We start from the raw sequence: 115343 nt of genomic DNA, 5'->3' as shown, positions 1-115343 counted from the left end.
GGATGAATCGTCTGCTGGAAGAACGTCCGCGTCGTCAGCACGAGGAAGGCGTTCATGAGCAGGCCGGGAATGATCAGCGCGAACAGCGAATCCTTCAGATGGAAGATATTCGTGTACACGAGATACCAGGGAACGAGTCCGCCCCCGAAGATCATGGTGAAGAAGATAAAGAAGGAGAAAAACCCCCGGAATTCGAAATCCGACCGCGACAGCGGGTAGGCATACAGCGCCGTGATCATCATGCCGACCAGGCTGCCGATCACCGTCGTGGCGATGGAGATGCCGTAACCCGCCAGGATCTTGTGCAGATCGAACGAGAGATAATGGTACGCCGCCGTGCTCCACACCTTCGGAATGATCGAATAGCCGTGCAGCGTAATCGCGTTCTCGTCGGATAGGGAAGCGGAGACGACCAGCAGGATCGGGAAGATGCAGATGCAGCAGTACACGATGAAGAACAGGTTCACGACAAGATTGGAGCCGGGCGAGATGGCGTTGATTTTCCGTTTCGATCCCGGTCCGGCAACGCCGGCCGCGGCTGACGGGACTTGCGCAGTAGTCGTATTCATTGCGGATGTCGCTCCTCCCCTAGAATAAGGCGCTTTCTTTGTTGATTTTGCGAACGATCAAGTTGACCGAGAGGACAAGCACGAAGCCCACGACCGATTGGTACAAGCCCGCCGCGGAGGACATCCCGATATCGCCGAGCTGGAGCAGGGCGCGATACACGTAGGTGTCGATCACGTTCGTCGTCGGATAGAGCGCGCCGGCATCGAGCGGTACTTGGTAGAACAAGCCGAAATCGGCATTCAGGATATGTCCGACCGCCATCAGCGTCAGGATGATGATGATCGGCCGAATCTGCGGCAGCGTGATGCTGATCGCCTGGCGCCATTTGGAAGCGCCGTCCATCAGCGCCGCCTCGTAATACTCGTTATCGATCCCGATGACCGCGGCCAGATAGATGACGGTGGAATAACCGATGTTCTTCCAGATGTAGACGAGCGGGAGAATGTACGGCCAATACTTCGGTTCGCTGTACCACGCGACGGCATCGAAGCCCAGCGGGACAAGCACATGCGTATTGATAAAGCCGAATTCCGTGCTCAGCATGGAATAGCCCAGATAACCGACTACGACGGCCGACAGGAAGTAAGGCAGGAACATAATGCTTTGATAGAACCTCGCCGCGAGCCGGCCGCGCACCTCATTGAGCAAGATCGCGAGCGTGACGGCGATAATCGGCGTAATGATGATGAAAAGCGCGTTGTACAGCAGCGTGTTCCGGGTAATCGTCCAGGCGTCCGACGTCCCGAACAGAAACTTGAAATTCGTGAACCCGACCCATGGGCTATGGAAGATTCCTTTGCTGTAATCCACGCTTTTGAAAGCGATGATCGTGCCGAACATCGGCATGTAGTTGTTGATCAGCAAGTAAATCGTGCCGGGAAGCATCATCAGCAGCAAATAACGGTTCTTCAGCACCTTGCGTCCGAAGGAAGAGCGGTTCTTTTTCAGTTGCGTGTCCAGTTCCATCACCTCATGTTCTTTTCGGCATGTTGATTTCGTTCTTAAGGGTATTGTAAAAGATGAACGCATGCGTCAGATACGAACAGAGATGACAAAGATAACGTTATTATGACAAACCCCCGCCGGGGGGCAGGGGTGGGATGGCGAGAGAGCGATTTCTCAGCCTACGAAGCCTTGATAGCGCTTTCGATATTCTTGCGGGGAGATGCCGACGGTCTTCTTGAACACCTTTCCGAAATAGGAAAAATTCTCGTAGCCGAGCGAATCGCCGATATCGCTGATCTTCTGGTTCGTCTCCGTCAGCAGGATTTTCGCTTGGTTGATTTTGGCCGAGATGATGAAATCCATCAGCGATTGCCCCGTTTCTTTCTTGAACAGGCGGGACAGGTACGCGGAGTTCAAGTAGACGTGCGAGGCCAGGTCCTCGCGGTTGACGTCGCGGATATGCGCCGCGATATACTTCTTCACCTTCTCGATGTTCGCGCGGTGATCGCCTTCGTGCTGGCTGAAATAATCCATCCCGGCCGTCAGCAGCCGTTCCGCCCAGCTCTTGAGCCGGGTGATCGAGCGCGTGGCGGCGCCTTCCCCGCCCAGCAGCTTGCCGCCGACCACTTCCTTGGCCGACCAGCCCTTGCGGTGCGAGACATGGTACACCATGTGCAGCAGCAGATAATAGACGCCCTCCAGCGATTCATGCGTGACCGGATGCCCGGCGAGCTCCCGGAAGGCCGCGTTCAGGCGGTCCAGCAGCTCCGCCTTCTTCCCGGACTCGAACAGCACGGTCCACTCGGCCCAGTCGATATAGACCGGCGCCTGCATCTGGCGCGTACCGGCGCGCTCGAACCCAATATCCCGCAGGAATAGCACCGATTCCGTCTCCGCGACGTTGCTCTGCTCCATCTCGAGCAGCGCGTGGTAGGTTTCCGTCAGCCCGCCGATCGCGGCCGGCTCGCCCACGTAACAGGACAAGCGGCAGTAGAAATACGAAGAAGAGGCCTGCATGTACGTTTTGCAAATCTCCGCGAGCGACCGGGTATCCGGCTCCCCCTCGTCCTCTCCGTTCTCGTACAGCAGGACGAACAGAATGCCGCCCGCATCCCGGATCACGGCGCCTTGGCGCGCGTCCAGGAACATTTCCTCCGCGCTCTTGAGCAGCGCGTATTCCAGGATTTCCTCGTCGCGCTTGCTGAACGCTTCGCGAAATTCCTCGACGCTGAGCAGGATCGGCCTGACCCGCGTCCGCGGCGTGATCGGCAGGCCGTAGTTCTCGATCGCCTGCGCGAGACGCTCGTCGGTCATCATGGCGCGCGCGCCGAGCACGTCGTGCCAGAACTTCTCCCACAGCAGCGGCTTCTGCGTCTCCCACAGCTGGGCGTATTTCTCGTACCGCTCCGAATATTGGCGCTTGTCGCGTTCCTGCCCCAGCTTCTCGCAAGCCCGCGAGACGACCTCGGCGATCTGCTTGTGCTTCACCGGCTTCAGCAGATAATCGAAGCTCCCCAGCTGCAGCGCCTGCTGCGCGTAGGCGAAATTCGCGTGCCCGGTGAAAAAGATCGTCAGCGTGTCCGGCCTATGCTCGTTGACCCATTCCAGCAGCTGCAGGCCGTTGCTGCCCGGCATCTCGATGTCGCATACGATGATGTCGATGGGATTCGCGCGCAGCTGCTCCATGGCCGTGCCGACCCCGTAGGCGCTGAACAGCCCCGTTACGCCGATGGACGGCCAGTCAATACAGTTCAAGATCGCTTCGACGGCGTACTTCTCATCGTCGACGACGAGCAAGTTATACATCGCTTTCTCCCCCTTCGAGTTCGGACTCGATCGGAATCCGAATGCTGACGATCGTTCCTTCCGGTTCCCTGCCCAAGAACGAGATCTCCGCCCGGTTCCCGTAGATCATGCCGAGCCGGCGCTTCACGTTCCAGATGCCGAGTCCGCCGGCGCCCTGACCCTCGCCGTCGGCGGCGATGCCGCTCTGGAGCCGCTGCAGCTGCTCCTGCGAAAGCCCGCGGCCGTTATCGGCGATCTCGATCGCGCAATCGCCGCTGCCGTCCGGCACCGGCCTGACGGAGATTGCGATGATGTATTGGCGCTCACCCTCCGGCATGCCGTGAATGACAGCGTTTTCGACAAACGGCTGGATGGTTAGCGGCGGCACGCTGCAGCGGGCGTAACGTTCCGGCAGCTCGATCTCGAAGGCCAGCTTGTCGGGAAAGCGCAGCTTCTGGATCTCCAGGTAATTCGTGATATGGTCGATCTCCTCGGCCAACGTGATGAACTCCCGGTGCGCGCGGGTGATGAAGCGGAAATAATCCGCCAGATGCTCGGTCATCTTCTCGACCAGCTCGTTCTTGCGAAGCGCCGAGAGGCTGTAGATGATGTTCAGCGAATTCAAATAAAAATGCGGATTGATCTGCGCCTGCAAATGCTTGAATTCGGCCTCCTGCTTCTTCAGCATGCCCTCGTAGACATCGATCTTGAGCCGGCTGATCTGGCCGACCATGCCGTTGAACGTGTCGATCAGGAACGAGAACTCGAACGTGGACTCTTCCCTCAGCCGTACGTTCAGGTCGCCGTGCATGATCCGCCTCATGCCCGACATCAAGGCCTGCATCGGCTGCAACAATGTCCGCTTCAGGAAGATCGAATAGAACAGGATGACGATCAGCCCGACGACCGGAATCAGATAAATCGCCCATTGAAAATAAAACAGCTGCTTCAGCAGGTCGTTCTCCGGCACGATCGCGATCATATGCACCGGAGCCTGGGCAAAGTCGGCGCTGACGGCCAAATACCCGAGCCCGTTGGACGACCGGTTGAACTTGCGGTACGCTTCGTCGCCCGGCTTCTTCAAGCTTCGCTCGATCTTGTCGACGTCGCCCGTGCTCAGCGACGTCGCGGTGAGCGGCACCCCGTCGTTGGAGACGAGCAGCTCCTCGAGCCCGTGATCCGAGGGCGCGGCGTTGAGCTCGTCGATCAGCTGCTCCGCCTTGATCAAGGCGCCGACGAACACGTCGGCCTCGGCGTCGGCGACCTGCTCCACGCGGACGAGATAATTCGTGCCTTGCGACTGGATGATGTTCCATTGATGCACCGCGCGCAGGTTTTTGTCCGCCATGTACTTGTCCAGCACTTGATGGTAGCGCTCGATCTCCGTGTAGCTGCGCTGGCTCGTGATGAGGCGCTTGGGCTTGTCCAAGTAGATGAAGAACGTATCCACTTCCTTGTAGGCGCCCTGGTCCTGATCGAACGATTGCAGCAGGGACTGCTTCGCGAAGAAGTAGTCGCCGCTTTCCTCCGGGTACGTTGAGAGCGTTAACAAATTCGGAAACGACGGATTGTTCGTTCCCAGCCGGAGCAGGTAGCTGATCGTCTGGCTGAGGACGATGTCTTTCTTGGCGGCTTGCGTGGAGATCAGATTGTTGTTGGACTGGGAGACCTGCTCCCGCACGACGTTCATCGCGTAATAATTGTTATAGAACAAGAACAGGATCAGCGGCACCGTCACGATAATAAAGCCGATGATGAATTTATAACGAAGCGTTCGTTTTTTCCGGACGACGACAATCACCCCGCACCTCCGTAATGCCTACCTGCCCGGGCGAATGGCCCGCATATCCATAGAGTAGCACACGGAATTAAAAAATACAGCCCGCCTCCTGGAGGAAACGGACTGCATGGATTCCATTAAATTCCAAATATTGCACAACTATAGCATTTTTTCATTGCGATTCAAGCTTCATCCGATCATAAATCGAATGATCGATTACGACCGCCGCGCTCGCGACGGCCTCGGCCACGCGCGCATCGTAGGCTTCTTCGGCCAGCTGCGTCGCGATGCCGTCCCGGACTTCCTCGAACGGATGGACCTTGCCTTGCGCGCGGTTCGTCGCGACCGCCAGGACATAAGCGCCGTTCTCCGCGAACATATCGGTATGCCGGCCGGCTTGAAGGTCCTGCATCTTCGAGGCGAGCACCGGCGTCCGAAGCGCCGCCCCGCGGGCGGTGTCGCCGTCCGCTTGGACGGCCGAGACCGTCGCTTGGCCCTCGAAACCCGCTGCCGCGTCGGCCGCGGACAGGCCGGCGTCGATCTTCTTCGCGATCGCCTTCATGACGGCCTCCGCCTCGGTCTCGGACAACGAGGAACCCTGCGCGAAGGAGACGGAGACGACGTCGGCGCTCACCGACGTCCGCTCCGTGAATTGGTCCGCGGCATGCGCCTCGTAATACGCGCGCAGCTCGTCGTCCGACCAGGTCATGCCGCCTTCCAGCTTGGCCTTGAGCGCGCCGATCAGATTGGCGTTCAGCAGGCTGTAATAAGCCGCTTCGCCGTACTGCTTCGGCCCGTACACGCCAGCCTCGCCATCGCCCGCTCCCGCCCTTCGCCGGTTCTCGGCCTTCAGCCGTTGCAGGAACGTCGCGTACGAGATATCGTCCGTCAATCCCTCCCGTTCGGCCATCGCTTGCTGCAGTTTGAGCTTCACGGTCTGCGCGAGCGCATCCCGCTTCAGCTTCCCGAGCGGGACTTCTCCCCCGAACGACGTCGTCCAGAACTCCGCGCCGGCGTCGGCATCATACTTCGCTTTGAAGTAGGCGGCCGTGGTCGCCCGTTGTTCCGACATTGCTTGCGCCAGCTCTTCCGATTCGATCGGCACGCCGTTGACGGTCGCGGCGATGCGAAGCCCTTGGCCGCCTCCCCTGGCATGCAGGAGCACGGCGGCCGCGATCGCCAGCAGCAGCACGGCCCCGGATAACGCGAGGACCTGAAGCCGCTTTCGGAGGAATATAGGCGCCGGACCTGCAAGCGGGCGCGTCGGCGTTTTCAAGGCAGCGTTTCCCATGTGCGAATCTTCCTTCCCGCGAGCGGCTTCAAGCCGGTTGATTAACCTTACGATGGAGACGAATGAAGCAATTTAGTCGAATCTGCCGTGATTAGTTCGGAAATACGGTGCCGGACGCGAGCGGATGCATCCGGTCCTTGCCATCCCATACGAAGGCCCGAATCGTCGCGCCTTGCGTATCGGCCGGCAGATTCAAGGTCGCGGTCAGCGTGCCGTTGCCGCCGCTCTTCACGTACGCGCCCTGCACGGCCGACAGCAGCAGGCCGTTCGCGTTGTACAGGCCGACGATCAACGTGACGTTCTGGTCCTTGGCCGTAAAATTGGCGACCGCAGCCGAGACGTTCACGACGCCGTTCGGCTGGAGCGACGTCACCGGAGCGCCGTCGGCATTCGCATAGACCGGCGCGAACACGGTCAATCCGCTGCCGATATAGACGGTCGCCGTATTGGTTGCGACCGTGCTGCCGTTCAAGGTCACGTTCGCTTGAATATGCGCCGTGCCTGCCGCGACCGCGGTCACTACGCCGTCGCTCGATACGGATGCGACGGATGGGGCATCGGAAATGTATTGCACAGCGAAACCGTCCGCCTTCAGGTCAAGCGCCAATCCCGTGTCGTCCGTCCCGATGACGTTCAGCGCCGACGTGCCGCCGACTTCCAGCTGCCGCGCCTCCGGAGTCAGCGTCGCCTGCTTGATGCCGGCCGCTCCGAAATCGGCCAGGTATTGGAACTTCACGGCATCCCCGACGACTTTGTCGTCGGACAGGTCGCTGAGCGCGACGGAACCCGCCGCTCCGGCCTTGAACCGATGGATGCCGAGCAGCACCCAGCTTCCTTTCGCCGCGGTGTACTCGTTGACGCCGTACGACTTCGAGCCGCCGTCGAACATGACGTCGAAGGCCGCGTTCGTCGACCAGACGTCGCCGGAGCCGCGCTGCGGAAGCCAGTAATACACCGCATAGTATCCGTCATGCGGCAAAGTCGGCGTCCACGTAATCGTCTTGGATCCGCTGCCGTTGCCGCTGTACAGGTAGCCGGTGCCGACGGAAGATCCGCCCGTGCCCGCCGACCAGGTTCCGTCCACCGCTGCCGCCGGATCGTCCACGACGACGGCCGCCGCCGTCGTCCGGGCATCAATCGGAGCGCTCGCTTCCGACGCGTTGCCGGAGAAATCGCGGACCACGACATAGAAGGAATAATCCGTCTCGGCCGTAAGTCCCGTCAGCGTCGCGGTATTCTTCATGATGACCGAGGCAAGCTTCGCATCGGTCGCCGCGTCGTAGACGTCCGCGTCCGTCGGCACGCCGTTATCGTCCGACGTCCAGGACAGCGTCACCGACGTGTCCGTCCGGCTCTTGACCTGCAATCCGGTCGGTTGGGCCGGCGCCGTCGTGTCCGCGATCGTGCTGGCCGGGTCCTCGAACAACCCGATATCCGGCGAACCCGCGTAGAGCGGATTGCCGAACATATCCTTGCCGCCGTTATCCGCGACGATCCGGCCTGCGCCGATCAGCGGGGAATTGGCGTTCAGCTTGAAGCCCGCCGTCTTGTCCATGCCGTCTCCGCCCGACGGGTCGACGAACATCGGATCGTCCGTCAGGTTGCGCAAGCCCTGGCTCGGCGGGGTCGCGCCGAAGAAATCGTTGTTGTAGAACGCCGGAGCCGCCGGATAAGGCGCGTTGCCTTGCGTCGTATAGAAAATGTTGTTGACGTAGGTCGTCTTCGGGTTGTTCGACAGGATGACGCCGCCGTTTCCGATGTCGTTGTAGAAGACGTTGTTGTAGAAGACGCCCGGGTCGCTCACTTCCACGGTACGCCCAGAGGAGCGGTTGTGCATGTCGTTGCGGCTGACGTTGTAGCGGTAGTAGTTGGTCCCGTTCGTCAATTGGCCCATGTCCATAACGAATCCGCCCGTGTTGTCATGCGAATAATTGTATTCGAAGACATGGTCGCCCTGCGCTTGGATATCCGTATCGAACGCCGAGGAATCCGCCGATGCGGCATTCAGGAAATGCACGCGGGCGACCTCGTTGTGACGGAACGTCGCGCCGTTCGACTTCCATACCCAGATGCCGGCGATCCATTTGAAATCGTAGGAATTGATGCCGACGTCGTACACGGCGTTGTTCTCGATGATCGGGTTATGGGCGACGCCGACGACGATGCCGTCGGAGCCCGTCTTGTTGATCGTGTTGCCCCGGATGATCACGTTCTGGTGATACATCGCGAGATCGTTCTGGTAGCCGTCCATGTTGATGCCGATCGTGCGGATATCGTGGATGTTGTTGTTCTCGATCAGCAGGTCTTTGTAGTAGCCGTGCTTGTCGGGGTCGACGTTCTCCCACTCCCAGGCGTTGACCATGATCGCCGCGTTGAAGTTCTTGTTGATCTTCGTCTCGGGATTGTCGTTGTCCGGATCGTCCACCCAGTCCTCGCCGCTGACCGACAGTCCCGTCACGTCGTGGATGTCCAAGCCCTTCAATTGGATGCCGCTCATCGGCCCGTTGTGATAAGCCATGAGCCACACGCCGGAGCGTTTGTGGAACACGGTCTTGTAATCGTCCGGAGCCGCCGCGTTGTAGTTCGTGATCTCGATGTTCTCCAGCGTGACGTACTGCTGGTTCTCGATCTTGACCGCGGCATCGAGACCGCCGCCGTTGATGACCGGCTTCGTATCGCCGCCGTAAGAGCTGACCGTGATCTGCGCGTCCGGGCTGCCGGAGAACTTCATTTCGAACCGTTCGTTCCACACGCCGCCCGATTTCAGCAGGATCCGATCGCCGGGGTGGAATGCGCCCATGCCGCCTTCGACGCTGACGTGTTGGAGCGTCTTCCACGGATGATCCGCGTCCGTCCCGGCGCTCGCGTCGTCGCCCGCGGCGGAATCCACGTAATAGATCGCGCCCGCTTCCGCCGACGCATCCGCCGACGCCGTCCCGGACGCATAACCGCCGAGCCCGGACATTTGCAGCGTTAACGCGGCCGCTATCGCCGTCAGGGCAAACTTCCATCGCTTGCTCGCTGTCATTCCCTTAACCTCCCTCAGTCGTCTTGGCATCCAACATTCTCATCAACAATTCGGCCGCTTCCGCGCGGGTGGCGATTCCGTTCGGCACGAACGAATTGTCGCCTCTTCCGTTCACGAGCTTCCGTTCCGCGGCCATCGCCACGTACGGACGGGCCCACGCAGGGATGGCAGCTGCATCGGCAAATGCAGGCGCCAGCGCCGCATTCGGCTCCCAGCCCAGCGCGCGGACCGCCATCGTCGCAAGCTCGGCGCGGGTAATCTGCCGGTCGGCTCGGAACGTGTTGTCCTCGTAGCCGGAAATCCAGCCCGCCGCAACCGCGCTGCCGACCGCGTCGGCCGCCCATGCCGGTATGCTTGCCGCATCCTTGAATTCGAGCGCTCCGCCCGCTTCCGGCTTAAGGGCCCGGCTCAGCATGACCGCGAATTCGCCCCGCGTTACCGGACGGTTCGGCAGGAAGGTGCGATCCTCGTATCCGTTCACGATGCCGAGCTCCGCGGCCCGCTTGATCGCGGCTTCCGCCCAATGGCCGGAAATATCGCGCAGGACCGGCGCCTGGCCGTTGTCCGGGCGGTCGTCTCCGCCCGTTCCCGGCTGATCCCCGCTGCCTCCGTCCGTGCCGGTAGCCGGCGGCGGCGTAACAGGCGGACCGCCCGTATATGGCGGCGTCGCCGGGACGGGATCGCCCGGCGCGAACGAGAACGTCGCGCTCGCCGGGCGGGTAACGCCATCCCCGCCCACGGTCGCCGTATACGTCCCGTCGGCATAGCCATTGCCCTTCGTGATCGGGAAGACGAAGGCATAATTCCCCGCGGCGTCGCTCTTCGCCTGTCCGACGTAAGCGGTCGTTCCGTTAGGATCGGCAACCAGCAGCGTCACGTCCTTGCCCGCCGCGCCCGTCGTCCGGCCGGACACCGTGATTTGATTGGAATCGCTTACACTTACTTGCGCGGTAATGTTGCTTTCGGGAGCCGTGCCGGCCTCCAAATTGGCCATTCCCCATAAGCCGCGGTTTTTCTTCACGGATTCTCCCGTCGTCGTCCAGCCCCACTGTCCCCTGCCGCTGGAGCCGCCGTCGTTCAAGACCGCGTTCAACCGGATTTGCTTATGGTCCCATGGCTCCGTAATGCCGAGCTCGCTAAGCGGTACCGCGGCTTCGAGCGTATAGCTCTTCTTGTCCGCCGCTCTCTTCGCCGCCAACTGGAAGGCCGGGAACGTGAACTCCGAGCCGCGATAGAGGTACGATTGCGGACCGTTGCTGACGCTTCCGCTGAGGACGAGCTGGACGTCGCTTGCCAGCATCGTGTTGGCTTTGTCCGGGAATTGGCTTAAATCCACGTCCTCCGTGCCGATGAACAGCTCCATGTTGTCTCCGTCCCAGATGCCGCTGCCCGTCTTCTCGTTGATCATCGGCGTGGGATCCTGCACGATCGCGCCTATGTAAAGATTGTCGGCGTCGTAGCGAAAGTAGATCTCGGCGCCGTGGGCGTTTCCGTCTCCGTCCGTGATTCCGTTCAGCGCGATGGCGTTCGCATCGCCCCACTCGCCGCGTACGTCCACGACTCCGTCGACCGAAATCGCATCGTGCGCCTGCATGATCGTCGTGGCGCCCAACGTGCCGCCCGAACCGCCCCCGGCTTCCGCGCCGGCTTGCATCGGCGCCGCAAGCGACCCGCCCAAGCAGCCCAGCGCCAGACTCATGAGGCTCAGCGTCTTCAGCCCAGTGAACTTTCTGCTCATTCCTTCATCTCCTTTTATCTCTGAATCGACCTGACATGCATCCTAAGGATACCGTTCGCTTTCCGGAGTGACTATGAAGGAATGTGCCGATGTTAGCGTTTTTATGACTTCCTCGAATCGCGCGAAAAAAAACAGGAATTCCGGCGGATGCCGAGACTCCTGTTTGCGTCTGCTTTATTCCCGGGCGCCCCTGCCGGCGTCGGCACGAATTCGGTGTCGAAACGAACGGTCAATCGTTCTTTCTTTCGGCCTGCATGACCGCGGTTGCGCGCGGGTTTTGCGGGCCGATGCGATCAAACTCGAGGTCCTGCCACCCTAACCGATAGGCCGGCGAATCCGGCCGCAGCCGGTAATCCCCCTCGGCTAGGTTCGCGAACAACGGATCGGCCAGTACGGTCCGAGCATCGAAGCGCCCGTTATCGAGCTTCCTCCGCGCCTCGAACGTATAAATCGACCGCTTCCGAAAATCGGTTCCCGCCGCCGCCAGCGGCAGCTCCCCGCCGATCAGGCAGGCTAAGCCGCCGTTCCAATAGACATTGCTGTCTGCGAATGCGTAGCGATCGGGAGCCCAATTCACGAAGTAGTACAGCATGCAATCGAAAACGATATTGTTCTCCACGCGCACCAGCTTATTGGCTTCGCCCGCCATCTCCATCGTTCCGATCGCGGCGATCGCATCCGGATTTCCCACCAGCAGATTGTTGCGGATCCCGTTACCGATGCCCTTCGCGAATATGAGCATTCACAGCCGGCCGCTCCCCGTCGCGTACAAACCATGCATTACATTGTTCGTGACCGCGAATCCGTCGGAGGCATCGTCGAGGTGGATGCCGAAGCCGAACAAGAAGTGGATGCCGCTGTCGTGCAGCCAGTTGCCGTGAATGACGTTGCCGAGACCGACGCCCCACGATTCGATCAACCCGCCGTCCTGACTGTCCTCCATCACCTGCGAAATATCGTTGTACGCAATGCGGTTATTGCGCGCGTGGAGAAAATCCCAATGGTTCTCCCAGGTGACCGGAATGCCATAGAGGCTGGCAGGCATGGATTTGTGACGGAGACCTTTCATGGAAATCCCGTACCTCGGCATATGGGCGATGCGGTTATGCGATGGCCGCCGTTGGTACCGGAGGCTTCCGCCGAAGCGAAGTCCCCTTGCCCCGGCGCGAACCCGGTAGCGATAACGCCGCAGTAGCCCATATCCGATAACCGGTTATGAACGATGGTCGTCTGCTCCGCGTAATGGTCCAGATAGATGCCGCAGCTGCCCGACATCGCGATGTCGCAGCACTGTATCGTCACCTTCCGGGCATGATTCGCATAGATCAATCCCTCCCGCTGGGCGGCGATTTCCTCGTTCTCCCGCGGCATGCGGAATTCCGCGAAGGTATCCGTCATCTGCAGCGAAAAGCCCTCAATGCGAACTCACGCAGCGGATGATCGGCGTCCGTTCCGTTCAGCTCGATCAGCCTGGTTAAGCGCGGCGCGCAGACGGAACCGTCAGGCGGCTGACTTCCGTCCATCGGCCAGTAGTAGAGCATGCCTGCTTCCTCGTCCAGATGAAACCGGTCGGGCGACTTCAAAAAATCAACGGCCTTCTGCGCCCGGTTCAACGTCCGAAACGGCCGTTCCGCGCTGCCCTCGCAGGCATCGTCGCCTTGAAGAGCAACGTAAAATGCAATCTGCCCCGTCATGCATGAACCATAAAATAAAGCATGCGAACGGAAAGGCCCGTGCTGGACGCGGGCTTATCGGCTGCGATCCGAATGTCTACCGCATGCCTGCCGGGCATCAGATCCTCCGCGAGCAGGACGGTTTTCGGGCGGTAAAACTGCGTGCATCTCGAATCAAAGAGCGATATCCGCTCGTAAGGGCCCCCATCGATCGCGTATTCGATGTCGCCGAGGTCCATGCCGGCCAACACCACGAAGCCGACTGCGGATCCGGTGAAATTCAATCTGAAGCTTGCTCCGGCCGTTTCTCCGATCAGGGCCTCGTCAGGCAGCTTCCAATAACAAACCCGCTCGAAGATCCAAGGGCGCTCATGCCGCCAGTCCGGAGAAGGCTCCGCCGAACCGGGAGAAAGCAGCTCCGCATGCTCATAGCACGAGGGTTCCAGCGGCAGCGGCAGGACGGCGGCTTCATCAGGACCGGCGCTGCCGTCCGACCGATGTCCGAGCGTTTCCTGCAGAAACGCTTCGACGAGGCCGCCGTACAGGCTGAAGCCCGCATCGTTCGGATGCACCTCGTCGCCGCTGAAATCCTCCCACCGCAGCTCGCCGGCCGCAATGCCCTCGTAGATGCTCCGTGCGATCGAGACGGAGGGAAGCCCGTAATACGCCGCGACTTCCTCATGGTGTTCGATCGCGGGCTGGACCCTGCCCTTCTCGCGAAACAGCTGCAAGCCGGACGTATTCGGCGAGTATAGAAAACAAATATCCATCCGCGGATTCGACCGCTTGGCCTGCCGCACGATTCCTTCCATGGCCCGGAGCGACGCCGTCCGATCGCCGGCATCGTTCACCGCGAATTCGACGAACAACAGATCGACCGTTCCTTGCTTCAGGACATGCTCCCGGAATCGATAGGCGCCATAGACCGAATCCGTCCCTCCGACGGCCGCATTCACGAACGTGAACGCAACCTCGGGGTACCGACGCATCAAATATTGCTCCGTCAGCGCGCGATAGCTGGTGCGATCCGCGTGCGAGGCTCCCGCGCCTTCCGTGACCGAGCCGCCGATAAACGCGACCGTGAACTTTCGCGCGCCTGCCTGCAGCTTCTCGGCTGCATGATCTAAGCCTGCGCGCAGGCGATAGTTTACTCGCATGTCATTTCCTCCTACGTAATAGACTCGGCAAAGGTCCCCGCGAAAAAAGGACGATCCCGGGATCCGCGTAGATCCCGGAACAGCCCTTTACTTCCGAAGCAAAAGCAACTAGCTAGTTCACGCGAACGACCATGACTTCGCTGGAGGTCGACCCTGCATCGTTCTCGATCTCGCACCGATACTCGTAGACGCCCGCAGGCCGGCCCGCGATCGGCGTTGCGGCCGATTGTGCCTGCGGCGTAAGATCGGCGAGCGTCTGCGTATCGATCAGCGCGCCGTTCTCGTACAGACGGTAGGTCGCGCCGTTCGTGCCCCACCACATGTTCATGTTCACGTTGAAACTGCCGTCGCCGTCCCAATCGTCATTGGAGAGCACCGGTTTGGCCGGCGCCGCCTGCGCGACGTTTACGGTCAGATCGTCGCTTCTCGTCGTACCGTAAGCGTTGGTAAGCTCGGCATAGTAGCGGTACGTGCCGTTTTTCCTGCCGCTCACGGACTTGACGGCGGATTGCGCGTTCGGCGAATCGTCGGTCAGCGTTTGCGTATCGATCAGCACGTCGTTCTCGTACAGCTTATAGACGTCGCCGTTATTGCCCCACCACATATTCATGGCGACCGCGTAGCTTCCGTCCATAATTCCCGTATCGTACCCGTTATCGCTCGATAGGACGGGTTTTCCCGGCGCGCCTGTGCTTCTAATCGCAATGTTCGACACCCCAGCCGTGACCGTTCCCGGATGGCCGGCGTTGTCTACGAACTCGAACGTAAAGCTGCCGTTGCTTTGGAATGTATAGCTGCCCGATCCTCCGTTGTTGGTGACCGTTACCTGCTCGCTTGGCGCGATCGTCGCGACCACGCTGCCGGAGGTTGGCGCTGCGGTGCTGTACCCGACTTCCGCCGTCGGCGCCGTCCTATCGATCGGAATGGTTAACGTTCGCGCTTCTTCCGCGTTGCCCGCGCTGTCCGTCGAACGATAGCCGATGACGGTACGGCCTTCTTGATCGACCATGAACGGGCTCTCGTATGGTTGCCAGGTTTCCCCGTTATCCAAACTGTACTCGCTGTCCGCCGCGCCCGACTTGCCGTCTTCCGCCGTCAACGTTACGGTGACCGGCCCAACGTACCAGCCGTTTTGTCCGTCCGGCTGCGCCGGAGACAGGGCCGCCGTCGTCACGGGCGCCGTCGTATCGGGCGATTCGATGCTTCCGATCGCGATCGGCGAAAGCGGCGTCGACCCGTACACTTCGAAATACCCTTCATCCTGAATCGGATTGTTCGTGTCCGTCCAGTTGACGACCTCGGTCCCGTCCACGTTCATGATGACTTGCACGCCTTCGTGCGTATCGATCGCTCCCAGTTGAACCGTATGCCATATGCCGCTCTGCAGAAACGTATTCGGTATGCTCTTCACGATCAGATTGCCGCCATACCACTTCTGCACTTCGATGACGGCCGTCTTCACCACGATCAAGTACTGGCTGTTCGATTCCCATGCCGGCTTGTTCGTATTGGTCGCCCGTATGCCGAAAGCCTGCAGGCCATTGGACGTATCGAGTTTCGCCTTGAACCGCACGATCTCGTTATGCTTGATTTTGGCTCCCGTATAGCCAAATACTGTCCGAGCCGTCGCCGGCGTAAAAACGACACTGTCGCCCGAGAAATTCAAGCTGCCCGGATCGGCATCCCAGCCCGCTTGGTCGTCTAGCATGTCGTTCACGTCGACGATCACGGTAGCGTCCAAATTATGGGACGATCGGAAGGCGACGATTGCGGTATTCAAGGTGCGCACCGCACCGTCGACCGCATCCTCCGATGCATTCGAATCGGCCGCGGCCGTCTGCCCATCCTGGATGACGGACAGCAATTCCGCTTTGGAGCCTGCGGGATACTGGCCGGGCTCGCTTCCTTCCGCCGCGCCGTCATACAGCGCCTGCGCAGTGGATATCGCGGCGTTCAGCTTCGTTTTGTCCACGTACATGCCCGGCGGGGTCAATCTCGTTTTGAATTCATCCGCGAACATGTCGTCCACGTACAAGTCCGCGAGCGAGGTGCCGGTCTGGACATAAAGATTGGCGGCGGTAATCGGGGCGGCCAGATTAAACGTATAGGTGCGCGTCAATTGCGCCCATGACATCGAATTGATCGGGTTCGAAGCCAGCTGGATCCAAGACGTTTGGCCTCCGCTGACGACTTCAAGCACCATGTAGGCCGAATCGGTTCCGGAACCCAATTTCGCAAAGGCGGAAAACGTGTACGTTTTGCCGTTTTCGATCGGCAGACTTTGTCTTGCGCTGTTGGATGCGCCGGTGCGGTTGTATACTTTCAACGAAGACGTGCCGCTATGGGCATCCGGGGCGGTCGCGATCGCGCCTCCGGCCGCATGCCAGCCAGCCGTTCCTTGTTCGAAGCCGGGATTCGAAACCTTGTTCGTCGGGCTGCACGAGCTTCCGTAGCCGTTGAAGTTGCAGCCCGGGACCCAATCGTATTGCCCGAATTCATACGCGCCTTGATCCGGCGCCGCGCCGCTGTAGCCATCCGTGATCCCCGGCACGGCCGCTCCCGCGTTAATGGCAGGCGATCCGGTCTGCAGATGGAAATTAGACGTCGTCCCGTCGACGAATAACGGATTTGCCGGAGGAGTCAGATTGTTAACAAACATCGATCCGCCCGGCATCGGATCCGTCGGTCCGAGGAATATATTGTTTTGCACGACGGTGTCCGCCGAGTTGACGACTCCCGCGGAACCGATGCTTTTCGTTTGGCCGCCTCCGAGCGTATTGTTGTACACTTTATTGCCTTGGCTCTTGCCGGTGGTCAAGCCGTTCAATATCATGCCTGCGCCGTTGTTGTTCCAAGACACGTTATGATGAATGAGGAATTGCGACGCGCCGTTGTCGATATAGATGCCTACGCCGCCGCCGGATTTGTCGTCATGCACCCAGTTGTGGTCGATGCTCGATCCGGTTCCGAGCGTGGAGCCGCAGCACGTGTAGAAGCCTCCCAGATCATTGGCGATCAAGCCATAATTGTAAATGTTGTTGTACGCGACCCGATTGCGCAGTCCGCCGCCGATCATGCCGTCGCGGCCGGTATTATAGATCGTGTTGTACGTGGCGGTCACGTCGACGCCGGCCCCCAGGAACCGGATAGGCGAATTGTAGGTGCCGGCGTAATTGACGTCGTGAATCAGATTGTTCGTAATGACGTTGAACCGGCCGATCTGCGCCACGCCATTGCCCGCGCTGTAGGCGATCGTGCTGTTTTTGAGCGTGTTCGTCAACCCGTCCATGATGATTCCCGTATCGTAATTATGCGAAGCATAAGGACCGTTCCTCGGATCGTCGGGAATCTCGATATAATGCGAAGGATACTGCGCGTTGATGCCGTCGATCACGTTGTTTCTGCTGGCGCTGTCCGTGAATATCGTCGTCGCGAACAAACGGAAGCCCTTGATTTGCACGAAGGAACGGCCGGCAAGATCGAACCCGTATTGGCGCTGCTTGACTTGAACCGTATGGGTCGACGGATCGGTATTGTCGGTCGTTTGCAAGTAGAGCGTTTGCGAGTCGCCGTCATAATGGAATTCGGACGGCGCATCGAGGAAGGGCAACGAGCCGAACAGGAAATAGCGGCTGCCGGGCTTCGAACACAGGCTCGCGCAGCCGGCCATCGGCTGATTGAACGTAAAGGAGCCGGGCGAGCTCGCCGAGATCGTGCCGGAATGAGCCGTAAATTGCGCGCCTCCCAAAATCCACACCTTCGTGCCCGTCAAATCCAGATTCGGCAAATGGGCATCGTACACCGTCTCGGTCGAGGTCCCCGTCGTCGTATTCGCCTCGGCTGCGGCCAGAGTCGGATACATCAGCTGACCGCTCGTATTGGGCCAGCGGGCCTGCGTCATCATGCTGCCGTCCACGAACAATTGATTGGCGAACAGCGCCGGGTTCAAGGCGATGTTCGTTTGATAAATGCCGGTACTGCCGCTTTTCGGCGTCCACCCGGACGTCACGATATCCGTTCCGTCAACGGTCACGCTTTCGTTCTGATACGGCTGGAACGTGATCGGGGCTGCGGCCGTACCGGAGCCGGCCGGCTTGACCGTTTCCCGGTAAACCCCTGCGCGAACGGCGCACGTATCTCCGGGAGCCGCGATGGCCGCGCATTTCTGAATCGTCAGGAAGGGCCCGGCAGAGCCGGATACGAAGTCCGCGGAGGTTCCGTTCCAGCTGTCGTTTCCGTTCTTCGCCACGTAATAAACGGTCGGAGACGCTTGAGCGGTGTCGCTCGCAAAAACAAAACCCGATAGCAGGATTGCACCTGCCAACATCATCAAGCCGAATTTCGGTAAGCGCTTTCCAATCATTGAGGAGACGCTTCCGGGAAGTGTTGCCTTCATCAACTTTTCCTCCTTTTGTTTTCGCTTCGCACCCTTTCGGCCATGCGCTTATACCTTGCCTATAGAAACGGACACTCGTTAGGGATGCGGCTCTCCTGCAATCGAACGAATGTCCGTCCTCTGACACTACTTGCCGTTCTTCGCGGCCCAATCCGCGAGCTGCTTGTTCAGCTCGGCTTGGATTTTGTCGCTGCCCGCTTTCTTCAGCGCATCCAGATACTTCGGCAGCACTTCGTTCGGATCGGCCGTTCCCGTCTCGAGCGGCACCGCGTACTCCGCCTGCACGGCGGCGACGGCGGCGACTTCCGTCTTCAAGCTCGAATCGTCGAATTTGAAGCCGTTGATCGGATGAATCTCGGCTTGTTCGTTCAGCTGCTTCGTCTGCCCGAAGACGTCGGTCGGCTGGCCCGGACGCAGCAGGCCGTTGAATTGATTGCCGAACACCCAATCCACTTGCGGCGCATAGGTCGAGTTCTCGACAGGGGTATACACGCCGTTCGCCACGGTGTAATGCTTGCCTTCGATACCGTAGCAGAGCAGATCATAGAGCTTCTTGTCGTTGTTGACGAGCTCGAGCAGCATCAGCGCCCGCTCCGGATTCTTCGAGGCTTTGCTGATCGCGTTCATCGAGGTCGTGACCCCGGTGAAGAGCGGATCGGTAATGGCCTTCCGGACGACCTCGTTGCCGCCGTTCTTGGCCGGATAGCCCGCTTCGCCGCCCGGCTTGAAGGTCACGTCCGTCATGACGGCGATGTTGCCCTTCGCCATCAATTGGTTGAAGTCCTTGACCGTCGCCAGGTCGGAGTAGATGTATCCTTTCTGATACCAGTCGTGCATCAAGTCCAGATAGGCCTTGTACTCCGGCGTTTGGCGTTTGTCCACGCTCTTGTGCGGGTCGTTCTTGTAATACGTGACCGGACCGTAATCCCGCAGGTTCCCGTCGATCGGACCGTTATTGCCCGCTTGGAAGGCGAACGGCACGACATCCGGCTCGTTCTTCTTGAGCGTCTCCAGGAACGGCGCAAGGTCGGCCTCCGTCTTCACGCTGTCGATATCGAAGTTGTACTTGTCGACGAACCGCTTCTGGAAGACGAAGCCGAAGGAAGTGGCCGCGACCTGATAGCTCGGCACCGCATAGATCTTGCCGTCCGTATCCGCTTTCACGTCTTCCCAGAATTTCGCCGGCATGAGGCTGCTTAACGTCTGCGGCGCGTATTTCGGCAGCAAGTCGTCGATCGCCAGGAAGGCGCCCTTCTTGACGTTCTCGTTGTATTTGAGCAGCCAGGACCCCGTCGTCCAGACGATATCCATCTTCTCGTTGGATGCGATGGTCACGTTCATCTTCTGATCGTAGCTGCCGAAATCGACCGGCTTCAGCTTCACCGTGGCGTTCAACTTGGTATTGTCCTTCAAGTATTGATTGACCGCGTCCTCGACTTCCTGCTGGCCGGGCTGCTGCGCGCTTACCCCGTAATACCAGGTAAGCTCGACCGGCGGCAGCGCATCGTTCTCCGCGTCGGCCTCCGGAGCCGGCGTATTCGTATTGGCGGACGTGCCGTTGTCCGCTGGCGCATTATTGGCTGTGCCGTTGTCCGCCGGCTTGTTAGTGGCCGTCTCGTTGTTCGATTTGCTGCTGCACCCCGTCAACGCGATCATCAGTACGACCGCGAACAACGAGAGGCGGAATGCCTTCTTCTTCAACTGCTTCATCTGTATGAAACCTCCCTTAATCGAACCGTGCTTGTATGAAAATAATAACATGGGCAGCAATCGGCCAGCGTGCCTTCCCTCCTTTCGTCTGGCTTGCCCCTCCGTTATTAGACCCACCCGAATAGCAGCTTGCCGGTCTTGTCTGTACCTGCCGTCAACCCTTAAGCGAACCGACGGTCAACCCCTGCACGAAGTAGCGCTGGAAGAACGGGAAGACGAGCATCATCGGCCCGGCGGCCAGCACCACCATCACCATGCGCGCGGACATCGTCGGGAACTGGGTAATATCGAGATCCGGGATGCCGAGCAAGGCTAAATTCTGCGTCATCACTTCCATGCTGTTCATCATGCGGACGAGCAGCAATTGCAGCGGAACCAGGCTCTGCTCGTCGATGAACAGCAGCGCGTTGAACCATTCGTTCCAATACCCGAACGCGATCAGCAATCCGATCGTCGCAAGCGCCGGGGTGGAGAGCGGAATGATGACGGTGAAGAATATCCGCCACTCCCGCGCGCCGTCCATCTTGGCCGACTCGATGATTTCCATGGGGATTTTCGCGAAGAAGCCTCTTAGGATCATGACGTTCCACGCGCTGAGCAGCCCCGGCAAAATCATCGCCCACAGCGTATCCTTGGCATGCAGGTACTGCGTCATCAGCATATAGAACGGGACGAGTCCCCCGCTGAACAGCATCGTAAAAAACACATAGAAGCTTGTTAGATTCTTATACTTGTAGTCCGGCCGGGATATCGTGTACGCCATCATTGCCGTCATCAGCAATCCGGCGGCCGTGCCGAGCAGCGTCACCAGCGCCGTAACCCCGTAGGAGCGGAGAATGACGTCGGGCGCCTTGAAAATATACCGATAGGCGGTCAGCTCGAACGCATCCGGAATAAACCGGTAGCCGTTCCGGGCAAGCGAAGCTTCGCCCGTGAACGAAACCGAGATGACCAATACGAACGGGATGATCATCAGCAGGCTTAGCAGGATAAAGCACGAGTTGATGACGGCGGCCGTCTTCTTGCTGTGACCCACGCGGGCACCTCCTAGAACAGTGCGTTCTCGTTATTGATTTTGCGTACGATGTAATTGGCGGCGAGGACGAGGACGAACCCCACGACGGATTGGTAGACGCCCGCTGCCGAGGACATGCCGATGTCGCCGAGCATGCGCAGGGACCGGAACACGTACGTATCGATGATGTCCGTGGTCGGCAGCGCGAAGGCGGAATCGTTCGGAACGAAATAATGCAGGCCGAAATCGCCCCTGAATATATTGCCGATCGCCAGAATCAGCATGATGGTCATCAGCGGCAGCAGCAGGGGCAGCGTAATCTTCCGCACCATCTGGAGCTTCGATGCCCCGTCGATGCGGGCCGCCTCGTAATAGTCCTGATTAATGCCGAGCAGCCCGGCAAAATAAATCAGCGTCGCGAAGCCGATGCTTTTCCACTCATGCGCGATGACCAGGATGTACGGCCACGGACCCGATTCGAAGTACCACTTGCGCGGCGCTAGTCCGAAATAACCGAGCAGCTGATTCAGATAGCCCGATGTATTGTCGAGGAACGCCAGCGCGATGTACCCGACCACGACCCAAGACACGAAATACGGCAGGAACAGCACCGTCTGATGAAGCTTGACCCAGTTCTTCCCCACTTGGGTAAGCAGGATGGCGAACGTCACGGCAATCAGCATGCCGACGACGATGTAGGTCAAGGAATAGAGCACCGTGTTGCGCGTGATGCGCCAGGCGTTCTCGGAGGCGAACAGGAACTCGAAATTTTTGAGGCCGATCCATTCGCTGCCCAGAATGCCCTTGTCGTAGCGGTAGTTCTTGAAGGCGATGACGATGCCGAACATGGGAACGTACGAGAAGATGAATAAATAAATCAAGCCCGGTACGGACAAACTGAACAGCTCGCCGTGCTTGAACCTCCCTTTGCGCTTCCCGCGAACAATAGTCTTTTCCGCCGGCGGACGCTGCAGCTCCGCTTCTTTGGTAATCATGCCCTCTTCTTCTCCTTTCCGTCTGCTTTCTCGTTCATAGCCCCATTCTGGGCCAAAATACGGGCCGGGGAGAAGTCCAAAATCCCGTTTCCGTTCCAAGATCGGCGTCCGATATCGCATTAAACGTCCTCATCGGCGTAAATGGGCCGATGCAGCGTCAACTAAGTCCCAAGGATCATGACGCACGGCAAAAAACCGTCCATCCGGACGGTCCAGGCTGTTTATGTCGAGGCCAAGCTTCACTCCATCAGACTCCGCTTGATCCGATACTCCTTCGGCGTCGTGCCGTATTTGTTCTTGAACAGGCGGAAAAAGTTGCTGCGTGTTCCGAACCCGATTCGCTCGATGAGGTCGTTGATGGTATAATCGCCCTGCTCCAAATAATCCACGGCTTGGCGGAGCCTGACGTCATTGATGTATTCGGCGACGGAGAAGCCCTGGTGCTTCTTGAACAGCTTCCCGATATAGTCGGGCGACAGCTTCATCATATCTCCGATCATCTGCAGGCCGAGATTCGTATCCGCGTAGTTTTGCCCGATGATGTCCCTGATCGCGTCGGCGAGAATTTCGTTCCGCTCTTGCTCCGGGCTGCGCTTGCTCTCGTTCATTCCCCGGTACATGTCGAGCAAGATTCGTTTCATGTCCTCGAGCGACGGGCAATCCATGATCTTCTGATTGATGTCTCCGAGCTCGCCCTGCAGCGAGACGATCCGGAACGCATTGATCTCTTTCATCACCTGCTTCATCAGGATAAAGACATGCAGCACCATATAGACCATGTAATCGTAATTCAGCGCAGCGATGAAGCCGAAGATTTTATCCAGCGTCTTCTCGAAGGCTTCGTCCTGATTCGACTTCATGCTCTCGATCAGCTTCTTCTCCAGCTCCGGAGGCAGTGCGGCTTCCGCGCTGCCCAGATTATCGCGGATCATAGACGGCGTAATGATGGACTGTCGGCCGAACGCGAGCGTATACCTGATCTGCTGCAGGCAGGAAGCATAATGATGGTGCAACAATCGGTACGCAGGAATGTCTTCGCTCAGCGCGGCGGAGAAGGTCGTCCGGTACATCTTCGCGATGACATCCTGAATCTCCGCGATTTCCTGCCGGATATGTCCGAGCGTGGAGACCGATACGTCCGGCAAGCTGATGATGGCCGCCACATGGTCGTTCTTCAATTCAACGGTTTCGATCGGATAGGTTCGGGCGAGCAGCTCCTGCGCGATGTTCGCGACCGCAAAGCTCAGCAGCCTGCGATCCGGATCGTCCTCGCGGCCGGAAACATCGATCCGTTCGTCAAGCTTCATGACGCAGAGCAGGTATGGACCTTCATCATCGATCATCAGCTTATGCGCGTGAATGAGCTCGCTCAAGTCCTCGCGCGGCATGGCCGCGCCGTCCGTCATGATTTTCCGTATGGAATAAGAACGAACGATATGCCGCGTCGTGACTTGCTCGCTCCTGGCCGACAGCAAGCGGTTTCTTGTTTCCTCGTAGATGCTGGACATATAGGACAGCTCGTCGCCGTCCGGCGGCTTCGGTCCCGCTTCGTCATCGGAGCCCTGCCGAACGAAGCTCACCAGCTTGCCGAGCGGCCGATACAGCCGGTGGGAGATGCCGAGCGTGGCGAGCAAGGCAAGCAGCAGGAAGACCGCCGTCAGGACGATCGACGTATTTTTCAACGCATCGGCTTTGCTGACCAGCGTATCGTAGGACTGAATGCTGATCAGCGTCCAGCCGTTGATTCCCGTGCCCAGATAATTCACGATCTTCGGCTTGCTGCCGAGCGCGTATTTGAAGGTTCCCGTATCCTCCGCTTGCTCCCGATGAACATGCGTCAAGATCTCCTTTTTCAAGGCTTCGTCGACGGGGGGCGCAGCCGAATCGGGCGACAGGATCCTGCCGTCATCCGCCAAGATGAATACATTCTCGTTCTCCTGCCAAGCCAGCTGATTGATGAGCTTGATATTGTCGAACAGCCATTGCGGCCTGATGTTCAGCACGAATACGCTCTCGCCTTGCCGATACCCGATGGAATCGTAATCAAAGATCGAGAAGACATCCGCCCGGTTCCCGTCCTCGCTTAGACTCATCGGTACCATTTCCAGCTTGGGCAGCGGCTGGTTTCCCGTGAACATCGCCCTCATATTGGCGTAAATCGGCGCATCCCGTTCCTGCACGGCCGGATCCCCGCCCCACAAGAAACGGTCCGTCTTCGCGTTATAGATCATGATGGAGTGGATGAAAGGCGTATAGTCCGCAAACTTGTCGATCCGCGACCGCTTCGTCAACGTATCGAAAATATCGGAATCCTCGCTCGCCGTCATCAGCGGAATGATGTCGTTATCGTAATAGAGCGACATCGCGAGCCGCTGGATCACGTCGTTCAGATAGGTCATGTTGAATTTGATTTGGGAGAGGACCTTCGTATTCGCCTCCCGCTGCATGGTGAGAATGATCTTCTCGGCATTGATATAGAGCGTGCCGGAAAAAACGACAAGCAGCATCAGCACCAAGACGGAGAAGCTGAGAACGATGCGCTGGAGATATTTCTTCGATCGATACATCCGAAGGATATTCATCGTTGTTCCTTTCCCGATTGGCCGGTCCTCGTTCGCGGTTTTACTCAAATCATGACATACTCCCGGTCGTACATCCACTCCGAAATCCCGATTTCAGTCCAAAATCCGGCAGGATAGACGGCACGACAAAAAAGGGCGATCCGCCGGTCGGCCTCTCGGCCGCCCGAACAAATCACCCTTGATTAAACGCCTGTGCTTCGTCTTACGCTTCCTGCACCCGCGAGCGCGTGCGCTTCTGCAGCACGTAGCCGACCGCGATGACAAGGATGCCGCAGAGGAACGGGAAGACGTCGTCCGCCCATCCCGCGATCTTGCGAATCGCCGACGCCAGCGTCTCGTTCTCTTCGAGCATCTCGCCGGCGGTATAGCCGAGAATGCCCGCGCCGAGGAAGACGAAGATCGGAAACTTGTGCAGGACGACCATGATCAGCTGGCTGCCCCACACGATGATCGGAATGCTGAGCGCGACGCCGATCGCCATGATCCAGATCTGGTTGTTCGCGATGGACGCGATCGCCAGCACGTTGTCGAGGCTCATGATGAAATCCGCCACGACGATCGTCCGGACGGCCTTCACCAGCGACTGCGCGCCTTCTATGTCCTTGCTCTCGCCGTCGTCCTTCAGCAGCGACACGGCGACCCAGAACAATAACAGCGCGCCCGCGATCTGAATGAACGGGATCTTCAGCAGGTAAACGGCAACCACCGTCAGCACGATCCGCAGTCCGACCGCGGCAAGCGCGCCCCACCAGACCGCCTTCTTTCGGTTTTCCGGCGGCAGGTTGCGGCTCGCCAGCGCGATGACCACGGCGTTATCGCCGCTCAAGACGAGGTTAACGAGCAGTATTTCCAATATCAATAGCAATAGTTCCATCTCATTAACTCCTAACCGGTGCCTTTGATCGAAAGCAGCTTATTATCTCACAATTCGATCCAGCTTGTCTATTTTCATCCGGCTTCGATCGCGGCGCCGTCCGCGCGTCCCGGACGATGCTTCCCGTCTGCGTTCCCTTGCGAATGCCGGTAGAGCTCGTCGTAATAACCGCCCGCGGCAAGCAGCTCGCGGTGCGTGCCTTCCTCGACGATCTCGCCCTGCCGCATCACGATGATCCGGTCCGCGCCCATGATCGTGGACAAGCGATGCGCGATGACGAGCGTCGTCCGTCCTTCGGAGACGACCGCGAGCGCCCGCTGGATAAGCTGCTCCGAATGGGAATCGAGATTCGCCGTCGCTTCGTCCAGAATCAGGATGCGCGGCTTGAACACGATGATCCGGGCAAACGAGATCAGCTGCCGCTCGCCCGCGGACAGCCCGCTTCCCCGCTCGGAAAGCATCGTCTCGTAGCCGTCCGTCATGCCGGCAATGAGCGCGTCCGCGCCGACCAGCCTGCAAGCTTCGACGACTTCCTCCCGCGAGACGGAGTCGTCGAACAGCCGGACATTGTCGACGATGCTGCCGGAGTAGAGGTACGGCTCCTGCTGCACGAGCCCGATCAGCCGGTGCAGTTTCTCCTGCTGCATGTCGCGGACGTCGATGCCGTCGATCGTCACGCTGCCTTCCTTCACGTCGTAGAAACGGCAGAGCAGGCTGATCAGGGAGCTCTTGCCGGCCCCCGTCGTGCCGACGATGCCGATCATTTCGCCCGGACGCACGTGCAGGTCCAGACGGTGGATGACGGGTTGGCCGTCCGCATAACCGAATTTTACCCCATTGAAATCGATTTGACCCTTCACGGCGGATAAATCGAACCTCGCGCCCTGTTTGTCCTGCACCTCGGGCACCGTGTCGAAGATCGACCAGATCCGGTTCATCGACACCGAGGCGGACAGCAGCGTATTCCACTGCTGCGTGATCGTATTGATCGGCTGGAAAAACTGGCGGATATACGTAATGAACGCGAACAGGACGCCGAACGGAATGGATTCCCCCAGCACCGCGTTGCCGCCGAGCCAGGTGACGAACGCGACCGACAGGTTGCCGAGCATGTCGAACGAACGGTTGAACAGCACGTTGGTCCGGATCTCGCGCAGGTTGGAGCGGAAGTACGTCTGATTGCGCTCGGAGAACTGCTTCTGCTGCTCCTTCTCTTGATGGAACACTTGGATGATGTGCATGCCCGCGAGATTCTCCGCCACGAACGCCACCAGCCGGGAGAGATTCGTCCGCGCCATCTGGTACGTCTTGCGCATGTACGAGCGGAAAGCGATGGCGTTGAGCGCGATGATCGGCAGCAAGATCAGGCAGTACAGCGTCAGCCGCACGTCGAGCTGGAACATCAGCACGATGATGAACACCAGCGTCAGCCCGTCGCGGAGCACGCTCAGCAGCACTTGGCTGAAGAATTGGTTGATCGTCTCCGTATCGCTCGACACATGCGTGATCAGGCTGCCGCTCGGCACCCGGTCGAAATACGACATCGATTGTTTCGTAATATGGCGGAACAAGTGCTTGCGGATGGCTCCGACGATGCTCTGGCCGGCCTTTTGCAGCAGATTGTTCTGCAGGTACGTGAACAGGAAGCCGCCGACCGAAAGCAGCAGGTAGATGCCCGCGATCAGGAAGAGCATGTTGGCGTTCGCGTCGCCCTTCGTGAGATAGTCGTCGATGGCGATCTTCACGAGGTACGGCTGCATGAGATCCGCCGTGATCGCCAGGATGATGCAGCCGAACACCGCCAGAAACGTCTTGCGATGCGGTTTCGCGTAATTGTACAGCCCTTTATAGGCGGAGCGGTTATGATTCGGCGTCTTCGGCAGCGTAGGGTCCGTCTTGGCGCTGCGGTCCGACTTCGTCTTCAGGTCGTCCATTGTCTTAGCCAACGCTGCTTCCCTCCTCTTGAATCGCGTGCAGCATCGCGTAAATGCCGTTCTGCCCGAGAAGCGATTCATGCGTGCCGCGCTGCACGATCCGGCCTTCGTCCATGACGACGATCTCGTCGGCATGCTTCAGCGCGCTGATCCGGTGGGCGATCAGGATCGTCGTCTTGCCGCGGCGCTCCTTGCGGATCGTCTCGATGATGGCCGTCTCCGTCACGGCGTCGACGGCGCTGACGCTGTCGTCGAGTATGAGGATCGGCGCGTTCATGAGCATCCCCCGCGCAAGCGCGGTCCGCTGCCGCTGGCCGCCGGAGAGCGTCACGCCCCGCTCGCCGAGCTTCGTGTCGAAGCCGTCCGGGAACGTCATGATGCTGTCGTGGATCTTCGCCTGCTCCGCGGCTTTCTGCACGAGCGAGAGCTCCGAGCTGCGGCGGAAGAAGGCGATGTTGTCGCGAATCGTCGTGCTGAACAGAAATCCGTCCTGCGGCACGTAGGCGATGCCGCTGCGCAGGCTTTCCAGCGTCAGGTCGTCGAGCGAGGTTCCGCCGATGCTGATCTTGCCGGGCGGCGTATCGAACACGCGGAGCAGCAGCTTGACGAGCGTCGTCTTGCCGCTGCCCGTCTTGCCGATGATGCCGAGCGTCTTGCCGGGCTCCAGCGTCAGCGTGACGTCCTTCAGCGCTTCTTTCGACGCGCCGGGATACGCGAAAGACAGATGGTTGACCCTGAGCGGGGCATGCGACCAATCGACGTCGACCGCCGCCTCGTGCTCCACGATCTCCGGCTCCTTGTTCATGAGATCGTTGACGCGCTCGAGCGACGCGCGGGAGCGCTGGATCGTATTGATGACGTTGCCGATCGCCTGCAGCGGATTGACCATCATCCGGACGTAGAGCGTCAGCGCGACGAAATTGCCGAGCGACAGCGTGCCCGACAGCGTCAGGTAGCCGCCGTACGCCAGCGTAATGATCAAGGACAGCGCGCCCAGGAAAGGAATCAGCGCCTGGAAGAACGACGATACGCGCACGAGCTTCAGCTGATTGTCCTTGATCCGATCGACCGAGTCGCCGAACCGGTCGTTCATGATGTCCTCGACCGCGAATTTCTTCGTCACCCGGATGCCGCCGAACTGCTCCTCCGCGGATTCCGTCATCTTGCCCAGCGATTCCTGCACGGTATGCGAGCGCGAACGGATAACGGGGCCGAGCTTCACGACGATCCACGGTATCGCGATCAGCGGCGAGATGCAGACCAGGATAAGATAAAGCGGAATGTCGCTGATGACCATCATCACGATCGCCGATACGATCAGCATCGCCGCGTTGGCCGTCTGGTTGACGCCCATGGAGATCGATTCGCGCACCGTCGTCACGTCGTTCATCACGTAGCTGAGCAGCTTGCCGACGCCGTTCTTGGAGTAGAACTGCTCGCCGAGCTTCGTGAAATGCTTGAACAGCCGCTTGCGCGCGTATTTCTCGAACAGCCGGCCCACGTACATGATGTGGAACTGCCCGATGCCCCCCAGTATTCCGTAAGCCAAGCCGATGATCAGCAGCATGATGCTCGCGTCGAACACGGCCGATTGCGTCAAGCCTTGCTGCTCCAACTGGTCCGTGAAGCCGCCGAGCACCTTGGGGTAATACGATTGAAACAGATTGGCCGCCAGCGTAAACGAAACGCCGGAAGCGTAGATGTACCATTTCGAACGTACGAACGTAACTAGCAGTCCTCGCCTTTTGGCCATGATGCAGCTCCTTCCCGGATAACCGATATCGTTGTCTTGCTTTCCAACCTTCACTTCGCGTTCGTTTCGTCGTATTCGGGCCGCCGAAAAAGCCTCCCGCAATGCGCTAGCTTGCTGGAGGCGATTCCTCTGCCGCCGCCGGCTCGCTTCGGGTTGAACCTAAGCGGGACCGCGGACGACCATATGAATTTGTATGCCGGAGGGGTCGTGCGCGATGATCGTTCCCCGTTCCGTTCGAAGCGGGACGCTTGCCGCCTGCAGCCTGCCGAAGACCGTCATCTGTTCGTCCTCGGTCGGGAGGACGATCTCGAAATAATCGAGTCCCGGCACGCTGTCCGGCGTCAGCGGCGCTCCGATGCCCGCCCACACGTTGAGCCCGATGTGGTGGTGATAGCCGCCAGCGGAAATAAACATCGCGGAATCCGCCATGTGCGCGACCGTGTTGAAGCCGAGCAGGTCGACGTAGAAATGCTCCGTCGTCGGCAGCTCCGTCACGTGCAGATGAATATGGCCGACCGTCGTGCCCGCCGGCAGCCCGATCCACGGCGCGTCCCCGGCCTCGGCCAGCAAGCCGTCCCAATCGATGGGGTCCACGGCCATGCGGACATGGCCTTCCCCGTCCCATTGCCATTCTTCCCTCGGCCGGTCCCGGTAGATCTCGATGCCGTTGTTGTCGGGGTCGGAGATGTACAGCGCTTCGCTGACCAGATGATCCGACTGGCCGACATGCACGCCGCTCGCGACCAGATTGCGGAGCGCGAGGCCGAGCGATCTGCGGTCCGGCACGAGCAGGGCGACATGGTACAGCCCCGCTCCCGACCTGCGGGGGCGCGGAACCGCGCCCGCGATTTCCTTCAGCGCGAGCAGCGGCTTCTCCGAGCCCGGGACGCCGAGCGCCGCGCATTCCCCGTCCTGCGCAAGGACGCGCAAGCCGACGACTTCCTTATAGAAGTCCACGGACCTTTGAAGATCGCTAACCCGCAACTGCACGGTTCCGATCACCGTTCGTGCATCGATTTCATACGACAAGCTGAGCACCTCATCTTCGAAAATGTAACGTCGCGGCACCGCGCGAAAGCATGACGGTCTGACGGAAGGGCATGCTCCCCCCGCCGGTGAAGATAAAATTGGAAAATATCTGGTATTCGTAAACCGCTATGTTATATCGTACCACATCGCGCCGCAGAACCCAATTTCGCCGTAAGCGGTTACGGGGTCATTTTCACAATCAAAACCGTGTTATATAATACGGATGACTCATTTGCGCCGAATTTCACGACCTTCTGCAAAGATAGGAGCATTCATATGGATATTATTCAAATCGCCATGGATTTAATCGATGAAGATACGGACCAGCCGCGTTACCAGTTCGACCGGGATGCGCTAGACGAGCTGATGAAGAGCATCGAGGAGCTCGGCCTGCTTTCGCCGATCAAGGTGCGTTCGACGCCGAACGGGCGGTACAAGATCATTTACGGCAACCGCCGGTACAAAGCGAGCAAACTGCTGAACAAAGCGACCATCCCCTGCATCGTCTCGACGGCGACGGACGAGATGGATATTTATTTGGAGCAGATCGCCGAAAATCTGACCCGGGAAGGCTTCTCGCCGATCGAGGAGGCCGAAGCGTTCCATAAGCTCATGAACGCGTCGAAATTCAACAGCTCCCTGAAGTTTCTCGCGAGCAAGCTCGGCAAGCCGGAGAGCTACATCAAGCACAAATGCGAGCTGCTCAAATTCGGGAACGCGGTCAGGAAGCTGATCGTCGGCGGCACGCAGATCCGCAAGGACAAGCTGACGGAGGACCAGGTGCTGCCGATCAAGGACCTGCCGATCGAGCACCGCGATCCGCTCGCCCTCATCGTGGCGCGGGACGAAATGCCGGTCGGCGACGTGAAGAAGATCGTGAAGCTGTTCAAGGACAAGGACATCTCGGACGGCACGAAGGACAAGCTGCTCTATAAGAACGGCTACGAGCTGCTGCAAACCTGGTCGACCGTGCAGCAGAACAAGAAGGAGCGCGAGCGGGCCGCCGAGCTGAAAGCGGAGCAGGAGGAACGCGCGGCTGCGGCAAAGGCGGAAAAAGCGCGGGCGGCCGCGGAATCGGCTGCAGCGGGCGGCGGCGCGGCCGGTGACGGCGGAATTGTTGGCATGGGTAGCGCCGGCGCGTCTTCGACCGCTTCGGCGAAGCCGGCGGCCAATGGCGCGGCAGACGCCGTCATCGGCGTGAGCGCCGTTCGTGCCGGCGCGGCGGCTCCGGGGGCTGCCGGCTATGGAGACGCCGGCGCCTTGGAATCGGCGGCCGCGGGAGAAGCCGCGGCGCAGGCATCGGAAGCCGCGCCGCTCGCGGAAAGCCTGCAGCTGCTGCTTGCTTCGCTGGCAGCGGTGCGGCCGATGCCGCCGGAAGCGCTCGGCGCCTATGCGGCGGCAAGCATGCCGCAGCAGGACCATGCGGCCTTCGTCGCCGGCGTGGACGCCCTCATCTTCGGCCTCGAGCAGCAGCTCGCGCAATGGCGCGAGGTCAAAGCGATCGCCGATGCCCGGGCGAATGGCTAGCTTCCCTTTTCAGTCAAGAACCGGGCAGCTCTATATTGGAGCGCGTAGCCGGCGAGCTGAAGTGCAGCACGAAGCAGTTTGACTTGGCATATCGAGAGCTGCCGGCGCGATTTACAGGTACTATCGGCATCCTGCACGGTGCCCGCTTGAGGCGCGTTGGTGCGTGAAGGCTGCAACTGCATTTAAAGCCGCTCCAAACGAAGGTCAACCACAACGTGGGAAGCCCCTTAACGGTACAGTTTCGTGATTTCGCCTGTACGCCGTATAAGGTGCCTTTCGACGGCCGGTTGGCCTTTGTCGGTCCGTTGGCTGCGGCAGCGGGCGTACGGGCAGCGGATTAAATTCCGTTGCTTCGCAGGAATCCCGCATTTGCAAGCGAATTCATTCAAAGTTGCTGCGTGCGCGCGGAATCCCTGTCGATCGGGCGCATGCGGACGAATCGGCGGCTTGATTTTTCGATCCTTTCGGCATCCGACTGACATTCACCTATCGAAAGCGAGGAGATTGAAACCATGAGAATCGTTATTCTAGGCGGTACGGGCACGATCAGCACGAGCATTGTAAGGCTCCTGTCGGCGCAGGGGCATGAGGTCACCTGCTACAATCGCGGGCAAAGCGCCGGCGAGCTGCCGGAGGGCGTCCGCGTCATTCGCGGCGATCGCCAGGAACGCGACCTCTTCGAGCAAACGATGCAGCTGGAGCAATTCGATGCCGCGATCGACATGATCAGCTTCAACCGCGAGGATGCCGAGAGCAGCCTGCGCGCTTTCCGCGGCGTGAAGCATTTCGTGCAATGCTCCACCGTCTGCACGTACGGCATCGACTATGACTGGCTGCCGGTATCGGAGGATCATCCGCTCCGCCCGACGACCGGTTACGGCCGCGGCAAGGTCGAAGCCGACGCCGTGCTCATGGAAGCCTACTATCGGGAGGGTTTCCCGGTCACGATCCTGAAGCCGTCGACGACGTACGGCCCGCGTCCCGGCATGCTGCGGCAGGTCGCCTGGGATTTCTCCTGGATCGACCGCATCATGAAAGGCAAGCCGCTGCTCGTCTGCGGCGACGGCAAAGCGCTGCATTCCTTCCTGCATGCGGACGACGCGGCCAAAGCTTTCGCCGGCGTGCTCGGCAAAGCGCACTGCATCGGCCAATCGTACAACGTCGTCGGCCGCGGCTTTACGACCTGGGAGCAGCATCACAAGCTCGCCATGAAGGTGCTCGGCCGCGAGGTGGAGCTCGTCGGCGTATCGCTGGATACGCTGCGATCCGTCGCCGCGGAGCGCATCGGCATCTGCGATGAAATCTTCGCGCACAATGTCTACTACAGCTCCGAGAAGCTGATGCGGCACGTGCCGGAATTCGTGCCTGCGATCTCGCTGGAGACCGGCATGCGGATGGTATTCGACGCGATGATCGCGGAAGGCCGGGTTCCGAATTCGGATCTCGACGCCTGGGAAGACGAGATTATCGCCGCGCAGCGGAACGCGTTCGCGCAGCTTGCCCTGAAGTAGAGACGGACGTTCGGTTCGTCGGATGTTTGCGAATCCTTCGTGACGGAGCTGAGGAACGTTGATCGAAATCAAAACGGCCGAGGATTTCAAAGCCTGCAAAAGCAAGGACGGTTATTTTGTCATCACGGACACGACCGGACGAAAGCTCCATTCCACTCGCTGCGTTTTCGTCGATATCGCGCATTTCAGCGCGAAGGCGATCGATAAGGCCAGCAAAAACGGTCAATACTTCTTTACGGATGACTTCTTCGAGGCGCGGGAATATCCAAAGGTCAAGAAATGCGAAGCCTGCCGCCGATTTATTTGACGGCTCTAAATCACTACCCCCTATTCTGCATTGGAGCGTGATCGCTGATATGAGTTATCTTTCCTTGAGTACCTGGAGCCTGCACCGCAATCTTGGCCCGCTGCGCTGGACGCAATGGGATGCGGACGCGCAGAAGCATGTTTTCGTCGAAGCCCCGCAGCCGGAGCTGATGAATCTCCTCGACCTGCCGGCTTACATGGCCGGACAAGGCTTCGGCGCGCTCGAAATCGGACACTTTCATTTCCCGTCCACCGATGACGACTATTTGGCCAAGCTGCGCGGCGCGTTCGCGAGCTCCGGTTTGTCGTTCGACACCGTCCTGCTCGACTACGGCGACATCTCCAGCGCGGACGAAGTGCGCAGGCAAGCGGATATCGCGTATATCCGCGAGTGGATCGACATCGCGGCGAAGGCCGGCGCGAGGAACATTCGCGTCGTCGCCGGCGAAAGCGAACCGTCCGACGAAGCGGCCCTCGCCCGTTCCATCGAGGCGCTGAAGGAGCTGCATGCTTACGGCCAGAGCAGCAACGTCCGCATCATCACGGAGAACTTCAAGCCGCTCACGTCGACGTCCGCCAACGTGCTCGCCATCGTCGGGGCGTTCGACGGCAAGCTGAACGTCGTCGACGATTTCGGGAATTTCAAGGGCGAGACCAAGTACGAGCAATTGGCCGCCGTTCTTCCTTATGCCGTGTCCGTCCATGCCAAGGCGCACTACGACGAGAACGGCATTCCCGACACGGAAGAATACGTTCGCTGTCTCGATCTGCTGCGGGAAGGCCGCTATGACGGCGCGATCTCGCTGATCTACGACGGCCCCGGCGACATGTGGGAAGGCATCAACCGCGTCCGCAGCATCGTGGAGCCGTATTTGCAAGCGTAACATTGATCGAATTCGCTTTCGCCTTGCATTGAAATGCGTGCGGAAGCGACCGGTTCGTGCCGAGCGCGGAATTTAGGTTTGCACGAAAAAGAGACGGCCATGCAGCAAGCTGCGCGGCCGTCTCTTTTGCATGTGAACCGTCTGCGTCACTTAATGATGAGCACCGGAATTTTCGCGTGCTGGGCCACGTTATGGCTGACGCTGCCGAGCACGACCTCGCGAATCCTGCCAAGACCGCGGCTGCCCATCACGATCAGATCGTTGCCGTGCTTCTCCGCGTGCTGGAGAATCGTTCGGGCCGGATCTCCCTTCTCCTGAAAGAACTCCAATCGGATACCGGGAGGCACCAATTCCTTGATGTCGCCGCGCAGCTTCTCGGAGTATTCCTTCATGGAGTCCTCGTTGACCACGAAATACACTTGGCCGCTCGTGACCACGTCTTGAAACACATGCAAGATCTCCAGCTTCGACGGCTTCGATTCCTCCGAATGCCTGTAGAACTCGATCGCCTTGTTCAACGCCTTCTTGGACAGATTGGAGCCGTCGTAGGCAACCAAAATATTGGTAAACATCCTTGCGCAAAACCTCCTGTCGTCCCCGCGTACGGACCTCGCGACTAATGGCCGCTCCGGCCGGCTAACTTGCCCGGCGCGCTTCGCGTTCCACGATAGGATTTCCAAGATCGGCCGTATTCATGAACGTTCGCCCCGAAAATAACGCAGGCACGCAAAACAGCGCCGAAAACCGGGGTACGACCCCGTTGCTCGGCGCTGCTTTTATCGATTCCCTGTCGTGAAGAGGCGACAAGAACAGGCTTATGAGGCATCATCGTAACCTCATGTTTGCCCTCCCTACTGCTGCTTGCTTACTCGAATTTCACGCCGGTCATGTCCTCGCTCAGTGCCCACAACCGCCGCGCGATGTCGGGATCGATCGCCCACTGCACGACGCCCGGGCCGAACGAAGGCGAGTCCGGCCCGGCGAACGCGGCGATGTCCACATCCTCGCAATACACGCCGCCGCGGCCTTCGAGCTGCGCGTTCGCCGCGCACCAGACGCTCGTCGCGGCACCTTCCGCGACCGACTTGAAGCCGGCGTCCTTATTGACCGCGACGCGGCGGCCCTGCTCGTCGAGCGCGCCCATCGCCCGCATCTCGTCGTCGGACAAGTGCCTGGACAGATCCGTCACGATCGTGCCCGGATGAACCGCGAATGCCCGAACGCCGTGCGCATACCCGATCCGGTCCAATTCGACCGCGAACAGCACGTTCGCCGTCTTGGATTGGCCGTACGCCTGCCATTTCTCGTATTCCCGGTGCTCGTAATTCGGATCCGCCAGATCCACGCCGGCAAATCGAAGCGCCCGCGAGGACACGGATACGACGCGCGCGCCGCCTGCCTGCTTGAGCGCGGGCCACAGTCTGGCCGTCAGCTGAAAATGCCCCAGATGATTGACCGCGAACTGCGACTCGTAGCCGCGGGCGTCTCTCGAGAGCGGAGCGGCCATGATGCCGGCGCTGTTCACGAGGATGTCGAGCGGGCGGCCCGTCGCGAGGAAACGCTCCGCGAACGCGTCGATCGATGCGGGATCGAGCAAATCCATCGCTTCGAGCTCGACGCGCGGAATGCCGGCGACGGCCGCCCGGGCTTTGTCCGGCGTGCGCGCGGGCACGATGACCGTGGCGCCCGCTTCGGCCAGGACGCGGGCCGTTTCCAGCCCGAGTCCCGAGTAACCGCCGGTGACGATGGCGACTTTGCCGCTCAGATCGCGGCCTCCCAACGCTTCCGCGGCCGTCGTGTCGCTCCCGAAGCCGGATGGAATCGGTTCTTGGGGCGTCCTTGTATATTGAATTGCAGTTTCCATGTATGATCGCTCCTTAGTCTTGTAATTGAATCAACTGCCGGTAATTATCGAGCTTGTAATTCATCATGCCGAGCGATCCCGTCAATTCCGCGATCTGCCGCTCGATGCTGAGCTTATGCTCTTGAAGCACGCGGTAGCAGGCTTCGAAATTCTCCTCGTTGTAGAAGCGGATGTACCGCTCGATTTCCTTGAGCGGCATCTGAGTCCGCTTAAGATGCTTAACGAAGGTGAACCGCGCGAGATCCGACTTGGAGTAGGCCCGATGTCCGTTCTCTTTGCGCTTCACCGCCGGGAGCAGGCCGATTCGCTCATAGTAGCGGATGACGTCGATGCTGAGTCCCGTTTCGGCCGAAATATCCGCAATTGCGTACGTGATTTCCATCTTCTGTTCTCCCCTTCTTGGGCGGCAGCCCGGCCTGGCCTGCTCAAGTATCGTAATACCTGAACCTTGGTTAAGGTCAAGCCCGCTGCGCGCAGTTTCGTATTACGATTCCCGAAGCAAGCCCAAAAAAGACCGGATTCCCTAAACGGAAACACGGTCTTGAGCAGAACATTCGGACAGGATTGCGCATCGTCCGTTCGGCTTAATCGCAAGCAGCGCCATGACGGCGATGTCCAGCAGCCTGCGTCACCTCGTGCATGAGATACTTGCGAGCCCGAATCGAGGAAGAATTTCCCTCGGACGGCAATACGCCGAATTCGCCTATCCAGGTACTGCCGCCTAGTGCGGAATTCGCCGGCTATGGTATCCTTATTCTGGAAAGGGGGAGCGACGATGAATGATTGGGCAGGACCGAAGGTGAGGCTTCGCGCGATCGTGCCGGAGGATTGGACGGGATTTCATGAAAACGATCAGGATACGGAAGGCGCGCGGTCGGCCGATGCCGTGTATTTTCCGCGGTCGGAAGCCGGAACGAAAGCTTGGGCGGAGCAGCAGGCGTTCATGGGCCAAAACGGCGACAATATTCGGCTCGCGATCGAAACCCTGGACGGCGAGTTGGTCGGAAGCATCGGTTCCCATGCCTGCGATGCGCGGAACGGCACGTTCAAATACGGCGTGGCCGTTTTTCGCCCGCATTGGCGGAAGGGATACGCTTCGGAGGCGGCGACGCTGCTGCTTCGATATTTCTTTCATGAATTGCGCTACGAGAAAGCGACCGCGCATGTATATGCGTTCAACGAAGGCTCCGCCAAGCTGCAGGAAAAGCTCGGCTTCCGCCTGGAAGGCACGCTGCGAAGCATGATCTTCGCTCAAGGCCGCCGGTACGACGAATATGTATACGGACTGTTGAAGGATGAATTCAGACGCCGGACGGTCTGACATGATCGTACGTCAAAAGGACAGCCGAGGCTGTCCTTTCGTTCGTTTCCTCCTGCGGGCAACCCGACGATCACGCGCCGAATACCGCGCGAATGGCTTCCAAATACTTCATTCCGTGCACCGTATCCGGCTCCAAATAACCGCCCTCCGTCCACTCGTTCCAAGCGTAGACCGTGAACATCCGGTTATCCAGGCCGGACTCGCGGTCCAAATAATCCTTCAGCTCAACCAGCATCGCCTCGAACGCTTCCGGCGTATTGCCGGTCAGGATCGGCGTGTACGGATACTCCCCGCGGACATGCGGTTTGTCCTGCTCGCAGCGCGGACCGGGATCCCAGCCCATCGTCGCGTTGGGGTAATACGGCACCGGATAGGCATCGCGGAACGCGGGCCACATGCCGGCGGCGGCTTGCGCGCAGTCCTCGTACGGCGCATCCGGGAAGGCATCCGGCTCCGCATGGTGAATCCATACGTACGAAGTGACGCTGTCGATGCCGAGCGTGCGAACGAGCCCCGAAGCGTCCGGTCCGATGATCTCGCGGTGCCGGTCGTTCAGCCCCCACTCCACCAGATTCAAATGCAGCTCCCCGCAGCCCGCTTCCCGCGTCTTGGCCCGGAACGATTCCAGCGCGTCGCGCGTCTGCTCGATCCCGCCCAAGCCTTTGATGAGCGTATGGCATTCATAAATCGAGAAGTAAAGCTTTCCGTCCAGCTTGAGAAAATTCGGCTCCTTGAAGTAACGGATGATCAAATAATCCGTCATGGCGTCGAACCGCTCGCGCCCTACCTCGTTATGGTTCGCCCACATGATGCCGAATCGCAGCCGGTCGCGGTTGCCCGCCTGCAGAAAGCCATCCTCCAAGGCCCGGTGCAGAAACGGCCCTTCGCCCCCGCCCATGTCCCAATACCAGTCATAAATGAACGACGTCACGCCATGATCCGCGGCCGCCTCGATCTGCTTCTCCGAGACCGCCGGATCGGACTCGTCCAGCTCGCCCCAGAGCGGCACCTTCGGCTGCTCATGCCCGGGAAAAAGCGGCTTCGCCGCGCGCAAAGTCGGCCACTCCGTCCATCCCTCGCCTCGTATCGCTTCGTTCTTGGCATCGGGATGCCACTGCGGAAAATAATAAACCGCGACTTCATAGGAATGCTTCGGTGCGGACATGTCTCCTCTTCGCCTCCTTAATGATTGCGTGCATGCTTTCTGGGCGCTCGAAGGCAATGACGGCAATGAAACACAGTTGCCCGCTAACCAATATTGCCGAACGCGTTCATCCGCGCGAGATACTGCCGCGAACAAAAGCGCGAAGCGCGTCCACCTGCCTCATACCAAAAGCGCGAAGCGCGGCATAAGGCGAGGGCCAAGCGCAAGCCCCGGCATGCCGAACGAGAGCGACTTTGGTGCGCAGCACCACGGGAGCGCTCGTCGGCAATGACGGCAATGGAGCGCAGCTGCCCTGCCAATCCAATAGCGCGAAGCGCGCTCCGTCCTACCCTTTCACGGCCCCGGCCGTCAATCCCTTCAGCATGTACTTCTGCGTGAACGCGAACAGCACGACCAGCGGCAGCACCGCGAGCACGCTGACCGCGAACACGGGGCCGTAGTTCACGGACTGCTTGTTGAACATGAACTGCACGATCTGCGGCATGAGCGTCATTTTCTCCGGCTGGTTGAGGAAGATGAGCGGCGTCAGGAAATCGTTCCAAATGCCGTACACGTTCGTGATGATGAACGTGCCCGTCGCCGGCAGCAGCAGCGGGAAAATAATGCGCCAAAACAAGCGGAACGGGCCGCAGCCGTCGAGACTGGCCGACTCCTCCAGCTCCCGCGGGATCGACTTCGTGAACGCCGCGTACAGGAACGACGCGAACGGAATGAAGCCGGCCGTGTAGATCAGCACGAGCAACGTCCGCGTGTTCATCAGGTGAATCTTGACCGCCAGCGTGAAGAGCGGGATCAGCGAGCCGACCGTCGGGATGACCATGCCCGAGAGGAAGAACAGGTACGCATAGCGGAACAGCCGCTCCTGCCGGCGGGACAGGACGTAGCCGGACATCGACGCCACGATGATCGCGAGCCCGAGCGCGCCGACCGTGACGAGCACGGAGTTGGTCAGCCCGGTGAAGAAGTCCATGTCCTGCACGGCTTTCCGGTAGTAGTCGAAATAAAAGCTGTGCGGCAGCTCGTACGGCTTGAAGAAGTAGCGCGGCTCCTTGAAGCTCATCTCGAGCAGGAAGAAGATCGGGAACAGGAACGCCAGCGCCGCCAGGATCAGCAGCGCTTCGAGCACGAGGGAAGGACGTTTGTTCAAGCCCATTACAGCTCGACCTCCCTCTTGCGCGTAATGCCGAGCTGGACGACCGTGACGGCGATGATGAACAGGGCGAGCACGATGCCGCCTGCCGTCGCGTAGCCGTAGCTCTGGTTCTTGAAGGCGGAATTGTACACGGCGAGGAACAGCGTGTAGGACGAGGAACCCGGTCCGCCGTTGGTAAGCAGGAACGGCAGGTCGAACAGCCGCAGCGCGCCGACGATCGTCAGGAAGAGCACGATGGTCACCGACGACATCAGCATCGGGAACGTGACGTGCCGGAACAGGGCGAAGCCTTTCGCGCCCTCGATATCCGCGGCTTCGTACACGTCGGTCGGAATCGACTGCAGGCCCGCCAGATAGATCAGGGCGCAATAACCGATGCCCTGCCACTGCGTGAGCAGCATGATGGTCGGGAAGGACGTGCTGACCGTGCCCAGCCAATCCTGGATGCGCGCCTCGCCGATGATCGGCTCCAGAATGCCGTTGATGAAGCCGTCGTATTTCAACAGCTCGCCCCAGACGATGGACGTGACGACAAGGCTGATGATGACCGGCAAATAAAAGGAGGTGCGCAGGAAGCCGCGCGTCCGGAATTTCCGATTCAGCAGGAGCGCGAGCAGCAGCGCCAGCGGGTTCTGCACGATCAGGCCGAATACGACCATTTTGAGCGTATTTTTCATGCCGTCGAGCATTTGCGCATCCTGAAACAGATACTTGTAGTTGTCGAAACCGATAAAGCGCGGCGCCTTGATGCCGTTCCACTCGGTAAAGGAATAGTAGATGCTCTGCAGGAACGGAAAATAAAAGAACATGCCGAAGATGGCCAGCGCCGGCAGCAGGAACAAGCAGGCGATCCAATATTGTTTGCGGGATAAGCTCATTTTGCACTCACCTACTCTTGATTACTGGTAGAAACGCGTTCAGCCGCTGGAAGCGCGGCTGAAGGCGGGACATGCGATGGGGCTTTCCGGCTGCCGGGTCTTGGCGCCCGAAGCGCTCGCGCGAGGCAAGCGCCTGGGCTTCCGGGATACGGACCAGCCGGTTATTCCGCCGGCGCCGTTACGGTGCCTTTGTCTTTGTCGAAGCTGCTTTGCGCCGCTTTGAGGTCGTCCGCGTTGAATTTGATGCCGGAGACGACTTTCGTCAGCGTGTCGAGCATATTGGTGACGGCGCTCTGCGGCAAGTAGTTCGGCAGCGTCGTTGCCATGACCGTGCTGTCGTTCACGGCCGCCTGCACTTCGTCCATCGCCGGATCGTCGTACTTCACCGTCACGTCCGTGAAGGAGGTGAGCGCGCCGTCGCCGGTCATGAACGGGCTGATGATCTCCGGCGAGGTGATCAGGTTGACCAGATCCTTGGACTCCTGCATGAGCGGCGTCTTCGCGTTGACGCCGAGCGCCTCGTTGCTGCCCGTGCCCATCGCGACCTGGCCTTCGTCGTTCGGCAGCGGGAAGAAGCCGATGTCGAACTTGTCGAAGCCGCCTTTGGCGATGTTGTCGGCGTTCGCGCCCGGCATCCATGGCCCTTGCACGATCATCGCCGCGTCGCCGGAAGCGAACATTTGACCCGATTGCGGCCAGTCGATGCTGATCGCGTTCTTGTTGAAATAGCCTTTGGTTTTCAGCAGCTCGAAGTTCTGGTACACCTTCTGGATAACCGGACTTTCGTTCAGCTTCACTTTGCCGTCGTAGATCTGGCGGTTGAGCGTCGTGTCGCCGAGCTCGTAGGAATTCAGCCAGTTCATGTAGAACAGCTGCGCCGTCCATTGGTCCTTGAAGCCGACCGTGATCGGCGTCTTGCCCGAGGCTTTGACTTTCTCGGCGGCGTCGAACAGCTCCTGCGTCGTCTTCGGCGCCGTGATGCCGAGGTCGGCGAACATCTTCTTGTTGTACCAGACGCCGCCGCCGATCGACAGCCCCATCGGCACGCCGTACGTTTTGCCGCCGGCATGCGTTTGGAAATCCTTCTGGCCGCCGTCGTTCAGACGGGCGACCCAAGGCTCGGCGGAGAGATCCGCCAGGTTGCCGGCCGTCGCGAAGTCGACGTTCTGGTAGAACACGACGTCCGGCGCCGAGCCGGAAGCGAACTGCGCCCGCAGTTTATCGAAATAGGTGGCGCCGAGCACGACGTCCCACTGGATCTTGGCCTTCGGATACAGCTTGGCGTACGCCTCTTCCACGGATTTCTTGAACTGCACCATGTACGGGCGCTCGTCGAGGAACCAGGCGCCGACGCGGATCGTGAATTCCTTGTCGTTCTTCGCGCCGTCGCCCGCCGGGGCGTTCGCGGCCGCTCCGTCGTTCGTCGCCGCCGGGTCGTTCGCCGTGCCGCCGTTATTCGTCGTACCTCCGTTATTCGCCGTGCCGGCATTCCCGTTCGCCGCCGCGTTGTTCGTGCCGCCGTTATCGTTGTTCGAGCTCCCGCATGCCGACATGACCGTCGTCAGCAGCAGCACGCTTGCCAGTGCCGACCATCCCTTAAGTTTCATTGCACCAACACCCTCTTTTCGTCTCCGGTTACGTTGCCTCTTCAGTGTAGCGCTTTCATGAGCCGTAAAGGATAGCTGCATTTTACCGTTTCTATGCTGGAATTGCCTTCAGTCCTCCGCCTGCCCATGCCCGCCCCGGCCCTGGGCGCGATAGGCGCTCGGCGACACGCCGACCTTCTTCTTGAACATGAAGCTGAAATGCGCGGTATCCTTGAAACCCACGGCGTACGCGACCTCGTACGTCTTGAGATCCTCGCGGAGCAGCTTGTTCTTGGCCGCCTCGATCCGGAAATCCCAGAGCATGTCGGTGAAATTCGTGCCGGTCTCCTTCTTGATCAAGCGGCTGAGATAGGAATAGTTGACGTTCAGCCGCTGGGCCACGGTCTGCAGCGTCAGCTCCTCCGAATACCGCTCCCGGATCAGCTGCCTGACGTCGGAGACGACCTTCAACGGCGAATCCGCCAGCTCGAGGCGCATGAATTCCTGGTAGGCGAGCAGCTGCTTCTCCAGTTCCTTCATGATATCCGTCAGCAGCACGGCGTGAATAAGCTTCTCGCGGATGTCGACCGACATGCCGTGCGACGGCTTCAGGCCGACATCCGCCAACGCCGCCTCCGCCTTCTCGATCAGGCCGAGCGCGAAATGCTGCATGTCCTTCTTGCTCGCGCCGACGGAAAGCATGCTCCGGTAGGCGTCCTTGAGCAGCGCTCGGATCTCCTCGGCATCGCCGCCTCGCAGCGCGTCCGCGATCAGGGCGAGCGACGAGCCGGTCTCTTTCTCCTTCTCCGACAGGAACGATTCCATCGCATCGAAGGCGATGACGGAGTTTTTGCCGAGCAGCATGCGGTACTCCATGCATTTCTTCACCTGCCGCAGCGCCTCCGGCAGCCGGCAGAAGGACGGGAACGCCTGGCTGATGCCCGCGGATAACGAGAGGCCGCGCGTCGTGCCGCTGCCTTCGGCGGTTGCCTTGGCGAACGCCATCAGCCGCTCGCGTCCGCCGGCGAGTCCGTCCGTCGGCACGAACAAATAGATGCCGCTGGCGGAAGACGACGTCCAACCGCGGAGTCCGGCTTCGCCCGCCGCCCGCTCGAGCTGTCCCCGCAGATGCGCCGCGGCGAACGGAAAATGCTCGCCGTCCGCGTCCCGGGGCACGTCCAGCTCGGCGTACAGCAGCAGGAATGCGCCGTCCGGCAGTCCGTTCTCCGCGAGCCGGTGGCGCTTGTAATCGTCCCCGTAATGCTCGCTCGCGAGCAATTCGAAGAACCGGTCATGCTCCTGCCAGCCGGCGAGCAGCGGTTCATGGGAGCGCAGCGATTCCACCGTGCGGATGAGCTCTTCCGGCAGGAACGGCTTGGTCAGGAAATCCGCCACGCCGAGCTTGACCGCCCTGCGCGCGTAGTCGAATTCGTGATAGGCGGTCAGGAACACGATCGGAATGTCCGGGTGACGCTGCCGCAGCTCCTCCGCGAACGTGATGCCGTCCATGACCGGCATGCGGATATCCGTAACGATAACATCCGGCAGCGGCCCCGCGAGCTGGTCCAGCGCTTCTTGCCCGTTCGCCGCCGTCCAGCCGACCTCGCAGCCGATCGCCGCCCAGCCCAGCAGCGCCGCCAGAAATTCCACGATTTCGCGCTCGTCGTCCACGATCATGATGCGCATGCTGTCAGTCCCCCTCGTTTTCCTGCAAGATCTGAATCGGCATGACGACCCGTGCGATCGTCGCGTTGTCCTGGCGAATCAAGCTTACGCCGTAGGTGTTGCCGTAATGCAGCCGCAGCCTGGCGTTCGCGTTCTCGAGCCCCGAGCCGAGCCCCTTGGCGCCGCGCATGGCGGAATTGACCGGCGGTCGGCCGCCCAAATCCCCGTTCTGCGCGCTGTTCGCGATCTCGATCACGAGCTCGTACTGCTCTTCCTTGACCGCGATCGCGATCATGCCGCCCTCCGGCAGCCGGTCGATCCCGTGCACGACCGCGTTCTCCACCAGCGGTTGCAGCAGCAGCTTCGGAATGGCGATTTTGCGGTACATGTCGGGCAGGTCGATCGCGTAGGACAACCGGTCGCCGTAGCGGTACCGGTGAATCTCCAAGTATTTGCGGACGAAATCCATCTCCGTGTCGAGCTCGACGAACGCGTTGCCGGACGTGATCGAGAAGCGGAAGATGCCGGACAAATGCCGGATCATCTGCGGAATATGCTTCGCTTTCTCCGGCGAATGGGACATGATGCTGATATACTCCATCGTGTTGTAGAGGAAGTGCGGATTGATATACATCCGAATCGCTTTGAGCTCCGCTTCGCGAAGCAGCAGCTCGTTCTTGTAATTCGTCTCGATGAGGTGGCTCGTCCGCTCGACGAGGCTGTTGAAGCCGTTGCAGAGCATCGCGATCTCGTCCTTCGTCGTGATGCCCGTGATGAGCTGGTATTCCTCCCGCTCCGCGGCGCGCATCAAGCGGGTCAGGCGCTGGATCGGGATCGTGATCCGCCGCAGCACCGCGTACGTGACGATCGTGATCGCCAGCCAGGCGGCGAGCGTGACGCCGACGGCGAACAGCGCCTGCTGCTTGATGAGCCCGCCGGTGCCGGGGCTTGCGATCAGCACGTATTGAAACTCCGAATAACGGGATTTCTGGCGGATGACGATGCCCTTGACCGGCTCCCGGATGTCGAGCAGTTGGCCGATCTTGCCCGTGTCCGACGCGCTCATGATCAAATTGTCGGCATTGGTGATGAAGAACGTCTCCGGCGCGAACGATGCGAACATCGATTGCAGCGACGCGGCGTCGAGCGTGACGACGAGCCGGCCCGTCTCGGAATCCGGGGACGGCCGCTCGCCTTCGGCGAAGATTTTGACCACGCAGGCGATCCGCCGGTCGTCGTTGAAGAATGCCCACTCGGGCATCCGGTCGAATTCGAAGGGCATTTCCCAATAGGCGTCGGGATAAAGCAAGCGCTTACGAGGATCGGTGCCATAAAGTTGGCCGGATTTGTCGAGCACGTAGATGCCGCTGACGAAACCGCCGATCTTCAGCTTGGCGGTCGCGAGCTCGGACTGGAGCATCTCCGAGACGGAGGCGTACAGGCTGTCGTCCTGCCGTCCCTTGTTCGCGGCGCGGAGGAGCGATTGAAGGAACAGGTTCTCGCTCACGGGCGTCATCTGGCTCTTGACGGCATAGAGCATCTCGTCGAATTTGTCCGCGGTGCCGGACAGCTTCTGCTGCGCCTCTTCGGCGGCTTTCTTCTCGATCACGAGACTGGAGCGGATATAGAAGGTCGCGCTGACTATGATGAGCGGGACGAGCGTGAGCAGCGAATAGATGATGAGCATCTTGTAGAACAACCGGGAGCGGATGGGATCCAGCAAATGCGCGGTCAGCCATGTCATAGGGGAGGTCTCCTATTCGGTTAGTAGGCAGCTAGAAGGAGAAAAGAAAGGATACGTGATTCCATTATGCTATAAAGCGGGGGATATTCAAGCGAAAAATGCGGAATGCGGCCGGCCGGCTTGCTGGGGAAGAGGATGCCCGTGCATCATGCGAGCCGGTCGGGGACGCCGATGTCCCGGTCCGAGGGAATCGTATATACTTCTCCATGCTTTATGTCCGAGAATCCCACTTCATTCCGTTGATTTTCTGTGGTTGCACTAAGGATCATGTCCCTTATCCGCACCCTTTGTTCCATAATCCGTCTGTCGCGGCGGGCCGGTCGGAAGTAAACTATACGCACGGAGGCAGACGTATGGCCGCCGATCGCACATTCGCACCTTCAAGGAGGTCCTGATCATGGAACGCAGCAAGCATCGTACCGGCCCGAACCTGATCTACGTCTTCGCCGACCAGCTGCGCTTGTCCGCCTGCGGCTATGCCGGCGACGGCCGGGCGCATACCCCGAACATCGACCGGCTGGCCGGAGAAAGCACGCGCTTCGATAACGCCATATCCGGTCACCCGGTATGCGCGCCTTACCGGGCGTCGCTGTTTACCGGCAAATACACGACCAGCACGGGCATGGTCATCAACGAGATCAGCATGAATCCGAATCACCGCTGCTTCGGGCATGTCCTGCACGAGAACGGCTACGACACGGCCTACATCGGCAAATGGCATCTCTGGGCCAACGAGCTCGGCAACCATTACGAGCCCCGCAACTCCTATGTTCCCCCGGGCGCGCACCGCCTGGGCTTCGACGGCTTCTGGGCGTCCTATAATTTTCATCACGCATATTACGGCATGTACTACCACACCGACAGTCCTGCGAAAATCCCGATGGACGGCTACGAGCCGGACGGCCAGACGGACATGGCCATCGAACGGATGACGCGCATGGCGGGCGGCGATCAACCGTTCGCGCTGTTCCTGTCCTACGGCACGCCGCACGACCCGTGGGAGCCGGAGAACGTGCCCGCGGCGTATTTGGATATGTTCAAGGACGCCGCGTTCGCGCTGCCTCCGAACTATAGCGACGCGAACGACCCGCACGCGGATAATTGGGCCAAGCTGTCGCCGGAGGAACGCGCGCGCATCCCGGATTGGCTCCGGGTTTATTACGCGATGACGGCGAATCTGGATTGGAACGTGGGGCGGCTGCTCAGGGCCGTGGACGAGCTGGGGCTTCGGGACGACACGCTGTTCGTCTTCACCTCCGATCACGGGGAGCTGTTCGGCGCCCACGGCCGAAAAGGGAAAAACATCTTCTACGAGGAAGCCATACGGGTGCCGTTCCTTGTTCGCCAACCGGCGCGCATCCCGCAGGGAGCGGCGACCGACGTCTGCCTGAACACCTGCGATATCATGCCTACCGTGCTCTCCCTGCTCGATCTTCCCGTTCCGGCGGAGGCCGAGGGCATGGATCTCAGCCCGTTTGCGCTCGGCGAGGACGGCGAGGAGCCGGAGGCGGCGTTCCTGCAGGGCACCGGCGCCACCGCGGATTGGGCCGACGGCCACGAGTGGCGGGCCCTGCGGGACAAACGGTACACCTACGCGATCTACCGGGACGACCGGCAGGAACTGCTGTTCGACCACGTGGCGGATCCGCATCAGCTGCGCAATCTGGCCGGCGATCCGCGTTACGGCGCCGAGCTGGACCGGTTCCGCGCGCTGCTGGCGCGCCGGATGAGCCGGATCGGGGATACGTTCGAGCGCTGCACCTGGTATCGGGACCATTGGACGGAAGACCGGCGCATCGTCAGAACCGCCACGCTCTCCGCCCGATAAAGAAGCGCTCCGATCCGCGCGGGTCATTTCGGAATCGGAAGTTAGCAATCTATGACGATTCGCGCGTTTATACGAGACGGAATCCGGCAACTATAGTAATACTGCCTATTCTAGTTTCGTATAAAAGGAGCGCTTGCCCTTGAAATGCATCAATTGCAGCTCGATCGATATCGGAAAGATCGGCCCGCGGCAATATTTCTGTTGGAACTGCTGCATCGAGATGAGCTTTGCCGGCGACAAGCTCGACGTTTACCAGGTCGAAGCGGATGGATCGGTTAGTTCATTAAACGATTTGTTCGTCGAAGAGGAGCCGCTTCAGCCGCAAGAAACGGAGAAAGAGATCTATTCCGACAGACGCTAGCGTTTGTCGGACAGATCTCTTTTTTGCATGCTCTCGACTAGTAGGCTTCTGACCCCGCGGGGTCCTCGACGCAAGTCCGATGCAGCCGATCGCGAATCGCCTTCATGATCGCCGGCGCGCCGGGGGTGTCGCTATGGACGCAGATCGTGCCGATATCGGCATAGTCCGAATCCGCCAGCATCGACGCTGCCCGCGACGCGATATCGGACGGCGAACCGATTTCCTCGGGCGTCCAACCGAACATTTTCACCTGTCCCGAGACATAGGGGCGGTCGGCGAAATATTCGGGCACGACCGGAATGCCGATCCGCGATGCGCGTACGGCCGTCTGGCTCCCCGGCAGCGCGTAGACGCGGAGAGCGGGATCGAACGCGTGGACGGCTTCGGCGAACGCATCGGCAAGCGCCGAATCCTCGGAGGCCATCATGTAGAGGGCGCCGTGCAGCTTCACATGCGCCATCGCCGTTCCTTCCGCGCGCAGAAACGCTTCGAGCGCGCCGAGCTGATAGAGCGACATCTCGTAGACTTCGCGCGGCGACGTCTGCATATATCTGCGGCCAAAGCCGAGCCGATCGGGCAATCCGATGTGCGCGCCGACGCGAACGCCGTGCGTTTTGGCAAGCGCCACCGTTTCCCGCATCACCCCGGGATCGCCGCCGTGAAAGCCGCAAGCGACATTCGCGGACGTGATTAAGGGCATCATTTCACGGTCGGCCCCGTACCGGTAGATGCCGAAGCTCTCCCCCATATCGCAATTCAGATCCGGCGCGCTTCTCACAACGCCGGCTCTTTTCTCGGCGATGCCTGGCGCTCGTAATCATGCGCGAACCGCAATAGATCCGCTTCCGCGAACGGCTTGCCGACCAGTTCGAACCCAACTGGAAGGTGCCCGGCGAAGCCCGCCGGAACGGACATGGCCGGAAGCCCGGATTGCGATGCGATGACCGTATTCGTCGGAAACGCCAGACTCGTCCACTTCCCGGCTTGCAGCGCCTCGCGCGTCGGAGGCAGGACTTGAACGGTCGGATAGAGCAAGAAATCGACGTCGTTGTCCATCATCAGGTAGAGCAGCGCGCGACGGAATTCCTCTTGGCGCACCCGCATGCGGTAGTAGCCCTCCTCGTTCTCCGGCTCCGAGGGACCTTCGTGAATGTCATGAAACAGGTCGTTCATCGGGTGGAACAGCCGCGCCTCGTAGATTGCTTCGAAGTTCTTGACCGGTGCAGCCGGACGCTTCGCCAAGAAGGCATTGATATCCTTCTTCGACTGCATGGCATAGAGCGAGGTATCCGCGATCCACCGATCCAGATCAGGAAGATTCAGTTCTTCTACGACGGTAACGCCCTGCTCCTTCAGCCAAGCGACGGTCGCGCGAACCTTATCGTTCACCGGAGCGCTGTCGGGATCGCCGTCCGGGCCGAACGCATTCGCAACGACGCCGACGCGATATTGCTGCATGCGGGCTCCGTCCAGCGCGGCTTCGTACCGACCGGCGTCCGAGGCGAGACCCGCCGCGGACGTGAACGCGTCGCCGCGGTCGAAGCCGACCAGGACGTCCATCAGCTTCGCGGCGTCTTGGACCGTACGCGTGATCGGGCCGGCCGTATCCTGGAAATGAACAAGCGGGGAAAATCCGTTCCGGCTGATCAGCCCGGTCGTGACCCGAAGGCCGAATACGTTATTGAAGGACGAGGGCAGCCGGATCGAGCCTCCCGTATCCTCGCCGATCCCGATCAACCCGAAGTTCGCGGCGATGCCCGCGCCCGTGCCCGCGCTGGATCCCCCGGATTCGCGCTCGAGGTCGTAAGGGTTCTTCGTATGATCGGTCATGGACGAGAACGAAAACCAGCCTGCCGCGAAATCGCACATGCTGGTCTTTGCGATCACGATCGCGCCGGCCTCGCGCAATCGCTTGATCAGCGTCGCGTCCTGATCCGGCACGTATTCCGCGAACGCCCGGGACCCGAACGTGGTACGTATGCCTGCCGTTTCGGCCTGGTCTTTCACGAGCACGGGCACGCCGTGCAGCGGACCTTTCAGCGTTCCGGTCCGTTCGAAATACGCGTCCAGCTCCCTGGCTTCTTCCATCGCGAACGGGCTTACCGTCACGACCGCCTGAAGGCTCGGACCTTGATTGTTCAATGCTTCGATGCGCTCCAAATACCAGCCTGCCAGCGCCGCGCCTGAGACCGTTTTGGTTCTTAATGCTTCATGGAACGAGCTTACCGTGGCTTCTTTGAACGAAAACGCGCTCATGCGATCAACTCCCGTTTCTATGTTAGTCCGCTTCTATGTCAGTCCGCGAACGGTGTGGTACAATGTCGGTACTGAATCTCCGCGGCAAGAGAGGCTCGTTGGCAGACGAACCTCTCGCCGGCGGATCCGTTATCGTTTCGCCGCTGCCGTATGGGAAGCGACGACGGACGGCTTTCTGGCGATCAGCCAATAAGCGATGCCGGAAACGAATATCCCGCATAGCGCGGTGGACATGTCTGGGAACTGATAATCGGCAATTAACGCGGCGGCGGATCCGATCCCCCAAGCAAGGAATGGCTGAAACCGAATGTCGGCGTCGATGGCAGTCGACGACCTGCGCGTAACGAATTGATCCATGATGATAATGGTGCCGATCGGCGGTACGATCACGCCGAGGAGATTCAGCCAATTCACGAAATAATTCCAAATGCCAAGCGCGGCAAGCACGATTCCGACGACCCCGAGAATGATCGTCATCGTGCGCATCTTGGTCCCCGTAATATGCGACCATCCGACGGCGCCGTTATACAAGCAGTGCGAGCATACGGAGCCGAGATTGACGAAGAGGAACAAGACCGCGATCCAAGTTAACGCGCCGCCCTTGTCGACGATAACGCCGAACACGTCGCCCGAACCGGTGAGCGTGGCCGCCGCAATGACGCCGCCGATGATCATGGCGATCAAGTTGGCGACGGGAAACGCGGAAAAGGTCGCGATCAACGCGTGCTTGCGGTTTTTGGACCACCGGGTGAAATCGGACGTCATCGTGCCCGAATCGGCGAACAAGGCAAAAACAAGCGTCACCGCGACCCAAAAGGCTAACGGCGAATCCGCGTTGCCGGCATAGCTGACGATTGCGCGGCCATCTCCGACGGCTTCCCCGGCCGAGTAAAGGCCTAGAATAAGGAACAGCGGCGCCGAGATCAACCCGATAACGGACAATGCCTTGATTCCGAGCAGCGTGAGCAGCACGTACAGGACGCCGGCTACGATGACGATGAACACTTCATTGACATGGAAAGCGCCGCTCATGCTGACGCCGGTCAAGCCGGTCTGCACGGCGAACCAACCGATGACGAGCGTGGATAACAGCGCGGATGCCGCCATGTACCCCTTTCGGCCGAACGTTCGCGAAGCTTGCAAGGAGAAATTATTGCCGTCCTTCGCGCCGAGCACGCTTAACAATCCGACATACGCGAACAACAGCGCATTGCCGAGAACCATCGCCAGGATGCCGCGTACGAAGCCTAATCCGTGGACGAGCGTCGCCCCGGTCACGGCGCCCGTGATGATCATCGGGAAGCCTACCCAGATGGACGTGACGGAGAGCAGCGATTTTCGTTTATCCTGCGGAACGGGCGAATGCTCGTACTCGTTCCCGAACAGCTCTTGATCTGCGGTTGATTGACTCATCGAATACACCTCCGTTTTTAACGATTTCCTGCTTCCATACAATGCAACCCTTCAGTCTTCATCCTTATACCGATCACCTCCCCACGTTAAAATTCATCATTTACGGGTCAGCGCAATGGAAACGACATCGCGGGTGTAGTTCAAATGGTCGGCGATTTTCTCCAGCAGCAGCGGGAGATCGCGACGTTTGATAAGCGCCAGTATTTCCAGATGCTGCAGATGCGCTTCCCGGAAATCCTCCACGGTCGACGAATAGATCGTCATGTAAGGCTCCACCTTATCCCACACGTTCTTGATCAGCTCGAGAATATGGGAGGAATTCGAACATTGGTAAAAGCGCAGGTGGAAGAGCTTGTTCAGCTTTCGCCATTCGTTCACGTCGATGATCGGGTTCGCCATGGTCTCCAAGATGTCTTCCAGCACGCCGATGTCGTCGTCCGCGACCCGCTCGAGCGACCACTCCGCGGCGAGCAGCTCCAACCGGAGGCGAATCGTGAACACTTGCTTGACTTCCTCCACCGAAAGCTCGTTGACGGTGACGCTGCGCCGTTCGAATGTTATGAAACCTTCCGCCTGCAGCTTGCGCAGCGCCTCCCGTACGGGCATGGTGCTGACGCCGAACGACTCTGCCAGGCTTCGGATCGAGATCTTCTTTCCGGGAGGAATCGCCCCCATCGTGATGCGCTGCTTCAGGCGGTCGTAGACCTCGTAGTTCACCGTCGAGACTTCTATCGTGTCGCTCAATATGTTCACCCCTGCTATTTGTGATATGTGATCACACTTTAGTGTTAGAGCCATTATGGCAAGGAAAGAACGATACGTCAAGATCAAGATGTTAGAATACCTGACATTGATAAAGCGTTTTGAACGGGGAGCCGGATCCGCTCAGTCTTGCGGCCGGCCGGAAGAACCGGCGGCGGACGGTTCCCGGTTGATTTTTCTCCGGCTTCGCGATAAAATAGCCAAAACATGGAATGCTTGCTATGAAGGACCATATTACCTGAGAACTCTTCTACGCAGCGAGCCGGGGATGGTGAAAGCCCGGCAGAAGCGCCCGGGGAAACGGCAGTCCGGAGCAAGGCATGGGAAGCAACAGCCAAAAGAGGGCGCGGCCGATCGGCGGCGTCAACTGGGGTGGAACCGCGGGTGCGCAAGCTCCCGTCCCCGGATATCGCCATCGCGATGTCCGGAGACGGGAGCTTTTTTCGATGGCGGCGACAGGAACAATACAGCCGACGGCAGCGGCAAAAGGAGCGTTTACCGATGAGCAACGAATCGAAGCCGATGGAGCGGATCGTCTCGCTGGCGAAGCAGCGCGGATTCATATTCCCGGGGTCCGAGATCTACGGCGGCTTGGCGAACACATGGGATTACGGCCCGCTCGGGGTAGAGCTGAAGAACAACGTCAAGCGCGCGTGGTGGAAGAAATTCATCCAGCAATCGCCGCACAACGTCGGCCTCGACGCCGCGATCCTGATGAACCCGCAGGCCTGGGTCGCCTCCGGCCACGTCGGCAATTTCAACGACCCCATGATCGACTGCAAAGCCTGCAAGAGCCGCCACCGCGCGGACAAAATCATCGAAAACGCCTTGGAAGCAAAAGGCCTCGAAGTCATCGTCGACGGCATGACGTTCGACGAGATGAAGGCGCTGATCGCGGAGCATGCCATCGCGTGCCCGGACTGCGGCAGCCGGGATTTCACCGACATCCGGCAGTTCAATCTGATGTTCAAGACGTTCCAGGGCGTGACCGAATCGAGCGCGAACCAGATCTACCTGCGTCCGGAAACGGCCCAAGGCATCTTCGTCAATTTCAAAAACGTGCAGCGCGCCATGCGCAAGAAGCTGCCCTTCGGCATCGGCCAAATCGGCAAAAGCTTCCGCAACGAAATCACGCCCGGCAACTTTACGTTCCGGACGCGCGAGTTCGAGCAGATGGAGCTGGAGTTCTTCTGCAAACCCGGCGAGGACTTGGAGTGGTTCCGGTACTGGCGCGGCTTCTGCCGGGATTGGCTGCTCGGGCTCGGCTTGAAGGAAACCAGCATCCGGCTGCGCGACCATGCCGACGACGAGCTGTCGCACTACAGCAGCGCGACGACCGATATCGAGTACCGCTTCCCGTTCGGCTGGGGCGAGCTTTGGGGCATTGCGGATCGGACGGATTACGACCTGAAGCAGCATATGGCGCATGCGGGCGAGGATTTCCACGTCCTCGATCCCGAGACGAACGAACGGTACGTCCCGTACTGCATCGAGCCTTCGCTCGGCGCCGACCGCGTGACGCTCGCGTTCCTCGTCGACGCTTACGAGGAGCAGCAGCTGGAAGCGGACGACAGCCGCGTCGTGCTGCGGCTGCATCCGGCGCTCGCGCCGGTCAAGGCGGCGGTCTTCCCGTTGTCCAAGAAGCTGGCCGAAGGCGCGCAGCGCGTCTACGCCGACCTCGCGGCCGACTTCATGGTCGACTACGACGAAGCCGGCTCCATCGGCAAGCGGTACCGCCGCCACGACGAGATCGGCACGCCCCTGTGCATCACGTACGACTTCGACTCCGAGGCCGACGGCTGCGTCACCGTCCGGGATCGCGACACGATGGCGCAGGTGAGGCTGCCGATCGCGGAGCTTCGCGGGTATATAGAGGCGCGGGTCGCGTTCTAGCCTGTTTGGAGCGACCGCGTCACTCCACCGTGATCGTCTCGTATACCGATGCGCCGCAGGAATTATTCGAGGGCGCCGCGAATGTACTAGATAAAGCAAATCCCTTGCGAACAGGAGGAACGACGATGGCCAGATTGAAAATCCCCCGTTAAGCCCGAGCCTGCCGCTGTGCCCGAGGTCCCCCTCTCTCTCCCGGCCGACACGACGCCGCGAATTCAAAAATGAGAGGGTGATACGCCTATGTGGCCGAAACACGTGAACTGGAACGACCTGCGCTTCGGCGTGGAAATCGAATTTATCGGCGGCAAGCCAGCCGAAGTGGAACTGCCGCCCGAATGGGTCATGTCGCTGGACGAACTGCAGGTGGACGAGAACGGGGACGACTCCGGCAGCGAGCTGAAGACGCCTCCGATGCTATGGGCGGACCGGGAGCAAATCCGCGTCATGCTGGATCGCCTGCTTTCGAACGGCTCGCGGATGAACTGGAGCTGCGGGCTGCATGTGCATATCGGCATCGAGCCGTGGGGCGAGGCGATGGTGCTGCCGCTCGTCGACGCCGCGCTCGCGTACCAAGAGGCGCTTCGCTCCTTGCTGACGATGAGCGATCACCGGCTGATCTTCTGCCCTTCGGTTACGGCGGGGATGAGGGACGACTACCTGCGCGATCCGCGCCAGGAGGCGCTGCACCGCCCGGGCCGGCCCCAGTCGCATCGCTGCGGCATCAATGCCTCGGCATGGTACGATATCGGCACCGTCGAGATCCGCTATGCCAACGGCAGCCTCGACTACGATGAGATCCTGCATGCCGTCGAGCTGTGCCTGCGATTCGTGGCTGCAGTCGGCGAGGGACGCATGCTGCCGGACACGCCGGCCGAATTGGCCGACGCACTGGGCGCGCCGCGGACCGGATACCCGCCGCCGCGTCCGATTCCGCGCTGGTACCGCGAGCGGACGTGGCTGGACGACGCCCTGATCCCGGCGGTATCGGATCTCGCCGAACAGCTTGTTCCCGGCGGCGAGATCCTCCATATCCTCCCCGTCCAGGATGGCCTGCTCCTCGGCATCGAGGCGGGCGGCGGCAATCTGCGCCGATACGTATGCGCGCCGCCGGCGGCGGGCTGGCGGGTCGTACGCCAAGCCGATGCCCCGCGTTGATCGCGAATGGCCCCCTTCTGCCGACCGGCAGAAGGGGGTTTCCATTTGCAGCAGATTAGACAACGGCCTATGCCTAGCGAAGTGTTCGGTTTCGTCTCCGCTTTGGTTGCTGACCCGTCAGAAAAGCTCCAGCCGCCGGTAATTCGTCCGAATATAGTGGATGCCCGAGTACACGGTCAGCGCAAGCGCCATATACAGCAGCACCTGATCGACGGGGATGGCGGTGAAGAAGCTGAACGGGCGGTTTCGCAGCAGGACGGCCGTGATCGCCGCAACTTGGAATACCATTTTGATTTTGCCGGTACCGTCGGCTTGCAGCGCGATGCGGCGGGAGGCGGCGACGATGCGAAGGCCGGTGATGACGATTTCCCGGGCAACGATGGCGAACGCCACCCACGCGTACGTCAAATGCTGGCTGACCATCAGGATGAGCGCGGCGGTGATAAGCAGCTTGTCCGCGAGCGGGTCCAACAGTTTGCCGAGATTGGTGACGAGGTTGTATTTGCGCGCGATGTATCCGTCCAGCTTGTCGGTGGCGGAAGCGAGCAGGAACACCGCCGCCGCGTAATAGATGCCGTACGCGTCCAAATGCCGGATAATGCCGAACTTCTCGGCCAGCCATTCCGGATAGATCGGGAAAAGCAGGATGAATACGGGAATCAGCATTATTCTTGCCATCGTGATCTTGTTCGCCAGATTCATGGGATCGCCCCTTTCGCTTGCCTTGCGCTGCCATTATCTTACTATCCCCGCCCGCAAAAGTCATGTCCGTCCCGGTCCGCACAAGGTTCAACCGCTGACGTGCGTCCGAGGCGAGTGCCGCGATGGCACCGTTCGCCGGTAGGCACGCACGGTGCGGACATGAAAAACCGCCAAGCCTCCAGGGTGGAAGCTTGGCGGTTCTTTAGGAAGGATTGCGCTCCTATTGTACGTTCTATTCCGCGTCCGCGCCAGGAATGACTCCCGCAGCCCAAGGCCGGCTCGCCGCCACCGCGATGCAGCGGAATTCGCGGTTGCCGCCGCCGTAGTCGATGACGGCCGGGTCCTCCTCCCGCGCCGGACGGCAGGCGCAATAGAAGTGATACAGCGTGCCGTTCCAGCTGATCACGGACGACTTGTGCGCGTGCGTCTCGTCCAGCTCGCCCGGTCCGCCGGCCGGCAGCCACGGCTCGGGCAGGCATTCCCAGCGCAGCAGGTCCTCCGATACCGCAAGCGCGCCTTGGGCATGCCTGCCGTCGAAGCCGAAGCCGAAATCGTACCAGCGTCCCGCATGGAATTTGATGCACGGATCGCTGAAATACTGCCGGTAGAAGCTGTTTTCCAGCGCAGCCAGGACCGGGTTCTCCGGACAGCGCGTCCAGTGGACGAGATCGTCCGACCAAGCCGCTCCCGTCTGCTCGGCCCACGGCCATTCGTCCTTGTCTTTGGCGTTGTAGAACATCCAGTACTTCTCGGCGTGACGGATGACGCAGCATTTGTACAAACCGCCCCGCTCCCACTCCGCCCCGCCTTCGTACGTGAAGATCGGCCGGTCAAGCCGCGTCCAGCGCAGCAGCGACTCGTCCTCGCAGTACGCCAGTCCCATCACGGCGCCGCCCGCTTCATAACCGACTTCCGGATACGCATGATAGACCATCCAATACTTCCCGTCCACCTTGCGCAGCGCGGGAACCGCGTGCAGTTCGTCGGATTCCAGCAGGATCCACGATCCCGCCGCTCCCACGCGATCCCAGCGCGACGGATCGTCCAGCCGCTCCAGCATCATGCCTTGATAAGTCCACTCCAGCAGATCCGGGCTCGTTGCCAGCGCGGTCTGATACCCGTCCCCGTCGAAGCCGACGTACATCATATGGAACGACCCGTCGTGCCGGAACACGAACGGGCAATCCACGGCCTTGGCGTCGAAACGTCCTTCGATGCCCGAACCCTGCAGGACGGGAAGGCCCCGCCGAAAGTCCGTTCTTGCCGCTTCGACAGCCGCGCGATCGATGATCGTCATTAGAATACGCTCCTTCTTATGAATTCGCTTACATAATGATTCGCAACTTCATTTCCACGCTGCTCCTCCGGATTCCTTCACGCAGCCGGAGCGCGAGACAGGGCGCTCATATCCGCTGAATGGCCCACAGCAGCCAAAACATGGCGCCCAGCATGAGTCCGCCGCTGCCGAAGATCGCGAACAGGATCAGTTTGTTTTTCATCGCCCCCAGCCTCCTTCAAGAATTCGGAAACCTTCCGCCCCGCGCAAAAATCCGCCTCAGCCGCCTTCTCTGAATTTGCGCGGCGTCGTCCCGACCGTCTTCATGAACGCGTTGTAAAACGAAGGCTCGCTCTGATAACCTACGATCTCGGCGATGTCCTTCACCTGCAGCATGGTCGTGCGCAAATACCGCTTGGCCGCCTCCATGCGGCAGTAGATGAGGAACCGGATGGGGCTGACGCCTACCGTTTCTTTGAACAGATGCGCCAAATGGTACTTGTTCATGAACGTCTCGGCGGCCAGCGATTCCAGGGTGAGCGGCGCCGCGTAATTCTCTTCCATCATCCGCTTGGCCTTCCAGACCGCCTCCTTGGCCGTCGAGCGGGTGCGCTCCGCCGCATCGCCGTAATGCGCGATCCGCGCCAGCTTGACGAACAGCAGGCCAAGGTAATGATCCGACGCCAGCCGCGACTCCGGCTCCATCCGCCCGTACTCCCCGATGCATGCCCGCATCAGCGCGGCGATCGCGGGCATCTGCTCGTGAAGCGCGATGACCGGATCGCGGTCCGGGTCGAGAAAATAATCCGGCGGCAGCTCGCCGACCTGCATGTCCGTAAACCCGATGTACGTCGCGCGAAACGGATGCTTCGTGGACAGCTCCTTGTGCCACAATCCCCGCTGGTAGAAGAGCAGCGTCCCCGGACCGGCGGTATAGCTCCGGCCGTCGATCTCGAACTCGCCCTCCCCTTCTTCGACGAGCAGAATCTCGCTGTTGGCGTCGTGCTTGTGAAGCTCCAGCATGAACCGGTTCGGATTGCCGTCCGCCAGGAACGCGGCACCCGAGATAAACGCCGGCCGGCTGCGGAACAGCGAAGCCTCGCCCATCGTCTTCATCTCCTTCGATGCGTGCCTCGTACCTTAGCCTTCGAACGTGCGCGTAACCGTTCCTCTATATCGCAAGAATGGATAGTTTTTCCCACAAGCCCTCTTATTGTTTCGCTGATCCCGTTGGCATACCCTATTAATAGAGAGCGCTTGCAGGTTTTATTCTCAGCATAGCGCATAACCGCGATACGATACAACATTAATTAGTTCGAGGAGCGTGTCCGAAGTGCTGCAATTCAAGAAACGGCTGTTGTCCGACGAGAAATACGAGGCTTGCGCGGTATTCGACGTGAACGGCGACGGCGTGCCGGATATCGTCAGCGGCGCATATTGGTACGAGGGACCGGATTACGCGAAGAAGCATTTTATCTGCGATGTCCTCGCGATCTCCGAATACCACGACGACTTCTCCGATTATCCGTTGGACGTCGACGGCGACGGCCGTCCGGACATCGTCACGGGCGGCTGGTGGGGCGAGACCCTTCGCTGGCGCCGGAATCCCGGGGATTCCGGCGCCGCATGGGAGACGTTCGACATCGACCGCTGCGGCAGCATCGAGACGATCCGGTACCTGGATATCGACGGCTGCGGCGTGCCGGAGATCTTCCCGAACACGCCCGGCGAGCCGCAGGCGTTCTATAAGCTCGTATGCGATGCCGAAGGCCGGGGAACCGGCGAGTTCCGGAAATTCGTCATCGGCGAAGGCCCGAGCGGCCACGGCATGGGCTTCGTCGACGTGAACGGCGACGGCCGCATGGACGTGATCCTGCCCGGCGGCTGGCTCGAGCAGCCGGCGGATCCTTTCGCCGGTTCGTGGACGTTTCATCCCGAGTTCTCGCTTGGCAGCGCCAGCGTGCCCATACTGGGCCATGACGTGAACGGCGACGGCTTGATCGACCTGATCGTCGGGCAGGCGCATGATTACGGGCTGCATTGGTACGAGCAAGGACGCGCGGCCGACGGCTCGCGGACGTGGACGAAGCACGAGATCGACATGAGCGGCTCGCAGTTCCACGACCTATGGCTGGTCGACCTCGACCTCGACGGAGAGCTCGAGCTGATCACGGGCAAGCGGTACCGGGCGCACAACGACGGCGATCCCGGCGCATTCGACGACATCGGCCTCTACTATTACAAGATCGGCGGCGGCGCTTTCGAGAAGCACGTCATCGACTACGGTCCGGCGGGCGAAGCTTCCGGCGCGGGCATCTATTTCTGGGTGCAGGACTTGAACGGCACCGGCTATCCCGACATCGTGGCCCCCGGCAAGGACGGTCTCTATCTCTTCGAAAATCTCGGCACAAGCGAGGGTGAACGGACATGAGCAAAGTAAGAATCGGTTTCGTGGGCGGCGGCGGCATGGGGCAAATGGCGCATCTCAGCAACTACGCCGTGCTGTCGGACGAATGCGAGGTCGTGGCGCTGGCCGAGATTCGGCCGCAGTCCGCCGCGCTCGTCGCGGCGCGGTACGGCATTCCGGACGTGTACGGCCATCACATGGAATTGATCGAGCAGGCAAAAGTCGACGCGATCGTCGCGCCGCAGCAATACCGCCATCACGCGGCGCTCATCCCGGATATTCTGCGCGCGGGCATTCCCGTCTTCACGGAGAAGCCGCTCAGCCTGACCGTCGAAGCCGGCCGCGAGCTGGTGCGCATCGGCGAAGAGACCGGCACCCTGCACATGGTCGGCTACCATAAGCGTTCCGACCCGGCGATGGAACGCGCCAAGAAAGAGGTCGACGCCTGGAAGGCCAGCGGCGATTTCGGCAAGCTGCGCAGCATCCGCGTCACGATGCCGCCAGGCGATTGGACGGCGGCGGCCGACAAGCCGCTGAACGCGGGCGACCCGTATCCATCGCTGCAGCAGGAGCCGGGTCCGGCCGACTTCACGGAGGAGCAGACGCGCGAACTGGACGCGTTCGTCAATTATTACATTCACCAAGTGAACGCCATCCGGTTCTTCCTCGGCGAGAACTACAAGCTGACCTTCGGCGACCGCGCGGGCGTCCTGCTCGTCGGCGAGAGCGACGGCGGCGTCACGGTCAGTCTCGAGATGGCGCCGTATCTCACCTCGGTCGAATGGCATGAGCACATCCTCGTCGCGTTCGAGAACGGCTTCGTCCGCGTCGACCTCCCGGCCCCGCTGGTGCGCCAGCAGGCGGGCAAAGTGACGATCTACAAGGACAACGCCCGGCGCGGCGAGCCCGAGATCAGCCAGCCGATCATGCCGAACGTCTCGGCCATGCGCAACCAGGCCCGCAACTTCCTGGCCGCGGTCCGCGGGGAACGCCCCGCCCCCTGCATCGCCAAAGAAGCGCTCGAGGACCTCGTCTTCGCCCGGTCGTATATCGACTTCATGTCGCGCACCTACGGCAACGGGTTGGCCAAGGTATAGATCGGCAAGCCCCTGTTGGGGAAGTTCTGCAAATCATGTTTTATAAAGCCACCGCGGATGCATGGGCCCGGAGGAGGCGCGGAGTCGGAGATCGCTTTTATAGTCGGAATTCTACCGCTACCCTGGCTACTCGGATGAGAGGATTCCGAACTACGACATCGAACGCAAACCGGTGCCGCCGCAAGGCCCGCATGCCATCTGCCTTTTTCAACCATTCCACCAGAACGGGGTGTTCCTATGAGAAGAGTGGCCATCATCGGAGCCGGCAGCGTCGTCTTCTGCAAGACGCTGATCCTGGACATCATGGCAACCGCGGCGTTGGAAGAAACCGAGTTCGTCCTCATGGCGCCGTCGACGACCAAGACGACGCATGTCAAGTCCTACATCGACCGCGTCATCGCGCACAACGGCTTGAAGGCCAAAGTCTCGATCACCACGGACCGCCGCGAAGCGCTCGCGGGCGCGAACTACGTCATCTGCTCGTTCCAGATCGGCGGCCTCACCGCCTTCGAGCTCGACTACCAGATTCCGCTCAAGTACGGCGTCGACCAATGCATCGGCGACACGCTCGGCCCGGGCGGCGTCTTCCGCGCCCTGCGCAGCATTCCCGTCATCCTCGACGTGGCGCGCGACATGGAGGAGCTGTGCCCGAAAGCGATCCTGCTCAACTACGTCAACCCGATGGCGATGATCTGCTGGGCGCTCGGCGAGACGAACATCCAATACGTCGGCCTCTGCCACGGCGTGCAGACCACGCTCGACCTCATCTCCGGCTATACCGGCGTGCCGAAGCAAGAGATCGATTTCGTGACCGGCGGCATTAACCACATGGGCTGGTTCCTGAAGATCGAGCACAACGGCGAGGACCTGTACCCGCTGCTGCGCGAGAAATTCGAGCAGCCGGAGTTCTACGTCAACGAGAAGGTGCGCGGCGAGGTGTTCCGTCACTTCGGTTATTTCATGACGGAGTCGACGGGCCACTTGTCCGAATACGTGCCGTGGTTCCGCCACAGCCGGAAGGCGCTCGACCTGTACTGCGACGAGCCGGCGTTCGGCGGCGAATCCGGCGCGTACTACAACTGGTGCGTCTACGTCGCGAACAAATACACGGAAGCCGACCTGCTCACGGAAGAGTCCGCCGAGCTGCCGCCGCGCAGCATCGAATACTGCGCCTACATCATCGAGGCGCTCGAGACCGGCAAGCCGTTCAAGTTCAGCGGCAACCTGCGCAATAACGGCATGATCAAGAACCTGCCGGACGACTGCTGCGCCGAAGGCCTCGTCTACGCCGACCGCACCGGCATCCACCGGACGATCGTCGGCGAGCTGCCGGCGCAGTGCGCGGCGCTGAACCAGACGAACATCAACGTCCAGCGGCTCGCCGTCATGGCGGCCAAGTCCGGCGACCCGGAGACGGTGGTGCAGGCGATCGCCCTCGATCCGCTGACGTCCTCCGTGCTGACGCTGAAGGAAATCCGCGACATGGTCACGGAGATGCTGGACGCCGAGCGCGAGTGGCTGCCGCAGTTCGGCAACCGCCGTCCGCGCCCGACGCCGACGATCGCCATCCCGCAGGACGTCCGGCGCGCCGACGTGCCGATCGATCCGGCGCTCGCGATCTTCGCCCGTCTCGGCGAGCTGGCGCAGTAACCGCCGTCTTTCTTCGGCAGCGGCATTATCCCAGAACAAAAAAACGCCAAGCCCTAATCGGCTTCGCGTTTTTTTTGCCTGCGTTTCCCTATTTCCCGCTCGTTATCCCTTCAGCTCCCGCAGCACATCCTCCAGGAACGGCCAGGTCCGCTCCACGGACGAGATCGACAGATGCTCGTCGGGCGTATGGATCTCGTACATGTTCGGCCCGAAGGAGATCGCGTCGAGCTCCGGCATCTTCTCGATCAAGACGCCGCATTCGAGGCCGGCGTGGATCGCCTTGATCTCGATCAGCTTGCCGAAGCGCTTCTCGTACGCCGCTTGGAAGACGGGGCGCAGCTTGGAATCCGCGCGGTACGGCCAGCCCGGGAAATAATGGTCCGTCCGGAACTCGCAGCCGACCGTTTCGCCCAGCGTCCGCATCGCGCGCACGACCTCGTCGACTTGCGAGCGCATCGAGCTGCGCGACAGGCTTTGCATGACGACATGCGTCTCGTTCACCGAGACGACGCCGAGATTGGAGGACGTGCGCACGAGGTTGCCGATCGCCTTGTCCATGCTCAGCACCCCGTTCGGGATGAGGGTCAGCAGCCGGATGACGGACGCCTTCACGTCTTCCGCGAACGCTTTGCCCGAGGCCGCCGCAGTGCCCGCTCCGCTATTCGCGTCGAAACCGGCATGCAGCACGACCGTTACGCCTTTGTCGCTCGCTTGAAATTCATCCTTCAGGATCCGGTTGACCTCGGCGATGCGGACTTCCGCCGCCTGCTTGCCTTCGCCGCTCAGGTACACCGCCGCTTCCGCTTCGCGCGGAATCGCATTGACCTTCATCCCGCCGCTAACGCCCGCGAGATCGAACGCCGTATGCCGGCGCAAGTCGTCCAGCACGCGGCCGAGCAGCTTGTTGGCATTGGCCCGCTCGTGGATGATGTCGTCGCCGGAATGGCCGCCCATCAAGCCCTGCACGGCGATCGTGTACGGCTCGCCCGCAGGCGCTTCTTTGTAGGCCAGGGCAACGGAATGATACGCATTGATGCCGCCGGCGCTGCTGACGAACAGCACGCCTTCGCGGTCGGAGTCGAAATTGATCATCATGCGGCCCTTCAACTGCGAAGCGTCAAGATGGAACGCGCCGCCCATGCTCGTTTCTTCCTCCGTCGTCATCAAAATCTCCAGCTCCGGATGCGCCATATCCGGCGTATCGATGATCGTCAGCGCCGTCGCCACCGCGATCCCGTTGTCCGCGCCGAGCGTCGTGCCTTCCGCGTAGATCATGTCCCCGTCGATTTTGAAACGGATCGGGTCCTTGGCAAAGTCGTGCACGGTCGATTTGTTTTTCTCAGTGACCATATCCAGATGGCCTTGGAAAATGACGGCCGGCGCGTTCTCGTACCCGGGCGCCGCCGGCTTCCGGATGATCAGGTTGAACTTGTCGTCCTGAATCACCTCGCAGTTCCGTTGACGCGCGAAATCCGCGACGTAATCGCTGATCGCCTTCTCGTTGCTCGATCCCCGGGGGATCTTGGAGAGCACCTCGAAGAACTGCAGCACCCTGCTGTCGCCCGTATATACCTTGCCTGACGTATCGCTCATATGTAAAAATCCTCCTTCTCGATTAGAGACGTATAGGTTCAGTTTAGCGCATACGGACAATAAACGCCAAATAAGGCGATTGGTTTTCGTTTACCGACGGAGGTCGGGAAATGCAGCATTCACCCGTTTACCTACGGAGGTCGGGAAGTTCGGCACTCGCGCCGCAAAAAGTCCAAGCCGCCGAAGAAAACATTTGACAGCCGCTCTCTCGATATGATATTTATTTATTAGTCAATAAATAACCATGAGGAGTCGCTTCAGTCATGACACCCAAAGACGATCCATCCCTTAACCGCAAAGAACAGATTCTCGATGCCGCGGCTTCGCTATTCGCGGAGAGCGGCTATTACAAGACGACGACCGCCGATGTGGCGCGTGCCGTAGGCGTCACCCAACCCTATGTCTTTCATTTCTTCAAATCCAAGGAAACGCTCTATCTCGCCGTCCTGGAACGGGCTTACCGGCGCATCCTGCATGCCTTCGCCGCCGTCGAAGCGCCGCCCGAGCAGCTGCAGGAAACGATGGGCAAAGCATTCGTGGATCTTCTCAACGGCCATCGCGATGAAATCCTGCTGGTCATGATGTGCTATACGACTCCGGAGACGTCAGTCAGGGACTATACCCGCGGCGAATTCGAAGCCATCTTCGATCGCGTAAAGACGCGATTCGAGGAGGCCGGTCTGGACGATGCGGATGACAAAGCGAGCAGCTTCATCGGCCACGGCCTGCTGATCGCGATGTCCGAAACGCTGAACCTCCCTCATATCTGCCGCTGGCGCGAGAAGGATCCCGAGAAATACGGCCAAAGCGCGAAACCCGCGGACCCGCATGATTAAAATTCCGAGCTAGTATTACGATAAGGCACCGCCCCCTTTCACGAAAGTCAACGATTCCGTTCATGAGAAAGCAATCCGCTTACGACAAGGCAGCGCAGGATGCGAGTCCCCGTTGCTTTTTATCGGACCATCCATTTATTTATCAATAAATAATAGATCGCCGCATTCATTCGGTCTTTTATTTATTTATCTATAAATAAGTAATGAAAAGGAGTGTTTCGTTCCATGTTCACCGCTTCGCGCGTTAAACTGCTCGTCGTCACCTGCACCGCATTATTCATGGCCATGCTCGACAATCTCGTCATCGGTGTAGCGCTCCCCTCCATTCAGGAATCCTTTCATGCCAGCCTGTCCGACCTCGAATGGTTCATGAACGCGTATACCCTCGCTTTCGCCGTGCTGCTCATCCCGTTCAGCGTGCTCGGGGAACGCCTCGGCCGCAAGCGCATGTTCCTGGTCGGCATCGTGATCTTCACGCTCGGCTCCGCCTTATCGGGGATCAGCGAGAGCTCCATCCAGCTCATCCTGTCCCGCGCGCTGCAAGGCGTCGGCGGCGCCGCGATCGTTCCGCTCAGCTTGACGCTCGTCAATTCCGCGTTTCCGCCGGATAAGCGGGCGGCGGCGCTCGGCATCTGGTCCGGCATTTCGGGGCTCGGCCTGTCGATCGGTCCTCTGGTGGGCGGTTTGATCGTCAACGGCGCGCCCTGGCAGCTGATCTTCTGGGTCAACGTTCCCGTAGGCATTCTCGCTTTCATCTTCGGCATGAGGTGGCTCCCGGAAGCGCGGGGCGCGCGCAAGCCGTTCGATCCGCTCGGCATCCTGCTGCTCGGCGGTGGATTATTCGGCATCGTGTTCGGACTCGAACGCGGCAATGGCGACGGTTGGGGCTCCGCGACCGTCCTCTCCTTTCTGATCGGCGGGGCGGTCCTGCTCGGCTTGTTCTACCTCTGGGAACGCAGCCGCAAGCAGCCGTTCATCCGTTTCGAGCTCTTCCGCAGCCCGAAGTACACGAGCCTGGTTATCGCCGGTTTCTGGATGAACGCCGGGATCTTCTGCGCCATCTTCCTGCTCACGCTGTTCCTGCAGCAAGCGCAGGGTTATTCCGCCCTTGAGGCCGGCGTGCGCGAGATGGCCTGGACCGGCTGCACCATGCTGGCCGCGCCGCTGGCGGGACTCGCGGTCGGCAAATTCGGCACCCGGGCCGTGCTGACTGCCGGCCTGCTGCTCCAAACCGGCGCCCTGCTCGGCTTCGGACTGGAAATTCTCAATATGGGCGTCGACTTCTCGTTCGGCTACCTGCTGCCGTTCATGATGATGGCCGGAGCCGGCATGGGGCTCAGCTTCACCCCGATCTCGCACGGCATCCTCTCCTCCGTGCCGGAATCGGCCGAGGGCGAAGCGAGCGGCATGAGCAACGCGATGCGCGAGCTCGGCGGCGTGTTCGGCATCGCGATCGGCGGGCTGGTCTTCCAATCGGGAGCGGCCATACAGTCTCCCGCCGACTTCGGCGACCACATCGTGCCGGCCCTGTTCGCCGGCGCGGCGATGATCGCGATCAGCCTGCTCAGCGTGCTTGCCATTCGCGGCCGCCAAGCCGCGCGCCGCGGGCTAGCCGCGAACGAACCGGCTTAAGCCGGGAACTGCCAAGCGCGGGCACCGAAGCGACGCAGCAAAAAGCCGAACGCATCCTTCCCGCGTTCGGCTTTCTGCATGTCCGGAGGGCATGCCCCGGGCAGCCTAATGCGCCGATATATGCTAAGGCAGCAGATACCCTTTGGCCACCGCTTCCTCCAGCAGCCCTTCGACGAACGGCCCCAGTGCCGGCGCCGCTTCGGCGACGACCGCGAGCCGCTTTCGCACGGCGTCGACGCGGACGCCGTGCGCCCGCCAGGCTTTGCCCTCGGTATAAAAATTGTGCAGCACCGGGTGAAGCCGGTCCATCGCTGCCGCGTATCTCGCTTCGGGCGTCCGTCCTTCCTCGAACTCGAGCCACAGGTCCGTCCACGCCGCTTGTTGGTCCGCCGGCAGAAGCCCGAAGATGCGCTTGGCCGCCGCCGTCTCCCGCTCCCATTTATCCGCATGCCCTTGAACGTCGTAGGCAAACGTATCGCCGGCGTCGATCTCGACCACATCGTGAATGAGCAGCATATGCACGACCTTCCCGATATCGAGCGCCGATTCCGCCGCGTGCTCTTGCAGCAGCAGCGCCATCACGGCGATATGCCAGGTATGCTCCGCGTCGTTCTCGCGCCTGGAGCCGTTCATCAGGTACGATTGGCGAAGCACGTGCTTCAATCCGTCGATCTCGCGCACGAACGCGATTTGTTTTCCGATCCGGTCGGTATCCATTCCATAAACTCCTTTGCGAACCTAGGTTTGAGGCTTTCTCCTACTAGCTTACCATCCGCCGCGGGCTTCAAACGGGATCTATGTCCTCGCCGCAGCCGGATCGGCTTTGCGCCGCCGAAGCCGCTGCGGATGCCACCTAAAACACGCCGCTTCCCGCAGGAGACGATCGAAAAAAGACGATCCCCGGCACGTTGCCGGCGGATCGTCTTCTTCGTGCCGCAGCGGAAGCCGGCGCCGTTCATTGTCGCCCCCTGCCGCTGTCAGCCGCCCGCTACCCGCTGCCCAGCACCGCGCCGAACTGATTCGTGAACATCTCGTAATACGTGCCCCGTTGAACCATTAACTCGTCATGCGAACCGCGCTCCATGATGCTGCCGTGCGCGATGACCATGATCGTGTCGGCGTCCCGGATCGTATTCAACCGATGGGCGATGACGAAGCTGGTCCGTCCCTGAAGCACGCCCTTGAGCGCGTCTTGAATATGAAGCTCCGTCCGCGTATCGATGCTGCTGGTCGCCTCGTCCAGGATGAGAATGGACGGATCCGCGAGGATGACCCGCGCGATGGCGAGCAGCTGGCGCTGTCCTTGGCTCAGGTTGCCGCCGTTCTCCGCCAGCTGCGTATCGTACCGCAGCGGAAGCCGCCGGATGAACGGAGCGGCGTTCGCGAGCGAGGCGGCCCGCTCCATCTCCGCGTCGGTGGCGTCCGGTTTGCCGTACTTGATGTTGTCCCGGATCGTGCCGGAGAACAGGTACGTGTCTTGCAGCACGATCCCGAACGCCTGCCGCAGGCTGTCCTTCGTATACGCGCGGATGTCCCGCCCGTCGATGAAGATCGCGCCGCCCGTCACGTCGTAGAACCGCGTCAGCAGGTTGACGATCGTCGTCTTGCCCGCCCCCGTCGGCCCGATCAAGGCGGTGCTCGTGCCTTCCGCCGAATCGAAGCTGATGCCGCTCAGGATAGGCACGTCCGGCCGGTAGCCGAACGAGACGTTATCGAAGACGACATGGCCGCGCGGCTGGACGAGCGCGACGGCGCCGGGTTGGTCGTCCGGCTCTTCCTCCTCGTCCAGTACCTCGAACACGCGCTCCGCGCCCGCCACGCCGGATTGCAGGATATTGAACAGGTTCGCGAGGTCGATGAGCGGCCGCGTGAACTGCCGGGAATAGCTGAGGAAGCTGGCGATGACGCCGACGGTAATATGCCCGTTGACCGCGAGCAGGCCGCCGACGATCGCCACGGCCGCGAAGCCCAGGTTGTTGATGACGTTCATGATCGGCATGAGAAAGCCCGAGCGGATCTGCGCCTTGATGCCGACCTCGCACAACTCGTCGTTGATCGATTCGAACTCGTCGATCGCCTTTTGTTCGCGGTTGAACGCCTTGACGATCTCGATGCCGGAGATCGTCTCCTCGACATGCCCGTTCAGCTTGCCGAGCTTGTTCTGCTGCTCTTTGAACAGCGGCCCCGTCGCGCGCGCGATCGAGCGCGTGAGCCAATACACGGCAGGCACCGTGACCAGGCTAGCGAGCGTCAACCACGGACTGAGGACGAGCATCATGACGAGCGCGCCGACGATGGAGATGGAGCCCGTCATGACCTGTGCGGCAGACTGCGCCACCGTGTTGCTGACGTTGTCGATGTCGTTGGACATCCGGCTCATCAGGTCGCCGTGCGTCCGCGTGTCGAAGAACCGGATCGGCAGCTTCTGCAGCTTGGCGAACAGCGACGTCCGCAGCCGGCCGACGATGCGCTGCGAGGCGCCCGCCATCAGCCAGCCCTGCAGGAACGTCAAGCCCCCGTCGGCGATATAGGACGCGACCATCGCGAGCAGGGCGATCTCGAGCGAGCCGAAATCCACGCCGCCTTCGCCCGCGCCCGTCATGGCGTCGATCGCCACGCCGATCAGATAAGGCGCAGCAAGCAGGATGACCGAATCGACCAGCACGATCAGGAAAATGATCGCGAGCAGCTTGCGTTCGTTGCCGAAATACGACCACAGACGCTTGAGCGTCGCCTTCAGGTTTTTGGGCTTGACGATCGGGCCTCCCCGACCTCCCCGGCCGGCCATGCCCATCGGCGCCGGCATCGGCCGGGCCGGAGCCGCCCCGCTGCCCGGAGCTTCCTTCTTCTCGCTGCCCTCAGACATTGGCCTGCGCCTCCTTGCCGGTCTGCGACCGATAGATTTCCTGGTAGGTCCGGCAATCGCGCATCAGCTCGTCGTGCTTGCCCGAACCGACGATTTCCCCGTTGTCGAGCACGACGATCCGGTCGGCGTCCATGACCGACGTCATGCGCTGCGCGATCAGCAGGCAGGTCAAGCCTTGCGCGTATTCGCGCAGCGCCGCCTTGATGCGCGTCTCGGTCGCGGCGTCAACCGCGCTCGTGCAATCGTCCAGGATGAGAATCGCCGGCTGCCGCACGAGCGCCCTGGCGATGGACAGCCGCTGTTTCTGGCCGCCCGAGAGATTGACCCCGCCCTGCCCGAGCTTGGTGTCGTAACCCTCCGGGCACGCCTCGATGAAGTCGTGGGCCTGCGCCATCTTGGCCGCCCGGATCATCTCCTCCTCGGTGGCGTTTTCCTTGCCCCACAGCAGGTTCTCGCGGATCGTGCCGGTGAACAGCACGGTCTTCTGCGGCACGATCGCGATCCGCTCCCGAAGCCGGTTCGGCTCGACGTCGCGGACATCCGCGCCGTCGACCTCCACGGTGCCGGCAGTCGCATCATAGAACCGCGGAATCAAGTTGACGAGCGTGCTTTTCCCCGATCCGGTGGAACCGATGATGCCCACGGTCTCGCCGGACCGGCAGCTCAGCGTGACGTCGCGCAGCACGGCATCCGTTCCGCCGTACGCGAACGATACGTCCTTGAACGCGATGCTGCCCGCGGCGGACGCCGGCGGATTAGCCGCCTTGCCGCTCCAAGCCATCGTATCCTGCTCCGCGAACACCTCGCCGATCCGTTCGGAGGATGCTTTCGCCCGCACGAACAGGTTGAAGACGTTGGAAATCATCAGCAGCGAAAACAAAATTTGCGTCATGTAGTTGATGAAGGCGATGATGTGCCCGACCTGCATATGCCCTTGGTCGACCCGCTGGCCTCCGAGCCAAATCACGACGGCGATGCCGAAATTGACCGTCAGCATGATGCCGGGACTGAAGACGGACATCATCCGCATGGCGCGGGACGAGATCGCCTGGTACGAGCGGTTCACGCCGTCGAATTTGTCCGTCTCGTAGTCGAACCGGTTGAACGCTTTGACGACGCGGACCCCCGAAAGATATTCGCGCGACACGCCGTTCAAGCGATCGAGCGATTTCTGGACCCTCGCGAACAGCGGGAAGCCGATCCGCATGTTGAGGAAGATCAGCACGGCCACCATCGGCACGACGACGGCAAGCACGACCGAGAGCGGCGGGTTGAGGCGGATCGCCATGATCAGGCTGCCGAGGCAGATCAGCGGCGATTTGACGAAAATGCGCATGAGGCCGTTCGTGAAGTTTTGCATCTGCGTCACGTCGTTGGTCAGGCGGGTGACCAGGGACGCGCGGTCGAACTTGTCGATGCTGCCCGCGCTCAGCGTCTGGATCTTGCCGAAGAGATCCGAGCGCAGCCGGGTTCCGAAATTCAGCGACACGTGGCTCGAGATCACGTTGCGCAGCGTAGCGCCCACCGCCCCGACGGCGGTCACGAGCAGCATGTACCCGCCGAAACGGACGACGTAATTCAAATCCTTGTTCGCGACCCCGACGTCGATGATGCGCGACATAAGCGTGGGCTGAAGGAGATCGCAAAGCGCTTCCAGCGTCAGAAACAAGAGCGCAGCCGTGAAAGGCTTGCCGAACCGACGAAAATAAGGCTTCAGATAACTCAATTTCAGGACTCCTTGCCGAATTCAAATAGACTTGCCTGTTCTCGAAAACGCGCGTGCGGCACTATGGCCGCTCAGGACGGCGGACAACGTGCCCGGGTCCGGTATACCGGCATCCCCGGCATGGCAAAGCGGCGATTTCCCCTCGGGCGGAAAACGGCGGCAGCGGCCGGCCCCCGAACGCCGCTCTGTTTGGCGATCGCACGACGGGCAAAGCCGCGGCAAAGAGACCGCCGATGCCCCGCCGATAATGCCTGCCGATCGATTGATTGCCGTCACCCGTCCGGCTCCGTTTCCGCTCTTATACTTCTCATTATAACTTGTGGTACGATAGGAATGGAAATATAAACGCAAGGAGCGTGCCGTTATGAAAGAAGAGCTTTTACGCCGATTTACCTCCTACATAGAAATCCACACGCAGTCCGACGACGAGAGCGATACCTGCCCGTCCACGGAAGGACAATGGAATCTGGCCCGTCTGCTCGAGCGCGAGCTGAAGGAAATCGGCCTGACGGACGTCGCGCTGGACGAGAACGGCTACGTCATGGCGACGCTGCCGGCGAACACGGACCGCGCGGACGTGCCGACGATCGGCTTCATCTCCCACATGGACACCGCGACCGATTTCACGGGCGACGGCGTCAAACGCCAGGTCGTGGAGCACTACGACGGCGGGGATATCGTGCTGAACCGCGAGCTGAATATCGTCCTCTCGCCGCGCGAATTCCCGGAGCTGACCGGCTATAAAGGCCAAACGCTCGTCACCACGGACGGCACGACGCTGCTCGGCGCCGACGACAAGGCGGGCATAACCGAGATCGTCACGGCCATGGCCTACCTCGTGAAGCATCCCGAGATCAAGCACGGCCGCATCCGCGTCGCCTTCACCCCCGACGAAGAGATCGGGCGCGGCGCGCACAAATTCGACGTCCCGGGCTTCGGCGCGGACTTCGCCTACACGATGGACGGCGGCCCGCTCGGCGAACTGGAATACGAGAGCTTCAACGCCGCCCAAGCGGTCATCACGGTCAAGGGCGTGAACGTCCATCCCGGCACCGCCAAAGGCAAAATGATCCATTCCGGCAAAATCGCGATGGCGCTGCACAACCGGTTGCCGGCCGGCGAAGCGCCAGAGTTCACCTCGGGCTACGAAGGGTTCTATCACCTGATCTCGATGCAAGGCAATACGGAGCTGACGAAGCTGGTCTACATCATCCGCGACCATGACAAAGAAAACTTCGCGCACCGCAAAGCGACCGTCGAATCGATCGTGGCCGAATTCCGTCAAACGTACGGCGAAGAGCGCATCCTGCTGGAGCTGAAGGACCAGTATTACAACATGGGCGAGAAAATCGAACCGGTCAAATACATCGTCGATCTCGCCCACGAAGCGATGACGAATCTCGGCATCGCGCCGATCGTCAAGCCGATCCGCGGCGGTACGGACGGCTCCCAGCTGTCGTACATGGGCTTGCCGACCCCGAACATTTTCGCCGGCGGCGAGAATTTTCACGGCAAATTCGAATTCGTCTCGCTCGAGACGATGCAGAAGGCGACGGAAGTCATCATCGAGATCGTGAAGCTGATCGAGCAGCGCGGGCGTTAACGTTTCCCGCGCGTCGACTCTATACTGCTCTATATTGCGCTATACTGCTCTATATTGCTTCAACAAGAAAAGCTGCCGATGCGAATCGGCAGCTTTTCTTGTATCGACCTGTCCGGGCTTGGCCGTTCGGCCGCACGTCCCGTTCTTGCCGAGCGGCGCGGGGCGAAGGCGGACATGGCGAACCTGCCGCGACCGCAGCCACGAACGCCGTTACGCTCATCGCGTACCGAGATGATCGAGCGCCCAATCGCACCACTTCAGCTCGGTTTTCGCGTTCAGAATCTCCCGCTCGAGCAGGAAGAAAGGGCCAAGGAATTGCAACGGTATTCCGCTTTCGTCCTCTCCGTGCGCTTCGCGCTTCAGCCTAAGCCGTTCGTTCCTGGCTTCCAGATCCGCCAGCCTCTGCTCGTACAGCATCCGTCTTTCCTTCAGCAACGCGATGGTCTGCTCTTCGTCGAACATGCTGATGCTGTGCATCTTCAGCGCGAATTCGTCGCGGATCACCGGCTCGGAAGTAGGCTCGGCCATCCACTTCTTCAACACCTCGAGCCCGCTGTCGGTCACGAAATACACTTTTTTATCCGGCTTGTTGACCTGTTTGACCGATTCGAACCGGACATAGCCCTGCGATTCGAGCTTGCCTAGAATCGGATAGATCTGACTGTGGTCGGCTTTCCAAAACAGCTTCATGCGCTCGATGAGATCGTAGCCGGAACAGGATTCGATCGAGATCGCGCTCAGCAGGCCGTACGACAATGTATTCATTCGTTTCAATCCCTTTACCGTAAGTTTAGAAATACATCCTATGTTGATATTGACATACCTTGATTAGCGAGTTATGATGGTGCCTGAGTTCATTATATGTGAATATCAACATACTATCAAGGATGAGAGGCGCATTCCATGCAACTATCAGGAAAAGACATCAAGGTCGTACCCGTCATCATCGCCATATTTTTCGGCAGCTTCATATCCGTTCTCAACGTCAGCACGATCAATATCGTCATCCCCGTCCTGCAGAAGGAATTCACGGCCGAGCTCAGCGTCGTCCAATGGACGTTGACCGGATTCATGCTGGCGATGGGAACTTTCGCGCCGGTAACGGGGTATTTCGGCGAGCGGTTCAGCTACAAACGCTTATTCATGACCGCGCTTGCGGGGATGATGGTGGCCTCCGTATTCTGCGCGCTGTCGACGAACGCTACGATGCTCATCGCGTTTCGCATCTTGCAAGGCGCTTTCTGCGGCGTGATTATCCCGACCGCCATGTCCATTATCTATCAGATCGTCCCTAAGGATAAGCAGCCGATCGCCATGAGCCTCTGGGCGGCGGCAACGATGTTCGCGCCGGCCATCGGCCCGACGTTCGCCGGCTGGATGCTCCAGCATTTCTCCTGGCAGTGGCTGTTCTGGTTCAATCTTCCGTTCGGCTTGCTGGCCTTGGCCATGGTCGCCATCTTCATTCCGTATTACCGCATGAACGTACCCAAGAAGCTTGATCTACCCGGCCTGATCACGGTCGTGATCAGCAGTTCCTCCTTGCTCGTGTCGCTGTCCCAGGGCAATGCGTGGGGATGGGGCTCGTGGAAAACGCTGCTGCTGCTCGGCGGGGGGCTGTTGTTCCTGATCCTGTTCATCTGGCGCGAGCTGACGACGGATGCGCCGCTGCTCGATCTGCGCGTATTGAAGAACGCGCGGTTCACGCTGACGTCGGTGATCTTATGCATCACGGCGATCAGCCTCTACTCCGGCACGCTGCTGACGCCGATCTTCCTGCAGAACGTGCAGCAGGTCTCGCCGCTCGATGCCGGCCTCGTCTTGCTCCCGGCCTCGCTCGTGATGGCGTTCATTACGATGTTCATCGGCAAGCTGTACGCCGGCATCGGACCGCGGACGCTGCTGATCGCCGGGACCCTGTTGCTCGCGATCGGCAGCTTCCCGCTCAGCTGGCTCAGCGTCGACATCTCGCACGGCTACATTCTCCTCTGGATGTGCGTGCGCAACGTCGGCGTCGCGCTGCTGATCATGCCCGCAAGCAATGCCGGCATGGAGGAAATTCCGCCGGAGCTCAGCGGACATGCCTCCAGCATCTCGAACTGGCTGCGCAACGTCTGCTCCTCGTTCGCGATTGCCCTGTTCACCTCGCTGCTCGCCTCCCAATCCGGCAAACACGCGTCCGCGCTTGCCGCCGGCGGGAAGGCCGACAAGCTGCAAATTCCCGGGCTGGCCTATACGATGAGCATCGACGACGTTTACTTGATCGCGACTATAATCGGGCTCGTCGCGCTGCCGTTCAGTTTCTTCATCCGGCAAAAGAAGCGCAGGGCGGTATCGCCGCGAAAGGTCGCGCTCGAGTCTTGAATGTTAATTGCCTATCTTCAAGTCCTTTCAAAAACGCATACAGGCAGCCGATTTTCTAATCGGCTGCCTGTATGCTTTTGAACATCGGCTGATCTGGAGGGCCTCGTAAATGCGATTCTATTGCATGCCCGACAACGCCGTTATTTGGTTGGCGTATGCGGTCCAATCCTTCGCATCCGTATTGATTTCAACGGTCGGCACGATCGATAAGCGAGCTTGTTCGCGAAGTTCGGCTTGGGTTTGCCTGAATTCGGCCGCCGACTTGCCGATCTCTTCTTCCGTTTTGTTCTTCCACTCTTCGGGCGTCCGGCTTTGCATTCGTTGCGCTATCGTTTCGGAAGAGACCGTTAACAGCACGCAGTGCGCCCCCAGGCGAAGCAATTCGCTTTCAAGCGATTCGATTTCTTGCGTAGGCTCGTCCGGATATGCGGTTCGATGATTCAAATGAAACCTTTCCAGGATAAAAAAGAGCCCTCGCGACGCACGCGACGCATCCGGCCCCAGATAGGCCGCCCAATCGTTCAGTTGCCGCAGCATGCTAACCCGTTCCTTCAGCAGCCGAAGGTGGTCGTCGCGATGCAAACGTTGCAATTCGCCCCGAACGTTGTTCAACACCTGGGAATAATGCTCGCTCAGAACGACGACGCTTCGTTCCGCCGATTTCTCTTGCGCGTGGAGCAGCTTCAACGCCTTTAGCACGGACGTTTTGCCGGCATGCGAATACCCCTCTAGTATAATGCCTCTGATATGGTTCATCCATGACCTCCGGTTCCGAAGAGTTGCAAACTTCCCTCCTATAGGGATGCGGACTAATGCTCGGGCGAGCACTGTATGCGATCCGCATACGTTCTTTAATAGGTGTTTGGAAATGGAATATAATGAGGAGGACGTGGCCCAAGCCCGCGCCAATGACTGGATTCATCACATCACCGGTAACCCTTAACCTTCTAGTCTTCCACGCTGTCGCATGCGATCCGGGAACGTCCCAACCAGCAGAAATTCAGATGGGAGGAATGAATTTTTGTCCGATCATAGTTCAATTCATTTTCCGAGTGACGAGGTGTTGGAACATTTCGGTTCCCGAGTGATTACTTCGCTAGGCGGAAGGATTAATCAACATTGGCTTGTAAAATGCAGGGGTGAACCGCTTGTATTACGTCTTTGGTCTAAGGATGCTGATGACATCGAATATGAGGTGCGGCTGCTAAAAAGTATCGCTGCGCTTGGGTATCCGGTTGCTCCTGTCATCGAAGGACCTATAGTGTTGGGAGGGAAGGTCTGGAGCCTTTTTCCATATCTTCAAGGCGATCCGCCCTCACTCGATGATCCTATAGCGGAACAACGAGCGCGCGGACGACTAATGGCTCAATTCCATGCCGATTTATCGAAGCTTGATGGATTCGGGCAACGTAAACAGTGGCGGCGCTGTGAAGAGATCCTCGATGATCCGACAATAGACCGATTGTTAACTGAAAACGAAAGAGAGAGGTCGGATGAAGTACGTATTTTGCGATGGCACCTTAACCGAGCACGCGAACGGGTAGAGGGTCTACAGCTTCGGCATAAAAGCGGCATCGTCATACATGGTGATTTTACACCATGGAACTTACGCTTCCAAGAGGGTAAGCTTTCAGGGATACTTGATTTCGAACTCGCGCATTGGGATCATCGAATCGGGGAGTTCGCTCTCTCATGGCGTGGTAAGTATGACGAAGTTGTATATGGGTACCATGAAGTGTCACCGCTTGATCCTGAAGAATGGGAGCTTCTTACACCATTGTGGTGGGCTGGACTTATAGAGAATGCGTGTCAGCACATGGCGGAGGGAACGCAAGACGACGGATGGATAATCAAGAAACTCATGCAACGCTCTCCTTTGATGGGAAAGACGTCCTACCCCGGCTACCCGTACTAAACCTCTTAAAAATAAAAGACGATACGGAAAACGACGAAGTTGATAAACGCCAATGAACATTCGCAGGAGTATCTCTACCCACCGGTATGACACGACGGCAGTCGGCCTCAGAACGAGCGGCTGCCGTCGTTATGCTAAAAGGCGCGATAGTCGATTGCAACTTATCCTTCCATGAATAAACATACAAAAGCCGCAAATAGTCCCATGCTATGACTTTATTAGATGTCAGGTTTTGACATTATATTCAGCGTGCTTGCTATATACTGTTCTTGATCGTTTATAAGACTGGGGGAAGAGGCATGGAGAACTATTTGCATTTTCGTGTATGGTTCAAGATTAATGGGCGTTTTAACAACAAAATCATCTACGGACCAACCATTAAGACCCCAAGCGACGCGCTATCCTATTTCAAAAAACTCCATGGTATTCAACCAAGTCATGCTGAATTGGTGAAGCAGGACCAAAATCCGGCATTCAGGTCTATATAGCCGGAGCCGCTGTCGCGAAGAGGTTAGCCAGATTGCCCTCGGGATCGCGAAAAATCCTTCGCATGCCGTGTTGTAATTATTTTTGGCTTCCTCCGAGATTCGATTCGGCATTCGCAACTTCCGCTTTATGAAACTCGTATCCACATATGAGGTGAGGGAGTTGAGATTAAAAACAGGAGCGGTTGTAGTTGTCTTAGGCGCGGTTTGTACGAATTCTGCTTTTGCCGGTCCAGATAGTCTCGAACAGAAGGCGCAAGAAAAATTCGAAGCAAATCGTCCAACGGAGGTTACGGTTAATTATAAGAAGACAAATACAGCAAAAACCTATAAAAACAATTCGGTTCCGGTCCGATTTATATTCGAAAGAACATCGGATCAGATTACGTGGAATAATAAAACAAAAACCGTTGCAGTCGTTAGAGATGGGAAAGAGCTTGTGTTTAGTGCGAAAGACGTAACCGGTTCAGAGAATAAAGTCGTGTGGCCTAAGAAATGGTTTACATTTAAAGATGGTAGAACTTATCTAGATATGGTCTATCTTAATCAAATATTCGATCGGTATGGTAATTATGAAATAAGTTCAGAAGAACGTGCATGGGCTCAAAAACTAAGCTTCCTTGGAATATCTTATATCGATAGCCTATATGGCGGAAAAGATTCTACTGAACATGTATTCATAATGTTTAACTAAAAAGTATCATTCAAGTAACCGGAAACGATAGCAGAACGAACAGGCCGCCGGTAATATCGGCGGCCTGTTCGCCTAACAGTCAGGTTCGAAGTGGCTTGCCAAACAGACTGCCAATAGGCAGCCCAGCCTATGCCGATATGCGCAAACCAAGCAATCGCCAAGCTATGATAAACTAGTCTGAGCTGCAACAATTCTATCCGGGAGTGGAGAACGATAATGAGAGACGAATTGAGACCGTTGATCGAACGGCGCGAAGAAGGACGGGCCAAGCAGGATCAAGCGATCTTAAGCGAGGTTCGCGGGCAACTGATCGCCTTGCTTGCCGAATACCCGGACGATGCGGAGATTCGCTACCAAACCGGTATCGCCCATGACAATTCCGGCCTGGGAAGCGAAGCGATACCCTATTATGAACGGGCGCTCGAGCTGGGCTTGTCGGGTCCCGATCGCGAGAGATGCCTGATGGGTCTGGGGAGCACGTACCGCTATTGGGGACAGTATCATGAAGCGGTCGAGACGCTGCGCAAAGGCATGGCGGAATTTCCGGAGAACCGGGCGATACAAGTGTTTCTCGCCATGGCGCTTTACAACGTCCAGCACTACAAGGAAAGCGTCCAACTGCTGATTACGAATTTGATGGAGACCACCATGGACGAAAAACTTCATTACTTTAAACGCGGTATATCGGCGTACAATGAGGATCTGGACGAGACGGCGGAGTAGCAAAGCGCACTGCGGCCGAATCGAAACCCGCTGCCGGCGTTCCGCGCATTCGTCGGCACGACTGCCGGCACGCCGGTCCCCCCTCCCCGTCATGTACGATGTCGTCCCTGCGGTAAAATAGGCGCCTCCCCGGCATCGCATGGCACCCCGCTACCCGACGCTCATTCCGGCCGGCTTGCCATCCCCGCCAGAAAGCTGAGCATGAACTGTACCGCAAGACGGGAGGTCGCGTTGCGCACGTCCACGGACGGGTCGATGCAAACGAAATCGATCCCCTTCACCAGCGGCGAAGCGCCCAAACGGTACAGCGCATCGAGCGCGTCCCACGGATTCATGCCCCCCGTCCCGATAGCCGGACAGCCCGGCGCGAAAGCCTGGTCGATGACGTCCACGTCGAAGCTGACATAGACGGCGTCCGTTCCGTCTCCGGCAAGCGCAAGCGCCCGATCGAGGATCGGATCGATGCCCATGCGCCTCACGTCGCGCGATGTGAAGACTTGAACGCCCTTGCCAACCACGTAATCGTGATAGGGCTTCGCGTTCATGAACCCGCGGATGCCGATCTGCGCGATATGCCGGCCATCCACGGCGCCGGATTCCAAGATGCCCCGGAACGGCGTGCCGTTGGTCACGCCGCCGTCTTCGAAATTGCGCACGTCATGGTGCGCGTCAAAGTGGACAATCCCGATTTTCCGGCCGGGGTAACGCCCGGCGAAGGCTTTGACCGACGGGCAGGTGATCGAATGGTCGCCGCCGATGACGATCGGCACGAGCTTCGGCTGCGACGCATACAGCGCGCGCAAGCTCTCCTCGATGCGCCGGTGGCATTCCGCGATGTCCGTCGCATGCATCCGGATGTCGCCGAGATCGCGAACGGCCATGTCCTGCAGATCGACGCCGTATTCCATGGAGTAGGTCGTGAACGACTTGAACGCGGCGCGTATCGCCGCCGGCGAGGTCGAAGCGCTCGAGATCGAGATCGACGGCTTGGAAAGCGGAACGCCGACGATCCCCGCCAGCAGCGGCTCCGCGCCGTCCCATCGGCGGATCCAATCCGCGACCTTCGTCTCCAGATGGTCCCGGAACGCAGCCTCTTCGGGCGTTTTCAGATAAGGCATCTCCCCGCTCATTGCATCGTCTCCTCCCCGTTGGCCCGCGGCTTGGCGATTTGCCGGTTCCATACGGCGACGTTCCCGTTCTTGATCACGCCGAACGTATGGTTAATGCCGAAATGGTACGGCAGATAAGCAAGATTCGGGGCATCGAACAGCGCCAGATCCGCGCGTTTCCCCGCTTCGATCGAACCGATCCGGTCGCCGCGTCCGATCGCGCATGCCGCATTGATCGTGCAGGCCGTCAGAATTTCTTCCGGCGTCATTTTCAAATTCAGCGAAGCCAGCATGATCACCAGCTGCATGGATTCGGTGGGACAGGAGCCGGGATTGTAATCCGTCGACAAGGACACGGGCAGGTTGAAGCGATCGATCATCTCCCGCGCGCGGGCATGACGGTTCAGCCCGAGGTTAAACGAAGTCCCCGGCAAAAGCACCGGGATGACGCCGTTCGCCGCGAGCATGCGCAGCCCTTCATCCGATGCGGCCAGAAGATGCTCTGCGGAGATTGCCCGGAGCTCCCCCGCCAACTCGGTACCGCCGAGCGATTGAATCTCGTCGGCATGGATTTTGGAGCGCAAACCATGCCGCTGGCCTGCAAGCAGGATGCGGCGCGACTGCTCGACGGTAAAGACGCCGTGTTCGCAAAACACGTCGCAAAACTCGGCGATCCCTTGCATCGCCACTTCGGCGAGCATCTCGCAGACGAGGTCCGCGTATGCGTCCGACTGCCCCCGGTACTCGGGCGGCACGGCATGCGCGCCCATGAACGTCGAGACCACGTCGACGGGATGCGCGTCGTTCAGCCGTTTCGCCGCGCGGAGCTGCTTCAGCTCCTCTTCGAGCGAAAGGCCGTAGCCGCTTTTCGCTTCCGCCGTCGTCACGCCTTGCAGCAGCATGGTATCAAGACTCCGGTATGCCTTCTCGTACAGCTCCTGTTCGCTTGATGCGCGGGTCGCTTGAACGGTGCTCAGAATGCCGCCGCCCTGCGCCAATATATCCAAATAAGGGACGCCGGAACGCTTGAGCGCCAGCTCGTGCTCGCGCGATCCGCCATGCACCAGATGCGTGTGCGGATCGACGAGGCCGGGCGTGACCAGGCAGCCGCCGGCATCGCGCGTCTCCGCGATATCCACGCCTTCCAGCTCCTTCAGCACGTCCGCTTCAGGGCCCGCGACCGCAATGCGGCCGCCCCGGATGGCGATCGCGGCATGCGGAATCTCCCGGATCTCCTTCATCTCCGCCCCATAACGAGGCGTGTTCCCGACAGGGGTAACCAAGCGGCCGATTCCCGTCAACAGCAGATCGATTCGTTCGATGATCGTCACCTTCTAAAGTTTTTTGCGAAGCGGCTTGAATCTGCTTCTAAGCGAGCAAAAAACACCTCGGAAGCATATGCTTCGGTTTTGCGATGCGTCGTGGATCTCGTGGATCAGCTGCTCGTCGAGCAAAAACAACTTCGAAAGCATAGACTTGGTTTTGCGAAGCGGCTTGAATTTGCGTCTAAGCGAGCAAGAAACAACTTCGTAAGCATTGGCCTCACTTCTTCCGATGCCCCCGCTTACTCCCGCATCGGTACGCGAATGCCGTGCTTCTCCGCGGTCTCGACCGCTTCGTCGTAGCCGGCGTCCACGTGACGGATCACGCCCATGCCCGGGTCGGACGTCAATACGCAGCGAAGGCGTTCCGCCGCCTCGTCGGTGCCGTCCGCCACGACGACCATGCCGGCATGCAGGGAGTAGCCCATGCCGACGCCGCCTCCGTGATGGACGGACACCCAAGACGCGCCCGCCGAAGTATTGATCAGCGCGTTCAAAATCGCCCAATCGCCTACCGCGTCGGAGCCGTCCTTCATCGCCTCGGTCTCCCGGTTCGGAGAGGCCACGGAGCCGCAGTCCAGATGGTCGCGGCCGATCACGACAGGCGCTTTCAGCTCGCCGTTGCGAACCATTTCGTTAAGAGCGAGGCCGAATTTCTCCCGTTCGCCGTAACCGAGCCAGCAGATGCGGGCCGGAAGCCCTTGAAACGCGACCCGCTCGCGCGCCATCTCGATCCAGCGGCGCAGACGGTCGTTCTCCGGGAACATGCGGAGGACGAGTTCATCCGTCTTGCGGATGTCCTCCGGGTCTCCGGAGAGCGCGGCCCACCGGAACGGACCTTTGCCTTCGCAAAACAACGGCCGGATGTAGGCGGGCACGAAGCCCGGAAAGTCGAATGCGTTCGCGACGCCTTCGTCGAACGCGACTTGCCGAATGTTGTTGCCGTAGTCGAACACGACGGAGCCCAGCTGCCGCAAATCGAGCATTGCCCGGACATGGGCCGCCATGCTTGCTTTGGCCAGCCGAACGTAACGCTCGGGATCGCCCGCCCGCAAGGCGGCCGCTTCGTCCAAAGAGAAACCTGCCGGAATGTAGCCGACCAGCGGATCGTGCGCGGAGGTCTGGTCCGTCACGAAATCCGGCTTGATCCCGCGCCGCACGAACGCCGGATAGACTTCCGACGCGTTCCCCACGAGACCGATGGCGAGCGCCCGCCCTTCGGCAACCGCTTGCTCGGCCAACGCCAGCGCTTCATCCAGCGTTTCCGCCAGAACGTCGCAGTACCGCGTCTGAATCCGCCGTTCGATGCGGCTGCGGTCGACCTCGACGGCGATCACGACGCCTTCGTTCATCGTGACGGCCAGCGGCTGCGCGCCGCCCATTCCGCCGAGGCCCGCCGTCAAGGTCAGCGTGCCTCGGAGCGTGCCGCCCGCGTGCTGACGGGCCGCTTCCGCGAAGGTCTCGTACGTGCCCTGCAGGATCCCCTGCGTCCCGATGTAGATCCAGCTGCCCGCGGTCATTTGGCCGTACATCATGAGCCCTTTGCGTTCCAGCTCGCGGAAATGCTCCCATGTCGCCCATTTCGGCACGAGCAGGGAGTTGGACAGCAGCACGCGGGGCGCGCGTTCATGCGTCCGGAAGACGCCGACCGGCTTGCCCGATTGAATAAGCAGCGTTTCGTCGTTCTCCAGCCGCCGAAGCTCGCGCACGATCGCGTCGTAGGAAGCCCAGTTGCGGGCCGCTTTGCCGATGCCGCCGTAGACGACCAGCTCCTCGGGGCGCTCCGCGACGTCGGGATCCAGGTTATTCATCAGCATCCGGAGGGCGGCTTCCTGCGCCCAGCCTTTGCAGGATAGTGCCGTGCCGCGCGGGGCGCGGATGTCGCGATGCGGATCGGTTGGCTTATTCGTCGTCATAGCGTGATCCTCCCATGGCTTGCGATTGGTTAATACAAAGGCCCGGAGACGGCTTCCACCGCTTCCAGCCACTCGCCGGACAGCAGGGCCGCAGCGGTTTTCTCGATATCCCCGGACGTGGAGCGGTCTTCCGTAACCGGCGGAACGAGGGCGCGCAGCTTGGCGTAGAGCACGCGCGTCGCCGGAGCCAGCCCGTCGACCCCGACGAACTCGGCCGCTTCGGCCGCGCAGATCAATTCGATCGCCAGCACCTTGGCCGCGTTGTCGACGACCTGGACCGCATGCCTCGCGGCCGTCGTCCCCATCGATACATGGTCCTCCTGGTTGGCCGACGAAGGAATCGAATCCACGCTCGCGGGATGGGCCAGCACTTTATTTTCCGATACGAGCGAGGCGCTGACGTACTGCGTGATCATCAGGCCCGAGGCGAGACCCGGATCATGGCTGAGGAAAGAAGGCAGGCCGCCGGACAACGCCGGATTCACGAGCCGTTCGGTACGGCGTTCGGCAATATTCGCGAGCTCGCTCATGCCGATCTTCAGGAAATCCATCGCGAACGCGATCGGCTGGCCGTGGAAATTGCCGCCCGAGATGACCTGCCCGTCTTCCAGGAACAAGAGCGGATTGTCCGTCGCGGAATTGATCTCGATCGTCAATTTATCCTGCGCGTAGGCCAGCACCTGGCGGGTCGCGCCGTGCACCTGCGGCAGGCAGCGGAGCGAGTACGCGTCCTGAACCCGGATCTCGCCTTGGCGCGTCGTAAGCCGGCTGCCCCGCAGCAGCGCGCGAAGATTCTTCGCCACGCCGATCTGTTCGGGGTACGGGCGCGCGAGATGTACTTCCTCCGCGAACGCTTCCGGAATCCCGCGCAGGCTCTCCAAGGTGAGCGACGCGATCGCGTCGGCGATTTTGGCTAAGCGCAAGGCTTTGACATAGGTCAGCGTGCCGATCGACGTCATGATTTGCGTGCCGTTGATGAGCGCAAGCCCTTCCTTGGCCTGCAAGGCGATCGGCTCCAGTCCCGCGCGCGCCAGCGCTTCGGCGCCCGGTAGCCGTTCCCCCTGATAGAAGGCCTCGCCCTCGCCCATCAATACGAGCGCGAGATGGGACAGCGGCGCCAAGTCGCCGCTCGCGCCGAGCGATCCTTGTTCGGGTACGACAGGATGCACCTCATGATTGATGCAATCGATCAGCAATTGAAGCGTGACCGGACGAATGCCGGAATACCCTTTGGCCAGCGCATTCGCGCGAAGCAGCATCAGTGCGCGTACGGTTGCTTCCGGCAAAGGGTTTCCGACGGCGCAGGCATGGCTGCGGATCAAATTGATTTGCAGCTTCGCGGTATCTTGAGGCGAGATGCGCACGTCGCTGAATTTCCCGAACCCCGTGCTGACGCCGTAGACGACTTTACCGTCGGCGACCAGCTCCTCGACCATCTCCCGGCAGCGTCTCACGCGCTCGCCGGCTTCGCCGCACAGGACGACCTTTCGATGTTCAACGGCCACTTCCATAACCCGTTCGGGCGTCAGCCTCTGTCCGTCCAGGATGATAGGCGTCATGTCAACACCCCTCTCTCGTTGTTGAGCGACAAGCAATATGATGAATCCCCTTTCTTGCTTTAACATAAGAAAGGGACCGGGCGGAAGCTGTCAGCTTCCACGCGGTCCCTTTTTGCGAAGGGTGCTATGCGATTGTCCCGTATCCAGCTTTCGCCCATACTTCATCGCAACCCACTCATTTCGATTCGATTGTTGGTTCTAAGCCCTTCAATTGTCACATGCCGGTTCGAATGTTGTCAATGGCGATGTGCCTAGGCATGTCTGCACCAACCCCCGACACGGCAAAAAGCCGCGCGAGGGTACGCCTCGGCGGCTCTTACCTGGTCCCGATTCACCATGCAGGCAGCTCGAACGATTCCGATTCCCGCTCGCCGATCGCGATCTGCCGTTCTCCGGCGCGCACCTGGATGACCGGCCCCTCCTCGTTGGTCACCGTCAGCCTGCCGTCCCGGATCTCGACGCCGATCCGGTTGCCGAGCAGCGCGATGCCTTCCGCCTTCACCCATTGGAGCTCCTCGGGCAGCTGCGGCGCCACCTCGACCGCCGCCCGGTCGGCCAACGGCCGGATGCCGAGCAAGCCGGTGACGATGTTCCCGATCACGGAATAGGACACTTCCGGGTATTCCCTGCGCGCCGTCCGCTCGTCGCTCAGCTCGAGAATCGTCCGGTACGCCTCCTCCCGCTCGCCCGATGCGTAATATACATCCGGCAGATGCGACATTTCCTCCACGTTGGAGACGCCGCTGCGCTTCAGGTCTTCCAGCGCGAGCGCCCGCTTCTCGCCCGGGGCGATGAGGCCGAAGTAGAGCGGCAGGAAGCTCGCGGCCAAATAGTATTCCTCGTAAGGCGTTCCGTCCTGCAGAATCGCCCCGTTGAAGCGCCGCTTCGCCTCGTTCCACCACTGCGTGTCGTACAGCACTCGCAGCCCGTCGGCCAAGCCTTCGTATTGTTCGGCTTTGCCGTCCTCTCCGCGCAGCCGGGACATCGCGGCATAGGCGGCATACGCCGCGTATTGGGCGGCGACCAGATCGCCGGCGACCTTCGGCGTCAGCGCATCCTCCACGTAAGACGCGATGCCGCGCCTGCCCTCGCCCCGGACATGGTCGGGAATTCCGTCGCCGTCGCGATCCCAGCGCCGCACGTACTCGTTCAAGCTGCGCGCATAGAAATGCAGGAAGCGCTCGTCCTGCAAATAATCGCGGTCGCCGCTCCACAGGTATTGCCGGTAGCAGCAGTCGATCAGGTCGAAATTGGCCGGCAGGTTGTACCAGAAATCATCGTCGTTCGTATAGTCATCCGGGCAAGGAAGCCCGTCCTTCGTTATCTCCCAATACGTGCACCAATCCTTGGACGCGCTGATATGCGCCGCGAATTGCAGCAGCATGTTCTTCGTGTGCGCGCCCAAGCCGAGCACGGCGGCACCGGCGCTCATGTGGGCGACGTCGCGCATGCAGAACGCTTCGCGCCCTGGCAAGGCCGCCTCGTACCAAGGGCCGACGGGATCGTCGTTCCGCGCATAGGCGAGCGCTTGCCCTGTCGCCCATCGTGCTGCCGCATCGAGCCGAGCGGAGGACGATTGCAAGGTAAATGGACTTGTAAGCTTAGACATGGACACCCAACCTCCTTATCGCATGAATCGCGTAATCGCTTGCCGGAACGACTCAACCTTTGACGGAGCCGAGCGTGATGCCGCCGATAAAATACTTCTGCAGGAACGGATACACGCACAGGATCGGAACCGTGACGACGATCGTCGTCGCCGCCCGCAGCGTGAGCGGCGACAAGCCTTGGAATTTATGCATCAGCAGCTGCTGGTCGCGAATCTGCTGCGTCGCCTCGACCTCGAGGAGCAGCCGCCGCAGGTACACCTGCAGCGTATCGAATTTGCCGTTGAAATTGTACAGAATGACGTCGAACCAGGAATTCCAATGTCCTACCGCCGCATAGATGGACACCGCGGCGAATACCGGCATCGCCACCGGAATCACGATGCGCCAGTAGATGCGAAGCTCGCCGGCGCCGTCGATCCGCGCGGATTCGAACAACGCTTCCGGCAGATCGGAGATGTACGACGCCATGAGCAGCATGAAGTAGGCATTGATTAGACTCGGAATCCAGTACACCTGGAACGTGTTCGTCAGATGCAGCTGGTTCATCAAGATATACGTCGGAATGATGCCCCCGCTGAAGTACATCGTCACGAAGAAGAGAATGCGCATGAATCTGCGTCCGGAAAATGTCCGAATGCTGACGATGTAAGACAGCAGCCCCGTCATGAACAAGCAGGTGCCCGTGCCGACGACGACGCGCAGCACGGACCAGCCCAGGCCCTTGAGCAGATTCTCGTTCTCGAAGAGCATGCCGTAGGCCGCATACGATACCTTCCGCGGGAAGAAATAGATGCCGCCGCGCGCCGCGTCGGTGCCGTCGTTGAACGACAGCGCCAGCAGGTTGATGAACGGATAGACGACGATGAAGCCGAGCAACAACAGCACCGCGATGATCGCGACGTCCGCCGCGCGGCTTGCCCATGAGGTTCGCATCGATTTGATTTCCATCTGCCTTGTTCCTCTTTTCCTAGAAAATCGATGATTCCATATAACGCTTGGACAGCCGGTTCGCGATAAAGACGAGCACGAGGCCGATCAAGCTCTTCATGAGGCCGACCGCCGTTCCGTACGAGTAATTGCCGAGCTGCACGCCGAAACGGTACACGTACGTGTCGATGACTTCGTAATGGTCCTGCGTGAGCGGATTGCCGATCAGCAGCTGCTGCTCGAAGCCGGCATTCAGGATGCCGCCGATCGCCAGAATGAACAGGAGCACGGCCGTCGAGCGAATGCCCGGCAGCGTGATATGGCGAACGAGTCCGAAGCGGCCGAGCCCGTCCACGCGTCCCGCCTCGTATTGCTCCTTATCGATGCCCGCCATGGCGGACAAATAAATAATGGCGGAGAAGCCCATGTCCTTCCACACGTTGCTGCTGACCAGAATGCCCCAGAAGTAATTGCCGTTCGTCAGAAACTCCAGCGGCGCATCGATGAATCCGAGCTTCGTCAATATATCGTTCAGAATCCCGTCGCTTCCCAGGAGCGTGATGAGGATGTTGGCGACCACCACCCACGAGATAAAATAAGGAATGTACGACAGCGATTGAATGGTCTTCTTGAATACGCGTCCCTTGACCTCGTTCAGCAGCAGGGCCAGGAGAATCGGCGCCGGAAAGCCGAACAACAGGTTCAAGCCGCTGATCACCAGCGTGTTGCGCATGATTTGAAGGAAATTCGGCTCGTGGAAGAACCGGATGAAATTATCGAATCCGACCCAGTTCGAGAACATCGAATGTCCGGGGACATAGTTCTGAAAGGAGATCAACAAGCCGTACATCGGGTAATACGAAAACATCAGCACCCAGGCGATCATCGGCAGACAAAGCAGCCAAATCTGCCGTTCGCGCCGTACTCTTTTCCATACTGCTGCCATTGCGCAAGCCTCCGCTTCCAATCGGTGTCAAAAGAATCGGGGGGCCGTTCGCGTCCGGAACGATCCCCCGCCTGCGGTCTACTCGGGATATGCGGCGAGTTACTGCAATTTCGCCAGATTCTTCTTGTATTCTTCCGTTCGGAAAGCCTCGATGTCCTTCAAGCCGAGCTTGACCGCTTTGTCCCGCATGTCGTTGAACGCCTGCACGGCGCCGTCCTCCGTCTTGCTCATGACCGCCTTCGCGAAGCCCGTCTTGATCAGATCCTCGATCTGCTGGTTGACGATCGTCAGCGGGTTATCCACCGTGAACACGATGCGTCTTGCCGTGTTGTCGTAAATCGTTTCCTTCAGGTTGTCGTTCATCATCTTCTTCCACTTGTCTTCATCGTTGAAGTTCTGGTCGTACCAGGCGGTGGACTTGTTATCGTCGCTCATCAGGCCTTGCGGGTGATCCAGCCAGATCTGGTTCTGGCCCGTGATTTCGTCCGCTTTGTCGGAATCGAACGTGCCCGCGAACAGCTTCTGCTTCTGCGCGTCGGTGAATGCCCAGGTGCCGTCGCTGTTGTACGTCCAGGTCGATTCCGGCAAGTTCGGGATACCCCATCCGAGGAGGCGCGTGCCGATCGGCGAGATTTCGAAATCCAGGAACTTGATGACGTCCTCCGGCTTCGTTTCTTTATCCGTGATGACGGTGTAGTTCCAGCCCGTCGTATCCTTCTGGGACATGTACGACGCTGCGGCGCCCGGCGCTTTCAGTCCGATTTGGACATAGCGCTGATCGTCCGTCCAGTTCGGCTTCGTCGTCTTCCACACCTCGTGGCCGGCGTTCCAGGACTGCCACCACGGTCCGATATGCCCGATGATCTGCTCGTTCGAGAACTTCAGCTTCCAATCGTCGAACTTGTTCAGGAAGCTGTCCGGATCCATGAGACCTTCGCGGTAGAAGCGATTATAGTATTTCACGGCTTCGAGACCCTCGGACGTATTCAGCCAATGCGTGAGGTTGTGGTCCGCGTCTTCCTTGTAACCGTCCTTCAACCCCCAGATACCGAGCACGCTGTTCAGCACGATTTGATCGTTCCACGAGATCGCGTACGTCTGCTGGCCCTGCGCGTTCTTCGGATGCGCGGCGACCATTTGCTTCAGCACGTTATAATAATCGTCCGGCGTCTCGATTTTCGGCGCGCCCATCTCCTGGTACCAATCCCACCGGATATTCGCGCTGAAATCCGGAATCGGCAGGAGACCCCAGCCTCGCGGAATGCCCCAAAGCTTGCCGTCTTTGTCCAGATAGGACTTGTAGGTATCCCCGAGCTCCTTCTTGATGTTCGGGCCGTACTTGTCCACGAGCGGCGCCAAGTCGATCAGCTTGCCCTGCGAACGCCATTTGTCGATCGTGTCGCTGTCGATCGCCGACATGACGCCGGGGTAATCGTTGGAGGCCAGCATCAGGTTGAGCTTCTCCTTGCCGTCCACGTCGTACTGCGTTTTCTTGACGTCGACGTTGAAATTCTTGAGCAGGTAGTCGTGCATGGCGGTCAGCTTCTTCGCGACCTTGTCCGGGTTGTCCTTGTCCGCGGTGTAATAATCGACGGTGATCGTTTTGTCCGGGATCGTCCAGCCGAACTCGTTCACCTTCGGGGCGGCAGCGGTATCTGTCGTGTTTTGCTGCGCGTTCGCGGCGGTATTCGCCTTGCTGTCGCCGCCGTTGTCGGCCGCGTCGTCGCCGTTGCCGGAACAGCCTGCCAGCAGTCCGCCCGCGAGCAGTACCGAGCCCAGCGCGAGTGCCGTGTTTGTGCGAAGCTTCATGTGTATCCCCCTAACCGTAATGTGATTCGTGCGTGATGGCGCTTACATGCTTCATATTAGGGGACAATCGCCGGATTGGGGATGTAGATATCCTCGCGTTATTGTGTTTTTCATCACCGATCGCGCTAGCGGAGCTTGCGGTATTCGTTCGGCGTGACGCCGACGACCCGCTTGAATACCTTCGTGAAATGCGGATAGTCGGGGTAGCCGACCCGTTCGCCGACCTCGTAGGTCTTGAGTTCCTTCTGCCCGGCGAGCAGCGCCTTGGCCTGTTCGATCCGGTAGTCGATGAGGTACGCGATGAACGACTTGCCCGTCTCCTGCTTGAACGAATTGTAGAAATGCGTCACGGACATGCGCAGCCGGGTCAGCAGGTCGTCCAGCTTGAATTCCGGGTCGGCGTATCGCTCCCGAATGACTTGGACCGCTTCTTGAATCGCGGTGTGCTTGCCCCAATTCCGGCTGCTTCTCACGTGGTCCACTGCGTTCAACAGCATGTCGCGGAACTGCTCCGTCATCTCGGACAACCGCTCGCGCCAGGCCAGGTCGAAGGCAAGCGGCGTTCCCCGCTCCTCGGACTGATGACGGAGCGCGGCCGCCGCGTCCAGCAGCGCGCCTTTCTTCTGCTCGTCCGTGAGCGGACCGAAATCGGTTACGGTGCGCACCGTCTCGTCGGCCAACGACCTGACGCCGGGTTCGTCGACCATCCAGATCCGCTCGACCAACAGGTCGGCCAAGCGCAAGCACCGGAACAGCAGCTCGCCCTTCGCCTTGGACGCGTCGATCCGCTCCCGATGCTTCGCATACAACCCCAGCATCAGCTCCTTCACGGCCGCGGGACGCATCGGCTTGAGGATATAGTCGGCGACGCCGTACTTGAGCGCCTCGCGCGCATAATCAAACTCGCCGTACCCGGACAAGATCACGATCTCCGGCCGCCAGCCCCGCTCGTGCACGGCGCGAATCAGCTCGAGGCCGCCCATCACCGGCATGCTGATGTCCGTCACGATGACATGCGGCCGCGTGCGCTCCGCGAGCTCGAGCGCCTCCTGTCCGTCCATCGCATCGCCGGCGATGACGAAATCCGGATGCGCGCCCGTAATGATCTTGCGCAGGCTCAGCTTGATCATCGGCTCGTCGTCAACCAATAAGATCGAAAAGCTCATGCCTTGCCTCCTTCTCCGCTTGCGTGAAGCGGCAGCGTAATCTGAATCGAGGTGCCATGCTCGTCCGAAGAGCCGATATGCAGGCCGTGAGGACGGCCGAATATCATTCGCAGCCGCGCATGCACGTTAAGCAGGCCGATGGACGGCGGCCTGTCCCCCTGTCCATGAATGTTTCCCAGCTGCTCTGCCGCTTCCCCCTCCGCAAAAACGGCGTTAAAGCGTTCTCTGGTGTCGGCGGGCATCCCTTGGCCGGTATCGGCGATCTCCAGCACGAACCGGTCGTCCTCCGTTCTGCCGGCGATGCGGATCAAGCCGGGTCGGATTCCGTGCCGGTCGTAGCCGTGCTTGAAGCAGTTCTCCACGATCGGCTGCAGCATGGACCGCACCGCGGGCATGGAAGCGGCAAGCGCCCGATCGACGTCGATCTCGTACGCGAACGACGGATAGCGCTCCGCCTGAATCGAGAGATACGCTTCGATGTGGTGAAGCTCGTCCGCCAGGGAAACGCTGGCATTCGGATTCTGCACGTTATAGCGGAACATGTCCCCGAGCGAGACGATCATGCTGCTGATCTTGTCGTTGCCCTCCACGATCGCGTTGGAATTGATGAACTCCAGCGTGTTGTACAGAAAATGCGGGTTGATCTGCGCCTGCATCGCATGCAGCAGCGACTCCTTCTGCTTGACCTCGAGCTCCTTCTCGCGCAGCTCCGACACGTGCACGATTTCGACGAGCCGCTTGATTTCTTCGACCATCTTGTTGAAGCCTCGGTACAGGCTGCCGATCTCTTGACCGCCCCCTTCGTCCGGCGCTTTGACGTGGAAGTCGCCCATCTCGGCGCTCTTCATCAGCCGCAGCAGCTTGACGAGCGACCGGGTGATGGAGTACACGACGCCGCTTGCGGCCAGCATCGAGAGCAGGAACAGCAGCACCAGCACCGCGATCGAGACGCGGCTGACGGTCACGATCGACTGGTTCAGCTCGGAGAGCAGCACTTCGGAGAGCAGCGTCAGGTCCGTGCGGCCGGAGCGGATGAAGACGATCAGCTTCTTGCCTTCGTCCGTCTGAACGGTGAACGCGCCGCTCTGCTTGGTTCCCATTTCTCGCAAGTAATTGGCCGGCACGACCTTCGGCATCTGCCCGCCCTGCGGATGATAGATGACCTGGTTCTCCGTGTCGGCGACCCAGACGAAGCCCGTCCGGCCCAGTTGGACGTCCTGAATGATGTGCACCATCTCGTCGCGCTTCATGTCGACGATCAGCATCCCCTGCTTCATATGGCTTTGCGGGGGCGTGAATTTCATCGCCATGGCGACCACCTCGCTGCTCGGCGTCGCTTCGAGCCCCATGATGCCGAATCTCCCGGGAGCCTTCAGCCGGCTCAAGTACGAGGTATACCGCTGCTCCGCCATCGTAAAGCTGGAGCTCGAGGTCGCTTTGATCTGATTCGAGATCAGCGAGATGCCGTAAATATCCGTGCGGTTCAGCACGATCTTCGAGAACAGCTCCTTGTCGATCCGGTACGAGAGCTCGTACCGCTTATAAGGATCGTCGTCCTGGTCCTTCAGGAACTCGCCCGTCAGATCGCTGGCCAGCATCGGCAGCATCGTCCGCTGCACCTCGGTGAAATACGTCTCCAAATGCGTGTTGACCTGATTCACCAGCTGAATGCTGGAATCGACCGCGTTGCGCTCGATGACGTTGTACGTCTTCTCGTACCAGATCCAGCCGATGATCGGCAGCGGAACATAGAGAAAGCTCATCATGATCAGAATCTTCTTTTGCAGCGAGATTTGCCGTAACCGTTTCAATGCGCATCCCTCCGGTGTCTATGCCGTTACGCTGGCAATTTCAATTCAATATAGCCGATTACGAGTGAAAGCGCTATAATTCCGGCGCAAGACCGCTGCCCGCCGAACGCGGATAGACGCGCGAATGCCTCATGAATAGCATAAGCGCCGATTATTTTCGGCCAATAAAAAAAGGAGACACACCGGCGCCTCCCGTCTGTAAGACAGCTCGTTATTTATCCAGCTTCTTGGAAATATCCTTTAGCACCGACAGCACGTTATTCAGCGCGATTAATATAAAGCCCAGCATCACGTAGGTGACGATTTCGTGCGTAAAGAAAGAAATAACGCCTAATATGGCGGCATAGATGCCGAATAAAAAAAGTTTCATTGCGCCCTCCCGGAAGCTGTATGATCGCCGCGGCTGGCCTGTATCTTCCCGATCATCCCGCTGACGCACCGTTCGATATCTTTCGCTGAGCAATCCAGCGTAAGATCGCTATGTTTCATGTAGAGCGGGACTCTCTCCTCGTACACGTCCTTGAGGCTTTTGCCTTTCTGGATGACGACGCCTCTGGCTGCGACGTTCAGCAGCCGTCTCTCGATTTCTTCGCAGGGAACATGCAGATACAAGATCTGCCCGCTTTGTTTGAGGACCTGCATCGCCTGTTCCGAATAAATCACGCTGCCGCCCGTCGCGATGACGCAGTTTTCCAGCCGCAATCCGGTTACGATCTTTGCTTCGATTTCCAAAAACGCGTCGATTCCCTCGTGATCGATGATCGCCTGGAGCAGCCTTCCCTCATGTTGTTGGATCGCAAGATCCGTATCCGCGAAATCCATTCCCAACGCCTTCGCAAGCAGCACGCCCAAGGTGCTTTTGCCGGCCCCGGGCATTCCTACTAGGACGATATTCCCTTCCATATTCATCGCGTGAATGCCTCCATGCCGATGTCAATTACTTCTTGCATAGTAATTTTCCGAGATATTGCTAGCGTACCATTCACGCTGCCGCAACGTAAAGAAAAACGGATGCCGATGACATCCGTTTCGCGTCATGATCGTTTGCTGATTAATCGATTCCGGCGCTTACTCGGCAACCTTCTCCCACGCGACGGGCTGCTCCAGGATGACTCCGTCCGTCTCTGCCCACTGGGCGAGACTGTTTTCTTTGGCTTGCACGACGATAAAATGCAAGTCTTCCGAAGATGAGGTATTCCGCAGCGCTCTCGTGCCGTCACGCGCGATTCGGACGGAAGAGCCTTCGAACACGTCCGACTCCTCGCCGTCCACTTGGATGCGGCCCTGCCCCTTCAAAAAAATATAGAGCTCCTCGTTTTCCAGGTGCTTGTGATAGAAGGGCACTTCCCCTCCCGGAGGCAAATTATTAAGCGAAACTTCCATGCTCGTCAGGGATAAGGCCGCTTTCAGAAATATTTTCCCCTTCAACATGCCCTCCGTGACGTTTCCGAATTCCGAAAATGCCCCGGCATGGTTAACGGTATAATTCGCTTGCTTGAGCTCCACTGCGTTCACCCCATCTTAGACGAATTTGTTTGCGGAACAATGCGACCGCATCGCTGTCGAGGCCATGGATCAAAAGGCCGGCAGCGTTTTGCCCGTTTCGAGCAGGCTCTTCAAATTGCTGAGAATAACAGGCCAGCCGTTATTGAATCCAACGATCTTGCCTTCGTCTTTGCGGATATCTTTGTCCAATAAATCCTCGTGCAGAAGCGTCAGTTTGACCGTATCGTTCAGGGCGGTTAATTCGTACGTAACCTTGGAGACCCGTTCTCCCTCGTCGTCCTTGACGCTCCAGGTCATGCTGAGCAACCGGTACGGATCATAAACCAGCACTTCGCCATGATGATCGATCTTGTCGTTCCGCACCAATTCAAAGCCGGAACCGACCTGCCAATCGGTAACAAACTCGCTGCCGAAAAAGTACTGCCTCGTGAATTCGCTGCTCGTTAGGGCTGCCCAAAGCTTCTCCGGCGTCGTCGCGATGTAGGTCGCGTACGCGAAAGACCTGCTGCTCATGCGTGAAATCCTCCTCTTAAATGCTTGCATTAGCGGGGTTGAAACCTGAGATGGGGGGCTTCCAACCGGCGACGCTCGAACCTTCCGATCCCATGACTGACACGTTGTCCTCACACTTATTATATGCAACAATTTGGTTGCATGTAAAGCATTAAAAAACGGTCATCGCCAAGATCGCGAATAGACCGTTTTAACGTGCCCGGTTCAAATTAAAGTTTGCGCGCGAACGCGGGCAAGGAGCCGCCGCACGGCAAGCTCCTCCGCTCTCGCGACCCGACCCGCCGGTTAATACAGTCCCCTGCGAATGAGATTCGCCGTCACCGGGGCTTTGCCCATTTCCCTCGACCAGACGGACAATTGGCCGATATGATGAATTTCATGGGCGATGGCATGCCGCATGATTTCACCGTACTTGAAGGTCGCGGGCTCCCCCTTCGGCGATAGATCCGCTAGCACCTTCAACTCCATCTCGTCGGTCCACGACAGGACGAACGGCCGTACTTCCTCGTGAAACCATGCGGCCAGCTCCGTCACTTTCCGCAGGCTCGCATAGGATTCGAACGGCTCCGTGAATTCCGGCTTTCCTTGCAGGACGCATAGCCAGCTGTATTCCACGTCCGCGACATGAAACAGCGTGTGCAAGATGCCTCCAATCCCGCCGGTCCGTTTCTTCAGCAATTCTTCCTCGGACACGTCTTGGCACCAAGCGAACCAGTCCTGCCGAACCTGCCAATTGTACTCGAATAATTTCAACATTCGTTCTGCCTCCTAATAGATCCTGAATATGAACACGCAAAAAAGACCACGGGCAATCAGCCCATGGCCAGAAGGGATCGGACACGCACCAGGCGCATCCTAAACGTACATCCGTTCCGTAAGAGGGGCTAGTCGCGAAACAACGTCTATGCGGTTGTTATTCATCGCTCCCACCTCCTTTGTCGATGCCATAATCTTAGCGAATGACTCCCGATGCGTCAACCGCTTTTTCCCATCGGGCGGAATATATCGTTACGTTTTGAATTTCTCGGGATTTTTCACCCGCATGGCATTAACCTCGCCGCAATCCAAGCAAATGGTAAGAAGGAGAGGAACGCCTTGGCCCAGGATCTTATTTATGGGATGAACATGTCCTTCTCCCCTTGTCTCGCCTTCGCCGAAACAGGTTCCCCCGCAATTCGTGCAAGGTTTCATTGCATTTACCTCCTGGATTTTTCCTGTTATTCATGTTGCCCCCGCAGCCGGACCATGAATTCCGCCAGCGCATGGGAGACCCATTTCTTCGGATGCTTCACGAGCTGCAGCTGCAGCCGAATCTCGGGGTGGGCGAACGGCAGCACCGCCAGATCGCCTCTGCGGATCTCTTCCTCGGCCGCCATCCGCGGCAGGAGCGCGATGCCGTCGCCGGCCATGACGCAGCGCTTGATCGCTTCCGGGTTGCCAAGCTCCAAGCCGACGCGGTAACCGATGCCGTTCGCCCGAAGCGCCTTCTCGAGCATGATGCGGTAGTTGCAGCTGTCCTCGCTCATGAACCATTCCATGCCCGCGAGCTGCGTCAGCTCGATCTGACCCAGCGCCGCAAGCGGGTGGGATGGTTTCGCGATAAGCACCAGCGGCTCTTCCCGAATCGCAATCCATTCCAGCGCCGAATCGGACGGGCTGCTCGCCAGAATAAGCCCGAGGTCGAATTCGCCCTCTCGGATTCCGTGCAGGATGGCCTCCTCGCGGTCCGGCTGGAGCCGGATCGACAGCTCGGGATATTCCCGGCGCAGCTGCTGCACATATGGCGGGAGATAATAGGACGCGACGGAATCGATAGTGCCGATCGACAACGTGCCTCCGCCCTGGCGCGCCAGCTTTTCCTTGGATTCCTGGTACAAATCGAGCATTTGCACCGCCATCCTCAGCAGCCCTTCGCCTGCCGACGTGAGCCGCAGCCCCCGCCCGAAGCGCTCGAACAGCTCCACGCCGTAAGACTTCTCGAGCTTCTGAATTTGCGTCGTCACGCTGGATTGCGCGTAGCCCAGCTCCTCGGCCGCCCGGGTGAAGCTCTGGCGCAGCGCCACCTCGCGAAAGGTTTGCAGATAGATCAGTTCCATTGCACACGGCCACCTTATCAATAATATCGATACTGCCTATCAATTATTATAGATAACGATGATGATAATTCCTATGCTAACTTTAACTTATCGTCAAACGAATGATTGGAGGTGCGATTATGTTCAAGGAAAAGGACCTACGCGGAATTTTCGTACCGGTCGTGACGCCGTTCTCGCCGGACGAATCGCTGGACGTGCAGTCGTACGACCATTACGTGGACACTCTGCTGGATCACGACATTCAAGGACTGGTCATCAACGGAACGACGGGAGAAGCGCCGACCGTCTCGCGGGAGGAAGTCGGCGAGCTCGTGCGACGGACGAAAGCCGTCATGGCGGGGAAAGGCCGCTCGATTCCGGTCGTCGTCGGCACCGGGACGAACGATACGCGGTCGACCGAGAACCGGACCGCGCAAGCCGGAGCGCTCGGCGCGGATGCCGCGCTCGTCGTCGTGCCGTATTACAGCAGGCCGTCGCAAGCGGGCATCGTCGAACATTTCCGGCGAGCCTCGCGCGCGGGAATTCCCGTAATCGCGTATGAGGTGCCTTCCCGCACGGGCGTGAGCTTAAGCGCGGACACGGCCGCGTCAATCCTCGCGCTGGACGGGGTCGTCGGATTAAAGGACAGCTCCGGCGGGACCGCGCTGCTCTCGGCATTGAAGCGGATGGGCGTCCCGAAACCCGTGCTATGCGGGGACGACAAGCATCTTCTCGCGATGCTGAGTCTGGGAGCCGCGGGCGGCATAGTCGCCTCGGCCAACCTCAGGACGGAGACGTTCGCCGAGACGTACCGGCTGTTCCGGGATGGCCATGCAGCCCGGGCGGCGAGTGCTTTCGATTCGCTGGCTCCCCTCATCGAGCTGCTGTTCCGGGACTCCAACCCCGCCCCGCTCAAATGGCTGCTCGCGCAGCAAGGCATCCTTGCGTCAGGTGCCCTGAGGTTGCCGCTGCTGCCCATATCGGAGGAGCTGCGGCGGCAGCTCGCGAAGGAACTGAATTCCTCCGCCTCCGCGATCGACGGCGGCTATTAAGCGGCTTTGATCCGCTCCCATCTGTCCCGCGCGACGCCCGAACAGAACAAACAGCCCCCGGCAGGGGCTGTTTGTTCTGACTAGCGAATACCGGATTGCCGTTCGGGTCAACCGTCCGAACGAATTTCCCCGGTCACGGCCATGTCACGCTGCCGAAGGTTGCCGTTCCCAGCGTGCCGTCCTGGTTGGCGGTTGCGAACAGGCCGGCCGTGTACGGACTTGTCAGCGCCCCGTTGAAATACTCCTCGCCCCGCTGCGTCCAAGCCGCGCCGTCGGAAGACGTATAGGCGCGCAGAATCGTATTCGAGCCGGAGGTGACCTTCTCGACCTTCAGCCATACGGGAAGCGATATCGCGCCCGACGCATCCAGCGACGTCCAAGTGCTGTTCCGGTACTGCACCCTGAACTGCCCGTCCTTCGTAACGCCGACGCCGTAGTAGTTGGCGTTCGCCGCCGTGCCCTGGCGAATCATGACCCCGGCCATGGCGCCGTTGTTCGTCGCCGTGAAGCCGTTCAGCTTGGCGACGATCGCTTGGTCGTCGGTCAGGTTGTTTTCATAGACGTACCGGAAGCTGTCCGCATTGCCCCACAGCTGCGCGCCCGAGCCTTGCACGACGAGATTGCTTCCGTTTGCGGTCGTCGTGCCCGCGGTGGCGGTCGTAATATCGGCGCTTTGATAAGGAGCCGGCGTCGTGCCGCCGGCCGGAATCAGCGGCAGCATCGAGGCGGCGTTCTTCGCCAAATCGACGATGACGTATTCATTGGACGTATTCCAGGAATCCGTATACCGGTACGCGGGCGGATAGCTGGTATACGCCGGGTAGATTTCGCCTTTCGCGGCCGTGTTATGCGCATTGTCGAAGTAATACGGATAGCCGGCGCTTTGCAGGTCGGCGTTCGGCAGTCCGGGCGCAATCTCCGCCCACCCGCCGTTGTGGTTGGCGTATTGGACATATTGATATTCGCCGATTTCATTGACGATCCAGCGCGGCGAACGCTGCGGATCGCCGAGGCCGCTGATGAACGACCGGCTCACCGGGTTCGTGCCGAGCTCGTAGTTCCAAGTCGACTGAATGCGCGTCAGATAAGCGGCGTTATGCGTCACGCCGTACCCGGCGACGATCGGAAACATCGCCGAGCTCGCGAAGCGCCAGCCGATCGCGTTCGGGAAGCCCTCGTCCTGCATCGACGCGCCGAACGGCGTCTGATGGTTCATTTCGGAATCGGCGAAATTAACGATGCCGTTGTACGCCCAGGCGCGAAGCGTCGAAGACAGCAGCGGATTCTCGTACATGGAGACGAATGTCGGAACCCACGGCGAATCGACGACCCAGGACCAATGCTTGATCGAGTTATAGTCAGACGGATTGGTCGGCATCTCGCTCGTGAACCACGGCGTATACTCCGCCGTATTGCCCGTCGACTGCATCAGGTTGCTGGCCGCGAAGAGCATCTCGTTCGACCACGTATGCGGAGTGCCTTCCTTCGTCGCGTCGTAGTCGGTCGCCTCGTGCAGATAGTTCGGATCTTGATAGTGGGCTTTGAAGCCGTTGTATGCCCGCTTGGCCGCAGTCAGATAACCATCGACCTTGTCCGGGAAGTACTGCTTCATGATCGGCGTGTTGTACGCCATGGCCAGCGCCCCGGCGGCAAGCAGCGTCTCCGCCTTGTTCGGCCCCGCGGTCCGGTTGTAGATGATCCGGTTCGCCGCGCCCTGCGGCGGCTGCCCTTGCTCGAAGTTGCTTTGCGGCCGCAAATAATTCGGCAGCGTGCCGTCGGTCGAGGTGTTCATGACCGCCTTGGTCAGCCAGTCCAGCTCATACGCGAGCTCATCGAGGAAATCCGGCTTGCCGTTGCCGGATTCCGGCAGATTGAGCGACTCTCCGAGCGCCGCGATCTGATCGGGATAATAGCGGGCGGCCGTCAAGAGCGTGGCGCTCATGTAAGCGGAATTGTACGGATATTTGCCGCGGTCCCCCGCGTCCATATGGCCGCCTGCCAGATCGACCCGGGCAGCGGCCGCGTTGCCGCCGTTATCCGTATACTTCGCCTGGTCGATGGCGTCGTCCATATGCGCCGGCGGGCGGTTCCAATGCGTCACGTTCGGGTCATCGAGGCCGTGGTCGCCGTCGCGCTGCATCGTCATGCCCCGAATGATCGTATACCCGATGTTGTCCATGTACAGCGCGTCGTCGAGTTTGAACGAATAGGAGCTTCCGACCGTCGGAACGTAGAGATGATAGGTGCCCGGGGTCTTGAACGCGGTGAAATCCATCGCGTACACATTGCTTTGCGACCATCGGTCATTAGCAGTGGACAGGGCGATCGTCCCCGTATAGACCGTTTGTCCGCTCGCATCGTTCACGACCCTGAAGCTCGGAGCCGTGCTGAAATCGACGCTTCCCTGACCCGTCCACATCGAGACGTATGCGACCTTCGATCCGGTGGCCAGGTAGCCCACCTGATTGGAGTGAATCGCCAAATTCGGCTTCGTCACGTCGAAGGCGAACGCGAAAGGTCCGGCTGCCGCGACCGATGGCTGAATCGCCACCGAATAGCTTTTGCCCTCGGTCAATCGCGCGGTGGCCGGCACCTTCAGAAAGACGGAGTACGTCACCTGAATATTGCCGATATCGTCGGCGAGCGACGGGTTGTACGGCGCTTCGTCCTGGAAATACCGATAGTTGACGAGCGTCGGCTTGACGCCCGAAGCATAATTCGGATCGTTGCTGCTTGTGATCGTATAGTTGTTCGCGTTCGTCACGTTGGCATCGTTGTATTTGGTGCCGACAAGGTCGATTTCCACCCAATCCGAATTGATCACGCCGGCATGCGACGTCTTGGGAACCGCCGGTACCGGCGCCGCCTCCTTCAACGTTCCCGCTTGGACGCCCCTCGCGGGCACCAATCCGATCACAAGCAGCAGCGCCGCGATGACGCAGAGGGCATTTCTCGTTTTCCGGTAACTCACGTTCATTTCGTTTTTCCTCCCATAGAGCAAATGAAATTCAAAGTCGCACGTTCCGGACCGATGACAAAAGCTTGCGCCCGCGCGCCGTTACATAAGCTCGCCTCCTCTCGGAAAAACAACGCCTCGTTTAAAAAGTCAGCTTCATCTCCACTCGGTCGAGGATGTCTTTCACGCGTCCGATCCGGAAGGCTTCCGGCGGCACTTCTCCAGATTCGAAACGCTTGTCCCGATTGAAATCGCCGAGATACAAATGCTTGAAAATCGCCTGCAGCTCCTCCAGCTCGAACAGCTTGACGGTCCGCTCCTCGTCATCGACGGACAGATGCAGGCGGGAGGCCGGACGCATCCGCAGCCGGACCTCGCCCGTGAACGGATGCCTGCCGGGCTCGTCGTCCAGCCAGTACAGCCCCTCGGCGGGCTCGCCGTCTTTCGTCGCCGCGATCCGGACATCGGACAGATAGTTCTTGTTGACGAACGGATTGTTCCGGATATAGACCGGGCTGGTCAGGGCCACGTTCCCGGCGAAATCGTAGCATTTGGCCACGACGAAGCTGTCTTCGTCCACCTGAATCTCCAGCTCGCGCCTGACCTGCGCGTCATCCGTCTCGAATTCGGCTGCGATCTTGCCATTGACGATCACTTGGATCAGGGATATCGCGGCCTCGTGGCATCGGTACGCTTCGATCGCCGCCTTGAACGTCTCCCCGCTGCGATGCGCCAATACGGCGCCCGGCAGCTCGCCGTTCACGGTCAGGACCAGCAGCGGACCGGAGCTGACGATGTTGCGCCCCCGCTGCATCGCGGTTCCCAGCGCTTCCGTGCTGAATTCTTCCAGGTACGCGTAGGTCTTGTACTCCAGAAACGTCTGCTTCGGCACGCCGTCGAAGGACGCGTCCGACTCGGCCGTCGCGGGAAGAAAGTGGCCGCAGCGCAGCGCCTCGAACCATACTTCCTGATACTGGGGCTTGTCGCGGCCGTACCCCATGACGACCATGCCGTCGATCGCCCCCGCCAAGCTGTCGAAGGCCAGGGTAGAGGCGATGTTGGTGATCAGGACGTCGTTCGGTCCCCGCCACCAGCTCGTCGGATGCGCGGCGAACGCATAGGAATACGGTCCCTTCTCGGCGAGCACCGCCTCGTATGGGTACGCGATCTCGTAGGCCGGCTCGTCGCCCTCGCGGTTGCTGCCGTTCCAAGGATCCCACGCCTCGTCGTAATAGCGGCTGAACGGAGGCTTTTGGACAAAATTAAGCATGCAGATATGGCCGTATCTGACTTTGACGAGCTCGTTGCCGATATCGACGATGAAGTCGTCCCGGCGGAGCTCCCGCAGCTCGGCCGCGAATCGCTCGCGGTAAGGAGCGTCGCTCTTATAATCGTTGTTCAAATATTCCAGATGGGTCGCGTGATCGTAAGGCGAACCGGCGTAGAACAGGTGGAAGCCCTCCGCCATCATGACCGTGGACGCCCAGTCGAGATTGCCCGTGCCGCGATGATCGTTCCGGGATACGTGGGAATGCGCGTCGAACGCGTAAAGCCCCAGCTTGACCGCATCCGCGAGCGGCCTGAGCCGCGCTATGATCTCGACGCTCTCCCGATCGAGGACGATAGTCTCGCGATACGGCTCGTACAGCTTGCCCTTGAAGATCTCGATCCGGTATTCCCCGCTGCCCGCCTCGCAGTCGAACTCGCCCCTGCAGTAGAACGCTTCTCCCGGCTTCGCCGGATTGCCGTCCGCGGCCGAACGGTCTAGCTTATGAATGACGATCTTGCAGGGCGTCGGCGCGCCGCCGGCTTCGTCGTACGCTTTAATCCTGATTTCCATCGTGTTCTCTCCTCGATTATGCGTGCTTGGGCTGAATGGCTTATTTGATCGCGTGCAGGGACGGGATCCGCAGCTGCGGATAATAGATCCCTTTCCGCGGCTTGAAGTCGACCGCGGCGACGCCGGTCAGCTCGAAGTTGAAGCTGCCGATCGGGAACGACCGGATGCCGAGCAGGAAATTCAGCAGCGTGCCGAGCGAGCCGCCGTGCGCGAACACGGCAATCGACAGGTCCCGGGCATGCTCGTCCGGCACGAAGCCGCCCATCCGGCTGTGAATGCCCAGACGGTCCAGTTCCTTGAGAAAGGGCGGGATGATTCTCGCTTTCATCTCGAAATGGCCTTCGCCCATATGCGTTTTCCAGCTTTCCTCGGCGTAGACGTCTTCGGCCTGCAGCTGCATTTGCTCGTACTCCGTGCTCGGGAGGCTCGCCAGCTCCGGATTGGGCAGCCATTCATGCAGGAAATGCAGCACCTCGATGTCCGTGTCCCTGCCGGCCATGACGATCTCGGCGGTCTGCAGCGCCCTGCCGTACGGGGACGCGAACGCGACGTCGAAATGCTCGTCTTTCAAGGCGCGCGCCGTCGCTTCCGCCTGCGGAACGCCCCTGTCTTCGGAGAGGCAGCCCTGAACCGGCCCGTCCGGGGTTACGAACGGATCGCCGCTCATTTCGCCGTGTCTGATAAAGGTGATTTTCATCGTGGATGACCTCGCGATCTGAAGTAGTCTACACAAAACCGGCGGATAAGTCGTGTGGACTTCCCCGCCGGCATCGTGTTACGCGTTGCTTATTTGCCCAACTTTTGCAGGTTTTTCTTGTAGTTCTCGGTAACGGCCGCTTCGACCTTCGCCGCGCCTGCATCATCCAGCGACTTGACGAATTTGAGCCATTCCTCGTGCGAAGCTTCCGGCGTGCTGGCCAGTACGGCTTTGTACACGGCGTCGTTGAATTTGCTGTCGATCGTGCTGTACATCATCGTAATATCCTGCGGCAGGCCGGTCTCGATGCCGACGAACGGCGCGCTGTCGAAGAAGTACGGACCAAGGGCGTCATCGCGCTGCGCGAAATCGACGCGGCCCGTCACTTTCGGATCGTCCTTCAGGATCATGTACGTGTTCCATTGGGACTTCGAGACATCCGTGGACACGAAGCCTTTGTAGATGCCGATCCCGGTTTCTTTCGTAAAGCTTTGGTCGGGCTCGCCGTTCTTCCAACGGGTCAGGAATTCAGGCTTCAGCGTAGGCACGCCGTCCTTCATTTCCCATTGGGAGCCTTCCGGTCCGTTCAGCGCCATGAAGTTGCCTTCCGGCGACGCGAAGAAGTCGAGCAGCTTGATCGCCGCTTCCGCAGCCTTGTCCTTGGCTTTGTCCGTTACGACCGTGTAGTTGCCGCCTACGCTGCTGACGTTGACGAGCTGCGGCGTGCCGCCGTTCGGCAGCTTGACGGGGAAGTTGATGAAGTACATGTTGTCCGCGCCCGGCAGACCGGCCGTCTTGTACTCGCCCCATGCGTCGGCCACCATGTTCCAGGCGCCGATCGTCGTCGCCACTCGGCCCGTGTTGACCTTTTCCTTCTGCCAAGCGTCCGGCGCGGCAACGAAGGAATCCGGATCAAGCAGCCCTTCGCGGTAAACCTTGTTGTAAAATTGAATCGCCGTTTCCGCCCAAGGCTCTCTGAACCAGTATTGCACGTTTCCGTCCTTGACGGTCCATTTGGCCGTTCCGGAGCCGCCCATGGCTTCGAGCCCTTGCAGCATGTTGTTCCACGTCCGCTTGAACGTGCCGATCGGCCATACGCTCTCGCCGTTCGCGTTTTTGCTCAGCTTCGGATCGTTTTTGATTTTTTTCAAGATTTCATACACGTCGTCGGTCGTCTCGATCTTCGGAGAGCCGAGCGCCTCGTAGATATCCTTGCGGATTTGGAAGCCGAAGCCGTAACCCGCCGGATTGCTGCCTGCCGGAATATTGCCGTATTGCGTCGTCAAGTGGTACAGGTGGCTGTCGTCCGTCTTCAGGAAGTTAAGCGTGTTTTCGCCATACGCTTGCTTGATATTGGGAGCGCTCGATTCGATCATCGGCGCGAGGTCCAGCAGTCGGTTGTCGTCGAGCATCTTTTGATAGACTTCGGGTTGAAGGTTCGTGATGATGTCGGGATAATCGCCCGATGCGAGCTTCAGGCCCATTGCCTGAGCACCGTCGCCGGAAATGATTTCCCACTTCAGCTTGATGTTGAGCTTGTCCAGCAAATACTTGGCGATCGGGTTCTCGTCGTACACCGGATCGCCCGTACCGAAGCTCGGAGATCCGCCGGCCGCGTTCAGCACCGTCAATTCCACCGGAGGCTCTTTCTCTTCCGTTGCCGGTGCTGCATTGGCGTCGGCGTCGGCGGAGGGCGTGTTAGCAGCGGTGTTGCCCGCAGCGTCGTTCCCGTTGGCAGCCGTCGCGTTGTTCCCGTTTCCGTTAGACGACGTGCCGCAGCCTGCAAAAACGGAGGCAAGCATGAGCACGGTCAGCAACGTGCCTGCCCTTTTGGTCCAAAGTCTCATTTCTCCCATTTCCCTTCAAAATAGATAGTTATATTCTGAAATCCCAACCCCGCGCGAGGCCCGGTCGTCACCGGAACCGTTCGCGGCATTGAAATGTTCATTCCTTGACGGCGCCAAGCGTCATGCCGCTGACGAAGTACTTCTGCAGAAACGGATAGATGCACAGCACCGGGACGGTCGTGACGACGATCGTCGCCATCTTGATGACCTCGGAGGTCGGCTTGTCGTCGCCCCTCATCGATTCCATCAGCGAGCTGTAGTTCGAGGTCATGCTCGAAGCCTGGGATTCCTGCAAAATTTTGACCAGAATGCCCTGCAGCGTCGCCAGCTTCCCGTCGTTCCTCGTATAGAAGTAGGTATCGTGCCAGGAAGTCCAATGCCCGACGGCATACATCAGGGCGACCGTTGCCATGACCGGCGCGGACATCGGGATGACGATCCGCATCAGTATGCGCATCTCGGACGCGCCGTCCATTCGGGCCGACTCCAGCAGCGCCTGGGGCAAATCCTCGAAAAACTGGCGCATGACCATGATCGGCATGGCGGCCACAAGCCCCGGAAGCAGGTACACGGCGAAATTATCGTACAGCCCCAGATCGCGGATCAGCAGAAATTCGGGAATGATGCCGCCGCTGAAATACATCGTGAACAGGTAGAGAAAGATGAACGTTCTTCTCAGCAGCAGCTGCCGATTGGCCAGGACGTAGGCGATCACCGCCGTGCTGGCGACGTTGAGAAGCGTCCCGAGGACGGTCCGCATGACGCTGATATAGGCGCTGTGCGACAGCAGCGGCTCCTTGAAGATCAGCTCGTAGGCGGATAACGAAAACTTTCTCGGCCACAGGTAGATGCCCTTCAGCATCGCATCCTGACCGTCGTTGAACGAGATGGCGAATATATTGATGAACGGATAGACAACCGTGAACGACAGCAGCAGCAGCAGGATGGCATTGACGACGTGAAACGCCTTTTCGCCTCTTGAAATCAGCATCTAATCACCTCGTTAAAATACGCCCATTTTGAATAGTTTGCGGGAAATGTTATTGGCAATGATGACCAGCACGAGGCTGACGAGACTCCGGAACAAGCCGGCCGCCGTCCCGTACGAATATTCGAGCTGCTGCAGCCCGTACCGGACGATGTACGTGTCGAGCACCTGCGAATGATCCATGTTGAGCGGGTTGCCCATGAAGAACTGTTGGTCGAGCCCGGCGTTCAGCACGTAGCCCAGACTGAGGATCAGCAGGATGACGATGGTCGGCCTAAGGCACGGCAGCGTGATATAGATGATCTGCTTCCACTTGTTCGCGCCGTCGATGATCGCCGACTCGTACAGCTGCCGGTCGATCGTCATGATGGCGGCGATATAGAGAATCGAGTTGTAGCCGACGTTTTTCCATACGTTCAGGAAGGTGATCATCGGCCAGTACAACGACTCGTCCCCGAGAAAGTTAATCGGCTTGTCGATGATATGGACGGCGATCAGAAAATCGTTGACCGATCCGCCATCGATGGAGAACAGGGTGAACGCCATCCCCGCGACGACGACCCATGAGATAAAATGCGGCAGGTAGGACACCGTCTGCACGAACTTTTTCATATAGACGAACCGGAGCTCGCAGACGAGAATCGCGAACGCGATCGAGGCGAGCGTCGTGAAGATCAGCGACAACACGCTGATGACGACCGTATTGCGCATGATGATCCAGAAATCCGCCGAGTCGAAGAAATAACGGAACCATTTGAACCCCGCCCAGGGGCTGCCGATAATCCCTTTGGCAAAGGAATAATCCTTAAAGGCAATCAGGTTGCCGTACATCGGATAGTACTTGAACAAGAGCAGATGGGCCAGGAAGGGAATCAGCATGAGCAGCAGCACCTTTTGCTTCCGCATCTTCCCGAGCAGGCTGTGTATACCGGTCAATTGGACAACTTCCTTTCACCTGTTTCTACTTAAAAGTGTAAGCCCGGCGGCAGGCCCGTTCAATTCAAATATCCATCGATCGGCTATCGAATGCATGGCATTCGCCGCCGGCCGGATGCGATGGATATAAACATTTTCGATAGATATCGGAGAAAAAAATAAACGCCGGACGAGCCTTCGCGGCTCAACCGGCGTTTCGGATTATAATTTCTATTTCCGTGCCGGGCGACCGGCGGGCGGCATGGATCGTGATCATGTCCCCGTACAAATATTTCAGCCGCGCGACCGTATTCGTGATCCCGTAGCTGGCGCTGCTCGTCACCGCATCGGTCCCGTTCAGGCCGGCGATCAGCCGGACGAAGCCTTCCTCGATCCCGAGGCCGTCGTCGGTGATCCGGATCCGCGTTCCTCCCTGCCCGATCGGCGCGATCTCGATCGCGATATGCAGATTTCGGTCCTGCGAGAGGCCGTGCACGATGCTGTTCTCGACGAACGGCTGCAGCGTCATCTTGCACACCTGCATGTCGGCGGTGTCCGCGTCCAGCGCTATGGACAGCCGGATGCGGCCGCCGTAGCTTAGATTTTGCAGCTCCACGTAGCTTCTGACCAGCTTGATCTCGTCCTGGATGCCGATGATTTCGTTGCCTTTGCTGAGCGCGATCTTGTAGAAATCGCTCAGGTGGTCGATGATATGAATCATTTGCCGCTGCTTGTCCTTGAAGGCGATCCAGCGAATGGCCGACAGCTGATTGTACAGAAAGTGCGGGTTCATCTGCATTTGCAAATATTTGATTTCGCTCTCTTCCTTCAGCTTCTGTACCTTCAGGATGTCGCTGTTCAATGTATCGATGTTTCGGGCCATCGCGTAGAGCGCCTGATCCAGCAAATAAAACTCGCTCACCTTGCTGATCGTCGGCTGAATCTTCAAGTTGCCATTGTCGATCTCTTTGATCTTGGCCACCAGCTTGTCGACCTGCCGGGCGAAGCCCTTCGCGAACAGGAACGCCAGAAACATCGAGACGAGAATGAGCAGGCCGGTAAAGAAAATGATGTAGTAGGTGATGTTCCGTTTTTCCTTCTCGATCTCGTTCGAATCGTAGAGGACGGTCATCGTCCAGCTTCCGCTCACCTTCTCGCCGAACGAATAGTAGCGGGCATGGTCGAATACGAGCTTGCCGGACTGCGCGCCCGCATGGATGAAGCCGTTTACCGGCGCGGCGACTTCCCGGCCGACCGATTCCCGGTCGTTGGAGCTGATGACCTGTTCCCGTTCGTCCGTAAGAAATAAATAATTGCCGGCGATGCCCGACTTGTACAGATTGTAAAAGCTCGATTCGTCCAGCTCGATGACCAGCACTCCCCCGGGCGCATACACGTTCAAGTATTTCATCAGCACGATCTTGTACGAGCCGCTCGCCTCGTCGCGATAGCCGGCCCAGACGTTCGCTCCCCGCGCCGCGACCGCCCGCTGCAGCAGGTCGGCTCTTCCGAATTGGCTCTGATTGCGGATTTCCTTGCCGTTGCTGACGAGGCCGGAATCCATCTTGTAGATGCTGATGCTGCCGATCTCCCTGTTATTGCTCATGATGCTCTGCAGATTGCCGGTAATCGAGTTGAACCGCTCGAACACGTCGTAATCGATTTCCCGGTTATGATAGCCTTCCAGGAACATTTCCAAAGCCGTATTCGCATAAATATTGGCGGCGATCGTCTCGCAGTTGTCGACCAAGGACTGGACGCTGCTCTTCAGCTGGGCCGTCGTATTCCGGATAAAATCGTCGTTCTGCTTGGCGATCGCCGTATTGAGCCGGTAATAAATCACGACGCTGATCGTCACCGAGCTGAGGAGCACGATCGCGATCGAGAAAGCGAATACGACATAAAAAAACTTCACTTTATATGCGGTATTCATGGTTGAGGCTCCCTTACCCCCGGGCTCGCCCGTCGGGCTCACGCCCCGCTTACCTGGGTCGTATGCTTGCTGCGGTATTCGCCCGGCGTCATATGGACGCTGTTCTTGAAGACCAGGTTAAAGTACGTGCCGTTCTCGTAGCCGACCATCACGCCGATCTCTTGAATCTTGCGGCGGCTGTGCACGAGCAGCTCCTTGGCCTTGTCCATGCGCAGCTGGGTCAAATAATCCTGGATGCTGATCCCCATCTTTTCCTTGAACAGAATGCGCAAATAATTGGCGCTCAGGAAGACCCGTTCGGAGAGGTAGGAGAGCGTGATCGGACGGCAGAAATCGGCGTGGACGATCGTCAGGATTTCCTGGACGATATAATCTTCCTTGCTCAGCTTCTTGCGCTCCCGGTGCGAGGCGATCCGTTGAATCGTCTGGCGGACGGCCGCGGCAACGTCCGGCAGCGTCCTGGCCGCGAGGATCCGCTGGAAGAGCTCCGTCTCCTCCCCCACGATCGTCTCGGCGTGCTCTCCCTTGCTCTCGAGTTCCTTGAACAGCTGGCTGATCAAGCCGATCGCAACGCTCTGAATGCGTCCCAGCTTCTCGTTCGATACGAAGGTCAGCAGCTTTTCGATGCCCTCTTCGTCCTGCTGCCCTTCGCATGCCGCCGACACGATCTCGCGCGTCAGCTTCTTGGTCCGCTCATGGTCCGCGTCGGCACGCCCGGCCGTTTCCTGCGCCGGCGAGAACGCGATCACCCGGCCGTAGCCGAAGCCGACTTTGCCGAAGAGCGTGGCGCTGCACTGCTTGTACAGCTCGCCGAGATCCGTGAGATTGGGCGCTTCCCCGCTCAGGCCGATGACGTAACGGCAGCCATAGGCTTCCGTCTGCGCGGCCGCACCGCTCTCGAGCATCCGCAGGATGCGCTGCTCTCGCTCGGGGTCGTCCTTCAACGAATGGAGCACGGCGGCGATCCGGCTGTCGCCGTCTTTGATGATAAAGGCTTCCTCCGGGCCGACCGTCCTGCGCAATTCCGACAGGATGCCGTTCAGGCGACTGGACGTTTCGAATATATCGGCGTCCGCTGCGGCATCGATCTCCATCAGGGCCAGCTTGTAGGCGCCCGTCATTTGCAGCTTCAGATCGCCCACCTGCGCGTAGACCGTGCCCGCATCCTCCGGCTTGATCGCGCCATGCATCAGATCCTCGAGAAATTTGGTCTGCAGATGCCGCAGGTTGCTCTGGAACTGCTCCATCATCTTCCGGCTCGCCCGGCGCGACAGCTTCTCGTCCATGGACACCGCCGCGATCTTGCGCAGCGACGCGATCAGTTCTTCCTGTCGCAGCGGTTTGATCAGATAGCTGTAAGCCCGGAGCTCCAGCGCCTCCTTCAGCAGCTCCACGTCGTTATGGCCGCTCGAGAAGATGAATTTCGTGTTCGGACTGGTCTGGATGATCGCTTTGGCCATCTCTATACCATTCATCACGGGCATCATCACATCGCTCAGAATCATATCCGGCTGATGCTGCTTGGCTTTCTCCAGACCTTCCTTGCCGTTGCAGGCAGTATCGACGACCCGCACGCCCAGCACGTCCCAATCGACATAATGGAGCAGCGCATTGCGTTCGAAATCATTGTCTTCCACGATCAAAAGCGTATTCATTGCTCCCGCTTCCCCCCGCTAATCAGTATGATGTTGGACTTCCATTCTTCATCAAGAAACGACAGCGTCTCTTTCGTAGTTCTACACGGCTATTCGATCCCCTCCCCGGTGGTCGCGCTTACAGCGCGATTAACAATTACTTATCAAAAAGCGCAGCACCGGCCGCTGCGCGCTCGCGGGCATTTATCCGGCATATTATGGAAGCCATGATGCATGAAAGGAATAAGGAAAACGGCCCCGATCCCATGAGATTCGGGACCGAGGCCGCGTAGTGCAGCGATATTGCATTTTCTCCGATGGTATTGGTTGGAAACTATCGCTTGTGATCAGATCCCTTATCCAGCCCATCACGTATTAATTTGAAAATCCGTTGTATGAACCAGATCGTCTTGAAAATCGACGATCAATTTCGTTTGAATGCGAGGCTCCAATTCCTTTAGTTCATCTTCCAATTTAGTCCAATTTCCGTCCGTAATGCTCACGCTCGAGCCGGCATGAAAATGATGCTGCAAAAATTGCATTCTGTATGCCCCGGGCGGGTGCGTGAAATGGAGCCTTGAGCCTTCCAATAATTCGACGCGTCTGATTCTCTCGCGTTCGCGGTCGGGCATCGCGTTAATCATTCCCCTGTAGGCATCGAAAAAGCTCCCAGTATGACGATTCATAACGTAACGCTGCAGCGCAGTCGCAAACGTCCGCCAGCCGTACAACTTCTCCCCGACTCCGATAGCGGCATCGGTACCGCCGACTTCGGCGGCCTTGTAATCGGCTAAATACTCCCTTTTTTGCGATTCATAGAACTGCAAATAAATAAACAAATTAGCCAGCAACCAAGGTACGTACGACAGCAGTTTCAAAACATGCTTGGAAACGAAATACGCCAAGTTCCTTTCCGTAATACCTGAATCTTGCGGATCCAACAAATCGCTCCATTTCAACAAAGTGTTATACGCGGAAAGCGTAAAGAAGCCACTTAGGATGTCCCGGTTGACGCCATGCGCCATCTCATGCCCAACTAATGCTATTTTCTCCTCGCGACTCAAAATAGAGAATAGCGGAAGTCCCAACGTCACATATCTTTTCATTCGCCAGCCTGCCTGTTGGTAACTGGCGTTAAAACGATGATCGATAATTAGTCCATCGATTCTGGGCAGCTTCATGTAATCGCTAATCTCGTCGACCAGCCCATAAAGCGCACCGTATTTTTCTCTTGATAAGTGCACGCCGTCCAGCGATAGTTTCGGAAACCGAGGCGCCGAGAACCATACGGCAAGCGATGCTATTACGCCAATCAAAACATAAAAATAATAATGGCTATAAAAACCATTTATGATCAACATACAGCCGCTCACAGCCAAAGAGGCCGTTATTAAATGGATAAGCGACGCGAACAAAAATGCGATGAATTTGTTAGGCGTCAGCCTTGGTTTGAAGCTTTTCTCATTCATCATGTCAAGAAGCAGTTTCGTTCCAAGCTTTCGTCCGAGCTTATGATAGACTGCCGCGAATCGAGTATCCGCGGTCATCGACTCGAATGGTTCAAGGTTCCAACCGCATTCGCACCACGATCGAAAATTCGCATGACTTGGCACCCGATTGCCACATGCAGGACAGATCTCGAAAGATTCGCTTTTGTTGCCCGGAATTTCTTGTGTAAGCACGAACACGCTCTCCTCCGTCGGAAACAATTCAAGCTGATTATAATGCATTGCGCTATCGTTGCACAGACTTCTAGAATAATGAAAGATTCTACGAACGTTTCCAGGTATACGTAAGCGTTTCGACTCCCATCCCCATGAGCGCCCGATGCTCGAAGGTGAACACGTTGCCTTCCCTCTTGATCAACTTCAGCTTGTCCGTCGGGTAATCGAATTGGTTCTTCGGCCAGGTGTCGAGCAGCTCTTGTTCTTCCGCAGAGAGAAGCTCCTTGTAGAGCGGCACGGCCGTATCCTTGTTCATATCGACCAGCAGCAGCGTTGCGGCTGCGTATGGACGGACCATCGCGATTCCTTCATCGACGGAAGCGTACTCGATCGTGAAACTCTCATCCTCTCCCAGCAGGGACTGCATATCGTAGTCGAGTGCTGCATTACCGGCGTGATCCAGGAAAAGCGCTCTCGTCTTATTCAGCAATACGTGATAACCTTCCGTCGACTTCTGGATGCTCTGCGTATTGCCGAACCCATAGTATAATTCCTCCGTCTGGCGTACCAGCTTGCCGTTCTGAATGACGAGCGAATAATAGTCGGTGGCCAAGCTCGGCTCGCCATGGCTGTGCATGATCGTCAGCAGCACGCTTCCTTTCGCGTCCAGTTTCGTTTCCGATATGCCGTAGTATTGGTAAGCCCGCACGTTCGTCCAGCCGATCGTATGCGGCAGTTCGCTTCCTATTGCCGCGTAAGCGATGCCGTTGTCCCTTCGCACCCAATACCAGCCGGAGGAATCGCCTGTCACCATGCTGAGCGGCGCATAATCCACGCCAAGCTCCTTGCTCGGGTACAGCCGGATAGTTCCGCCCGCCCATGCGGAGATGGACTTGAGCGGGTAAAACCATTCCCCGTTATGCTTGATCGGCGCGGACGCCATCATGCGCGTTCCCGTGTTCGTATAGGCGTATTTGGATGCTTTCCCCCAGGACAGCTTATGGTTCGGACCCGTGACGGTCAAGACGCCTTGTCCGTCGATTGACCAGACGTAGTCGCTGTAAACCTGCGCCAGCTCTTTCAAGGACATATAGGTGATGCTGTTCTTAACCAGCAACTGATCGCCCGGTTTGCGAAGATCATACAAGCGCGCATTTGGATAGAGGGACATTTCTCCGACAGGGACAACCGCCTTGGCCGTGCCGACCGCCGCCGAAGCCGCATTTGCCGTTCCTTGCGTTTGCGCGATGACGCTCGTACTGAACAGGACCGTAAGCGCCACTGCCGCCAACCATTTGGAGTTTGTTTTCATTTCCGTTCCTCCCGATCAACTATTTTCCATTATTGTTGACGATTTGTTTTTCCGATTAGTTGCAGCTTCAGCCGCCCCCGGCCATAAAGAAAGAACCTCCCTCTCCACAAGCTTCGGCGGAAATGGAGGTTCTTGCGTTACATGATCGTTTCTCACAGCTCGTACAGCTCTGCCATCATTCGGATCTGATGCTGCAGCTCCGCGACCAAGGCCGGAGGCTCCAGCACCTGCACCAGGCTGCCGTAGCTCAGAATTTTCCCGATCGCGCGGTCCATCGAGGAGAAATGCGCGGTCAGCGACAAGGTCCCGTCGGCATTCGCCAGGAGCTGATCGAAGCCGAACTCGTCGCGAACCCGGGTTTTCGCCTCGGCTTGAAACCGCAGCACCGCCTGCACGCGTTTAAAATCGACCCGGCTCATGAATTGTTGTTCGACATCCTGCAAGGTATAGTCGCGCCTCGCGAAATGTTCCGGCAGGACCTTCAGTTCGCCGATGCGGGACAGGCGAAAGACGCGCAGATCCATTCGGGTCAGACAGTAGCCGTACATATACCAGACGTACCCTTTGAGAAAAAGGCCCATCGGTTCCAGCTTGCGCTCGGTTTCGGCGCCCTTATTGTCCAAGTACGCGAATGCAATGAGTTGACGGTCTCTGATCGCCTGCTGCAAGGGACCCATAAGCGCTTTATCGTTCGGCGCGGGCTTAAAATCAAGATCCACGTGACCCGATTCGCCCGCCTTGCCCGGCTCGGGCATTAACGCGCCGATGCGCTCGATCAATCGGTCGAGCTCGGCATGATCCGTCGCGGACCTGACTCCGCGCAAGGCCGAGCAGATCGACGAGAAATCCTCCAACGACAAGACCTGCTTTTCCAAGCGGTAACCCTGCATGATCTCGTATCCGCCGTCCGATCCGGCGAAAGACACAATAGGAATGCCGGCCTGATTGATGGTTTCCATGTCGCGATAGACCGTTCGCAGCGAAACCTCGAACCGCTTGGCGAGGTCAACGGCGCTGACGCGGGGTTGATTCAATAATGTCATCGTAATCGCAAGCAAGCGATCCAGTTTCATCGCACGATCCTCCGATCCGGAACGGGGAATGCGCGATTCCGTCCGTTCCCGGTTTACTTTCGAATGTCCG

90 protein-coding genes (1 of these 90 cut by a window edge) are annotated in these 115343 nt (G+C 59.4%); 20 read left to right on the top strand and 70 right to left on the bottom strand.

Annotated elements, in window-relative coordinates; translation table 11 throughout:
• The 21 genes from AC50YL_RS25920 to AC50YL_RS25820 form a co-directional block, all read right to left on the bottom strand.
• Positions 1-569 carry the 5' portion of a carbohydrate ABC transporter permease gene (locus tag AC50YL_RS25920; RefSeq protein ID WP_494835783.1) on the bottom strand. 394 nt of this gene lie to the left of the window's left edge, so only the first 569 of its 963 coding nucleotides appear in the window; its start codon is at positions 567-569; its stop codon lies off the left edge, out of view.
• Between the two features lie 19 nt (positions 570-588).
• Positions 589-1536 (bottom strand): ABC transporter permease, encoded by a 948-nt coding sequence (locus tag AC50YL_RS25915; RefSeq protein ID WP_494835782.1) that lies wholly within the window; start codon positions 1534-1536, stop codon positions 589-591.
• Between the two features lie 153 nt (positions 1537-1689).
• The gene (locus tag AC50YL_RS25910) at positions 1690-3321 is read right to left on the bottom strand and encodes a response regulator (protein WP_494835781.1); all 1632 of its coding nucleotides are present in this window, start codon (positions 3319-3321) and stop codon (positions 1690-1692) included.
• Complete coding sequence (locus AC50YL_RS25905; RefSeq protein ID WP_494835779.1) at positions 3314-5101, bottom strand: sensor histidine kinase; 1788 nt, start codon at positions 5099-5101, stop codon at positions 3314-3316. The genes AC50YL_RS25910 and AC50YL_RS25905 overlap by 8 nt, the downstream gene beginning before the upstream one ends.
• A gap of 151 nt (positions 5102-5252) precedes the next feature.
• A complete protein-coding gene (locus tag AC50YL_RS25900) occupies positions 5253-6371 on the bottom strand; it encodes a peptidyl-prolyl cis-trans isomerase (protein ID WP_494835777.1) in 1119 nt (372 codons plus the stop codon).
• A 91-nt stretch (positions 6372-6462) separates the two neighbouring features.
• Positions 6463-9399, bottom strand: a complete 2937-nt coding sequence (locus AC50YL_RS25895) for a golvesin C-terminal-like domain-containing protein (protein WP_494835776.1) — start codon at positions 9397-9399, stop codon at positions 6463-6465.
• A 4-nt stretch (positions 9400-9403) separates the two neighbouring features.
• Positions 9404-11137, bottom strand: coding sequence for an S-layer homology domain-containing protein (locus AC50YL_RS25890; RefSeq protein ID WP_494835775.1), 1734 nt, complete (start codon positions 11135-11137; stop codon positions 9404-9406).
• 229 nt (positions 11138-11366) lie between these two features.
• The gene (locus AC50YL_RS25885; protein ID WP_494835774.1) at positions 11367-11879 is read right to left on the bottom strand and encodes a hypothetical protein; all 513 of its coding nucleotides are present in this window, start codon (positions 11877-11879) and stop codon (positions 11367-11369) included.
• Entirely contained in the window at positions 11880-12206 is a 327-nt protein-coding gene (locus tag AC50YL_RS25880) for a hypothetical protein (protein ID WP_494835773.1), read from the bottom strand.
• A complete protein-coding gene (locus tag AC50YL_RS25875; RefSeq protein ID WP_494835771.1) occupies positions 12203-12535 on the bottom strand; it encodes a hypothetical protein in 333 nt (110 codons plus the stop codon). The genes AC50YL_RS25880 and AC50YL_RS25875 overlap by 4 nt, the downstream gene beginning before the upstream one ends.
• Positions 12532-12831 (bottom strand): hypothetical protein, encoded by a 300-nt coding sequence (locus AC50YL_RS25870; protein ID WP_494835770.1) that lies wholly within the window; start codon positions 12829-12831, stop codon positions 12532-12534. Before AC50YL_RS25870 ends, AC50YL_RS25875 begins: the two co-directional genes overlap by 4 nt.
• Positions 12828-13967, bottom strand: coding sequence for an SGNH/GDSL hydrolase family protein (locus AC50YL_RS25865; protein ID WP_494835769.1), 1140 nt, complete (start codon positions 13965-13967; stop codon positions 12828-12830). Before AC50YL_RS25865 ends, AC50YL_RS25870 begins: the two co-directional genes overlap by 4 nt.
• 112 nt (positions 13968-14079) lie before the next feature.
• Positions 14080-18330 carry an OmpL47-type beta-barrel domain-containing protein gene (locus AC50YL_RS25860; protein ID WP_494835768.1) on the bottom strand — a complete coding sequence of 1417 codons (4251 nt, stop codon included), beginning with the start codon at positions 18328-18330 and terminating at the stop codon, positions 14080-14082.
• Positions 18331-18489: 159 nt separating this feature from the next.
• Positions 18490-20073 carry an ABC transporter substrate-binding protein gene (locus AC50YL_RS25855; protein ID WP_494835766.1) on the bottom strand — a complete coding sequence of 528 codons (1584 nt, stop codon included), beginning with the start codon at positions 20071-20073 and terminating at the stop codon, positions 18490-18492.
• Between the two features lie 154 nt (positions 20074-20227).
• A complete protein-coding gene (locus AC50YL_RS25850; protein WP_494835764.1) occupies positions 20228-21109 on the bottom strand; it encodes a carbohydrate ABC transporter permease in 882 nt (293 codons plus the stop codon).
• Between the two features lie 11 nt (positions 21110-21120).
• Positions 21121-22083, bottom strand: a complete 963-nt coding sequence (locus AC50YL_RS25845; RefSeq protein WP_494835762.1) for an ABC transporter permease — start codon at positions 22081-22083, stop codon at positions 21121-21123.
• Positions 22084-22322: 239 nt separating this feature from the next.
• Positions 22323-24713 (bottom strand): AraC family transcriptional regulator, encoded by a 2391-nt coding sequence (locus tag AC50YL_RS25840; protein WP_494835760.1) that lies wholly within the window; start codon positions 24711-24713, stop codon positions 22323-22325.
• Between the two features lie 154 nt (positions 24714-24867).
• Complete coding sequence (locus AC50YL_RS25835; RefSeq protein WP_494835759.1) at positions 24868-25539, bottom strand: TerC family protein; 672 nt, start codon at positions 25537-25539, stop codon at positions 24868-24870.
• Between the two features lie 74 nt (positions 25540-25613).
• A complete protein-coding gene (locus AC50YL_RS25830; protein WP_494836022.1) occupies positions 25614-27473 on the bottom strand; it encodes an ABC transporter ATP-binding protein in 1860 nt (619 codons plus the stop codon).
• A 4-nt stretch (positions 27474-27477) separates the two neighbouring features.
• Positions 27478-29226 carry an ABC transporter ATP-binding protein gene (locus AC50YL_RS25825; RefSeq protein ID WP_494835758.1) on the bottom strand — a complete coding sequence of 583 codons (1749 nt, stop codon included), beginning with the start codon at positions 29224-29226 and terminating at the stop codon, positions 27478-27480.
• Between the two features lie 159 nt (positions 29227-29385).
• Positions 29386-30264 carry a VOC family protein gene (locus AC50YL_RS25820; RefSeq protein WP_494836020.1) on the bottom strand — a complete coding sequence of 293 codons (879 nt, stop codon included), beginning with the start codon at positions 30262-30264 and terminating at the stop codon, positions 29386-29388.
• Between the two features lie 267 nt (positions 30265-30531).
• Between AC50YL_RS25820 and AC50YL_RS25815 the strand changes: the two genes are divergently transcribed.
• The 4 genes from AC50YL_RS25815 to AC50YL_RS25800 all read left to right on the top strand — a co-directional run bounded on the left by AC50YL_RS25815 (position 30532) and on the right by AC50YL_RS25800 (position 34483).
• On the top strand, positions 30532-31782 hold the full coding sequence (locus AC50YL_RS25815) for a ParB/RepB/Spo0J family partition protein (RefSeq protein WP_494835757.1): 1251 nt from the start codon (positions 30532-30534) through the stop codon (positions 31780-31782).
• A 512-nt stretch (positions 31783-32294) separates the two neighbouring features.
• On the top strand, positions 32295-33293 hold the full coding sequence (locus AC50YL_RS25810; RefSeq protein ID WP_494835755.1) for an NAD-dependent epimerase/dehydratase family protein: 999 nt from the start codon (positions 32295-32297) through the stop codon (positions 33291-33293).
• Between the two features lie 58 nt (positions 33294-33351).
• Positions 33352-33600, top strand: a complete 249-nt coding sequence (locus AC50YL_RS25805; RefSeq protein ID WP_494835753.1) for a hypothetical protein — start codon at positions 33352-33354, stop codon at positions 33598-33600.
• A gap of 64 nt (positions 33601-33664) precedes the next feature.
• The gene (locus AC50YL_RS25800) at positions 33665-34483 is read left to right on the top strand and encodes a sugar phosphate isomerase/epimerase family protein (protein WP_494835751.1); all 819 of its coding nucleotides are present in this window, start codon (positions 33665-33667) and stop codon (positions 34481-34483) included.
• Positions 34484-34629: 146 nt separating this feature from the next.
• Here the strand turns inward: AC50YL_RS25800 and AC50YL_RS25795 are convergent, their stop codons facing one another.
• From AC50YL_RS25795 to AC50YL_RS25785, 3 genes are all read right to left on the bottom strand, one after another.
• Positions 34630-35055 carry a universal stress protein gene (locus AC50YL_RS25795; protein ID WP_494835749.1) on the bottom strand — a complete coding sequence of 142 codons (426 nt, stop codon included), beginning with the start codon at positions 35053-35055 and terminating at the stop codon, positions 34630-34632.
• Between the two features lie 293 nt (positions 35056-35348).
• Positions 35349-36347 (bottom strand): oxidoreductase, encoded by a 999-nt coding sequence (locus AC50YL_RS25790; RefSeq protein ID WP_494835747.1) that lies wholly within the window; start codon positions 36345-36347, stop codon positions 35349-35351.
• Positions 36348-36360: 13 nt separating this feature from the next.
• Positions 36361-36729 carry a MerR family transcriptional regulator gene (locus AC50YL_RS25785; RefSeq protein ID WP_494835745.1) on the bottom strand — a complete coding sequence of 123 codons (369 nt, stop codon included), beginning with the start codon at positions 36727-36729 and terminating at the stop codon, positions 36361-36363.
• 393 nt (positions 36730-37122) lie between these two features.
• Between AC50YL_RS25785 and AC50YL_RS25780 the strand changes: the two genes are divergently transcribed.
• Entirely contained in the window at positions 37123-37668 is a 546-nt protein-coding gene (locus tag AC50YL_RS25780) for a GNAT family N-acetyltransferase (RefSeq protein ID WP_494835744.1), read from the top strand.
• Positions 37669-37738: 70 nt separating this feature from the next.
• On the opposite strand, the gene AC50YL_RS25775 is transcribed toward AC50YL_RS25780, so the two are convergent.
• The 6 genes from AC50YL_RS25775 to AC50YL_RS25750 all read right to left on the bottom strand — a co-directional run bounded on the left by AC50YL_RS25775 (position 37739) and on the right by AC50YL_RS25750 (position 45859).
• The gene (locus tag AC50YL_RS25775; RefSeq protein ID WP_494835742.1) at positions 37739-38833 is read right to left on the bottom strand and encodes a glycoside hydrolase family 99-like domain-containing protein; all 1095 of its coding nucleotides are present in this window, start codon (positions 38831-38833) and stop codon (positions 37739-37741) included.
• A gap of 325 nt (positions 38834-39158) precedes the next feature.
• Positions 39159-39986 (bottom strand): carbohydrate ABC transporter permease, encoded by an 828-nt coding sequence (locus AC50YL_RS25770; protein WP_494835741.1) that lies wholly within the window; start codon positions 39984-39986, stop codon positions 39159-39161.
• Positions 39986-40864, bottom strand: a complete 879-nt coding sequence (locus AC50YL_RS25765; protein WP_494835740.1) for a carbohydrate ABC transporter permease — start codon at positions 40862-40864, stop codon at positions 39986-39988. Before AC50YL_RS25765 ends, AC50YL_RS25770 begins: the two co-directional genes overlap by 1 nt.
• A 161-nt stretch (positions 40865-41025) precedes the next feature.
• Positions 41026-42471: an ABC transporter substrate-binding protein gene (locus AC50YL_RS25760; RefSeq protein WP_494835738.1), complete on the bottom strand. Its 1446-nt coding sequence runs from the start codon at positions 42469-42471 to the stop codon at positions 41026-41028.
• A 108-nt stretch (positions 42472-42579) separates the two neighbouring features.
• On the bottom strand, positions 42580-44136 hold the full coding sequence (locus AC50YL_RS25755; protein ID WP_494835737.1) for a response regulator transcription factor: 1557 nt from the start codon (positions 44134-44136) through the stop codon (positions 42580-42582).
• A gap of 4 nt (positions 44137-44140) precedes the next feature.
• Positions 44141-45859, bottom strand: a complete 1719-nt coding sequence (locus tag AC50YL_RS25750; RefSeq protein ID WP_494835736.1) for a cache domain-containing sensor histidine kinase — start codon at positions 45857-45859, stop codon at positions 44141-44143.
• Positions 45860-46256: 397 nt separating this feature from the next.
• On the opposite strand from AC50YL_RS25750, the gene AC50YL_RS25745 reads away from it, so the two are divergent.
• Positions 46257-47687: a sulfatase family protein gene (locus tag AC50YL_RS25745; protein WP_494835734.1), complete on the top strand. Its 1431-nt coding sequence runs from the start codon at positions 46257-46259 to the stop codon at positions 47685-47687.
• A gap of 139 nt (positions 47688-47826) precedes the next feature.
• Positions 47827-48048: a YrzR-like zinc ribbon domain gene (locus AC50YL_RS25740; RefSeq protein WP_494835733.1), complete on the top strand. Its 222-nt coding sequence runs from the start codon at positions 47827-47829 to the stop codon at positions 48046-48048.
• Between the two features lie 37 nt (positions 48049-48085).
• On the opposite strand, the gene AC50YL_RS25735 is transcribed toward AC50YL_RS25740, so the two are convergent.
• The 4 genes from AC50YL_RS25735 to AC50YL_RS25720 form a co-directional block, all read right to left on the bottom strand.
• Positions 48086-48826 (bottom strand): 5-oxoprolinase subunit PxpA, encoded by a 741-nt coding sequence (locus tag AC50YL_RS25735; protein ID WP_494835731.1) that lies wholly within the window; start codon positions 48824-48826, stop codon positions 48086-48088.
• Positions 48823-50304 (bottom strand): amidase, encoded by a 1482-nt coding sequence (locus tag AC50YL_RS25730; RefSeq protein WP_494835730.1) that lies wholly within the window; start codon positions 50302-50304, stop codon positions 48823-48825. The genes AC50YL_RS25735 and AC50YL_RS25730 overlap by 4 nt, the downstream gene beginning before the upstream one ends.
• A gap of 129 nt (positions 50305-50433) precedes the next feature.
• Positions 50434-51717 (bottom strand): cytosine permease, encoded by a 1284-nt coding sequence (locus AC50YL_RS25725; RefSeq protein ID WP_494835728.1) that lies wholly within the window; start codon positions 51715-51717, stop codon positions 50434-50436.
• Positions 51718-51813: 96 nt separating this feature from the next.
• Positions 51814-52461 (bottom strand): GntR family transcriptional regulator, encoded by a 648-nt coding sequence (locus AC50YL_RS25720; RefSeq protein ID WP_494835727.1) that lies wholly within the window; start codon positions 52459-52461, stop codon positions 51814-51816.
• A 540-nt stretch (positions 52462-53001) separates the two neighbouring features.
• Here AC50YL_RS25720 and AC50YL_RS25715 point away from each other — a divergent pair.
• Positions 53002-54372: a glycine--tRNA ligase gene (locus tag AC50YL_RS25715; RefSeq protein ID WP_494836019.1), complete on the top strand. Its 1371-nt coding sequence runs from the start codon at positions 53002-53004 to the stop codon at positions 54370-54372.
• 240 nt (positions 54373-54612) lie between these two features.
• Positions 54613-55527, top strand: a complete 915-nt coding sequence (locus AC50YL_RS25710; RefSeq protein ID WP_494835725.1) for an amidoligase family protein — start codon at positions 54613-54615, stop codon at positions 55525-55527.
• 117 nt (positions 55528-55644) lie between these two features.
• Here the strand turns inward: AC50YL_RS25710 and pgsA are convergent, their stop codons facing one another.
• The 3 genes from pgsA to AC50YL_RS25695 all read right to left on the bottom strand — a co-directional run bounded on the left by pgsA (position 55645) and on the right by AC50YL_RS25695 (position 58612).
• Positions 55645-56229 carry a CDP-diacylglycerol--glycerol-3-phosphate 3-phosphatidyltransferase gene (gene pgsA / locus AC50YL_RS25705; RefSeq protein WP_494835724.1) on the bottom strand — a complete coding sequence of 195 codons (585 nt, stop codon included), beginning with the start codon at positions 56227-56229 and terminating at the stop codon, positions 55645-55647.
• 232 nt (positions 56230-56461) lie between these two features.
• Complete coding sequence (locus tag AC50YL_RS25700; protein WP_494835723.1) at positions 56462-57526, bottom strand: glycoside hydrolase family protein; 1065 nt, start codon at positions 57524-57526, stop codon at positions 56462-56464.
• A 258-nt stretch (positions 57527-57784) separates the two neighbouring features.
• Positions 57785-58612, bottom strand: a complete 828-nt coding sequence (locus AC50YL_RS25695) for a helix-turn-helix domain-containing protein (protein WP_494835722.1) — start codon at positions 58610-58612, stop codon at positions 57785-57787.
• A gap of 226 nt (positions 58613-58838) precedes the next feature.
• Between AC50YL_RS25695 and AC50YL_RS25690 the strand changes: the two genes are divergently transcribed.
• From AC50YL_RS25690 to melA, 3 genes are all read left to right on the top strand, one after another.
• On the top strand, positions 58839-59936 hold the full coding sequence (locus tag AC50YL_RS25690) for an FG-GAP repeat domain-containing protein (RefSeq protein WP_494835721.1): 1098 nt from the start codon (positions 58839-58841) through the stop codon (positions 59934-59936).
• Positions 59933-61009 (top strand): Gfo/Idh/MocA family protein, encoded by a 1077-nt coding sequence (locus AC50YL_RS25685; protein ID WP_494835719.1) that lies wholly within the window; start codon positions 59933-59935, stop codon positions 61007-61009. Before AC50YL_RS25690 ends, AC50YL_RS25685 begins: the two co-directional genes overlap by 4 nt.
• 237 nt (positions 61010-61246) lie before the next feature.
• The gene (gene melA, locus AC50YL_RS25680) at positions 61247-62659 is read left to right on the top strand and encodes an alpha-galactosidase (protein WP_494835718.1); all 1413 of its coding nucleotides are present in this window, start codon (positions 61247-61249) and stop codon (positions 62657-62659) included.
• A gap of 102 nt (positions 62660-62761) precedes the next feature.
• On the opposite strand, the gene AC50YL_RS25675 is transcribed toward melA, so the two are convergent.
• Complete coding sequence (locus AC50YL_RS25675; RefSeq protein ID WP_494835717.1) at positions 62762-64252, bottom strand: aminoacyl-histidine dipeptidase; 1491 nt, start codon at positions 64250-64252, stop codon at positions 62762-62764.
• Between the two features lie 263 nt (positions 64253-64515).
• Here AC50YL_RS25675 and AC50YL_RS25670 point away from each other — a divergent pair, with 263 nt between their 5' ends.
• Together AC50YL_RS25670 and AC50YL_RS25665 are read left to right on the top strand one after the other, a co-directional pair.
• Complete coding sequence (locus AC50YL_RS25670) at positions 64516-65088, top strand: TetR/AcrR family transcriptional regulator (protein ID WP_494835716.1); 573 nt, start codon at positions 64516-64518, stop codon at positions 65086-65088.
• Positions 65089-65313: 225 nt separating this feature from the next.
• Positions 65314-66720, top strand: coding sequence for an MFS transporter (locus AC50YL_RS25665; RefSeq protein ID WP_494835714.1), 1407 nt, complete (start codon positions 65314-65316; stop codon positions 66718-66720).
• A gap of 123 nt (positions 66721-66843) precedes the next feature.
• On the opposite strand, the gene AC50YL_RS25660 is transcribed toward AC50YL_RS25665, so the two are convergent.
• The 3 genes from AC50YL_RS25660 to AC50YL_RS25650 form a co-directional block, all read right to left on the bottom strand.
• A complete protein-coding gene (locus AC50YL_RS25660) occupies positions 66844-67437 on the bottom strand; it encodes an HD domain-containing protein (protein ID WP_494835713.1) in 594 nt (197 codons plus the stop codon).
• A gap of 271 nt (positions 67438-67708) precedes the next feature.
• Complete coding sequence (locus AC50YL_RS25655; protein ID WP_494836018.1) at positions 67709-69526, bottom strand: ABC transporter ATP-binding protein; 1818 nt, start codon at positions 69524-69526, stop codon at positions 67709-67711.
• Positions 69527-69578: 52 nt separating this feature from the next.
• Positions 69579-71312 (bottom strand): ABC transporter ATP-binding protein, encoded by a 1734-nt coding sequence (locus AC50YL_RS25650; RefSeq protein WP_494835711.1) that lies wholly within the window; start codon positions 71310-71312, stop codon positions 69579-69581.
• 364 nt (positions 71313-71676) lie between these two features.
• Between AC50YL_RS25650 and pepT the strand changes: the two genes are divergently transcribed.
• On the top strand, positions 71677-72915 hold the full coding sequence (gene pepT / locus AC50YL_RS25645; protein ID WP_494835710.1) for a peptidase T: 1239 nt from the start codon (positions 71677-71679) through the stop codon (positions 72913-72915).
• Positions 72916-73131: 216 nt separating this feature from the next.
• Here pepT and AC50YL_RS25640 read toward each other — a convergent pair whose 3' ends face one another.
• Positions 73132-73680: a PadR family transcriptional regulator gene (locus tag AC50YL_RS25640; protein WP_494835708.1), complete on the bottom strand. Its 549-nt coding sequence runs from the start codon at positions 73678-73680 to the stop codon at positions 73132-73134.
• Between the two features lie 138 nt (positions 73681-73818).
• Here AC50YL_RS25640 and AC50YL_RS25635 point away from each other — a divergent pair, with 138 nt between their 5' ends.
• Positions 73819-75276 (top strand): MDR family MFS transporter, encoded by a 1458-nt coding sequence (locus tag AC50YL_RS25635; RefSeq protein WP_494835707.1) that lies wholly within the window; start codon positions 73819-73821, stop codon positions 75274-75276.
• 117 nt (positions 75277-75393) lie between these two features.
• Here AC50YL_RS25635 and AC50YL_RS25630 read toward each other — a convergent pair whose 3' ends face one another.
• Positions 75394-76032 (bottom strand): hypothetical protein, encoded by a 639-nt coding sequence (locus AC50YL_RS25630; RefSeq protein ID WP_494835706.1) that lies wholly within the window; start codon positions 76030-76032, stop codon positions 75394-75396.
• A gap of 265 nt (positions 76033-76297) precedes the next feature.
• On the opposite strand from AC50YL_RS25630, the gene AC50YL_RS25625 reads away from it, so the two are divergent.
• The 3 genes from AC50YL_RS25625 (at position 76298) to AC50YL_RS25615 (ending at position 79093) form a co-directional block, all read left to right on the top strand.
• Entirely contained in the window at positions 76298-77191 is an 894-nt protein-coding gene (locus AC50YL_RS25625) for a phosphotransferase enzyme family protein (protein ID WP_494835705.1), read from the top strand.
• 648 nt (positions 77192-77839) lie between these two features.
• The gene (locus AC50YL_RS25620; RefSeq protein ID WP_494835704.1) at positions 77840-78370 is read left to right on the top strand and encodes a stalk domain-containing protein; all 531 of its coding nucleotides are present in this window, start codon (positions 77840-77842) and stop codon (positions 78368-78370) included.
• 216 nt (positions 78371-78586) lie between these two features.
• The gene (locus AC50YL_RS25615) at positions 78587-79093 is read left to right on the top strand and encodes a tetratricopeptide repeat protein (RefSeq protein WP_494835702.1); all 507 of its coding nucleotides are present in this window, start codon (positions 78587-78589) and stop codon (positions 79091-79093) included.
• A 161-nt stretch (positions 79094-79254) separates the two neighbouring features.
• Here the strand turns inward: AC50YL_RS25615 and hutG are convergent, their stop codons facing one another.
• The 16 genes from hutG to AC50YL_RS25535 all read right to left on the bottom strand — a co-directional run bounded on the left by hutG (position 79255) and on the right by AC50YL_RS25535 (position 97383).
• Positions 79255-80223: a formimidoylglutamase gene (hutG, locus tag AC50YL_RS25610; protein WP_494835701.1), complete on the bottom strand. Its 969-nt coding sequence runs from the start codon at positions 80221-80223 to the stop codon at positions 79255-79257.
• The gene (hutI, locus tag AC50YL_RS25605; protein WP_494836017.1) at positions 80220-81527 is read right to left on the bottom strand and encodes an imidazolonepropionase; all 1308 of its coding nucleotides are present in this window, start codon (positions 81525-81527) and stop codon (positions 80220-80222) included. Before hutI ends, hutG begins: the two co-directional genes overlap by 4 nt.
• 239 nt (positions 81528-81766) lie before the next feature.
• On the bottom strand, positions 81767-83440 hold the full coding sequence (gene hutU, locus AC50YL_RS25600) for a urocanate hydratase (RefSeq protein WP_494835700.1): 1674 nt from the start codon (positions 83438-83440) through the stop codon (positions 81767-81769).
• Positions 83441-83469: 29 nt separating this feature from the next.
• Complete coding sequence (gene hutH / locus AC50YL_RS25595) at positions 83470-84999, bottom strand: histidine ammonia-lyase (RefSeq protein WP_494835698.1); 1530 nt, start codon at positions 84997-84999, stop codon at positions 83470-83472.
• A gap of 331 nt (positions 85000-85330) precedes the next feature.
• A complete protein-coding gene (locus AC50YL_RS25590; protein WP_494835697.1) occupies positions 85331-86608 on the bottom strand; it encodes an MGH1-like glycoside hydrolase domain-containing protein in 1278 nt (425 codons plus the stop codon).
• A gap of 52 nt (positions 86609-86660) precedes the next feature.
• The gene (locus tag AC50YL_RS25585) at positions 86661-87557 is read right to left on the bottom strand and encodes a carbohydrate ABC transporter permease (protein WP_494835696.1); all 897 of its coding nucleotides are present in this window, start codon (positions 87555-87557) and stop codon (positions 86661-86663) included.
• A gap of 19 nt (positions 87558-87576) precedes the next feature.
• Positions 87577-88482 (bottom strand): ABC transporter permease, encoded by a 906-nt coding sequence (locus tag AC50YL_RS25580; RefSeq protein ID WP_494835695.1) that lies wholly within the window; start codon positions 88480-88482, stop codon positions 87577-87579.
• 99 nt (positions 88483-88581) lie between these two features.
• On the bottom strand, positions 88582-90291 hold the full coding sequence (locus AC50YL_RS25575; RefSeq protein WP_494835694.1) for a type 2 periplasmic-binding domain-containing protein: 1710 nt from the start codon (positions 90289-90291) through the stop codon (positions 88582-88584).
• A 125-nt stretch (positions 90292-90416) separates the two neighbouring features.
• Positions 90417-91457, bottom strand: coding sequence for a response regulator transcription factor (locus tag AC50YL_RS25570; RefSeq protein WP_494835693.1), 1041 nt, complete (start codon positions 91455-91457; stop codon positions 90417-90419).
• On the bottom strand, positions 91454-93268 hold the full coding sequence (locus AC50YL_RS25565) for a cache domain-containing sensor histidine kinase (RefSeq protein WP_494835692.1): 1815 nt from the start codon (positions 93266-93268) through the stop codon (positions 91454-91456). Before AC50YL_RS25565 ends, AC50YL_RS25570 begins: the two co-directional genes overlap by 4 nt.
• Positions 93269-93479: 211 nt before the next feature.
• Positions 93480-93638 carry a hypothetical protein gene (locus AC50YL_RS25560; protein ID WP_494835691.1) on the bottom strand — a complete coding sequence of 53 codons (159 nt, stop codon included), beginning with the start codon at positions 93636-93638 and terminating at the stop codon, positions 93480-93482.
• Complete coding sequence (locus AC50YL_RS25555) at positions 93635-94177, bottom strand: shikimate kinase (protein ID WP_494835690.1); 543 nt, start codon at positions 94175-94177, stop codon at positions 93635-93637. Before AC50YL_RS25555 ends, AC50YL_RS25560 begins: the two co-directional genes overlap by 4 nt.
• A 159-nt stretch (positions 94178-94336) precedes the next feature.
• Entirely contained in the window at positions 94337-94774 is a 438-nt protein-coding gene (locus tag AC50YL_RS25550) for a cupin domain-containing protein (protein WP_494835689.1), read from the bottom strand.
• A gap of 69 nt (positions 94775-94843) precedes the next feature.
• Positions 94844-95287 carry an SRPBCC family protein gene (locus AC50YL_RS25545; RefSeq protein ID WP_494835688.1) on the bottom strand — a complete coding sequence of 148 codons (444 nt, stop codon included), beginning with the start codon at positions 95285-95287 and terminating at the stop codon, positions 94844-94846.
• Between the two features lie 285 nt (positions 95288-95572).
• Positions 95573-96043 carry a DinB family protein gene (locus tag AC50YL_RS25540; protein WP_494835687.1) on the bottom strand — a complete coding sequence of 157 codons (471 nt, stop codon included), beginning with the start codon at positions 96041-96043 and terminating at the stop codon, positions 95573-95575.
• Between the two features lie 461 nt (positions 96044-96504).
• A complete protein-coding gene (locus AC50YL_RS25535) occupies positions 96505-97383 on the bottom strand; it encodes a LysR family transcriptional regulator (RefSeq protein ID WP_494835686.1) in 879 nt (292 codons plus the stop codon).
• A gap of 119 nt (positions 97384-97502) precedes the next feature.
• On the opposite strand from AC50YL_RS25535, the gene dapA reads away from it, so the two are divergent.
• On the top strand, positions 97503-98414 hold the full coding sequence (gene dapA, locus AC50YL_RS25530; protein ID WP_494835685.1) for a 4-hydroxy-tetrahydrodipicolinate synthase: 912 nt from the start codon (positions 97503-97505) through the stop codon (positions 98412-98414).
• A gap of 133 nt (positions 98415-98547) precedes the next feature.
• Here the strand turns inward: dapA and AC50YL_RS25525 are convergent, their stop codons facing one another.
• The 11 genes from AC50YL_RS25525 to AC50YL_RS25475 all read right to left on the bottom strand — a co-directional run bounded on the left by AC50YL_RS25525 (position 98548) and on the right by AC50YL_RS25475 (position 115273).
• Positions 98548-101391 (bottom strand): glycoside hydrolase family 9 protein, encoded by a 2844-nt coding sequence (locus AC50YL_RS25525; RefSeq protein ID WP_494835684.1) that lies wholly within the window; start codon positions 101389-101391, stop codon positions 98548-98550.
• Positions 101392-101512: 121 nt separating this feature from the next.
• Positions 101513-103210, bottom strand: coding sequence for a CehA/McbA family metallohydrolase (locus tag AC50YL_RS25520; RefSeq protein ID WP_494835683.1), 1698 nt, complete (start codon positions 103208-103210; stop codon positions 101513-101515).
• Positions 103211-103250: 40 nt separating this feature from the next.
• On the bottom strand, positions 103251-103907 hold the full coding sequence (locus AC50YL_RS25515; protein ID WP_494835682.1) for a histidine phosphatase family protein: 657 nt from the start codon (positions 103905-103907) through the stop codon (positions 103251-103253).
• Positions 103908-103996: 89 nt separating this feature from the next.
• Positions 103997-105754 (bottom strand): type 2 periplasmic-binding domain-containing protein, encoded by a 1758-nt coding sequence (locus AC50YL_RS25510; protein ID WP_494835680.1) that lies wholly within the window; start codon positions 105752-105754, stop codon positions 103997-103999.
• 97 nt (positions 105755-105851) lie between these two features.
• The gene (locus AC50YL_RS25505) at positions 105852-106745 is read right to left on the bottom strand and encodes a carbohydrate ABC transporter permease (RefSeq protein WP_494835679.1); all 894 of its coding nucleotides are present in this window, start codon (positions 106743-106745) and stop codon (positions 105852-105854) included.
• A 12-nt stretch (positions 106746-106757) separates the two neighbouring features.
• Positions 106758-107678 (bottom strand): ABC transporter permease, encoded by a 921-nt coding sequence (locus AC50YL_RS25500; RefSeq protein ID WP_494835678.1) that lies wholly within the window; start codon positions 107676-107678, stop codon positions 106758-106760.
• A gap of 184 nt (positions 107679-107862) precedes the next feature.
• Positions 107863-109590: a sensor histidine kinase gene (locus AC50YL_RS25495; RefSeq protein WP_494835677.1), complete on the bottom strand. Its 1728-nt coding sequence runs from the start codon at positions 109588-109590 to the stop codon at positions 107863-107865.
• Between the two features lie 38 nt (positions 109591-109628).
• Positions 109629-111245, bottom strand: a complete 1617-nt coding sequence (locus AC50YL_RS25490) for a response regulator transcription factor (protein WP_494835675.1) — start codon at positions 111243-111245, stop codon at positions 109629-109631.
• A gap of 347 nt (positions 111246-111592) precedes the next feature.
• Positions 111593-112906 carry a M48 family metallopeptidase gene (locus AC50YL_RS25485; protein WP_494835674.1) on the bottom strand — a complete coding sequence of 438 codons (1314 nt, stop codon included), beginning with the start codon at positions 112904-112906 and terminating at the stop codon, positions 111593-111595.
• An 88-nt stretch (positions 112907-112994) separates the two neighbouring features.
• The gene (locus AC50YL_RS25480; RefSeq protein ID WP_494835673.1) at positions 112995-114200 is read right to left on the bottom strand and encodes a hypothetical protein; all 1206 of its coding nucleotides are present in this window, start codon (positions 114198-114200) and stop codon (positions 112995-112997) included.
• 152 nt (positions 114201-114352) lie between these two features.
• A complete protein-coding gene (locus AC50YL_RS25475; RefSeq protein WP_494835671.1) occupies positions 114353-115273 on the bottom strand; it encodes a helix-turn-helix transcriptional regulator in 921 nt (306 codons plus the stop codon).
• Between the last annotated feature and the right edge of the window lie 70 nt (positions 115274-115343).

This window comes from Paenibacillus sp. J22P277, from assembly GCF_059383675.1.
This window is presented reverse-complemented; position numbering and strand designations above follow the sequence as displayed.

Coding starts and splice junctions, on each gene's coding strand:
- AC50YL_RS25575 (WP_494835694.1), bottom strand. CDS start 90,291: ATGAAGCTTCGCACAAACACGGCACTCGCGCTGGGCTCGGTACTGCTC.
- AC50YL_RS25765 (WP_494835740.1), bottom strand. CDS start 40,864: ATGAGCTTATCCCGCAAACAATATTGGATCGCCTGCTTGTTCCTGCTG.
- AC50YL_RS25685 (WP_494835719.1), top strand. CDS start 59,933: ATGAGCAAAGTAAGAATCGGTTTCGTGGGCGGCGGCGGCATGGGGCAA.
- AC50YL_RS25615 (WP_494835702.1), top strand. CDS start 78,587: ATGAGAGACGAATTGAGACCGTTGATCGAACGGCGCGAAGAAGGACGG.
- AC50YL_RS25790 (WP_494835747.1), bottom strand. CDS start 36,347: ATGGAAACTGCAATTCAATATACAAGGACGCCCCAAGAACCGATTCCA.
- AC50YL_RS25815 (WP_494835757.1), top strand. CDS start 30,532: ATGGATATTATTCAAATCGCCATGGATTTAATCGATGAAGATACGGAC.
- AC50YL_RS25760 (WP_494835738.1), bottom strand. CDS start 42,471: ATGAAACTTAAGGGATGGTCGGCACTGGCAAGCGTGCTGCTGCTGACG.
- AC50YL_RS25725 (WP_494835728.1), bottom strand. CDS start 51,717: ATGAGTCAATCAACCGCAGATCAAGAGCTGTTCGGGAACGAGTACGAG.
- pepT (WP_494835710.1), top strand. CDS start 71,677: ATGAAAGAAGAGCTTTTACGCCGATTTACCTCCTACATAGAAATCCAC.
- AC50YL_RS25795 (WP_494835749.1), bottom strand. CDS start 35,055: ATGTTTACCAATATTTTGGTTGCCTACGACGGCTCCAATCTGTCCAAG.
- AC50YL_RS25775 (WP_494835742.1), bottom strand. CDS start 38,833: ATGTCCGCACCGAAGCATTCCTATGAAGTCGCGGTTTATTATTTTCCG.
- AC50YL_RS25590 (WP_494835697.1), bottom strand. CDS start 86,608: ATGTCTAAGCTTACAAGTCCATTTACCTTGCAATCGTCCTCCGCTCGG.
- dapA (WP_494835685.1), top strand. CDS start 97,503: ATGTTCAAGGAAAAGGACCTACGCGGAATTTTCGTACCGGTCGTGACG.
- AC50YL_RS25900 (WP_494835777.1), bottom strand. CDS start 6,371: ATGGGAAACGCTGCCTTGAAAACGCCGACGCGCCCGCTTGCAGGTCCG.
- AC50YL_RS25670 (WP_494835716.1), top strand. CDS start 64,516: ATGACACCCAAAGACGATCCATCCCTTAACCGCAAAGAACAGATTCTC.
- AC50YL_RS25495 (WP_494835677.1), bottom strand. CDS start 109,590: ATGAATACCGCATATAAAGTGAAGTTTTTTTATGTCGTATTCGCTTTC.
- AC50YL_RS25585 (WP_494835696.1), bottom strand. CDS start 87,557: ATGGAAATCAAATCGATGCGAACCTCATGGGCAAGCCGCGCGGCGGAC.
- AC50YL_RS25525 (WP_494835684.1), bottom strand. CDS start 101,391: ATGAACGTGAGTTACCGGAAAACGAGAAATGCCCTCTGCGTCATCGCG.
- AC50YL_RS25545 (WP_494835688.1), bottom strand. CDS start 95,287: ATGAGCAGCAGGTCTTTCGCGTACGCGACCTACATCGCGACGACGCCG.
- AC50YL_RS25700 (WP_494835723.1), bottom strand. CDS start 57,526: ATGACGATCATCGATCGCGCGGCTGTCGAAGCGGCAAGAACGGACTTT.
- AC50YL_RS25915 (WP_494835782.1), bottom strand. CDS start 1,536: ATGGAACTGGACACGCAACTGAAAAAGAACCGCTCTTCCTTCGGACGC.
- AC50YL_RS25660 (WP_494835713.1), bottom strand. CDS start 67,437: ATGGATACCGACCGGATCGGAAAACAAATCGCGTTCGTGCGCGAGATC.
- AC50YL_RS25510 (WP_494835680.1), bottom strand. CDS start 105,754: ATGAGACTTTGGACCAAAAGGGCAGGCACGTTGCTGACCGTGCTCATG.
- AC50YL_RS25755 (WP_494835737.1), bottom strand. CDS start 44,136: ATGCGCATCATGATCGTGGACGACGAGCGCGAAATCGTGGAATTTCTG.
- hutU (WP_494835700.1), bottom strand. CDS start 83,440: ATGACGACGAATAAGCCAACCGATCCGCATCGCGACATCCGCGCCCCG.
- AC50YL_RS25770 (WP_494835741.1), bottom strand. CDS start 39,986: ATGGGCTTGAACAAACGTCCTTCCCTCGTGCTCGAAGCGCTGCTGATC.
- AC50YL_RS25570 (WP_494835693.1), bottom strand. CDS start 91,457: ATGAGCTTTTCGATCTTATTGGTTGACGACGAGCCGATGATCAAGCTG.
- AC50YL_RS25875 (WP_494835771.1), bottom strand. CDS start 12,535: ATGACGGATACCTTCGCGGAATTCCGCATGCCGCGGGAGAACGAGGAA.
- AC50YL_RS25860 (WP_494835768.1), bottom strand. CDS start 18,330: ATGATTGGAAAGCGCTTACCGAAATTCGGCTTGATGATGTTGGCAGGT.
- hutG (WP_494835701.1), bottom strand. CDS start 80,223: ATGAGCGGGGAGATGCCTTATCTGAAAACGCCCGAAGAGGCTGCGTTC.
- AC50YL_RS25580 (WP_494835695.1), bottom strand. CDS start 88,482: ATGGCAGCAGTATGGAAAAGAGTACGGCGCGAACGGCAGATTTGGCTG.
- AC50YL_RS25830 (WP_494836022.1), bottom strand. CDS start 27,473: ATGGACGACCTGAAGACGAAGTCGGACCGCAGCGCCAAGACGGACCCT.
- AC50YL_RS25630 (WP_494835706.1), bottom strand. CDS start 76,032: ATGAACCATATCAGAGGCATTATACTAGAGGGGTATTCGCATGCCGGC.
- AC50YL_RS25870 (WP_494835770.1), bottom strand. CDS start 12,831: ATGACGGGGCAGATTGCATTTTACGTTGCTCTTCAAGGCGACGATGCC.
- AC50YL_RS25880 (WP_494835773.1), bottom strand. CDS start 12,206: ATGAAAGGTCTCCGTCACAAATCCATGCCTGCCAGCCTCTATGGCATT.
- AC50YL_RS25555 (WP_494835690.1), bottom strand. CDS start 94,177: ATGAATATGGAAGGGAATATCGTCCTAGTAGGAATGCCCGGGGCCGGC.
- AC50YL_RS25810 (WP_494835755.1), top strand. CDS start 32,295: ATGAGAATCGTTATTCTAGGCGGTACGGGCACGATCAGCACGAGCATT.
- AC50YL_RS25855 (WP_494835766.1), bottom strand. CDS start 20,073: ATGAAGCAGTTGAAGAAGAAGGCATTCCGCCTCTCGTTGTTCGCGGTC.
- AC50YL_RS25845 (WP_494835762.1), bottom strand. CDS start 22,083: ATGATTACCAAAGAAGCGGAGCTGCAGCGTCCGCCGGCGGAAAAGACT.
- AC50YL_RS25750 (WP_494835736.1), bottom strand. CDS start 45,859: ATGACATGGCTGACCGCGCATTTGCTGGATCCCATCCGCTCCCGGTTG.
- AC50YL_RS25785 (WP_494835745.1), bottom strand. CDS start 36,729: ATGGAAATCACGTACGCAATTGCGGATATTTCGGCCGAAACGGGACTC.
- AC50YL_RS25745 (WP_494835734.1), top strand. CDS start 46,257: ATGGAACGCAGCAAGCATCGTACCGGCCCGAACCTGATCTACGTCTTC.
- AC50YL_RS25490 (WP_494835675.1), bottom strand. CDS start 111,245: ATGAATACGCTTTTGATCGTGGAAGACAATGATTTCGAACGCAATGCG.
- AC50YL_RS25835 (WP_494835759.1), bottom strand. CDS start 25,539: ATGGAACTATTGCTATTGATATTGGAAATACTGCTCGTTAACCTCGTC.
- hutH (WP_494835698.1), bottom strand. CDS start 84,999: ATGACGCCTATCATCCTGGACGGACAGAGGCTGACGCCCGAACGGGTT.
- AC50YL_RS25730 (WP_494835730.1), bottom strand. CDS start 50,304: ATGAGCGCGTTTTCGTTCAAAGAAGCCACGGTAAGCTCGTTCCATGAA.
- melA (WP_494835718.1), top strand. CDS start 61,247: ATGAGAAGAGTGGCCATCATCGGAGCCGGCAGCGTCGTCTTCTGCAAG.
- AC50YL_RS25780 (WP_494835744.1), top strand. CDS start 37,123: ATGAATGATTGGGCAGGACCGAAGGTGAGGCTTCGCGCGATCGTGCCG.
- AC50YL_RS25540 (WP_494835687.1), bottom strand. CDS start 96,043: ATGTTGAAATTATTCGAGTACAATTGGCAGGTTCGGCAGGACTGGTTC.
- AC50YL_RS25825 (WP_494835758.1), bottom strand. CDS start 29,226: ATGGCCAAAAGGCGAGGACTGCTAGTTACGTTCGTACGTTCGAAATGG.
- AC50YL_RS25560 (WP_494835691.1), bottom strand. CDS start 93,638: ATGAAACTTTTTTTATTCGGCATCTATGCCGCCATATTAGGCGTTATT.
- AC50YL_RS25890 (WP_494835775.1), bottom strand. CDS start 11,137: ATGAGCAGAAAGTTCACTGGGCTGAAGACGCTGAGCCTCATGAGTCTG.
- AC50YL_RS25635 (WP_494835707.1), top strand. CDS start 73,819: ATGCAACTATCAGGAAAAGACATCAAGGTCGTACCCGTCATCATCGCC.
- pgsA (WP_494835724.1), bottom strand. CDS start 56,229: ATGAATCTGGCGAACAAGATCACGATGGCAAGAATAATGCTGATTCCC.
- AC50YL_RS25480 (WP_494835673.1), bottom strand. CDS start 114,200: ATGAAAACAAACTCCAAATGGTTGGCGGCAGTGGCGCTTACGGTCCTG.
- AC50YL_RS25665 (WP_494835714.1), top strand. CDS start 65,314: ATGTTCACCGCTTCGCGCGTTAAACTGCTCGTCGTCACCTGCACCGCA.
- AC50YL_RS25520 (WP_494835683.1), bottom strand. CDS start 103,210: ATGGAAATCAGGATTAAAGCGTACGACGAAGCCGGCGGCGCGCCGACG.
- AC50YL_RS25895 (WP_494835776.1), bottom strand. CDS start 9,399: ATGACAGCGAGCAAGCGATGGAAGTTTGCCCTGACGGCGATAGCGGCC.
- AC50YL_RS25910 (WP_494835781.1), bottom strand. CDS start 3,321: ATGTATAACTTGCTCGTCGTCGACGATGAGAAGTACGCCGTCGAAGCG.
- AC50YL_RS25675 (WP_494835717.1), bottom strand. CDS start 64,252: ATGAGCGATACGTCAGGCAAGGTATATACGGGCGACAGCAGGGTGCTG.
- AC50YL_RS25885 (WP_494835774.1), bottom strand. CDS start 11,879: ATGCTCATATTCGCGAAGGGCATCGGTAACGGGATCCGCAACAATCTG.
- AC50YL_RS25640 (WP_494835708.1), bottom strand. CDS start 73,680: ATGAATACATTGTCGTACGGCCTGCTGAGCGCGATCTCGATCGAATCC.
- AC50YL_RS25535 (WP_494835686.1), bottom strand. CDS start 97,383: ATGGAACTGATCTATCTGCAAACCTTTCGCGAGGTGGCGCTGCGCCAG.
- AC50YL_RS25695 (WP_494835722.1), bottom strand. CDS start 58,612: ATGGGCGAGGCTTCGCTGTTCCGCAGCCGGCCGGCGTTTATCTCGGGT.
- AC50YL_RS25715 (WP_494836019.1), top strand. CDS start 53,002: ATGGAGCGGATCGTCTCGCTGGCGAAGCAGCGCGGATTCATATTCCCG.
- AC50YL_RS25475 (WP_494835671.1), bottom strand. CDS start 115,273: ATGAAACTGGATCGCTTGCTTGCGATTACGATGACATTATTGAATCAA.
- AC50YL_RS25865 (WP_494835769.1), bottom strand. CDS start 13,967: ATGCGAGTAAACTATCGCCTGCGCGCAGGCTTAGATCATGCAGCCGAG.
- AC50YL_RS25655 (WP_494836018.1), bottom strand. CDS start 69,526: ATGCCGGCGCCGATGGGCATGGCCGGCCGGGGAGGTCGGGGAGGCCCG.
- AC50YL_RS25710 (WP_494835725.1), top strand. CDS start 54,613: ATGTGGCCGAAACACGTGAACTGGAACGACCTGCGCTTCGGCGTGGAA.
- AC50YL_RS25515 (WP_494835682.1), bottom strand. CDS start 103,907: ATGAAAATCACCTTTATCAGACACGGCGAAATGAGCGGCGATCCGTTC.
- AC50YL_RS25505 (WP_494835679.1), bottom strand. CDS start 106,745: ATGCTGATTTCAAGAGGCGAAAAGGCGTTTCACGTCGTCAATGCCATC.